This is a genomic window from Candidatus Kuenenia sp., assembly GCF_039794105.1.
Lineage (GTDB): Bacteria > Planctomycetota > Brocadiia > Brocadiales > Brocadiaceae > Kuenenia.
On the sequence record NZ_JBDIWA010000009.1, the window covers coordinates 1 to 104,786 of the forward strand.

Genomic DNA, 104,786 nt, shown 5'->3' on the forward strand with positions numbered 1-104,786 from the left:
TGCAGGAAGAAGCAGGCCAGCTCTTCAGAGATATTGCAATTGCGGTAACCTGCGCCGTAGGATTAAGTTTCTTCGTTTCTGTTTTTGTGATCCCCATGTTTTCGGAACAACTGTTTCGAAGGTTAAAAGTAAAAACAAAATCATTCGCCGGGCCGGGTGTGCTTCTGAAAGCAGGTGCGTTTTTTCAGAAAATAATCATGGCGTTAGTGTCATTCGCAATTAAGGAGGGGAAAACCAGAATAGCAACTATTTTAACCCTTACCGCGTTTTCAGTTATTGCATCAATACTCTTATTGCCAAAGATGGAGTATCTTCCACAGGGAAACAGGAATCTTGTTATGAGCATACTCGTACCTCCTCCCGGCCTCTCTTACAAAGAAAGAATGGACATTGGCAGGCACATAGCCAATCAGCTTGGTCCTTACATGCAGAAAGATCATAACGGATTCCCCGGAATAAGTGATGTGTTTTATATCGGGGCGGACAGAAGTATGATTTTTGGCGCAAAATGCATGCATGAAGAACGCGCCGGAGAACTAGTGCCTTTGTTTATGCAAACAATCCAATCCATTCCCGGGATGTACGGTGTAAGCATGCAGGCTGGCATTTTTGAAACAGGTATTGGGGAAGGGCGTACCATCGAAGTGGATATCAGCGGCAGCGATATTCATCAAATTGTACAAGTGTCAGGAACCATGTTCGGAATGATAAAGAAAGAACTTCCTGACGCCCAGATCAGGCCGATACCCTCACTCGAAATCCTTTTTCCCGAGTTAAAAATAGTGCCATCAAGAGACCGCCTCATGGCTGCGGGGATGAATACTAATGAACTTGGCATTGCCCTGGACATACTGATGGATGGAAGGAAGATCGGATATTATAAACAAGAAGGGCAAAAAAAGATTGACCTTATCGTTAAGGCGTCTGATGAAACTATTCATACACCAGAAATATTATATAACGCGCTCATTTCTCTTCCCAATAGATCTGTAGTGCCGGTATATTCCCTCTCTCAGCTTCAGCGAACAACCGGCATTACTCAAATCCGGCACCTGGAAAGGGACCGTACAATAACACTCCAGGTGACCCCTCCCGAAACGATTCCTCTGCAGGAAGCAATGGAGATCATTGACGGGACGGTGTTGCAAACACTAAAAGAACAGGACATGCTTCAGGGGGTAACCATAAGATTGTCCGGTGCGGCGGATAAACTTACCACAACAAGAAAAGCGCTGCAATGGAATTTTGCCCTTGCAATTGTTATTACGTATTTATTAATGTCCGCCTTATTCGGGAACTTTATCTACCCCTTAATTATCATGTTTACCATTCCTCTTGCCGCAGCAGGGGGTTTTATCGGGCTTAGATTGGTCAATGCATGTATTGCCTTACAGCCTTTTGACATTTTGACCATGCTAGGCTTTGTAATTCTTATCGGTGTTGTTGTTAATAACGCTATTCTCATTGTATATCAGGCGCTGAATAATGTTCGTTTTCAGGGGATGAACTATCATGACGCCGTAATTGAGTCAACGAGGACAAGGTTAAGGCCGATATTTATGAGTGCATTTACCAGTATATTCGGCATGCTTCCCCTTGTCATCGCGCCAGGCCCAGGTTCTGAATTATACAGAGGATTGGGTAGTGTAATGCTTGGCGGGCTGGCATTTTCGACAATTTTTACTATCTTCATCATCCCCGCCATTCTCATGTTTGCCATAAGAATGGAAAAGACGGAGAATACGCAAAGCTGATCGTGCCGTTTATTTATCGCTTTTATGGTATCTATTCAGCGAAAATAATTTAGAATTTACTTGACAGATAATATGAGAAAAGCAGGTAGCAAGGATGGTTAGCGATATATAGGGTTGCAGATGCGGTCACCGCAGTCCATAGGAAGTCTTTACAAAGAGAGGCGTGGGGTCTGTTCAGTGATAGAATTTCGAGCCTTTGTGGTGTGTTATAGAGCGAAAGAAAAGGGTGAAAAAACCTGTGGTATAATAGATGCAGTAGATAATTTCAGGCTAATTATACAGGTATCATCCATTGACGATAGAGAATATAGACGTAGACGCAACACTCCGGAAAGTAGAGAAGCTACTTTCTGAAGAGAAAGGGCTGTCACCGGCGGTGAGGTCAATGATAGAGTTGTTGGTATTATCGATAACACTGCTGGCAGGACGTCTGAACCGGAACAGCCGCAACAGCAGCAAGCCGCCCTCAAGTGATCCGAATCGCAAGAGAGAAAGCAAGGCGAAGGGTGAAAGGAAGGCAGGCGGGCAAAATGGCCGTGATGGAGTAACGCTCAAAAAGGTAGACAATCCTGATGAGGTGGAAGTAATAAAAGTAGACCGGAGGAAGTATCCGCGCAGCAAATACAAGGTGGTAGGTTACGAAGCACGCCAGGTGTTTGATATAAAGATTTCGCGTGTAGTAACGGAGTATCGTGCAGAGGTAGTTGAAGATGCGAAAGGGAATCGGATTGTAGCGTCATTTCCGGAAGGGGTAACAAAGGCGGTGCAGTATGGTCCGGATTTGAAACGGAATCTTCTGGAACGATTGAGGAAGTATGAGGGTGATGTGCTGAGGTTTATGGACAATAAAAATGTCCCCTTTACGAACAATTTGGCAGAAAACGATATCAGGATGACGAAGGTTCAGCAGAAGATATCTGGCTGTTTTCGTTCTTTGGAGGGAGCGAAAATTTTCTGCCGCATTCGTAGTTATCTCTCGACCTGTCGAAAACAAGGGGTAAATTTGAGCCGGGCATTACAGATGCTATTCCGTGGTGAATTGCCTGATTTTGCTAGCTCGTAGCGACAGTGGGTGAAAATACGCTGAATAGATACAACATTTTAGTTTTTCGAAAAAGCAGAATGCTCTTTCCCAAGTTCCACAAACTGGGTCAAATGTTCAATATTCAATTCTCAATTCTCAATTCTCAAATTGTTGCTCATTTGCCTCTATTCTTTTACATTGAACATTGAATATTAATTTTTAAAAAGGTACTATGGCGCAGTTTTCACAGATACAAATATCAATTCCGGGGCATTGCTTCCCGGGAAATTCATTTGATGTAAATGACAATGTTAAGGGAAAGTTTTAATAGTTAATGGGGATATTATGCGAAGAAGAAATATATTTGACAAAATAGCAGCAGTCGTGCGTGGGACAGAGAAAAGATTTACAGAAAAGCCATGCCTATTTACGGCACTTTATCGTTTGCTCATCGTGTCAGCCCTTTTTTTTTGCAACGGAAGGATGGTCTTCGGAGAGGCAAAAAACGTGGACGAGAAATTGCCTCAGGCGGTATTGTCTTCATCAGTTGAAATGCATTCAAATCTGAAGTTTATGAATATCGGCCTGAAAGACAGCATTGTATATGCATTAAAAAATAATTTTGATATTGAGATATCACGGTTAGATACGAAGGCAAGAGGCCACGACATTGCAATAGAAAAGTCAGTATTTGATCCTACCTTAGAGATAACAGGAGGCATTGATAATAGAAAAATACCCATCAACAGCGTACTGGTAAGTGGAGAAACCACTACCGAGATAACTCCTTTTGTTTCTGAAGGAAAGACGGGGAATGCTGTCTTACGATCCCTGATACCTACAGGCGCGACTCTTTCTTTAGAATACAATTTATTTCGGGAATTTGTAGATCCGCAGGCGTTTACGTTGCTTACTCCAACGTATGAAAATTACATAGAAGCAAAGATTACGCAGCCTTTGTTAAAAGGAGCCGGCTGGTTTTATAACAGGAGCCCCATTTATATTGCCAGAAATAATAAAAAGATATCAATTGCACAATTTAAAAGCACTGCTATTGAGGTTTCTAATGCTGTTCAAGAGGCCTATTGGAATTTCGTAAAGGCAATTGAGGACTTGAAAGTAGCAAAAAAATCCCTGGAACGAGCGGAAGATTTACTGCGGAAGAATAAAATAGAGGTAGAATCAGGAACCCTTGCACCCATCGAAATTATTGAAGCAGAATCGGGGGTGGCGTCACGGGTTGAAGCAATAATTTCCGCTGAAAATACAATCAGAGACAAAGAAGATGAATTGAAAAGGATTATGAATCTAGCAGACAGTGAAATTATTTCTGATGTGGAAATTGTTCCCGTTGACAAACCAACATTCGAGCCGAAAGAAGTTCCGCTGAAAGAGACTATTAAAATTGCAATGGAGAAGCGTCCTGAATTAAAGGAATTGCAAATAGAGGTCGAAAATGCAGGCATGGAAGTAAGAAGGAAAAAAAATGAACTGTTTCCCCAATTAGATCTTACCGGTGGAGTTCGTTATTCAGGGCTTGGGGGTACCCCTGATGGTGCACATGACTCTACATTTTCAGAGGATTTTCAGGGAGAATTTATCACACTGACCCTTGAAATTCCTATCGGTAACAGGGCAGCCAGAAATGACTACAAAAAAGCAAAACTTGGTAAAGAACAGTCTGCCCTGAATGTGAAAAAGAAAGAACTGGATATTGTTGTAGAGGTGAGAGGGTCTGTTCGTGAAGTAATGACGAACATTGAAAGGGTTATGGCCACCAGAAAGGCGAGGGAATTAGCACAAAAAAGACTGGAAGTCGAAGAAAAGAAATATAGCGTGGGACGATCAACCAGTCTGGAAATTCTCCGTGCCCAGGAGGATTTAGCTACCGCAGAAGGGAATGAAACAAAGGCGCTCACTGATTATGAAATATCTCGTGGTAGTCTCGAAGCAGCAAAAGGAACGATTCTCGATGCCTATAATATTCAGGTAGAAGAGGACATTACATGATGTAAGGCACATAGAAGAATTTAATGTGCCTGTAATTGTCCTTTCTGCCAAGGCGAGAAATCCTAAGATTCCTCACTTCGCTCAGTCTCCAGCAAAGATAAGGAACGGTATGTAAGGATCTGGATAGTTTCCCGAAAAATACCTTCTTTAAATGATGCGTTGAAAAAAACGGGGGTAAGGTTTTGAAGGACATTTGAGCAGGGATATGCATTTTAAATAAATGCCAGAGGTGGGACTCGAACCCACACCACCGGTGAAGATGACCAGATTTTGAGTCTGGCGTGTCTGCCAATTCCACCACTCTGGCATTATTTAATCCAGTATAATATTTTCCCGTAAATTATCAATGGATATTTTTTGTTTTGTGCACTTAGATTGCTTCGTCAGAATCCTTTCCGGTTTGACCGTAACCCCCTCTATTGCTCCATAGGTTTTTTATAATACTGCATCGCCTCGGGTATTTTTTCTCTTATCTTCCTTATTCTGGTATCGTCAGAAGGATGGGTGCTCATAAATTCAGGAACTGTTTCGCCATTCTTCGTATCTGCCATTCTCTGCCAGAAGTCTACCGCATGATGAGGGTCGTATCCCGCCATAGCCATAAAAATCAGCCCAAGATGGTCTGCCTCGCTTTCATGAAGGCGACTATAAGGAAGCATTACGCCGTATTGACTGCCATACCCATATGCGGCGGAAACAACTTGTTTTGTCATATCCGATTTGCCGCTTAAAGCAACAGAAAGCGCTGTTTCTCCCATTTGTGCCATTAATTCCTGACTCATTCGTTCATTACCATGTTTTGCAACTGCATGCGCCACCTCATGTCCCATAACCACCGCGAGGCCGTTTTCATCTTTTGTTACCGGCAATATTCCCGTATATACCACTACTTTTCCGCCTGGCATTGCCCAGGCATTCACATCGTTACTTTCCACAAGATTAAATTCCCATGCATAATCCTTTAACTCATGAGACATGTTGTTTTGTGCAAAGTATTGCTCTACAGCGCCTTGTATCCTTTTCCCAACCTTTTCCACCATGTTGGATTCTTCCTGGTTTTTGCTCAACTCGTTGGTTTTAATAAATTCCTGATATTGTTGGAAACTCATGTTAAGCATTGTTGATTCGGGAATAAAGCTCACTTGTTTTCTGCCGGTGATGGGTACAGAACTACACGATAAACAAAAAAAGGAAATGAGTATTAAGAAATAAGAAATGGTTTTTTTCTGAAAGTGCATTTTGCTGCTCCTTGTTATTAAACTTTATTATTCATCGCTATATTTCTCCCAGGATTTTCAGTTTCTTTTTCAATCCTGGGGAACAATGGCTTCCCCTTTTTTACGATAACGCCGCTTTTTATGACCTGCTGATATTCCAGGCAAGGGGATTCATTGTTTTCCAGAATACCAAGTTGTTTTTGTATTTCAATACAGGTGTTTGGCATAAAAGGGTAAATAAATATTGAAATATCTTTGATTGCCTTTGCCAGCGAACTGATTATATTTTTCAGTTGAGGTCTGTAGGCGCTCGTTTTTGCAAGCACCCATGGTTTTTTTTCTTCAATACATTTATTTGCGCTTCCCACAAACTCCCAGATTGCTTCCAACGCTTTGCTAAATTGAAGATTGTCCAATTCCTTGTTTATTTTACTGCGGGTATTCTGAGAGATTTCCTTTAATACATCGTCTTTCTCTGAATATTCAGGTATTACTGCATCGAAATATTTTTCAATCATGGTGAGTGTACGTTGTAGCAGGTTACCCAGGTCATTGCCAAGGTCAGAATTAATCCTGTTTATTAAAGCGGTGTAGGAAAAATTGCCGTCGGATCCGAAAGGAACTTCTCTGAGGATGAAATACCGGTAAGCATCCGTACCATAGATTTGGATAATGTTTAATGGGTCTATTGCGTTTCCCAATGATTTGGAAATCTTTTGCCCTTCAATGGTCCACCAGCCGTGGGTAAAGATTTTAAAGGGTAATTCTATGTTTAATGACATAAGGATTGCCGGCCAGATTGCCCCATGAAACCACAAGATTTCTTTTCCTATGATATGTACATTTGCCGGCCAGTATTTCTGGAATAGCTCCATATCATCATCATAGCCCAGAGCCGTTATGTAGTTTAAAAGCGCGTCTATCCAAACATATATTGTGTGCATAGTATCCATGGGCACTTGAATTCCCCAGGTTACTGCAGATCTGCTTATGCTGATATCTTCAATATGAGAGGTTATTCTTTGGAGTATTTCATTTCTTCTTGATTCAGGTTGAATAAATTCCGGATGCTTATCATAGTGTTCAATAAGCGGTTTTTGATATTTTGATAACCGAAAGAAATAATTTTTTTCTTTTACTTTTTCTACATTGCGTTTGCATTCCGGACACCTTCCTTCGTCGAGTTGCGTTTCTGTCCAAAAGCTTTCACAGGGAACGCAGTATCTTCCTTCGTATTCTCCAAGGTAAATATCGTCGTTTTCGAATAACTTCTGAAATATCTTTTTGACACGTTTAACATGCCGTTCGTCGGTGGTGCGTATGAAGTCGTCGTTGGAAATATTGAGATTTTTCCACAGATCTTTGAACTTGCCTACAACCATATCGACAAAATCATTAGGTGCTTTGTTGCAGGCTTCGGCGGCCTTTTGAATTTTCTGCCCATGTTCATCTGAACCGGTCAAAAAGAATACGTCATATTGCTGCAACCTTCTGTACCGGGCTAAAACATCTGCGGCTATGGTAGTGTAAGAATGTCCGATATGAGGTATATCATTTACGTAATAGATAGGTGTGGTAAGATAAAAAGACTGCCTACTCATGACCACAATCCTCTTTGCAGGATTGAAGACAATCGCTTTTCCCCTTCTGGGCGGGTGGTGCAGGTTTATTTTGTACCACCCTGGTTATCTCTTTGGTGGAAACTGTAAACCGGCTTCCGTTTTCCAATTCCACAGTAACCTGTTGCTGCAAAATATCGTGGTTGATTATTTCTCCAATGCCTTTTGCGGTTTTCACGGAAGTTCCTTTTTTAGGAAGTCCCTGTTTTAACTCTTCATAAACGCGGTCCTCGTAGCGCAGACAACACATCAGCCGGCCACATCTCCCTGATATTTTAGAGGGGTCCAGGGTGGCTTTTTGGTTTTTTGCCATTTTCATCGTAACCGGTTCTAAGTTTTTCAGGAAAGACCGGCAGCATAGTTCCTGCCCGCAGTGTTCGTAATCCGCCAAAAGCCTTGCTTCATCGCGTACGCCAATTTGTTTCAACTCTATTCGCGCCTGATATTCTTTTGCAAGATCCTTTACCAGTTCTCTGAAATCAACGCGTCCATTGGCAAGAAAATAAAAAATGATTTTTTTACTCCCAAATAAGTGCTCTACGTATGCAAGTTTCATGAGGAGTTTATGTTCTTTCATCTTCATTTGGCAAAATTTCGATTCACTTGGGATGGTTTCCTGGTCTATTTTTTTCTGCTTTTCTTTATCCTCCGGTGTTGCTTTTCGCAGTACTTCCCCAAGATATTCGACGGATGCATCATCTTCTATTTCACGTACTTTAGCAATAACAGTGCCAAATTCTATTCCTCTGTGAGAGCGGATGATCACCTCGTCACCCCTTTTTATTGAGTTCATTGGCGCAAAAAAATCTCCGGTATTTTTTAATACGCCGTATCGAATGGTTAAAATTTGTCGCATATAAATCTATCGGGGCAAAGCCTCGTACCTATAAAAAGTGTGTGAAACCACAGATTTTACGGATTACACAAATTATTGAGATTTTTCTTTGTGAAATCAGCGCAATATGCGGTACTCGTAATTTTTTCTAAAACGTAACTCTTTTGTGAATATAAAACGCAGATACCGTTTTTAAATAGAAGTCTGCATTCCGCAATAATGAAACATCCATAGCCTTAAGGCGCAAATGGAATAAAATTTTCCGTATCACTTTAATTTTCTGGCAACAATTTCCCCTATTACGGAAACATTCAGGTAAAACGCATAAATATGAGTGAATAGTAGCAATTGCATTGCCTAATGTCAAGTTATAACGCTTTATTTGATTTTATGTAATTACTTAATAGAAACACACTTGCATTAATTATTTTAATTATGATATGATAATTTTTCGTAAAAAAAACCTGCAATTTCACAACAACGGGATTTTCGGGGTTTTACCTTCTCGCACATGGGGAGTGGTATGCAATAGAGGGCAGTGCTATTGAATCACATATAGAAGAACGATTCGTGAATAGAAAGATGTGAGGAAAATGATTAGTGATTTTTTTGAGAGGAAACACAAATGAAGAGATTTTCTATTTTTATATCATTTATAATGTTCATCATTATCAGTAGCAATACTTTATTTGCTCAGGATGTATCAAATAAGGTGCAGTTGCTAGAAATTGTCATTTCAAATCTGGTATCCCGGATAGAATCACTTGAGAAGCGCGTTAATGTGCTGGAAAAACAGCTTACGGGTGCTGCTGGTGTAGCAGCGCCATCCGGTGAAGCGCCGAAAAAAAAGATGGATGCTGAAGTGCATCGTGAGGATTTTGTTGCCGCACCTGTTATGGTGGGATATGAGGATCTTGGGAACGGATTTTTTGCCAGAAATGTACGTTTTAGTCCTTTTGGTGAAAACGTGTTATTAACAGGGGAAATCACAAACAAATCCGGCAAAAATTACCGCTTTGCAAAATTTAAATTAAGCATTTACGATGACCGGGGCGTTTTTTTAAAAGAAGAGGAGTTTTCTATCCCTGATATTCCGAACGAAAGCACAGAATCTTTTGAATCGATGATTGTCGGATTACCATCTGCTTTTATAAGTAAATATGAAATACGGTTCGCTAAATAAAATACCTCATTGAATAGCTCCGTCAGAGTAAACATTCATTAGCCGAGGGCACACAAAAGGGCATGAAAACATTTATTTATTTGGATATTTGACCCTACTTCCGTACCGATACTATACTCTAAAAACTGCGAGGTCGTCTATTTTTGATATACCAGTCAATTGTCTTTTGCAAACCTTCTTCAAACAGCATCCTCGCTTTAAATCCGAATTCTTTTTCAGCTTTGGCCGTATCTAACCTTCGCCTTGGTTGACCATCGGGTTTTGAAGTATCCCAGACAACCCCTCCTTTGAAGTCTGTTAGTTTAGTAATCAATCCTACCAGATCTTTTATTGAAATCTCAAACCCTGCCCCAAGATTAACCGGGTCTGGTTTGTTATATTTTTCAGTGGCAAGGACAATCCCTTCCGCGGCATCTTCCACGTAAAGAAATTCCCGGGTGGGAGTACCTGTGCCCCAAACGGTAATAGACGATTGAGATTGAGAACGTGAGGGTTCAAAGTGCCCGGCCTCCACCCCCACCGTAAAATATTTTGCTTCCACACATTTTCTTATAAGAGCCGGGATTACATGAGAAGATTCAAGATCGAAATTATCTCCAGGTCCGTAAAGGTTTACCGGTAGAAGATAAATCGCATTAAATTCATATTGTTGTCTGTATGCCTGCGCCTGAACCAAAAGCATTTTCTTCGCCAATCCATAAGGTGCATTTGTTTCCTCCGGATAACCATCCCATAAATTCTCTTCTTTAAATGGTACAGGGGCAAATTTTGGATAAGCGCAAATCGTACCAATGGATACAAATTTTTCTATCCCTGCCTGTCTTCCAGCCTCCATCATTTGTACGCCCATCATCAGGTTGTCGTAAAAGAATTTCCCCGGACTCGCCTGGTTAGCGCCTATGCCGCCGACCCTTGCTGCAAGATGAATGACAATATCTGGCCTGGCATCCTTGTAAAGCCTTTTACAGGATTCATTTTCAACAAGATCGTAGTCTTTACTCCTTGGTACGAATATCTCTTTGCAGCCGCGCTCTTTTAGTTTTTCAATAACAAAGGAGCCGAGAAATCCGGCGCCGCCAGTGACAATTGTTCTTTTATTTACCCAGAAATCCATAATACTAAGAATGGATTATGAAGAGGTGGTTGCATTTCCATTCAGCCTCCCTTGAAATTAATGTGCTCTTAAGTGAAGGAGCAGAATCCGCATAAAGTTATGATTTTACGTAGAAAGAAAACTACATCCTTTTTTTCAGAAACGTACATACCCGTTTTCTTCGAGGTATTTTAAAATAGCCATGGTTGATTCTTCTACCGGCATTAGCGATGTATCAATGGTCAGCTCGGGGTTGGAGGGTTCCTCATAAGGCGCAGATATACCCGTAAATTCTTTTATTTCTCCAGCCCTGGCTTTTTTATAGAGACCTTTTACATCGCGTTGTTCGCACACGTTAATCGGACATTTTACATAAATTTCTATAAATTCCCCTTCGTTCTGCAATTTCCTCGCATTATCTCTGTCTTCTTTATAAGGAGAGATAAAGGCGGTTATTGTTATTATATTTGCGTCAGTAAAAAGTTTGGCGACCTCTCCAATACGCCGAATATTTTCTGCGCGGTCTTCGGGAGAAAACCCAAGGTTCTTATTAAGGCCGTGGCGTATATTGTCGCCATCGAGGATATATGCCTGATGTTTATTTTCAACAAGAGCGTGTTCAAGCTCTACGGCAATGGTAGATTTCCCAGACCCAGAAAGACCCGTGAGCCAGATAGTGACTCCCTTTTGTTTCATCATCTCTATTCTGTGCGCCTTTGTAATCTTGCCATGATGCCATTTTATGTTCGTAGCCTTCTGGTCTGACATTTCATCTCCTTATTGATAAGCGAAAGTATTAAATAATTAAAGTATGAGCCCCCTGCTGGCGACCAAATAAATTCATGGATTCAGACGGCAAGAACCCGCCGTGATTGACTCATTTGAATTTGAAAATGTTGCGTGACTGTTGCACTTGTTGGCAGTAATTTCATGCTGCACGGTTGAAAACAAATTTCCAAACAAGATAAATGTTTTATGGAGTACATAATTGATAAAATGAAGTTTTGTAAATACTATAGAACCTATTGTAAAAATGCAAACTTTTTTCACCTGTATTTGTCGCAGAATAAGAATAGTTGGAGGTTTTTTCCCTGAAGAATGTTCTCTTTCATTCTGACAAATATTTGATACTATGAGATTACGCTTCGTTTTCGGTAAAAGCAGTAAACGTGTATTAACAAATATCTTCAAAATTACAACATGTAAGGAGGGGCGCGAGTATGAATAATTATTTGATTCCGTTATTTATATTAATTGTTTTAGGAATAAATGGCGCATTGTGTGGTGAAAGTAAAAATAGCGATAGTGATACAACTCATGAAAAATATGAAAGGGCTACCTTTGCCGGGGGTTGTTTTTGGTGTATGCAGCATCCCTTCGACCAATTAGAGGGCGTGATTTCCACTGCTGTAGGATATACCGGCGGCAATGTTGAGAATCCTGCCTATGAGGAGGTATCTTCCGGCAGGACGGGCCATGCAGAAGCGATAGAGATCCGGTATGACCCCTCGCTCATTTCTTACGCGTCTCTTTTGCAAGTATTTTGGAGAAATATTGATCCTACTGCAATGAACAGGCAATTTGCTGACGTAGGGTCTCAATACCGAACGGCAATCTTTTATCATACGGAGGAACAGAAAAATCTTGCCGAGTCGTCAAAAAAAGAGTTGGAGAAATCGGGAAAATTTAATAAGCCAATTGTCACGGAAATTGTGCCTGCTTCGGCATTTTACAAGGCGGAAGATTATCATCAGAAATATTATGAGAAAAACCCGACACAGTACAACAAGTATAAATATGGATCTGGAAGGGAGCGGTATTTAAAAGAGACGTGGGAAAAGGACGCAAAGTAAAATAGCGTTTCTCTGTGTTCTTCAATGAAATAGTGTTTTTTGTTTTATTCTACCGTCACGCTCTTTGCCAGATTTCTTGGTTTGTCCACATCGCAACCACGTAAGACTGCCATATGGTATGCAAGTAATTGGAGGGGAATTACCGAAAGAATTGGTATCAGAACGCCTGTAGTTTCCGGGATATGGAATACATGATCAACCTTTTTGGCAATTTCTCTGTCACCTTCCGTTGCAATTGCAATGACTTTTCCACCCCTTGATTTCACTTCTTCAATGTTGTTGAGTATTTTTCCATACGTACTGTCTTTTGTTGCGATAAATATTACCGGCATATTTTTGTCAATAAGGGCAATGGGGCCGTGTTTCATTTCAGCCGCGGGATAGCCCTCTGCGTGGATATATGAGATTTCCTTTAATTTAAGGGCGCCCTCAAGCGCTACGGGATAGTTGAATCCTCTACCAAGATAGAGGGCGTGGTTAGTGTGTTTGTAGATTTTCGCGATTTCACCTATTTCCTTTTCTCTGTCGAGAATGGTTTGTATCTTATCAGGGATAGTCCTGATGGCGGAAATCATTTCAGGCGGAATGGCATAGTCTTTGTTTTTCAGGAGCAGCAGGTAAAGGGAAAACAAATAGAACGCGGCTATCTGTGCAGTAAATGCCTTTGTGGATGCAACCCCTATTTCCGGGCCGATATGCAGGTAAATTCCCGATCCTGCCTCACGGGCAATGCTGCTTCCGACAACATTGCAGATAGACAGCATTGCTGCCCCCTTTCCCTTTGCCTGGCGCATAGCCGCCAATGTATCCGCTGTTTCCCCCGATTGACTGATGGCGATTACTATGGTGTTCTTTTCTATAATGGGATTACGATAACGAAATTCAGATGCATATTCCACTTCGACGGGAAGCCTGACCAACTCTTCCAGCATATACTCTCCGACCAATCCGGCATGCCAGGACGTTCCGCACGCAATAATGATAATCCGTTTTGCTTCTAAAAGTTCTTTTTCCCGGTTAATGAGCCCGCCTAATTTTATCGGACCGCGGTTTCCGTCCACCCTACCTCTCATAAGGTTGAGGAGCGCCTGGGGCTGTTCGTGGATTTCTTTCAGCATGAAGTGTTTGTAACCGCCTTTTTCGATCATATCAATATTCCACAACACCTCTTCCGTTTTTTTATAGGTAGGGATATTTTGTATGGTCTTTGTTTTGTAACCTTCGGGAGTGAGGATTGCTATCTCATTATCATCCAGGTACATTACTTCCCGTGTATGTTCCAGTGAGGCGGACACGTCAGAAGTAATGAAATATTCATGGTCGCCAATCCCCAGTATTAACGGCGATCCATTTCTTGCCGCTACGATTTTTTCGGGATCTTTTGAAGAAATAGCTGCAAGTCCATACGTTCCTTCCACTTTCTTCAGGGCTTCCATGACAGCGGTTTCAAGATTATCCCGGTAATGTTCCTCGATAAGATGTGCCAGCACCTCGGTATCTGTTTGGCTTTTGAATGTATGGCCGTTTTGCTGCAATTTTAGTTTCAAATAGTCATAATTCTCAATGATCCCATTATGCACCACTGCGATTTCGTTATGGCAATCAAAGTGGGGATGCGCATTTTCAAAAGTCGGTGCACCATGGGTCGCCCATCGTGTATGAACAATCCCTGCATGTGAAATACAGGCATGACCACTTAATTTTTCTTCCAGCATTGCAATTTTTCCAACAGCCTTCTCGCAGCGCAGGGAACCGTTTTCAAAAAAGGCAATCCCGGAAGAATCATAGCCGCGATATTCCAGCCTTTTGATGCCATGCATCAAAACATTGAGGGCATTTTTAGGTCCAATATACCCGACAATTCCACACATATACGATTTCCTCTCCTGGGTTACGATGTATGCATTACTTTTTTAATCGCCTGATACATTTCGGGCAGTTTTCTCAATAACACCTGTATTCGCTTTTCTTCATGTATCGCCTTTGCCGGAGCACCCCAGACAACAGCGCCCGGTTTGAGGCTTTTATAGACCTTCGATCCTCCCCCGATAACGCAATTATCCCCGATTATTGCATGGTCAGTAATGCCTACGTCTTCGGCAACCATAACATTTTTACCGATTTTTACGCTGCCGGCAATTTTTGCATAGCCTACAAGCATTGTATTATCCCCGATTTCCACATTATGCGCGATATGCGAATGATTGTCTATTTTTACGCCGTTTCCGATGATTGTTTTATCAATGGCGGCGCGGCAAACAGTTACCATTGATCCGATTTCTACATCATCACCAATTTCCACCGTTCCGATTTGGGGGATCTTGATGTGCTTTTTTTCCATTTGCAGATAACCGAAACCATCATCGCCAATAACACTGTTACAATGAATAATTACCCTTCTGCCAATACTACATTTTTCCCTGATAGAGACATTCGCATAAATAAGGGCATTGTCTCCGATCTTGCAATCCTTTCCAATAAACGTACCGGGATAAATGACAACATTGTTTCCAATTACAGCGTTATCTTCTATCACAACATACGCGCCAATAGACGCATCCTTGCCAATTGCAGCGCTGCTGCTGATAATTGCAGAAGGATGGATGATTGCCTGGCGGGCAAATCTCTTTTTTGCAGCATCGCCCAGGAGGAGGGTAAATGCAAAAAACGGATTTTGCAGTATGATGCAGGGTTTTTTTAAGGCGGGAATTTCCCGATGTACTACAAATGCAGAAGCCTGAGAAGACTGAGACTGCCTGATGAGCGTATCATTTTTAACAAAAGAAATATCACCTTCCCTCGCATTTTCAATGCCGGCAATACCGGTAATAACGGTTCCCCCCTCGCCAAGGATTTTGCCACCTATGATTGATTGAATTTGGTGTAGGGTGTATTTCATGATGTATGGACAAAGAAGCCTATTTTTCTAAAAATATTTAAAGACTTCCGTTATTAAATTATTTCACTAATTCAAAGAAAACACATGACGTGATGAAAAATCGGTTTAAAATTGATGTAAACAAAAAACGAAATATATTGACAGGGGAATGATTGCGGAGTGTTGATACGTTCATATGACAATTGACAATTGACAATTGATAATTGATAATTGTCCAAACAAATTCTAATGACAAAATGCAAATCATTTTGTCATTAGAATTTGTTTCGTATTTCATGATTCGAATTTCACGAATAAGTATTTTGACAAAAAGTGCAAAGAAATAACTTTTAAGGAACTATTGTTCCGCTTTTAATACATTATATTTTATACTTTGCCAAGTATGATGGTCGCATTATGTCCACCAAAGCCAAATGAATTAGATAGTGTCTTCTGAATCTTTTTTTCGCGTGCTTCGTTAGGAACAAAATCAAGTCCAGAGCACTGCGGATCAGGGGTTTCATAATTTATTGTTGGGGGAATAATTCCCTCATTCAGTGCAAACGCACAAATGATAATTTCTACGCTTCCCGAAGCACCAAGCTGGTGTCCTAGCATAGACTTGGTAGAACTCACGGGAATTTTTGAGGCATGGTCGCCAAAAACCTTCTTAATGGCCACCACCTCTATCTGATCTCCAAGCGGAGTAGACGTCGCATGGGCGTTTATGTAATCTATAGATTCAGCGCCGCATCCGGCGTCGTTTAGAGCATGTGCCATGCACCGTATCGCTCCCTCGCCGTTGCTATTGGGAGCTGCAATATGGTATGCATCAGCAGTCATTCCGTATCCCAATATCTCCGCATAGATTGTTGCCCCTCTTTTTTTGGCAGCCTCCAGTTCTTCGATAACGACTATTCCCGCCCCTTCAGAGATGACAAAGCCGTCACGGTTTTTATCAAATGGACGGCTTGCTTTCTGCGGTTCACTATTGTGGGTAGACAATGCCTTCATTGCGCCAAACCCGGCTACAGCTAAAGGGGTAATAACCGCCTCAGAACTTCCTGTAATCATGATGTCTGCGTCGCCTCTCTGAATTACCCGCACTGCTTCCCCTATGGAGATTACCCCTGTTGTGCAAGCGGCAACTACTGCAAAATTAGGGCCTCTTAAACCATACCGGATTGCCGCATGTGCGGAAGCTGCGTTCGCCATTAGTTTAGGAACCATGAAAGGGGAAACCCTTGACGGCCCTTTATTTAACAGATTTTTGTGTTGCGCCTCAAATTCCAAAAGACCACCCATACCGGACCCTATAAAGACACCAACACGCGCGGTATCGATTGCGTCAAAGTTTAAACCCGCATCTGTTACTGCAATATCGGTCGCCGCTATCGCGAATTGTGAAAATCTGTCCAGTCTCCTGGCCTCTTTGGTATCAAGCCACTCTGCCGGGTTAAAATCGCTTACTTCGCCGCCAAATTTCACCTCAAATACAGTAGTATCAAAAGAAGTAATGGGTTTAATGCCGCTTTCACCGTTGCACAATGCAGACCAGAGTTCCTTTTTTTCTCTCCCCAGAGAAGTTATTGCTCCGGTCCCCGTAATGACGACCCTTTTTCTTCCATGCATTTATTTGTGTTCCTCTATATATTTAACTGCATCTCCCACCGTACGTATTTTTTCAGCATCTTCATCAGGAATATTCATATCAAAGGCGTCTTCAAATTCCATAATTAGTTCCACTGTATCGAGCGAATCTGCGCCTAAATCATTGATAAAGGATGTTTCAGGTGTTATCTGTTCCGCTTTTACCCCCATTTGTTTTGTGATAATTTCTCTTACTTTTTCTCCGACGGACGTCACGATTTTTACCTCCTTGTTAAAGACAATTCAAATTTATTGCGCAATTAAAGATCTGCTATTGTGCTAACACTTTTGACTTGCTGAGCAGGATCAATTTTTTTCATAAGTCCCGACAAGGTTTTTCCAGGCCCTATTTCATAAAATTGAGAAAATCCATCCTGTATCAGTTTCTGCATAGATTGATACCATTTGACAGGACTGTTTAGCTGTTTTATCAGAGCTGTTCTTATTTCCTCCGGATTGGAAACATACTCTGCGTTAATGTTTGCAACTACGGGAATTCCGGGTTTTGAGATAACCGTTGATTCCAGTTCGGAATAAAGCTTGTCACTGGCAGGAGTCATTAGGCCGGAATGAAATGCACCCTGCACTTTTAGCGGGATTACCATCCTGGCGCCTCTTCCTTTTGCCAATAGAGCCGCCCGTTCCAGTACATTTGATTCTCCTGATATTACTACCTGTCCAGGGCTATTATAATTTGCGGCGCAGATTACACCAAACGGTTTCAATTCCCTGCAAATATGTTCTATTTTATCATCTTCCAGTCCAATGACAGAAGCCATTCCTCCGGAACTTTTCTCACAGGCCTCCTGCATATATGTACCACGCTTATACACCAGTTTTACCGCATCTGCAAAAGCAACAGAACCTGCCGATACATGTGCGGTGTATTCCCCCAAGCTCAGCCCGGCAACCGCATCACAGGTGGTTTTCTCAAAAAAAGAAATTTCCTTCAACACTTCAAGTATTGCAATGGAAGTCACCAATATAGCCGGCTGACTAAGAGACGTCTTGTTTAATTCCTCCTGATTTCCCTCAAAACATAAAGATGCAAGGTCAAATCCTAACGCATCATTTGCCTGGTTGTAAATTTCGCGAGCTTCTTTGTATTCATTGTAAAAATCTTTCCCCATGCCCACCAATTGGGTACCCTGGCCGGGGAAAAGAAAGGCTGTTTTCCGCATAATACTTTACCACCTAATAACACATGATCCCCACGTCAATCCTCCCCCGAAAGCTACCAACATCACTAAATCGCCTTTCCTGAGTCTTCCTTCCTGCTGCGCCTCATCAATTGCTATGGGAACTGAAGCAGAAGATGTATTCCCATATTTATCAATATTTACAAATGCCTTTTCCATGGGCAGCTTCAGTCTTTCCATGGTTGCTTCAATGATTCTCAGATTGCTTTGATGGGGGATAATTAAATCGATATCCTGAACAGCAAAACCATTTTTTTGTGCAGTTTCTATCACCAGGTTGGTAATGGTATTAATTGCGAGTTTAAAGACTTCTTTTCCTTTAAACCGGATATAATGCAACCTTTCTTGCACCGACTCTGTAGTTGCAGGGTGTTTTGAGCCGCCGCCCGGTATTATAAGTACGTCAGCATACGTTCCGTCAGAGACCACTCGTGTGTCTAATATTTGATGTTTTTCCTTATTGTTTTGAAGTACGACTGCGCCAGCCCCGTCCCCAAACAAAATACAGGTAGCCCGGTCTGTATAGTCGGTAATCTTTGATAAACATTCTGCGCCCACCACTAAAACAGTTTTCGCAGCTCCCGAATTTATAACACTTTGCCCTATGGAAAGTGCGTACACAAATCCGGCACAAGCCGCTGAAATATCAAATGCGCTTGCATGGACAGCGCCAATTTGCTTTTGCAAACAACAGGAAGTGGAAGGAAAAAGGTAGTCGGGGGTAATGGTGGAAGTAATAATCATATCGATTTCTTCCGCTGATATCCCGGCATTTTCTATTGCTTTTAACGAAGCTATGGCGCCAAGATCTGATGTTGTCACCCCATTCTCAACAATACGACGCTCCCTTATTCCTGTCCGTTGCAGAATCCAATCGTCCGTAGTGTCTACCAATTTTTCCAGAGCATGATTGGTTAATATCTTTTCAGGAAGGTATGACCCCACCCCTGTTATCGATGCTATTTGATTTTGGTGTACGTTCAATTTCTCATTGCCCAGAGAAGGTGCAAAGCCTTTAAAAACTTAAGCAACTTCTGCCGTAAGTGTATTGGATTTTTCCAGTTCCGAAATAATATGCCCGTTAACTGCTGTTTTTGTTAATTTCAATGCCGCCTTTATGGCATTTTGTATAGCCCGCGCGTCAGATCTCCCGTGGCAAATAATACAAACGCCATTTACCCCCAGCAATGGAACGCCTCCGTATTCGGCAAAATCCATTTTTGCCTTTAACGATTGGAAAACCGGTTTGCACAAAAGCAGTCCAAGTTTTGCCCAAAACCTGTTCATCGATTCTGCTTTTATCGTGGTAAGAAGGTTCTTCGCCATCCCCTCCGCAAATTTCAATATTACATTTCCCACAAACCCTTCACAAACGACGACGTCTGCCTTGCCATCAAATATCTCACGGCTTTCAATATTCCCGATAAAATTTAAATGTGAGTTGGAAAGAAGCGAAAAGGTTTCCCTGACCAGATCGTTTCCCTTTGCGTCCTCTTCTCCTATATTGAGAAGCCCAACCCTGGGATTTTCTTTATTCATGAGGTGCTTGCAGACCGTTGACGCCATAATTCCATACTGATACAAGTGTAAAGGCTTGCAACTGATATTGGCGCCTGCATCGATAATCAGACATGATCCATAAAGGGTGGGAAGGGATATCGCAATGCCTGGACGGCGAATGCCTTTCAATGTTTTCATATGTAGCATTGCCGCCGCTACCGTTGCCCCCGTATGCCCCGCACTGACGAGTGCATCAGCTTTCCCCTTAGCAACCAATTCAACACTTTGCGTAATGGAAGAGTTTATCTTTTGCCGTATGGAATGCGTTGCAGGATCCTCCATGCCGACTATTTGAGCCGCATGATGAATGGTTATATTTTTGGGAATGGTTCCGCCAAGATGTAATTCGTGTTTAATTCTGTTTTCGTCACCGACCAATATAATCTCAGCATCAGACACCTGTTGCGCAGCCAGGACAGAGCCTTTGACAATTTCTTGCGGCGCCTTATCCCCGCCCATGGCGTCTACCGCAATCCTCATAAACTTACCTTTCAACAGAAATTACCTGCCTGCCCCGGTAATATCCGCAGTTATGGCATACTGTATGCGGTTGATTTACTTGTTTACAGTGCGAACAAACATAACGTTTGGAGCGGATACGCCCCCCCTTTTCTAAATTTTTATCTAACGGAAAAACTGGAGCCGTAAGTTTATCGTGCGTACGTCTTTTACGTGTTCTTGAGTTAGAATGTCTCCTCTTTGGATTAGCCATTTAAAACCTCATTGTTAAAAATTTATTTAATAGTTTACACAGAACTGATTCAGCAATGCTGGAATATACATATAGTTATTTCACCGGATTTTGCCAATAATACCGGAAATACTTTCTCCCTGATGCGTTCATTTTATAGAAGCAGGATTATACACATTATTTTTTAAATTAACAATACTATTTATAGGCGTCCGGCCTCAACACCGGCAAAATTTTACCAGTGCGGTGGTTTGCTTCCTTTTTGGAAAAAACACAGATAATTACTATCACTGCAATGACAAAAAAAACTCAAGTCTTTGAAGTACAAAATTATATGTGCCAAAAGGACAAATTGCAAAAAAATTAAGGCAACAATCTGGTTTTTTGAAAAATCTCAATAAAATTAAAGGTCGCCATCTTTTTACTTAAGAAACCTTCTGCAGGATTTCTTTGCTGAACAACGTTTCGGCAAAATCAAGCGCTTCGTCTAATTTACCAACCGCCTGTCCACCCGCTTGCGCCATCTCCGGTCTTCCGCCGCCTCCTCCGCCGACTATTTTTGCAACCTCTTTTGAGATATTCCCCGCATGCAAACCACGGGAAGCCAGGCCTGGGCTTAAAGAAATAATTACTATTACACGCCCATTCTGAACGCTTCCCAATGCTACTGCGGTTTCCTTTTCTGATTTCATCAGCATGTCCGCCGTTCTTCTCATATCATTCGCCGATGCATTATCTATTCTCTTTGTTATAATGTTAACGCCTGAAACTTCTTTTGCAGTCACGGAAAACGAATCAATTTTCTCCAGTAATTCTTTTTGCTTTTGTTTATGAAGTTCTTTGTGGAGTTTTTTTACTTCATTCAGGAGTTCCTGTGTTTTTGAAGAAAGATCTTCCTCGCACGCATTCAATATGCCGCACAATTCCTGAACAATCTCCTCCTTCTCCCTGTCCCTGGTTAATGCCGAAATGCCTGTGATCGCCTCTATACGACGTATTCCCGCAGCGACAGAGGATTCCCCGACGATTCTGAAGAGTCCTATTTCTCCGGTATTGTTTATGTGCGTACCGCCACAAAGTTCCTTGCTAAAATCTCCGATGGAAACCATTCTGACCCGTTCCTCGTATTTTTCTCCAAAAAGGGCTACGGCTCCGGCATTTCTTGCTTCCTGAAGCGTTTGTTCTTTCACCGACACGGGCGCATTTTCCATTATTTTTTCGTTTACCAGATCCTCGATACGGTCAATTTCCTCCTTCGTCAAAGAGGAAAAGTGATGAAAGTCAAAGCGTAGACGGTCCGGGGACACCATTGAGCCCGCCTGTTCTGCATGTCTGCCAATGACATTCCGCAATACCCAATGAAGCACGTGCGTCGCCGTATGATTTCTTTTTATTAAACCTCTCCTGTGCGTATCTATTCGCGCATCAATCATATCGCCCGTCCTCACTATGCCTTTTGTTATCTTTCCGATATGAATGATAAAGGAATCGTTCTTTTTTGTATCAGTTATACAAACATGAATCCCCTCCGATTCAAGGATTCCCGTGTCTCCAATTTGTCCGCCGGACTCACCATAAAAGGGCGTCTGATCGAAAACTATCGATACCTCGCTTCCGGCTTCAGCCTTTTCAATAAGGTGGTCTCCCTGAACAATAGCAATGATCCTCGCACTGCATGAATCCTTTTCGTACCCTAAGAATGTTGTGCCTTTTGATATCTCTTTAATCTTGCCCAAAAAACCGGCGTCAAATACCTGACCGGTCATAGAGGATGACGACCTTGCCTGCATCCGCTGGCGTTTCAATTCCACTTCAACACCGGCGCTATCCATGGCAAAACCGTGTTCCCTGAGAATTAATTCGGTCATGTCCAAAGGGAAGCCATATGTATCATATAATTTAAAAGCCTCTTTTCCCGGAAGCTCTTTTATTTTATTCTTTTGCATTGTATCCATTAACTCTTTTAACCGTACCGTCCCCAGTTCCAGAGTTTCGAGGAATTTTTCTTCCTCGCTTTTTATGATCCTTGCGATATTCTCCCTGCGTTGTTTAATATCCGGATAATAATCCTGCATAAGATCGCTGATAATTGGCACGAGCTTGTATAAAAAACATTCTTTTAAGCCAAGTTGCGCGCCATCACGGATAGCCCTTCTCAGTAAACGCCTTTCCACATATCCCCGCCCTTCATTCCCTGGCAAAACGCCATCGGCAATGCAAAAAATACAGGCCTTTACATGGTCGGCTATCCGGCGCATACATACGGCGTTTTCTTTTTTATCATGATACCGCAGGTGTGTAATATCTTCTATCGATTTAATTACAGGGGCAAAAATATCTATATCGAAGTTTGTCGGCACTCCCTGCATAACACGCGCCATTCTCTCCAGTCCCATGCCTGTATCTACATTTTTGTTGGGCAATGGTTCCAGCCTGCCATCTTCTTTTCGGTCAAATTGCGTAAACACCAGATTCCAGATTTCGACAAAGCGGTCGCAATCGCAGGCAGGCTCACATTCTTCCCGGCCACAACCAACACCTGCTCCCTGGTCGTAAAATATTTCTGAGCAGGGGCCGCAAGGGCCGTTAGGGCCTTGTGCAGGGGCATTTGCAGGCCAAAAATTGTCATTTTCGCCGTAGGAATAGATTTTTGATTTGGAAATGCGGATATGTTTTTCCCATATTTCGTATGATTCGGGGTCATCTTTATACACACTGACAAAAAGTTTCTCTTCCGGTAATCTTAATTCCTGCACGAGGAACTCCCACGCCCATGCAATGGTTTCTCTTTTAAAATAATCGCCAAAGGAAAAATTGCCCAGCATTTCAAAAAAAGTATGGTGCGAAGCCGTTCTGCCAACATTTTCCAAATCCCCCGTTCGAAGGCATTTTTGGCAAGTTGTCGCCCTTTTTATATTTAATCGTCCCTTACCAAGGAACATATCTTTGAACTGATTCATCCCTGCACCCGTAAAAAGAAGCGTAGCGTCTCCCTGCGGGACAAGCGAATCTCCTGGCCAGATTACATGGGATTTCTTTTCGAAGAATGTTAAAAATTTATTGCGAATTTCACCGGTATTCATACGTTAATTACTTTTCGCTCTCTTCGAAGGTGTGCTTTTTTCCGTACTTTCAGGGGGTTTTTCGGGAGGCTTTTGAGACGCCGCAGAAGGCAGTACTATTTTCAGGATTGATTGTTCAATTTCTTTCATCATTTCAGGATGTTCCGTGAGAAATTGCCTGGAATTCTCCCTGCCCTGCCCCAGCCGGGTTTCTCTATATGAATACCACGTCCCCGATTTTTCAATAATATTATGTTCAGCGCCAAGGTCAAGGACGTCTCCTGCCCGCGATATGCCTGTATTGTAAAGGATGTCAAATTCCGCTCTTTTAAAAGGCGCTGCAACCTTATTTTTTGCAATAGTGGCGCGAACTCTGCTTCCGATTATTGCATCGCCGTCTTTTATACTTCCAATCCGCCGAATATCAACACGCACCGACGCATAAAATTTTAATGCCCTGCCTCCAGGCGTGGTTTCCGGATTTCCTCCATACATAACGCCAATCTTTTCACGAATCTGATTGATAAAAATTACGCTTGTTCTTGATTTTGAAATGCACGCGGTAAGCTTGCGTAATGCCTGCGACATCAGCCTTGCCTGTAATCCTATATGTGTATCTCCCATTTCTCCTTCAATTTCAGCACGTGGCACAAGGGCCGCTACCGAGTCAACCACTATTACGTCAACAGCATTGCTCCTTACGAGCAGTTCTGCTATCTCCAGCGCTTGTTCTCCGGTGTCTGGCTGATTGACCATTAAATCATTCAAATTTACACCCAATCTTTTTGCATATTCGGAGTCCAGCGCATGTTCAGCATCGATAAATGCAGCTACCCCGCCCCCCCTCTGCGCATTTGCGATAATTTGAAGCGTTAGGGTGGTTTTGCCCGAAGATTCCTGCCCGAATATTTCAATGACTCTTCCGCGCGGAATTCCCCCCACGCCAAGCGCAACATCTAATGATAACGCACCGGTAGAAATTACGGGAACATCCAGTTTCGTATCGCCCCCTAATTTCATTATCGTCCCTTTTCCAAACTGTTTATCGATGTGCGAAATTGCTCTCTCCAATGCTTGTTGCCGTTTTTCCTTATCAGGTATTTCTGTATTAGTAGTCATATTTGTAAGAGAAAGATAAAGTTATCGTTTATAAAAATAATATGATTTGCATGAGATAAATAAGAAATCTTTTTTTGATAGTAATATTATAAAAGTTACACAAAACGAATATTACTTACCCTTGTGTATATCGGCCCCTCCCGAGTGAGATCACTCTTCATTAACACCAGGTGATCAATGTTTTCTTGCCCAAAGGTAAATTCTCTGTATGAATGTACACACTCCACAAGTTTCTTTATATTTTTATGTGTTTTAACCCGCCCGACAGTAATATGCGCCTCAAATGTATGTTCATCGTATGGTACTCCAAGCGCGGTTAAGTGCCTGTTTAATCTTTCATAAATAGAAGCCAGGGCGCCACTTGAATCCACAGCTCCGGCGAAGATTACACGCGGATATTTACCAGCGGGAAAAGTACCGGCGCCGCTATAGCAAATATCAAACGGTTTTATCTCAATGACAGATTGATGAATAACGTCAACAATCCCGTCAATCTTCTCTTCATCAGTATTGCCAATAAATTTTATTGTAATATGAAGATTTTGAGGCGCCACCCATTTTACATCAGCAGAAGCCTTTTTAAGGTCGTTTTGAAAATGTAATACTTTTTCCCGGACCGCATCTGTAATCTCAATCGCAATGAAAAGCCTTACGCCCATTCAAAATTGCCCTGAAAAAGAATAACGCCCCCCCCCAACATGTACAAAATAAAATTGAACCAAACAAACATGAAATAAAAAATGCGAAATTCGAAGCACGAAATACGAAACAAATCCTAATGACAAAATGATTTGAAATGCTAAACAAGCGCAGCTTTCGTACTTTGATTACCGTAGTAGAGACAGGTTTTAAACCTGTCTCTACAGTATGTTTGTTACAACCCAACGACATTCGTGATACCGTCCAGGTTTTTAATGGTGTTTTCAAGCCTTTTAAGTGTGGTTTCTTTTCCAAGGAGTTCCATTGTTTCAAAGATACCAGCGCTGGCGCTTCTGCCTGTTATTGCAACTCTTATAGGTTGGGCGATTTTGGAAAAACCAATACCCGCTTTTGCGGTTAAATCTCTTAAACACCCTTCCAACCCTTGTCTGTCAAAACTGTTCAGGGGAGAAATCGCTGAATAAACCTCCTTTAATATTTCAGGAATTCCTTCTCTTTTAAGGAATTTATCTGTTGCTGCCGGATCATATTCAACGGAATCCGTAAAGAAAAACCTCGTTTGATCAACCAATTCCTGGAGATTTTTAAACCGTTCATGGTACAATTCTATCAATCTGGACAGCCAATCTATTGAGATTCTCGTGGTATCGATATCCGATTTTTCAAAAAACAACCTGGCAGCAGCGGTAAGTTCTTCAATGGAGGTGTTTTTGATATACTGGCCACTCATCCAATCTAATTTAGTATTGTCGAATTGCGCACTGGTTTTGTTCACGCGCTTTAAGGAAAATTTTTCAATCATTTCCTTCATCGATAGTATTTCCTGGTCGTTTCCCGGAGACCACCCCAGCAAAGCAAGGAAGTTCACAAGCGCCTGAGGCAAATACCCTTTGTCCCTGTATTCAGTGACAGACGTTGCCCCGTGGCGTTTGCTCAACCGGGAACCGTCTTCCCCTAAAATCATTGGAATGTGTGCATATTCCGGCAACCGTAATCCCATGGCGTTATACAGTGCTATTTGTTTTGGTGTATTTGAGATATGATCATCACCGCGAATCACATGGGTAATTTTCATATCAGCATCATCCACTACGCAAGCGAAGTTATAGCTGGGAAAACCGTCTGCCTTAAGAATGACAAAGTCTTCAATAACAGCCGCATCAAATGTTATTGCGCCGTGAACAAGGTCGTTGAGTACGATAACATTATCTTGCATCTTAAACCGTATTGCAGTGCGCCCTTCCGCATCGGTGTCATAATATGCATTTCCCTGCGCTACCAGTTGTTCGGCATATCGTTTATATATCGGCAATCGTTGGCTTTGAAAGTATGGCCCTTCATCCCAATCCAAACCAAGCCATTTCATACTCTCTAAAATAGCTTGCGTTGCTTCTTTCGTAGAACGTTGCTGGTCGGTATCTTCAATCCGCAGGAGAAAAATACCGTTATTATGTCTTGCAAATAACCAGTTAAAAAGCGCCGTCCTTGCGCCGCCGATATGTAAATAACCGGTCGGACTGGGTGCAAACCGGACTCTTACTCCTCCTGATATTACATCATCATTTTTATACATGGAATCTAGAACCAAGCACTCACAAATTACAAAAGGGAAACCACATATTACACAGATTAAAAAATTCGCCACAAGCTTACAAATGACTAATTTGTTTCGGATTTCACCATTAAATATTTTGCCAAAAAATGCAAAGAAATCAGCCATAAGGTACTATGATATAATTACGCCTGGGTAAGAAAAAGCTGGCTTTAGGGCAGGGTTGTTGTAATGTTACTACGTTAAACTGCTGCCGGTTTCCATTCTTTACGCTCCGTCAGTATCTGGCAGTGAATATCTCAGGTGAAATACATAATTGAAAATATGATAACGAATTATGAATAATAGTGTCAAGCGTTTTATTAACCGGCAAAATGAGGCGGTAAAGATTACCGCAATTATTTCTGGTTGAATATGATATGTTATTTTATATTTACTTTTTTAGAAATTGTGATACCCTTAAAAATGTAAATTTTGGGAGGTTTTAGTGTGGAAAATTACATTTTAAGCCAGGCATTAGATTACACAAGCCGGGGGATAATGATCCAGGATGCACATCGCCGGGTTGTTTTTTTTAATCATGCCTGCGAAAAAATTACGAAAAGAACCAAAGATGAAGTTGTCGGAAAGGATTGTGGTGATATTTTTAAGTGCCATACTTCAACGGGGTTATGTATAACGGACAAGTGTTGTCCCGGTACAGAAATCCTGAATGGCCGTCTTTCTCAGGGTTCGCGGGAACTTTTGATTAACAGGGGCGATGACAGCGAATCATGGATAAGGGTAAATGTTTCCCCTATTAAGGATAAAGAAGGAAGGGTTACCCACATCATTTCTGTCATAGAAGATGTTAGCGAAGCAAAAAGATTTTCTGACGAAGTACTCAAATCAAAAACACTATCTTCCCTTGGAACGCTCGCCTCTGAATTGGCGCATGAAATAAAAAATCCCCTCAATGCCATGAATCTTCAATTGTTATTGCTAAAACACGAAATCAATGATAGTTACGACAACGGCAATTCCCCAAAAAATGAATTGTTGAAAATTGTGACAATTGTTCAAAATGAAATTAACCGTCTCGGCAGTTTTGTGGAGGAATGTCTGCAGTTTGCAAAAACAGGCAAGCTAAGCAGAAGCTATGCAAACATTCGTGAAATGCTAACGGATATCATTGCCTTACTTACTCCCCAGGCGCAACTCAATGGCATTCAATTGAAATTAGACGTAATGGAAAATATTCCCGCCCCGTATATTGACAAAGACAAGATAAAACAGGCAATATTGAACATTCTTATCAACAGTATTGAAGCAATGCCTGACGGCGGGGAATTACATGTAAGCGCCAGCGGTGTAAAAGACGAAATTGTTATTGCCTGTCAGGATACGGGACCAGGCATACCGGAAGAATTCAGGGAAAAGATATTTGATTTATTCTATACTACCAAGGATGGCGGCACCGGGATAGGCCTTTCTTCCGCGCAAAATATCATACAGAATCATGGCGGAATGATACGGCTGGCGACATCTGACGTTGGCAGTACATTTCTTATTACTATTCCTGTTAATCAGGATTAAAAAAGGGTTCATTACCTCATGACAAAACCAAAGCTGTTAGTGGTTGAAGACGATAAAAATACCCTCGACGGATTGATACAGATTTTGAGAAGGGGCGGATATACCGCTTCCGGGGTCTCTTCCGGCTATGACGCCTTAAATCAACTCTCAAGGGAAAGCTTTGATATTGTTATAACAGACATGAAGCTTCCCGGTATGGGAGGGCTGTCATTGCTCCAGGAAATAAAGAAAAAAAACTCATCTATTGCCATTGTCGTTGTAACGGCGTACAGTTCTATCAAATCGGCGGTAAATGCGGTGAAACACGGAGCTGATGAATATTTAGCAAAGCCGGTAGACGTGGAAGAACTTGAATTGGTTTTGGAAAAACTTTGGGAGAAACAACAACTCGTAATCCAAAACCGGCTGTTAAAGGAAGAGCTGAAAGATAAGTATACATTTTCCGAGCTGGTGGGCGGCTCTCCGCAAATGCATCGGATTTTTAAACTGATTGAAGACGTTGCCCCCAGTACGGCCTCTGTTCTTATTATGGGAGAGACGGGAACGGGAAAGGAACTTGTAGCGCACGCCATACATTACAGGAGCGAAAGGGCCGGAAAACCATTCGTGGCATTGCATTGCGCCGCGCTATCTGAAGGAATTCTCGAGAGTGAATTATTCGGACACGAAAAGGGCGCCTTTACGGGGGCGATACAATCACGAAAGGGGCGGTTTGAACTGGCAGACGGCGGAACCCTTTTTCTGGATGAATTGGCAGAGATGAGCCTGAAAGTTCAGGTCAAATTGTTGCGCGTCCTGGAAAAAGGAGAGTTTGAACGTGTCGGCGGGGAAAAGACCATAAAAGTGGATGTGAGGTGTATTGCTGCAACAAACCGGAATCTTGAAGAGGAAGTCTCAGAGGGGAGATTCCGGGAGGATTTATTTTACCGCCTCAACGTTATCTGCATCCAAATGCCCCCTTTGAGAGAAAGAAAAGACGATATTCCCATTCTCTCAAATTATTTTGCCGTTAAATATGCGAAGAAATACAAGAAAGAGATAAAAGGTTTCGACCCGGAGGCCATAAAAACGCTCTGTTCCCACCATTGGCAGGGCAATATCAGGGAACTGCAAAATACCATAGAACGGGCTGTTGTATTGTGTAAAAGCGATACCATTTCCGTTGATCATTTGCCGGAGAGCATTATGCCGGACAATGAATATATCCCGGTAATTAAAATACCCATAGGCACTACCCTGAAAGAAGCCGAAAAAGAGATCATCCAAAGAACCCTCCAAATAACCAATGGCAGCAAACAATCCGCTGCAAAAATATTGGGCATATCTACACGAAAAATCGAATACAAAACCAAAGAATGGTGCTGAATGCGAAAAAAATTCGCACGTTTTGCCGGCATATAGTCAATATGCGAAAATTTTTCGGAAAAATCTGCTAACAACCCCTCTCAAATACTTATCCATCCTGTAACAAAAATATCACCATTGTTATAACTCTCATCATATCAGATATTTATTTCAAAATAACAGACAGGCATTTTTTCAGGCACAACGATTGCTAGCGAAGTTCTAAGGTAGTTTGATATGTGTTGCGTCTTTGTTCCCCGCTGGTGGGGCATTAAAGCGAAGGAATAGGACTAGGATGAATGAAGCTTACCCTGTTTAGATAAATTAGTAAGCCTGAATATTTACTATGTTAATTATTTAACTGGGCAGGCGCACCCCATCAAACAAAAGTAAATACTATTGAATTGATGGGTTCACTCCGCTTCACCCATCCTACGGAATATCCAAAAAGTCGTTGGGTTTTTTAAGAGGAAATATTATTTAGGGAGATGGAGTTATGCCTTTAATGACATGGAAAGATGAGTATAGTGTAAAAATTGCTGAGTTTGATGGACATCATAAGCAACTAATAGAAATGATTAATGATCTGGATGACGCTATGAGGCAGGGGAAAGGGAAGCTCGTTGTTGGTGAAATTTTAAAAAAATTAATAAATTACACAGGTTTCCATTTTGCCGCAGAAGAGAAGATATTTAAGCAACATGATTATCCGGAATATGTTGAGCACAAGGACAAACACGACAAGATGACGGCAAAGGTATTAGCGCTTCAAAATGATTACAATGCGGGAAAAGTAAGCTTAACCGTAGAGGTCTCAAAATTCCTTACCGATTGGCTAAATAAACATATTAGTGAAACGGATCAGAGGTATAGCAAACATCTGAACAGTAAAGGTATAAAATAAGGGCGGATTATTTTAAGGAATTTAATGCTTTTTTGATCCATGTCTGAAGCAGGAAGGAGGTGTATTGATTAATTCAGTGCAGTATATTGTTAGTAATTCTTTGTTTGAATTTTAAGATATTTTGATAAATCTACATACTTTTTAGGAGGAGTTAATAATTATGGCTATGTCAACTGACGCATTTTTTGACAAACTGGAAGCAGAAGTTTTAAAACATCCGGCGGCTAACGACCACCCATATTTGCAAAAATTCAGAACAAAAGCGGATATGAAGGCGGTAAAATTATATGCGGAACAATACTATTGTTTTTCAAGGCATTTTTCACGGTATTTGGCTGGTGCAATTGCTATTTGTCCCGACGAAGCAGGCAGGGCGCCTTTAATTAAGAATTTATTTGAAGAGTACGGCGGTAGAAGTGAAGAGAAAAAAGGCATGGATGCAGAACTTACCCACCCTGCAATCTTCCGCAGATTCTTAAAGGCGGCTGGCGTTAATACCGATCAGCAGGCATTGAACAATATAGTAATGCTGCCTGAGACAAAATTGTTTGTGGAAAAATACCTGAACATTCATTATATGGATTATGTTGAAGCCTTGGGGGCATTGGGACCAGGGACTGAGTATATTGTGCCTACCATGTATCAGCCGATTCGTGAAGGCTGTAAACGCGCCGGATTAAATGATGATGCAGTGCTCTTCTTTTCTGCTCATATAGAATTAGACGTTGAGCATGCCGCAAACATCAGAAACTCTCTGGTATTTTGCTCTAAAACAGAAGAAGAGCAGAGAAAAATAAGGAAGGGCGCTCTTGATTTCCTTGACGCAAGAACGGTATTGTGGGACGGGTTAGAGAAGGCAACCAAATTTTAATCAAAAAATCTGCTGGTGCGCTATAACTATTCCAACCGTTAAATTTGTTAACCACAAGGAAAGGAGTATTTTATGGGATCCTTGTTTATCCCGAACAAATCAAGGGCCACAGGCACATGGACCCGTTTAGGCGATGAGGTATTGCCCCAAAGCGGTATGTGCGTTACGTGCCTGGATGGCTGCCCCGGATATTGCGAAATTGGCAAATCCGCCTATAGGGGGCCTGAAGCGATTTATCCTGTGCCGTTTGGAGAAATTACCGCAGGGGCGCAAAAGGATTTCCCCGTTGATTTTTCTCATTTTAACATAACAGGCTCAATCACAGGACATCACCAAAAGGAATATGACCTGTTTACCAACGCCTGTATTGAAACGAAAATGGGGAGGGACGGTGGACTAAAATTGCGTATCCCCATAATTTGTACAGGCCTTGGTTCAACAAAAATAGCCCAAACCCACTTTGAGTCTTTAGGCTCCGGCGCAGCTATCTGCGGCACTGGCATTGTCCTCGGTGAAAATGTGGCTGCGATGGATGATGATTCAACCATAACGGACGGCAATGTTACAAACAGCCCGGAATTAGTGAGGCGTTTCAAATCGTTTAAGGATCATCAAAAGGATGGGTATGGATTTATTGCAATTCAGGCAAACCAGGAAGACTGGCGTCTTGGGGTATTACCCTACTCCCTTGAGAAATTAGGGGCGGACGCCGTCGAATTGAAATGGGGACAGGGCGCCAAAAATATCGGAGGCGAGGTAAAGTTAACTTCCATTGAAAAGGCCATCCGGTTAAAAAAACTTGGATATGTGGTCATTCCAGACCCTGAAGATGCACTTACGCAGCAGGCATTTAAAAACGGGACGATTAAGGGCTTTGAAAGGCACACACGGATTTGCGCAATACCAGACGCCATGTCGCGGGCATTTGACGGATTCATGAATAACGTCCAGCATTTAAGAGATGCCGGCGCCAAATATGTCTTTTTAAAGACAGGGTCTTACCGGCCTTCTGACCTTGCCCGCGCCATTAAATTTGCTTCCTGGGCAAGGATAGACGTCCTGACAATCGATGGTTCCGGCGGCGGAACGGGCATGAGTCCCTGGCGTATGATGAATGAATGGGGACTGCCAACGGTGTATATCGCCGCATTAACGTATGAATATTGCAAAAGGCTTGCTGACCGTGGCGAATACGTCCCTGATATAGTCCTTGCAGGGGGTCTCGTTTCGGAAGACCATATTTATAAGTCCTTTGCCCTTTTATCGCCGTTTATTAAGGCGGTTGGGATGTCACGTTCTACCATATGCGCCGCCATGGTCGGCAACACAATTGGCAAAGCTGTTGCTGATGGAAAAGTGCCAAAACCTGTTTCGGAATATGGTTCTTCCACCGATCAAATCTTCTATTACTCACAAAAGGTAAAGGATCAGTTTGGCAATATTCCCACAGGCGCTATTGGGATGTATTCTTATTATCAGCGCCTGGCAACTGGATTGAGGCAACTAATGGCCGGTTCCCGGAGATGGTCGGTTAACGATATAACGAGGGATGATATTTTTACATTAACGAGAGAAGCTACTGATATCACCGGCATTACCTATATCATGGATTATGACAAAGAACAAGCAGAGAGGGTTCTGGATGCATGACGTTCCCACTTGTTGCATCATTACGCAGCAAAGCCGCAATCAAAATGCAGAGACTCACAGCCGTGCGTCTCTACTTTAACGGTGTAATTTATATACCGGTAGTTATACGGGCAATCCTCCATACCTGTATATCTACCGGTACAGTACTTACAGGAGCCAGGGAAAAGGGGAAAATGTTCAATATTCAATTCTCAAATTGTTGCTCATTTGCTTCTATTCTTTTACATTGAACATTGAACATTGAATATTGTAACATTGTAACATTTTAGCTTTTTGAAAAATTCACGGGATAGAAAAAATACCATGTAGCCCGTTAGTGGCGGTCTGTCCGTATTAGTGTTACCATTCTTCTGGCAATGAATTGTATTTTGTTTTGTCTTTTAACGAAAAGAGGGGAAAAATGGCAAATTTAACTTTAGCAGATTTAGATGCATTACCCATTGATAAAGCATTGCAGTTGTCTTTTAAAGAAAGAGACACATTATTAGACCTTATACTAAGGGATTCTCTGAAAAACGTCGGGAAGCAACCTGAACGGCAAATAGGGTTGATGAGCGATTACTTTGAAGAGGACATGGTCAGACTGACAAAAGTCCGGGCAATTAAAATACGCTGCGGTGGTTTTATCCCTGTGGATGCGTCGGGTGAAGTACCTGGTCTGGTTCCAAAAGAACAATTTAAACTGGTTTTTTCAAACCTGAAAACTGCATTGGAAGCTATGGGTTCAAAGCCCGATAGAATAGTAAATTTAATTATTTTCCTTAAAAATATGGATTACTGGGGAGAGATGAACGCCGTGTACAAGGAATTTGTCAAATCATGTCCAACCCGTGCAGCAATTGGCATACAAGACCTGAACAAGACGTATCAAATTGAACTGGTAAATGTTATTGCCTACAAGGTTGCAAAATAGTCTTCATTCACCCGTCCACTTTAATTTTGGATTTCTGGCGGCGATTACTTCGTCAGGGCGTCCGATTTTCGTTTTTTGAGGTGCATTACGCACGGTTTCCGGCGCTTGCACAATTGCGCCGGCAATTTCAATCATTGCGCATGCAAACGCATCCAGTGTTTCCCGTGACTCAGTTTCTGTCGGTTCCACCATTAAAGCCTCTTCCACTATTAGTGGGAAATAAATCGTAGGGGCATGAAAACCGTAATCCAATAATTTTTTGGCAATATCCAAAGCGGAAACGCCCTTTGCCTTTTGTTTTTTTGCGGATATGACAAATTCATGCATGCAGGTCTTTCCATACGGTATTTCGTAATATTTTGAAAGGATATTTCTCAGGTAATTGGCGTTTAAGACGGCGTTTTCCCCCGTTTTTATTATCCCCTCCTTCCCTAACGATAACAGGTACGTATATGCCCGAATCATTATACCCACATGACCATAAAAAGCCCTGACCCTTCCTATTGAGTCCGGGAAATCATACGTTAATGCGTATGAATCATCCGCATTTTTTACTGTTCGTGGTGTAGGGAGGAATGCCTCTAATGCCCTTGAAACCCCTATCGGACCCGCCCCAGGCCCGCCTCCTCCATGAGGGGTAGAAAATGTTTTGTGCAGATTCAGATGTAAAATATCTACCCCCATGTCTCCCGGACGCGCTATGCCCAGAAGCGCATTCATGTTGGCGCCGTCACAATAAACCAGCGCTCCGGCATCGTGGGCGATTTTACTTATTTCAAGTATATCTTTTTCAAAAAGGCCGAGGGTGTTGGGGTTGGTAACCATGAGAGCCGCCGTATCATTTGACAGCATTTGTTTCAGTTTTTTAACATCGATAAGTCCGTTGGCATCTGATTGAACGGATTCAATACGGTAGCCGCAAAGGGCGGCGGAGGCAGGATTTGTTCCATGGGCAGAATCAGGCACAATAATGGTATTTCTGGTTTCCCGCTGTTTCTTCATATATGCCTGAATTATCAGCATGCCTGTTAATTCACCATGGGCGCCCGCCGCAGGTTGTAATGTGAAACAAGGCATACCTGATATATCTGCAAGCATCTGTTCCAGATCATAGAGTATCTTTAAGGTACCCTGGCATTGTTCTTGCGGTTGGTAAGGATGTAGCCTTGTAAAACCTTCCAGATTTGCGGCATCTTCATTTATCTTCGGATTATATTTCATGGTACATGAACCCAGCGGATAAAAATGCGTGTCAACGCAATAGTTCATTTGGGAAAGTTTTGTAAAATGTCGCACTATGTCAATTTCCGATACTTCGGGAAAGTTGGGGTTCAGGCTCCTTTGCATTTTTTGAGGAATAAACTGTGTTATGGGTCTTTCCGGCACATCGCAGGCGGGCAGTATAAAACATCTTCTGCCGGAAACGGATTTTTCAAAGATAAGAGGTTCTGGAGTATTCATAATGTGTGTATAGTGGTTAAGGTTGATTCGTATTGTTAAAGGGAAAAATTCTTTGATATATGAAAAGACTCAATAAATGATAACTATCAAGAAATAAAAGAGGGGGAACGTTCGTCTTTTCCTTGCAGAACAAAAATATTCAATATTCAAATTCTCACTTCAAGGCGGGTTCAGGTTTGCAACCCAATGTCATTAAGTTAAGCAGCCTGCCATAAAAGTTCCCCTTAAAAAAGGGGGATAAAGGGGGTTGTTTTTTGATCAAATATCCTTAACTTAATGACATTGGTTTGCAACCTGAACCCATTAGTTTATGCGAATAATGTGGCCATGCACTGTGGTAAAATTCCAATACCCAAATCACAAATTCGTAACACTTTATTCCTGATGACTGTTTGGAATTTGAAATTTGTTTGTTATTTGTTTTGCCAATAGAAGGCTGGATTGAAGGTATAAAACGTTTGGTTCAGGTTACAAACCTGAACCAGCGAAGATATCAACGCCATCAAACGGCTACCTCATATTCAGAAAGCTCGCGGGCATAATCCAGACAAGCTGCTATTTGTTCCTTAGTAATACCAGTAAATTCCGCCATAATTTTTTCAATAGGTTCGCCAGCGGCCAAATACCCAAGGATAAGGCTAACCGGGATTCTGGTTCCTTTAATTCTGGGTTTCCCCCTAAGCACATCTGATGTACTTACAATGTGGTTCCTCCAATCCACCATTATTTCTCCTCCTGTATTAATTTATATAGGGTAAAATTATGCGTGCATTATAGACAACGCAATTCCATTGTCAATATTTAAAAAGTGTTACGATAACTCTTTCATGACCCGGAGTTTTGTCTTGCGCTATTGCTTTTACTATGTGAACATTATTATTATATTTTGATCTCAAAACTATACGTAAACTACTATCATGGCCAAAAAGAAATCCCCTTCTGAAACAGTCATGGATACATTGCCCCCAGCGCCAGCCTCTCCGGGGGAAACGCCTACAGAACACAATAACGGCGCTTTTTACATTGCCGGCATCGGCGCCTCGGCAGGGGGTATCGTTGCATTGAAACAGTTTTTTTCCCATATGCCTCCGGGAAAAGGCATTGCGTTTATCGTACTGCAGCACTTTGACCCCGGCAGCAAAAGTATTCTCACAAGTATCCTGCAAAAAACCACACCTATGAAGGTGGTAGATATGGAAAGGGAAAACCGCATACAGCCCAATCATGTCTATGTAATGCCGGCATACAAACACCTTACGCTATCAGGTAAAATAGCATTTCTGAAGGATTGCAAAGAGACGCCTTTGCACAGGAAACCGATTGATGATTTTTTCACTGCGTTAGCGCAAAACCAGGAAAGCTGCGCTGCCGGCATAATATTTTCCGGGGCAGGCAATGACGGCGCCGCCGGCATAAAGGCGATCAAGGAATCGGGGGGCATTACTATGGCACAGGACGTAAACAGCGCAGAATTTGACGGCATGCCGGAAAGCACTATTGCCACAGGATGTGTTGATTTTATACTGCCTCCGCATGAGATGCCCGCCAAACTTCTGCAATGTATAAAAAGCCGCCGCATTGAAAACTCAGAAAAGACAGAGGCCATACCCCCGAAATATTACCGCAGTATAAAGGACATCATAAAAATAATCCTGATGAAAACCGGGCACAATTTTTCTCACTACAAAAAAAGCACCTTCGCCAGAAGGATTGAAAAACGGATGTCTCAAAACTGTATAAACAGCATCACACAATACGTATCCTTTCTTCAGCAAAGCCCTTCTGAAGCAAATGCGCTTTTCCGTGAATTATTGATAACCGTCACCCATTTTTTCCGGGAGATGGAAAATGATGCTGTCATTAAAGAAAAGGTTTTTCCGGAGATATTTAAAAACAAATCTGCGGGAGATGTGGTGCGGATATGGGTACCCGGCTGCGCAACCGGAGAGGAGCCGTATTCCATAGCAATGCTTTTGACAGAATGTATGGAAGAGGCGCATCTGCATTTCAAGATACAGATTTTTGCCAACGACCTAAACGAAGACGCCATCCATTTTGCACGTGCGGCGTTGTACCCGCAAGACAGAGTCGACCATGTATCTCCCGAACGGATTAAGCGCTTTTTCCACAAAAAGAACCATTCATTTATCATCAACAGCCAGATAAGAGAGATGGTAATCTTTTCATGCCATAACATTATTAAGGACCCGCCCTTTTCCCGAATGGATATGATTAGCTGTAAAAATCTCCTCATTTATTTCGACACAACACTGCAAGACAGATTGCTGCCGCTTTTTTATCACGTTTTACGTCCGAATGGGTATCTCTTTCTTGGCAAATCAGAGTCAATAAGAGGGTTTAGCCGTCTCTTTGCCGCAATTGACGAAAAGAACAGGATTTTTAAAAAAATACATTCCTCTGTCAGCTTGTCAACAGCAACAGCCTTATCACAGGAAAAAGGCGAACTGTTCTGTCATAAAGAACAACAGCATGCCAACGCTGTTGAACCGGTCAGTATAAAAGAGCATCTGGCAAAGGTGTTGTTCGATGAGTTTTCACCACCGTGCGTAATTATAAATGAAGACTACACCATTCTCCATATTCACGGCAGAATAGATGGCTTTCTGAAACTCCCGGCTGGAGAGCCGAGTTTTAACATTATAAAAATGGCGCGCGAGGCATTTCGGCCTGAATTGAGATTTGCCATAAAACAGGCTGTAAAACAAAAAAAGACTATTTACAGCAAGCCAATCAGGATGAATACCGATGACGCCCCCCGCACAATAAACATCAGCGTCCGGCCATTTCCGGAGGCGCATGCGCATAGCCAGTTGTATATAGTCGTTTTTCATGGCCAAAGGTCTCCCGGACACGGCGGAGATTTCCCACCCCTCTTTTCTCACACAAAAGAGACCCCGCCACATACCGCAGCGCTTGAAAAAGAACTGGAGGAGACGAAAAAGTCGCTCTGCGATATTCTTGAAAATCTGGAAGATGCAAACGGGAAAATGAAACAGGCGCATGAAACCGTGAGGGAAAAGGACGAAGAGTTACGGAGCACTAAAGAAGAATTGGAAACAACAAAGGAAGAACTCCAGTCGATGAACGAGGAACTGAACATCATAAACGCCGAGCTTCAGTACAAAATCGATGACCTGTCAAAGGCAAACAGCGATATCAACACCCTCCTGAGCAGCACGGAGATAGGCACCGTTTTCCTTGATAAAAATCTATGTATAAAGCGATTTACCCCGGCGGCGGGAAAGATGATGAATCTCCTGGAGTCTGACGTAAAACGTCCTATCAGCCATTTAAATACGTTCCTTATCCGGGAAAGACTTACCGAAAATCTGGAAAAGGTCTTTAAAACATTAATCCCTTACGAAAAGGAGATAAAGGAGCCGGACAGCACGTGGTATCTCGTCCGTTTTTTGCCGTATCAAACGGAAAACAATATGATCGATGGCATCGTCATTACCATTGTAAACATCACAAAACTGAAACGCGCGCAGGAAGAAATCTTTCTTTTGGAAAAACTGATACTTTCCATAAATGAATCTGATAGCTTTCACGCAGCAATGAAATCGGCGCTGCACACTGTTTGCGAGTTTACAAACTGGACGCTTGGAGAGGTGTGGATTCCGGATGAAAGCGGCTCCTATCTCATGCGAAGCGCATCCTGGTTTCCCCGGGAACCGGGATTGCAAAATTTTGACGCATTGAGCAAAAAACAAACCTTTGAAAGAGGCGTAGGGCTGCCAGGCCGCACATGGTCTACAAAACAGGTAGAATGGGTGCGGGACGTAACCCTTGACAAAAACTTCGCACGCACGGAACTGGCAAGATCCCATGGGTTAAAAGCGGGCCTGGCGATTCCCGTTCTTGCCAAAGACGTGGTGGTTGCCGTGATTGTATTTTTTATGTTCGAGGCGTGCGGACAGGACGAACAGTTCGTCAAGCTCGTATCGTCCGTAGCTTCACAGCTTGGGGTGACATTCCGGCGCAAACAGGCGGAGGAGGAGTTGAAGATGAGCAATAATCTTCTGCGGGCAGTTATCGAAGTCATCAATGACGCCGTTTTTGTAAAAGACCTTGAAGGCCGTATTATTCTGGCAAATTCCGCCGTATATACACTTATGGAAAAACCGCTAAACGAAATACTCGGCAGGAAAAATGACGAAATTTTTTCCGCGGACATAGCGAAAAAAATCAATACTGAAGACGACATGGTTTTGCATTCCGGCAAGATGCAAAGATTCGAACGGGAAATTCCCGTTAACGGCGGGAAAACAAAATTAGTGCTATCAACAAAAAGCCCCTACCGCGACAGCAGCGGAAATAGTATTGGACTTGTAGATATATCAAAAGATATTACCGACCTCAAAAAAAGCTGCTAAATGAAATGGATAAAAAAAAGCGTTCTTTTGCTATTGGCAGGAAAACAGTCTCCAGTCTCCAGTCTCCAATCCCCAATCTCCAATCGGCAATCTGCAATCTGCAATCTGCAATTTGCCGACTGCCGACTGTAGATTGCCGGCTGCACCCTGTTGCTTTTTCATCTCCAATAGGCTGAAAAACATCACCCTCCAAGGGAATCACCTTGCCGGGATACATGTGTCTTTTTTAAGTGTGAGATGTAAAAATTACATCTTAGAAAATTATTTGTGCAGTACTCAAGAAACGGTGGGATTTTCATACTGTTGACCTCTATACAATAACAATCACTGCTCGGCGGTGTTTTTATAAACGGACACATCTCTCTCGCTGCCATTTCTTTTTTCCTCCTTCTACTATAGTATTATCCTGTAATAACTTCTTTTTTGTAACCTTTTCTTCGTGTTCTTTGTGTTCTATGTTCTTTGTGCCCTTTGTGGTTAAACTCTTTTTGGTTGCGGCATTGCTGCGCTATGCATTACAAATTCAGCCTCTTTACAATCCGGTAAACGGTTGAATCGGAAAGAAAAACCCCTTCAGCCTCAAGGGATGCCACCAGTTTCCTGATACTCCACTCCGGATATTCATTCTTCAGCTTTTCTACCTTCCGCACAGTAGCTGCGGGAAGTGTTGACCTTCGCAGTGTTTTTGGCCTGCGATTTTTCTTGTCATCCGCGAGCGAAGCAGGATTTTCCGGATCGTAACGTTTCTTCCATCGGTAAAAAGTATCAGGGGAAATCCCAAAATGGCGGCAGGTAAACCGTGCATTCCGCCCATTATTTTCATAAAACTCAAACCATCTCAGTTTCCTACGGATATCTTCATCCATGCCTTTTCCTTTTGCAAAATGCAGTAGGGGCAAAACATTTCCTGCACCTTAATATAACACAGACATGTCCGACCTCTAAATGATATTATTATGCATTATTAACAGCAAGCACATACCGTGCCATTAAATTGCAATGACAAAAAGATTTTAACCGCAAAGGGAACAAAGAACATTAAAAAAACTTACAAAAAAGAGGTTTTTACAGGGTAATACTTATAGAGCGCTATTCGCCAAATTGTAAAGACGCATTGCATGCGTCTCTACTCTGGTTCAGGCTTCGTCGTGAGCTCAGCCGAACGGTTGCAGACCCGCCCTGGAACATGAGTTTCTCTCCCGGGATGCCTGTAATATCCGCTTATCACAAAAATACCGGCAGGTTCGCTTTTCCCTCTATCATCAGCGGCATTAAGTGATAGGGTAAAATGCATTGATTATTAATAAAAATAGTGTTTATTTTATGATTAAAATACTATGATGAAAAAGATATGAAGGCCGCTGTTACCCAAAAACAGTCATATAAAACGACCCTGCTTGTCAGTAGAAGGATTTTTAATGGAAATAAGAAGATTTAAAAAACTACTCGTTGCCAACCGTAGTGAAATAGCAATACGTGTTTTTCGTGCCGCGCACGAATTGGGCATAAGGACTGTAGCAATATATTCCCACGAAGACCGTTTCGCACTTCATCGGTTTAAAGCAGACGAAGCATATCAGACAGGCAAAGGCAAAGATCCCGTTAAAGCGTATTTAGATATTGAAGGAATCATTCAACTTGCCAAAGATAAGGGAATAGACGCCATACACCCGGGTTACGGGTTTCTTTCCGAGAATGCAGACTTTGCCCGTGCATGCGAAAAAGCTGGCATTGCCTTTATAGGCCCACGTTCAGAAATACTTGATCTGCTTGGCAACAAGATATCCGCCAGGCAGATCGCCGACAAGGCTCAGGTCCCCATACTTTCCGGAAATAAATACCCTATCAGAAACCCGGATGAAGCCAAGGCCTTTTGCAATGAAGTGGGATACCCGGTTATCATTAAGGCTGCCCATGGCGGCGGCGGACGGGGAATGCGTATCGTTCGCGGCGAATCTGAATTGGTGAGCCGCCTTAGCGAAGCGCAGCGCGAATCAATGACGGCCTTTGGCTCCGATGAATGCTTCATTGAAAAATACATCGAAAAGGCGCGTCATATTGAGGTGCAAATACTGGGAGACAAATATAAACATATTGTACACCTCTATGAACGCGACTGTACCCTTCAAAGACGCCATCAGAAAGTTGTAGAGATAGCCCCGGCACAGCATCTTGATGCGTCCGTCAGGCAAGACATCTGTGACGCGGCAGTAAAAATATGCAAATCGGTAGATTATGATAATGCCGGCACGGTGGAATTCCTTCTCGATACGGAAAAAAACACATTTTATTTTATTGAAATCAACCCAAGAATACAGGTTGAACATACCGTTACGGAAACAATAACCGATATCGACATTGTCAAAAGACAGATATTGATCAGCAAAGGGTTTCCCCTTGATTCACCTGAAATCCGGATACCAAACCAGGAATCAATCCAAACCAGGGGGGTCGCCATTCAATGCCGGATCACCACAGAAGATCCTTCCAATACGTTTATTCCCGACTACGGACGTATTCAGCATTACCGTTCTGCCGGCGGTATGGGCATTCGCCTTGACGCAGGCACCGCCTTTTCCGGAGCCATTGTCACCCCCTATTACGATTCTCTGCTTGTTAAGGTTACAGCGTCCGGAATTTGTTTTGAGGATGCAGTGAACCGCATGGACAGGGCTTTGGATGAATTCCGGATTCGCGGCGTAAAAACCAATATTCCGTTTCTCATTAATCTTATAAATCACAAGGATTTCCTGAAAGGAAAGAGCACTACACGTTTTATTGACGAGAATAAAGACCTTGTCCGTTTTTCCCGGCGCAGGGACCGTGCTACGCTTATCATGCGTTTTTTAGGAGACGTCCTTGTCAACGGCCATCCACTTATCAAAGAACTTCCGAAATCCGTATGCCGCCGTAAAGCGCCGGTACCCACAGTTGACCATAAAGAATCAAGGCCGAAAGGCGCCCGTGATATGCTGCTTGAAATGGGACCGGCAAAATTTGTTCAACATATTCGCGATGAAAAACGACTGTTATTGGCGGATACCACATTTCGTGATGCGCATCAGTCACTGCTTGCAACCCGCATGAGAACCATCGATATGCTGAAAATTGCTGAGGTGTATTCCAGGAACCATGCCGATTTCTTTTCAATTGAAGTGTGGGGCGGAGCAACCTTTGATACTGCCATGAGGTTTCTTACAGAGTGCCCCTGGGATCGTTTGCGCTCCATGCGCAAACTTGCGCCCAACATACTCTTTCAAATGCTGCTCAGGGCATCCAATGGCGTGGGATATACAAATTATCCCGATAATGTTGTCAAGGCATTTATCAGACAGTCGGCTGAAAGCGGAATAGACGTGTTTCGTGTTTTCGACTCGCTCAACTGGGTTGCAAATATGAGGGTAGCGATGGATGCTGTTCTGGAAACCGGCGCCTTATGCGAGGCGGCGATATGTTATACCGGTGATATACTTGACCCGAAACGCACGAAATATACCCTTGACTATTATGTGAAAATGGCAAAAGAACTGGAAGCACTGGGAGCGCATATGCTGTCAATAAAAGATATGGCAGGACTACTGAAGCCCTACGCTGCTTATGAGCTTGTTTACGCTTTGAAGTCGGCAGTAAACATTCCGGTACATTTGCATACGCACGACACTTCCGGCGGACAGATTGCCACCCTTATAAAAGCAGCAGAGGCTGGAGTAGATATTGTGGATGCGGCTATGGGACCCCTTTCCGGATTAACGTCTCAACCCAATCTGAATACACTGGTAGAGATGCTGCGGTTTCACGAACGCAGCACCGGTATGGACTTTAAAGCACTCGGACTGCTCTCGGATTACTGGGAAGTGGTCAGGGAATACTATGCGCCATTTGAATCCATCCAAAAGGCATGTACCGCAGAGGTGTTCCACCATGAAATTCCGGGGGGGCAGTTTACCAATCTTTTCCAACAGGCGCACTCAATGGGATTGGCGCACCGGTGGCGCGAAATTACGGATGTTTACGCAGAGGTGAATCAGATTTTTGGCGATATTGTAAAAGTAACCCCATCTTCAAAAGTGGTCGGGGATATGACACTTTTTCTGGTCACAAATAATATGAAGGCAAAGGATATTCTCGGCAGTGACAAGGATATTTCATTTCCTACCTCTGTTGTAGAATTTTTTGAGGGACGTCTTGGCCAGCCTACGGGAGGTTTTCCGAAAGAAGTACAGTACAAAATTTTGCGCGGAGCGCCTGCTTATACGGAAAGGCCAGGCGCTAATCTTCCACCTGTGTACCTTGAAGAGATGAAGGAAAAAGTAGAGTCCCGTATCTTCAGGACTATCTCCAATGAAGAGCTTATGTCTTATTTAATGTATCCGGAAGTCTTCTTTCAATATGCAGAACACAGAAAGAAATATGATGATGTATCTGTCATTCCTACGGATGTGTTCTTTTATGGCATGCCCATGCATGAAGAAATCTCAATTGACATTGAAGAAGGGAAAACCCTGATTTTCAAACTGGTAGCAATAAGTACGGTAAATGAAGAGGGAAATTGCACGGTATTCTTCGAACTGAACGGTCAGCCGCGTGAAGTTGTTATTGCAAATCGTAAAATTGCCGCTTCAATCATCAGACATCCTCAAATAGAGGAGGGGAATAGTAAACATGTCGGCGCGCCTATGCCAGGCATGGTTGTTAAAGTAAAAGTAGCAGCAGGTGATAAAGTTACCAAAAATGATCCGCTCCTGATTATGGAGGCGATGAAGATGGAAGCAACCATTTATGCAGAGCACGATGGGGAGATTAGCAAGGTACTGGTGAAACCGCGGGATAATGTAGAAGCCAGGGATCTGCTTATTGTTTACAAGTGATGAGACAGGAGGCAATACATAAGGAAGCAGCCCATTTAGTACCTTATTAGTCATTGGTCAATTATAAGCTTGTATGGAAATATTACAGGAAATCAAACTGTTATCTAATATTGAAAAACTGAAAAGTCGTGCTGCAAGCACTTAGCAGTAATGTATACAAATAAAAATATATCTCATAATTGCCGTAAATTAATATGATATTTGAGAAGTCTAATATAAAGTTAGCGGTTAGAAAACAACAATGACGCGTAAATCAAATGCCGAGTTTGTAAAGTGGTTTGGACCACTTCTTGACGCGCTCCGTGACCTTGGAGATTCCGGTAGGCCGCGAGAAGTTTCGGACCGTATAGCCAAGAATCTTAACCTCACAGACGAGGTGCTGGACGAAACATTGAAGTCCGGTGGCAGCAGGTTTCACAATCAGGTTGCCTGGGCGAGGCAGTATCTGGTCTGGGAGGGAATGCTCGAATCGTCCAAGCACGGCACATGGACGCTCACGGAAAAGGGTCGTACAGCACACATTTCTGATGCTCAGGCAGCCGAAATATTCAAGAAATGGGTCGCGATCCACGCCGAGAACAGGAAACAAAAAGCGGCGGAGCAGGGTGAAACAACGGAAGAGGAAGCACCCGCCCCGGACACACCGTAAGCAGATCAGAAAATGAGCCTGATTGCTATTCTGCGCTCATTGAGCCCGCTCGGCTTCGAGAAGGTGTCTCGGGAACTCCTGCGTGAATCAGGATTTGAAAATGTCGAGATCACGGGAGGTTCAGCCGATGGCGGCATAGATGGCTTCGGCACACTGGAGATCAATCCGTTCGTAAGTTTCAAAGTATTGTTTCAATGCAAGCGATACGCGGATGGCAACTTGGTTGGTCGTTCACAAGTGGGCGACTTTAGAAATGCCATGATCGGAAGAGCCGAGAAAGGAATCATCATCACAACATCTTCATTTACCAACGCGGCAGTAGTTGAAGCCAATCGAGAGGGTGCGCCAAAAGTTGAACTTGTTGATGGTGCAAAATTGGTCGAAATGTTTCAGCGCGTTGAGCTTGGAGTTAAAAAGCGGACAGTTTATGACATCGATCTAAGCTATTTTGAGAGGTTTAGAGATTGACTGCTAACAATGCGTTGCAGGTGATGTCTGTCCCGCTGCTCGTGCCAGCCGCAACCGAACGCAGACGTTAGCTGTTTAAGAATATAGTTGATAATAATAGTATAATTTAACCATGAATCAGAAACTGTACATAGAGACAAGTATTATAAGCTATCTGACCTCTAAACCGAGTCGTGATATTATTATAGCCGCTCATCAACAAATTACATACGATTGGTGGTCTACTCATCGAGATGAATTTGATTTATTCACTTCACAATTTGTAATCGATGAAGCCGAAGCAGGCGACCCCGATGCAGCACAAAAAAGATTATTGGAATTAAATAAAATAGCTTTACTGGATATCACAATGATATTATCGGTTTATCAGAAGCTTTAATGGATAAGAAATGCTTACCTCTCAAAGCCGTGGTAGATTATTTACATATTTCTATAGCATCAATCCATAATATGAATTATTTATTAACATGGAATTGTAAACATATAGCAAATGCGAAAATGCGACCATTAATTGAGAAAGTAATATTTGATAATGGTTATATCGCTCCGATAATCTGTATTCCAGAAAAATTATTAGGAGAATAAAAAATGTATAATGATCCAATAATAGAAGAGATTCATAAGTATCGTGAAAAACACGCAGCCAAATTTAATTATGATATTAAGAAAATTGTAAATTATTATAGAAAACAACAAAACGAAAGCTCAAAAAAAATTGTAAGTTTCATTAAAAAAGCTGATGAAATCCACACAGAAAACTAATAATATCTTTTTGCTACAAAGACTTTTAAATTCAGCTAACAATGGGATCATACGGACGGGCAAGCCATGGCACTATTTTCAGTCAGTGGGGAATTTTTATGTATGTTCATCGGTTGAAATTCATCCTTTGCTTGCCCGCCGTACAGCCCATGCGTTAGCAGTGGAAAGTTTTTCTAAGATCCCACACATAAATTTTTCCTGAATCTTCAAGAGAACTGGCGAATGATTTTTTTATTTAATCAGGGGAGATTTTGACTTATCTTAGGGCAAATAGAGTGATTACTAAATTTATATGGAAGGATTATAATATGAACCAGTTTATTACAGATACCAGAATTATCAAAGGGCATTTGGAGTTAAGTAATATCCCTTTTAGTAGTGATTTGGATGTAAAAGTGATAGTTATTCCAAAGGTCAAGTTAGAAAGGATGTCTTTTGAGAAAGTTCAACAGCTTACAAAATCTATAAAAGGAAATCTTTCTGATGACGTAATTGGAGAGAGAAAAGTCGGATGAATCTGTTTATTGATACCAGCGCTCTTGTGAAGCTATATCATAGAGAAGATGGGAGTGAACAATTAACCGATTCCTTAAACAAAATGAAGATGACCTGGTGATTACAATTTCTGGCCTGTCGAGAATAGAATTCCATTCTGCATTTCTGAAGCGAGTAAGAATGAAGGAAATTGATTTATCAACAGTTCAGCAAGCTTTTAAAGAGTTTGAAAATGATCTTACAATGATAAACGTTCTGGAAACAACATCAGAGGTAAAGGAGTTTGCGGTTTCTTTACTGGATAATATTGCTCCGGCCAAAAATCTCCGAACCTTAGATGCGCTCCAATTAGCAACGGCCCTTACTGGTGACCAATTTTATCGTGTCTCTTATTTTATAGCCGCTGATCAAAGACTATTAAAAGTAGCGGCGGAATATTTTAACACCTTCAATCCGGTTGAGTTTAAGGAAGCAGATAATACGGAAAGTCAGTTTACAGAACCGGCAAAGAAGTTTTGGGATTCTATTCCGGAAAATATAAGGGAGGAATTGCTTGAGAATGTATGGTGCATGGTGCAGTAATTGTTCAGAGATTACTACAATCATAAATTTTAAAGGAACCATTGAAAGTGGTGATTTAATCCTTCGAGGGGAGTGTCGAAAGTGTGGTTATAAAGTTGCCAGATTAATAGAAAGCGAATGAAAGTAAATGAGTTTGTTATAATAAAGTTCGTAGGTCAGGCATCACTGCTAACAGGCTGTTGGAGCCGATGAAACCCGTTTTGGCAACAGATGAGCGTTCGGATCTTCCGCGGAAATTTTGTAGTTTTGTTTACAATGTGCCCGCTTTGGGTTTCACGGCTCAACAGCAGCGTTACAGACGGGGTCAAATGGGCAATTTTGCTTTATTTTGTGGGTGTAATTCCCCACTTTGTTAGGAGGGCAGAGGGGTCGCATCTTGACTATTGACAAATATCTAATTGATAAAGAGTTGTACCCATCCCTCTTAATCAAACAACCACTTCGCTATTTTAAGTGAGGAGCTTTGTAACTATTCAGCGTAAACGATACACGGTTCGTTCCCAAAACCTTGTACTGAACGTAGTGAAGTATCTGTTTGAGAACGAGTTGTGCTCTGCACTCCGGTTGTTTGATAAATTACGCTGAATAGCTACGCCTAAGTTCTTGTCGTCTGTTTCTACTCTACTGGTTCCTCTTTTGTATTTTATGTTTATTTGATTCTGGCTTGTCCCGCTTAGGATAGTATATGGAAAATGGGCTTATACTGATACATACCGGAAATGGAAAAGGGAAAACTACCGCGGCATTGGGGCTTTGCTTTCGTGCTATTGGACAGGGTATGAAGGCGCTTATGCTTTCATTTATCAAAAGTTCCCAAAAAACCGGCGAGATGAGGGCTGCTAAATTATTGGCGCCTGATTTTAAAATGGTGCTTATGGGGCAGGGATTTATTAAAACGCAAAAAGGACATTTTTCCGAAGAAACTATCAAAAATGTCAAAGAATCCTGGGAATATGCGAAGAAGGAGATTTTCTCCGATGAATACGATCTCATTGTTCTTGACGAAATTAACCATTTGATTGATTATGGATTGCTGGATGTCGAAGACGTTATTGGGGTGATACAAAATAAACCCCGGCGATTAAATCTTGTTCTTACAGGACGGAATGCCAAAAGTCAATTGATCGATATTGCGGATTTAGTGACTGAGATGAAAGAAATAAAGCACCACTATAAAAATGGAATTAAGGCGCGTAAAGGGATAGAATTTTAGCGGGGTGAAGTCTCAAACCAAAAAGGGATACAGATTTTTAATGTTTATTTTCTCATCTTGTTATATTATGAAAACATGTCTGAATCAAAACTAAATGTACTATTATTACGATACACACAAGACCCTGAACATATCGTGGCGCAAGCCGCCAAACTGTGTTATAGCCCCTCCTCTGTTGCTGAATTAAAGGAACAGATTGACCGCAAGGATCAGTCCGCTTTTATTGAAAAATTAACGGAAATGGGGCATCTCTCACCTATAGAACACGTCAGTTTTACCTTTGGCATAGAGGGCATTTCCCGCGCCTGTTCACATCAGCTTGTTCGGCATCGTTTGGCTTCTTATTCCCAGCAAAGCCAGCGTTATGTCGGAAAGTACAGTAAGAAAACCGGTGGTTTTGATTTTGTTATCCCCCCCAGGATTGAAAAAGCCGGGAAAAAACAGTGGTTCATTGAAAAAATGAATTGTATTCAGGAATGGTATGACGAACTGATAGAGGCGCTGGGCGATAGTGGAGAAAGCACATTTGAAGACGCCAGATTTTTACTGCCCAATGCCGCGGAGACAAAGATTATCATTACCATGAACGCCCGCGAATTATTGCATTTCTTTCGTGTACGTTGCTGCAATCGCGCACAATGGGAGATCAGGGCTATGGCAATTGAAATGCTGCGGCTCGCGAAAAAGGTCGCCCCAAATATTTTGAAAGATGCAGGCCCTGGTTGCGTAAACGATGCATGCCCGGAAGGAAAAATGACGTGCGGGAAGATGGTTGAAGTGAGAAATATGTTTAGAAATATATGATACTGCGGAGTGCCTCTTTTTTTAAATCTGCATTGTTACAACCTGCCAATAGCAATAACTTATGACTGCACCCATTTTTTCAGAAAAAGGGTAAAAACGAGTGTAACGCATTAATTAGATAAGGCTCACGTAAGGTTTGGAATATTGAGTTTTTTGTCATTCGAATTTGTTTCGTATTTCGACATTCGTATTTCGAATTTGGTTGCAGCAAAGGCTGCGCTAAGGATTATTCCAGTTACATTTGCATACGCATAACTTCTTTGTATGTTTCTACCAGTTTGTTGCGGGTTTCCATCATAAACTTAAAGCTAACCTCCGCCTTTGACATGGCAACCATAACTTCATGAATATTTTCAATCTTTCCACCGGAAAATTTCTCGATACTGTCACTGGCTTTCACCTGAAGGTCATTAATCTCATTGATAAAACCTCCCAATGTATCTTTAAAGGAAGCGCCTTTCTGTTCTTCAACAAAATCAAACCCTTTGTTTTGTTGAATTGAACCGTCATTATTATTAATCAGTAAAACAGCCATAACTACACTCCTATCTTCCAATAATTGACAATGCCTGATTTGTAATATCTTTAGAAGAATTTATCACCGCAAGATTCGCTTCGTAAGACCTGGATGCCGTGACCAGATCAACCATCTCCGTTGCAATATTTACGTTAGGCATCTCTACAAAACCATTTTCATCCGCCTGAGGATGCCCGGGGATAAATACCTTATTAAAAGGCTCATTGCTTTTCATAATATTACTCACCTTTACGCCGCCCAAACGCTCCATTCCATCAATATCGGACAGATTAGCCGCCTTATTAAGAATAGACTGGAATTCCACCTGTTCCCTGCGATACGGACCGCCGTCGGGAGAGTTAGTAGCATTTGCATTAGCAATATTATTTGCTATCACATTCATGCGGATACGTTCCGCAGTAAGCCCGGTGGCGCTTATATCCAGCGCTGAAAATACCTTACTTATTCCCATATTTTTTCTCCTTAACCTCTAGAGCCGTCAATTGCGGCTTTTACTAAATCAAATTTCTTTGCCAGTAACTGCGAATATATTTTATAAAAACCCGTATTTTTCAATAAAGTAGCAACCTCTTTTTCCATATCCACCGTGTTCCCATCATTGCGCAAGGTTCCATCTACAACATCTTCAGAAATTACGACCTTTGGCTCAAACTTATTAAAATTTTTCTGCGAACTGCTTTGTATAGCCTTTTCAAGCTCGCCCTCAAAATTAACCACCATTTTCTTGTAGCCAGGAGTGTTTACATTGGCAATGTTGTTTGCTACAACCTTGTGTTTCAGGGATGAAACATCCAACATATTCTCTAATAAACCAAACGTTTTATCTAAACCAATATTCATAATCTTTCTCCTTATCCACAGAACTTCGCAAAACAAATACCGGAAAACAGCAACAGCAAATACAATATGCAATAAAAATACACATGTATCTATTTATCAATAAGATACAGCGTAAGTAAAAATATATTACTGTATCCGTGAAGGCAAATCTTTGTCCCCCTATTAAGAAAAAATTTCACGGTATGTAGGAAAATACATCGCCTTCTGCTCAATCCTCAGTCCTCAGTCCTCAGTCCTCAGTCCTCAATCTGCAATTTGCCGATTGCCGATTGCCGACTGTAGATTGTCGATTTCTACGGTATAATGGGAAATCCCAAGTCCCCAATATCTCCATTTTCACAATTTATTGAGCAATTACGTATTTATTGAGTTTATTCCGCAATGTTCTGGTTGTAATTTTAAGCAACTCGGCTGCCTTTGTTTTATTCCCGCCCGTTTTTTCGAGTGTAGTATAAATCAATTCCTTTTCTGCGTCTTCAATGGATTGACCATTCTTTTTTATGTTTACGGAATCATTACACATGGTATGTTCGGATTTTTTTGTGTCAATGAGGGATGTAAAGTTTTCTAATCGAAGCTCTTCCGACGAACCCATAACAACCGCTCTTTGCATAATATTTTTCAATTCCCTCACATTTCCAGGCCAATTGTATTGAGAAAGATAGTCCATTGCCTTTTTTTCAATCGATTTGGCGGATGAATTATTTTCCGAACTATATTTTTCAAGATAGGTATTCGCCAGCAACGGGATATCTTCGCGCCTTTCCCGTAAGGGCGGTAAGTGTATTGGAACGACGTTTAACCGGTAAAACAAATCTTCGCGAAACGTCCCCTTTTGTATTTCCTTTGCCAAATCCCTGTTTGTAGTTGCGACAATGCGGACGTCGATTTTTATGGTTTTTTCTCCCCCAACCCGCTCAAATTCCTCTTCTTCCAGCACCCGCAATAACTTTGCCTGGATATTGGGAGAAATCTCGCTGACTTCATCAAGAAGCAGCGTGCCTTCGTTTGCCAGTTCAAAGCGTCCTATGCGCTTTGCCACCGCTCCGGTATATGCGCCGCGTTCGTGCCCAAAGAGTTCACTTTCCAGGAGGGACTCTGCCAGGGCTGCGCAATTTACCCGAATAAAAGGTTTTTCACAACGCGGGCTGAAATAATGTATCGCACGCGCAACTAATTCCTTGCCCGTACCGCTCTCCCCCTGTATAAGAACACTTGCCTTGCTCTGTGCGATCTTTTTCAGTTGTTCATATATTTGCGACATTTTAGAGTTTTTGCTGTAAACAGGCTCAGATTTTTCATCCGCATTGGAAGCAGACCGCCAGTATTTATTTTCAGCGATTAATTTCTGCCGTTCATTCACCCTTGAGATTAAAAGCTCAATCTGATCGGGAGAAAAAGGTTTTATAATATAATCATAAGCGCCTTTTCTCATAGCTTCCACAGCAGACTCTATAGTGCCATACGCTGTCATGAGAATGACTACGGTTTCCTGCGAAATCCCCTTTACCTTTTCAAGCGCCTCCATGCCGTCCATTCCCGGCATTTTCATATCCATGAAAACCATGTCAAAATCTTCTTTGCCGATTCGCGAGACGGCTTGCTGTCCGTTACCAACCCCTGTAACGTCATATCCGCCTCTTTTCAGCGTTTCACAGAGGTATTCACGCCCCAATGCATCATCATCGACAACCATTATTTTTTCGACACTCATTTTATTCCCCTATAGATCAGATAAAAAATTCGAAGCACGAAGTACGAAATACGAAACAAATCTCAAAATACAAAATCCCAATGAAAAAACCGGGTTTTGAACATTTGAAAATTGAAATTTAGAATTAAAAAACGTTCGTTTTCGTAAGAATTATTCGGTTAAAACGAGGCCTTCAAATATCCACGGGGGTATAACATGGTTTCATTCTTTTTTCCATTCGAAGCCGGAGCTTGGGAACGAGAGTAAAATCTGTGTAATCTGTGGTTCCTCTTTCGTAATTTTGTGTCAGCATTGAGGACTTCGGATTTCACAATTATCGGTTTAAGCAAACTGCATCGCCAATGCCTCTTCTTCCGGAACGAAGTTGCTGTACGAATCCATATAGTCATGCGAATTTATGGGCAAATTAATATAAAATGTCGTACCCTTTCCCTCTTCGCTTTCAACAAAGATTTTGCCGTTGTGCGCTTCAATAATTTTGTTCACAATTGCCAATCCAATCCCCGTTCCATCCTGTTTTGTCGTAAAAAAGAGGTCAAATATCTTCCGGACAACCTCTTTTTTAATTCCTACGCCGGTATCCTTTATGCCAATCTGAACAACGCCGTTATCGTTTTCTCCCTCTATTGTCCGCGTAAATACCGTTAAATGGCCCCCGCATGTCATAGATTGGATTGCATTTAAGCAAAGATTCAAAAAAACCTGCTGCAATTTTTCAGCATCGCATTTCAAACAATAATCATCTGCGCCGTATTCTTTATGGATAGAAATAGTATCTATTCCATTCCGGTTCATGTCTTCCTTAATAAAAAAGAGTGTTCTGTCCAAAATTTCAGATATACGGCTATTCATTAAACTCAATCGTACCGGACGTGCAAATACCAGCAACTCGGTAACCGTTTTGTTCAGATTTTTCGTGCCTTGTATTATATTTTTTACCAGTTTCTTACGGGGGTCGGAATCATCAAAGTCCCTTGCAAGTAATGCAGAAAACCCTTCAATACCATTTAGTGGATTACGAATTTCATGGGCAATACTGGCCGCCATTGCGCCAATGGCTGCAAGTTTATCCGCTTTTCTCAATCGCATCTCCAAATCTCTTATCTTTGACAAGTCTTTAAACACCTCTACAGCGCCTATAATATTGTCCTGCGAGTCCTTAATCAGTGACACGCTGCTTTCTACCATCCTGGCCAATCCCTGGCTGGTCTTTATTTTACGCTCAACATTAATAAAATTTTGCCCCTTTTTAATAGCCTCCATAAGCAGGGATTCGCCGCCGTCCGCATTTTCGTATAAACACTCTATATTTCCCCCTACCACGCAAGACCCGCTGAAACTTAATATTTCTTCCGCCGCCGTATTGAAAGTAGTTATTTCCCCTTTCGTATTTATGGCAATAACACCGCTATGAATACTTCCCAAAAGACTATTTAGATATTTCGTAAGGCTGTCGAGTTCCTGCACTTTATCCTTTAAACGGGCATTTGTATCTTCCATCTCCTTATCTATTTCTTTTACCCTGCTTTGCAGCTTATTGTACGCCTCTTCCAAACGCAATGTATAAAGATTAAACTGTTCAAAGGCGGTTGCGAGTTCATTCCTGAATTTTTTCGGATATTTGTTCACGGCAATATTTTTCATAACGTAACCCCGTTTTCTTTTCCCATTATTTCACTCATTATTATCAGAAAGCATTAACAATTTATTATTCTTCAATGTATTTTTTTCCTGCCATTCCTTCCACCATGCAATATCATCAACATACCATTTCGCTTGCACAATTAAATCGCTCTGCGGATTTTCGTCGATAAAATGCTGGAATTCACTCAGTGCGTCATCGTATTTTTTTAACTGCCGGAAACAATTTGCAATCTGGTACCGGGTCCACATGTATTGATACGGCGTTACCTCTCCTTGCGGAATATTTTTATAACCCTGCAAGGCTTTTTCATATTCGCCCAATTTATAAAAACATTCTGCTATTGTTATGGGAGGCGTCTCTTTTTCTATGCCTGACAAATAGCTATGCAGCCGGTTGTTCATCCTGGCTTTCACCTCGCCATCCTCCCCTGGCACATCAACTTCTTCTTTTTGCGGCGTTGCGTCCTCAAAATTTTTTGAATACTGTAATGGTGTGTATTCAGGAATCCCGTTTGATGTATCCCCGGCGCCGCTTTGGCCGTCTGTTTTTGACATATTGCCCACTTCATGAACCGCTTCAGAATCAATATCTTTAGTTGCGCCCGGCTTGAAATATTTCCCGATCCCTGTCTCTGAAGTAACGCCCTGCAATGTTAAATATTTCTTTTCCAATTCCCGAAGCCGTTCGTTTTCAACGTTGAGATTTGATAATATCCTTTCCACGCCTTGATGTCCGCCCACACCAGACGAAGTACCGGCCAAAGCAGAACTTTCAGGAGATACGTCCTGAATCTCTCCGGTTCCTGCATTTTTTCCGCTGTTTACAGGCTCGCCAAACAAACATCTTTCAGAACTTATAAAAACAGGCACACCCATCCACAAGACCATAAAAACCACCAGGAACTTTTTCTCTGTTTTTTTCAAAAAACCCAAACAACACATCCTTTATATTTACCTCATTAGTTCATGCTATTAAAAAAAATGCAATCAGTATAAAGGGCAGCGCAAAAGCAGTGCCGTAACACGGTCAACAACGATAACCCAGCAGGCAGATACTACTGCAACTACGGTACATGGATTCACAACTACTTTACAAAATAAAGCTTATGTCACAATAAGTATCAAAAAAGTATCCGGTAACCATACCTTATGCGCCTGCCGTTGTTATTGATAAGTAAAAAATATGTACGTGTTGTCTAATTATAAGACAATACAGAGGCGGGAGATTTTATACAAGGTCATCACTTGAGGTTTTGCAGTTTGTCAGGATGCATGCCCGATTTTGAAAAATTTGACTCCCTGTTTTGTTTGAACCCGAACCTTGACATCAATATTCTTATAAGTAAAATGAAGAAAGTGAATATTGGAGGAACAGACAATGAGAGATCATTATGATTTTTCCAAAATGAAGGGGCATAAAAATCCTTATTTAAAGTATTTAAAACAACCGGTTACTATGCGTTTGGACCGTGATACTGTTCGCTATTTCAGGTCTATGTCGGAGGAAACCGGTATTCCATACCAGACCCTAATAAATCTTTATCTTCGTGACTGTGCAATCAGTCAAAGAAAAATCCAAATAAAGTGCCCCCCGGAAAAGCCGAATAGCCGGCTTGAGGCAAGGGTAAAGACACAGTTAAAGATTTGGAAAAAGTGGATGGTGCTTAGGGACATAGAAGAATTTAATATGCCTGTGATTGTCATTTCTGCCAAGGTGAGAAATCCTAAGATTCCTCACCTTGCTCAGTCCTCAATCTGCAATTGCCGACTGTAGACTGCCGATTGCCGACTGCGGTGGGATTCTTTTGCGGCTGAGACAGGCATCATCCCAACTCTAAACGAAACGCTTTTATTGCTTGTTCCAGTTTTCCCATAGCTTTATAACAAGCGCCGATTCTTTCAAATGCAAACGCCCTGATTTCCTTTTCGCTGCTATTTCCCAGAACATCTATATATGCCTTCACTGCTTGTTCGTATTTTTTTTCACAGAAGAGTGCATCCGCCAGGCCGACCATTCCTTCTATTAATACCTTGCTGTAAGGGTACTTCTTTATAAAATCCTTAAAACCTTCCTGCGCCCGCGCATAATTATCATCATCAAAATAACACCATCCTATCTCCATGGCCATTTTGTCCGCATATTCATCAGTTGGCCAAAATTGTATCCCTTCCCGGAATGTTTTTATCGCAGAATCATAAAAGTGCATTGCCCGCAGAGACTTTCCCAAAAAATACATACCGCGTGGGACATTGCTGCTGTTTGGATAGGTTTCCAGCGCTCTCTTAAAAACCTGGAATGCCTCAACATAATTCTCATTATTATAAAAGCACTCTCCCAATAAGAAACTTGCATCTTCGGCATACCTTTCATTGCCGCCATTGGTCAGGAAATTCCCCAAAACTGTTTTGGCGTCCTCATACTCCTCCAACGAGAATAAACTTTTCCCTATTAAATATTCAATCTCTGCCCCTACCTGGAGGGAATTATAGAGTTCTCTGGCCTCCATCAATGCCCGAATCGCCTCCCGGTGTTTTTCCATTTTTGCAAGCGCTTTGGCAATGTTAAGCTGCGCCTTAGCGGCAATCTCTGTTTCCGGATACTCATTCAGCACCCTTTCGTAGGTGTCCTTTGCCCGCTCATAAAACCCCTGCATCATCAAAGAGTCGCCTACCCCCATAAAAGCATCGGCAATTAAAGGATCTTTCGGATAGCCGTAAATGAACTGAAAATACGCCCGAATAGCGCTTTCCGGGTCATTGAGGCGGTAATAACAGTCTCCGATTTTAAACAAAGCTTCTTTTGCAAAGAGAGACGTTATATATTTTTTTGTAACAACCTGATATTCCTGCAACGCAAGAAAATTGAAACCCAAATCATAATAATAATTCCCCAGTTCATAATACGCCTTGACGACCATTTTATCGTTGGGATATTTTATTTGTGCCCTTTGATAGATTTGGGCAGCCTTATCCTTATAATAGTCAGACGCCGTATCGACGTTAAGCTGTGACAAAGAGGTAACAAATATAGCGTTCTCTTTCGGAATAAATTCCAGGTTGCGCATTCCGATAATCACTTCTAATATATCCTGTAACGGGCTTTTCCTGATCGATACATTTATAAAAGACGACAAGTATTCGGGGGCAATATCTTCATCCACAATAATGCTTTTGCCATAGATTGCTGACAGCGCTTTCAATATTTCAGACACCTGCACCTGTTTTGCGCTAATTGAATAAACCGGCATATCATACTCGTCCAGTTCTTTTTTCAGCATGATATTTTCGTTTGGCTGTATAAAAACATCTTTTCTTTCTTCCGGATCAACACTCTTCTTTTCAGCCGTCTTCGTCCCGTCTCCCTTATCTTCCTTTTCTTCAAACTCCTGATCTCTTAATATTTGCAATTGCATTTGGAGCATCTCAAGATTTCTCAACTCTTTATTTAATGATTCACTGAGTTCGCTTGATTCATCAATAGCCTGCAACTGCATCTGAAGCATTTCCAGGTTTTTCCTCTCCTCGTTCAGTATGCCCTGCACGGTATTTGATATATCCCCATTCACCTCGCCAGTAGTCTCCTCACCGGCTTTGGAAAAAGAGCATACAGGAAATACGCCTAAAAGAAATATGAGTATAAAGATTATTCTTCTATTCATTATTCATTATCCTATAAATGGTATATGCAAAATTCTTCATTTGCCTTCCTCTTCTTCGTTCTACAAATGGTCATTGCTTTTCCCGTATCCTGCGGTGACAGTACCTACCGTTTGAGATGCATTTTTCAGACGTTTTGCCTCCTCCCGGTAATAATCTCCGATTTTAAAATAAGACTCTGCCACGCACGACTTATCTTCTTCCGTTTTGCAGTCGCCCTCCCGGGCGATAACGGAGTAAAGGGTTTTTATTGCTTGCTTATAGTCCCCCAGTTTTGCGCAACATTCACCCATTTTTAATCTGCTTTTCAATTGATACTCGCTGTTAAGATAATCATTGTTTAAATGCCTGAACACTTCAATGGCTTCCTTATAATTCCCCGATTGAAAATAACAATCGCCCAAACGATATACAATAAAATCCTCATTCAGAAAAGGCATCGATTTGTCCAACCCCTTTCCATAGAGAGAAGCCGCCGCCTTGTAATCTCCCTGTTCGTACAATCGATTTGCTTCGATGATATATTTTGTCCTGTCTTCCTGCGTTTCTTCACGGCCTTGCTGTGCACCAGAAGAATTTCCCCACTTTATATCATCTGACAGCTTTACCTTAGTCCTTTTGCCATCCCTTAAATTGTCGTTTGAATCCATGTATTTATCCAAAGACTCTTCCAGTTTTTTTTCCACAAGGCGGGAAACCATTTTATCGCCTTTTACTTTAATCCAATCTTTCTGGAGAAATAAGAAGAAGCCTATCGCGCCTGCTATAAAAAGAAGCACCATAGCGGAAAGCACATATTGATTAAGCAATATGCCCGCTTTTAACAATTTTTTTGATTTTACCGGTTTTGATTCCGGTTTCTTTTTATCCACTGAAATTTCAGCCCCGTCAGAGGCTTCATGAACAGGCATATCGGGTGCGTCTTCACCTGGCAAAATCGCTTCCGGAAAAGAATCTTCATCCTCCCGGTTTTGCAACCCTTCGATTATTTCGTTTAATGATGCTTCCTTTTCTTTGTCATCAGATGGGATATTAGTCATATTTTATTACCTCTTAATAAAGTTAGTACCTTTCTGCAGTCGGCAGTCGGCAGTCGGCGGTCAGCAAATTGCAGATTGAGGATTGAGGATTGAGGATTAATTTCCTCCTGACCATAAAAATGTTTTTTCCAGTTTCCCCACACGGGGTCCAATGCTTGACATTGCTTCATCCTCGTTCTCAAATACCTCCACAATGCGAAGCAGGCCGGTAATATCCATAAGTTTTTTAATGTTTTTATTTGTTTGAACCAATTTAAATCCCTTTTGTTTTTCCCTGAAACAGCTCAGATAATAAGCGATACTCCCCAACGCGTTTGCGGAAATATACTTTACATCTCTGAAATTCAGTATGATGGCGCATGCATCTTCACACAAAACCTTAAGCATGCACTCCAGTTTGATTGCCCCATCATACACGAGGTTCCCCTTTGGCGATAACACGACCACATCGCATTTTTCATGCCTTTCAATTTCCATAGAAGTTTACCCGTTTCGCCAAAAAGACCGAAGTCCCCGTTCCCCTGCCGGATTGTATCATTACTCTATCCATTAACTGTTTCATAATAAAAATCCCTCTCCCGTCTTTTTTTGTTATGCCTTTATAAAATGTCGTATCAGGCTCTTCATAGTTCTGTGTATCAAATCCACAGCCCCTATCGCTTACCACTATGATAATCTCTTCCCCCAATCTCGAAAATTTCAGAACGATTTCCCCTTTTTCCCCCTCCTTGTATGCAAAGAATAATGCGTTCAAAACGGCCTCATTAACAGACGTAATAATGTCATGCCTCTTACACTCGTCACCCACTATTTTTGACAACTTCTCTTCAAATAATTGCAGCACTTCATCATAATCATCAATGGGCAGGGAAATAGAAATCTCTTCTTTCCATGGCCTGCCTCTGCCATTCTCCAGGGTAAAGGCAGCGATGGAACAATTTCGTGCATCGGCAGCCAGTTCATGCCATCCATCTATTCCCTCTTTCATTTTTTTCGCCACATGCCCGCAATCCCCGGCAGCCTCCCGCACAAGTATGTCCCTGAGCCTCTCTTTCTGAATAATTCCCTTCCGGATGCCTGTAGCAACAGCATTGCTGTCAATCACAATAAATCTATTACCCGCAGGCATTGGCAGGGTTTGCTCCGGTACGCTTATGTCAGGAAACATATTTAAGAATAAGGGATACGATTGCAAGTGTATCATTTCTTTTTCCTGTGAAAACATAAAACAGGTGAGCCCTTCGCCGCAAATTGAATAAAAAAGTTTTTGCCCTTGTTTCTCCAAAATCACACAGAAAAGCATAAGAGGAAAACGGTTTTTTATATGTTCGCAGAGAAAGGTATTCATGTTTTCTATCAAAGATGCAGGCGATCTGCATGTTTTTGCCTCATAGCGAAAAACCGTTTTTATCACCGTATCCAGATTTTCCAGCCCGGCCTCGCGTGAAAAACTTCCAAACAGCGCCAACAGGCAGTCATCAGTCTCAACGGCATCATAAAAGGCACGATTTGCATTCTCTGTTTCATCCTGCACAATATAACAGGATGAATCCTTGTGTTTGTCAGTATATACCTCACACGGCAGTGGTTCTTCATTCCTGTGGTTTTTTTCGCTATACGCATTTGTACCGGTATTTTCGCTTTCACTCAGGACTTTGCGAATCACCTTCTTCATATGTTCAAGCTTAAAAGGCTTTGTTATAAAATCAGAGACGCCGGTATGCATCGCCTCAATAACCGCCTCCGTTGAACCATATCCCGTCATGATAATCGCCCTTGTTGAGGGATTTGCCTTCTTTATCTCAGCAATTAACTGCACTCCATTCATGGCAGGCATAGTTAAATCGCTAATCACCAAATCGTATCTTCTTTTTTTAGCCATTTCCAGGGCTTCAACGCTATCGTTGGTATCTTCCACATCATAACCGTCATCCAAAAGGGTATTTTGCAAAGCCCATCGCAGCGTTTCTTCATCATCTACCAATAAAATTTTTTTCTTCATCTTTTCTTTACCGGCAATCTTTTGCCTATTAATTAAATATTACTGCGCAATGCCATACTCTTTTATTTTATTATATAAGGTCGTTCTGTTGATGCCCAGCACCCTTGCCGCCTCCGCCCTTCGCCATGAGGTTTCTTTCAGGACATTTTCTATGTGTCGTTTTTCCATAAATGCCAGTGAGCGGGCGTCAAGTCCGTCGCTGCCTACACCGTCAGTATTTCCATCAACAGCAACACCGGCAAGGCTTTCAGATTCTTTCTTCCCAAAGCTGATATTTGCAACATATTTAGGCGATAATGCACAGCCGTTTGCAATCAACACCCCCCTCTCTACCACATTCTTTAATTCTCTGATGTTCCCCGGCCAGCCATATTCCAATAATATCCGTTCAGTATCGGACGGGATATCGCAAACATTCTTGCCAAACTCATTATTATATTTATGCATAAAGTATTTCACCAAAAGCATAATATCTTCTCTTCTTTCCCTCAATGGCGGCACATAAATCGGCAAAACCTTCAACCGGTAATACAAATCCTTTCTAAAATTTCCTGACGCTATTTCTTCTTCAAGGTTCCTGTTTGTCGAGGCAATAATCCGAACGTCTATTTTGATATCGTGTATGCCGCCAACCCTTTTGAACTGCCTTTCCTGCAGAATTCTTAAAAGTTTTGCCTGCAGCAAAACCCCCATCTCGCCTATTTCATCCAGGAAAACGGTTCCCTTATCGGCAACCTCAAACAACCCCGGTTTGCCGGCTGTCGCCGCGCCGGTAAATGCCCCTTTTTCATAACCGAATAATTCTGCTTCCAGAAGGCTTTCCGTAAGGGCGGCGCAATTTATATCCACAAAACGCCCTGACTTTCTTGCGCTTAGCCGGTGCACCGCCCTGGCAACAAGCTCTTTCCCGGTACCGCTCTCTCCTTGTATTAACACCGTTGTAGAAGAACTTTTTGCCACCTGTTTAATAAGAGAATATATCTCTTTCATCTGCGGGCTGTTGCCAATAATAATTCCGTCCGATTCTTCATCAAACGTCCATTGCTTTTCCTTTATTTCAAGCACCTCCTGGCGCAGCCCCTGCCTCCTTAATGCCTTTTCAACCACCGACCTTAACCGGTCCAGTTTAAACGGTTTCTCCAAATAATCGTATGCCCCCAGCCTCATCACTTCAACCGCAGAATCCACGCTTCCGTATCCCGTCATTACCACCATTAATGCGTTAGGGTCTTTCTCTTTTATTTTTCCAATAAGTTCCACTCCATTTATATTGGGCAATCTCAAATCCAGCAGTATCAAATCCGGCATAAATGTATCCATTTTCTCCAGCGCTTCTTCGAAACTACCGGCGGCAATTGCTTCATAACCCTGCGCATCTAAAAACTCCCTGACAGAAAGCCTGATTGTTTCTTCGTCATCGACAATAAGGATTATACCTTTCGCCTTCATTTATTTACCCTTCCATTAAAAACAAACCGTTCAATGTCTCACGCATTATAAAACTTAAATTTTTCCCCGCAAAAAAAATACTTTGAGTTCAGTATATCAAAACGTCCAATTTTTCAACATGACTATTTTCTGCTTATTACCCTCTGTTTAAAAATACGATTTCACCTGGTGTATTAGTTCTTAAAAAAGGCATCAGTTTAGTTTTTTGAAAATTCTTAATAAAACCAAGGATTCCGTAACACTTTAGTTTTTTGAAAAATTCCAATAATCGAGTGTAGGAGCGAAGCATTTGCCGTAAATTGTCATAAATGCGTTCAAACCCAAGCGGGGCAAATGCTTCGCCCCTAATTTTTTAAAAAACTAAAGTGTTACAGGATTCCTGGTTTTATATCATAAGAAGTTTTTTTATATTACCCCCTTTTGATAATGTGAAATGGAGCGCCGGGGGGGAAATGCGTAACAAAATAGCAAACATTATACCACTGTTCATAACTATTATTGGAAACTAAGCTGGCATAGCAGGGGCAAACAAGCACGCAAGAAATAAAAAATACGAAATTCGAAGTGCTAAATACGAAACAAATTCTAATAACAAAACATAAAATTCAAAACAAATCTAAAACATCCAACAACTACGAAAGATGCAGTAACAAGTTAGTATTTTGAAAAATTCCAACAATGTAGTGCAACGAACCTCATCGCACTACATGAATTTAGTGGGCTTTGATATCTCAAGTGAGGAACGAGCCGCAACCGTTTATACCAAATGCTCCACCACTACACTACTATACGGCAAGCAGCACTATTATTGGAATTTTTCAAAAGACTAATGTGTTGCCCCCGAACTTCCAGATATTCCTATAGCTGGTTGAAGCGGATATATGGGTACTTATCTCCCAGACAACCCAGCCAGCAGCAGGAAAGACACAAATTTCATGCCCCTTGTCAGTCTTGTTGAAAATACTCGTTGAACGGTAATATATATCAGGTAAAATTTAAAAAGTCTTTCTTGTACTAATCTATATTTGTTATTTTATCTAAAATACCCGCAATAAAAGGAACATACATAATGTTACAGGGAATCATATTCGATATGGACGGCACGCTCACCAAGCCAAAGGTGGATTTTGCAGCCGTTGAAAGAGACATTGGCGCAAAGGTCGGGTTTATTTTAGACTATGCGGAGCAATCCAGTCCTGAAGAACGCTCAAGGGCAATGGGCATACTTGAAAGTTTCGAGGAACAGGCGGCATCGGAATCCGAACTCAATGAAGGTGTAGCAGAGATGCTGGAATTTTTGAGGGAAAAACAATTAAAGACTGCCCTTTTAACCCGCAATTCACGCAAATCAGTCGATACCGTTCTAAAAAAACACAACCTGCATTTTGAATTTATCGTAAGCCGCGACGACGCCAAGCCAAAACCGGATCCGGACCCTATTTTTCTGCTCAGCAAAATGATGAATATCCATACAGACCATTTATTGATGGTTGGAGACTATAAATACGATATTATGTGCGGCAAGGCGGCGGGGACGCGAACGGTTCTTTTGCGTTACAAAGAGTATATCGAAAAAGAGGTAATACCTGATTTTGAAATAGATTGTATTAAGGACATCATACACATCATTGAACATTTTGAAAAGGCAGCGTTAAACACACATGGGAAAACGAATTTTTAACAACACTATTTTCAATATCTTTGCTGCTGCACTAATTATTTTTCTCGTTAACAGGGCTTCTCTTTGCAGCGAACAGGCAGATCGCAAGACGCTGGACGAAGTTCTCCTTGCGGTGGAAAAAGCGGACGGCGAATTCAAAACCATGAAGGCCAATATAGCGATCACCAGAACCATTCCATTGCTGGATTCCACCGAGGTATCAAGGGGAAAGGTGCATTATAAAAAACCCGACCGTTTACATTTAAAATTTAACCATCCCCGCGATGAGGTAAACATTATTGACGGAAAACACCTCTGGATATATCATCCAAAAGCAAAGCAGGTCGAAAAATATGCTGTAAATAAAGGAGAACGTACCGCTCAGAACATACATTTCTTTGGGTTTGGTTACGGAGAGTCGGTTGCTTCAGCCAAAAAAGACTACACAATTTCCCTGACAGATACAATGGAGACCGATAAGAAATTTTTTTATGCGCTTGATTTAACCCCCAAAAGCGCTACATCCCAATATGCAAAAATTCGCCTGTGGATAGAGGAAGGCGTATGGCTGCCGGTAAAAATAGAATTACATGAAAGCGGAGGCGAAGTGGTAAATCTGATTGAATTTGAGAGCATTACACTCAACAGCCGGATGTCTGATAAGCTCTTTATGTTTGACCTTCCTAAAGGAGTGGAGATTATTGAACCCTTTTAGCAAGACCCGCTACTCCCTTCTCTTCCGTATACCAAAGCATAGTAACACTTTAGTCTTTTGAAAAAGCAAAATGCTATTTCCCAAATTTCGCAGACCGGGAAAAATATTCAATATTCAAAAAAGCGCTAACGGAGCTTTTCGCGGTATTTTTTCAAAAATCTAAAGTTTTAGAATAATAAACACACTTCAGGCGGATTCAGGTTACAAACCTGAACGCGAATGGTTCGTGCCACAATTGCAATGTATCAACTCGTTTTTTTAATTCTTTCCTCCTCCATGAGTGTTTGAAGTAGAGACTTGTTTTGTGCGGCAACGTCTTTGCTATAATTCAGTGTCTTTAGCTTTTCAGGTTTTAATGTCTCACCCTCCGCCAGACTCTCAATTGCCTTTCGGTTCACGTGAGCTACTTCATACAATGGGTCAATTTCCAATGCCTTGTCAATGGCAGATAAAGCAAGTTCTTTCTTTCCTAAATGCGCATAGCACAAACCTATATTCCCCCACGACTGTGCATGCCCTGCGACCATTTCCGTGCATTCTTTAAAACAGTACAGGGCGTCTTCCCATTGAGCATTTTCCAAAAGGGAAAATGCCTCTTGAAATTTCCTTTCTCCCTCGAGGTATTTATTAAGGCCAACTCCATGATGTTTCATTATATATTCCTCGCTTTCAAGAAGCATATGCCTTGCTGCCTTCACAAACTCACTATCCTCTTCGCCGATAAGCACTATTCTTTTTAATGTTCTCAAATAGTTTACCACGTCAGATATTTTCAGCAATGCTATCGCCTTGTTATAATGCGCCTGGACAAAATACGGAAAGATTTCAATTGCCTTATCAAAGTGTCGCATTGCCTCTTCGTGCTTACCCTCAAATGCATAGACAATACCCATGCCATATTGCACAACATGATTTCCAGGGTGCACGCGCAACAATTCATCCATCTTTGTTTTTGCCGCATCAATATCGCCCTTCTCCTGCAATAGTAAGGCGTTGTCAACCTCCAACCCGATCCTCTTGTCACTTTTCATTAAAATGCTGCCTTCCTCTGTAGTATGGCATCTGGCGGCGTGATATCTTTCAGCATATTCATAATAATTGCAGCCTTCGCACATTTGAGTACGAATAGAAGCGCAGCATTTCGGACAAATCAACGCATCGTGGCGCTCCTTACAACTTCTTTTTGCCTTTGTTGCGTTACACAGAACACACCTAGTTTTTTTCATATTTTCATAACCTCGCTTTAAAACCGCTATGAGAGAAACAACAAAGAAACAACTCCATCATTATTTAATTACAGGTAAAAATCCCTGTATTCCAGTTTAGAGCCGATGACCGTGGCAAATTGCGATGGCAAGGGCGTCAGATGCGTCCTCCGGCTGCGGAATTTCCGGCAGACCAAGTATGGCTTTTACCATTTCCTGCACCTTGCCTTTATGGGCATTTCCGTTTCCTGCAACCGCTTTCTTCACCACTCTGGCGGCATATTCAGCAATAGGAATATTTGCCATCGCAGCACACAGAAAGATAATGCCCCTGCCTTCCCCTATTTTAATGGCTGCTTTAAAATTCTTACCATAAAAAACCTCTTCTACCGCCATGTGGTCTGGCTTATAAATTGATATTAACTCTGTTACCCCTGTGTATATTGTTTTGAGGCGTTCCGGGAAATTCTGGTCCTTGCCGGTTTTTATAGAACCATACGCAACTGCTTTTATTTCCGCACCGGATTTTTCTATTATGCCATATCCGGCAATCAGCGTTCCTGGGTCAATTCCGAGAATTTTCATATGGTCATTGGTCGTTGGTCGTTGGTAAGTTTGTGATTAATTTTTTAATCTGTGTAATCTGTGTAATCTGTGGTTCCCCTTTCGTATTTCGTATTTTTTATTTCTTGATTGTTTGGTTATGGCTATGCCAGCTTAGGAATTTCAATAATTTTTAGTTAAGCATATCCCCGTTTTTCAACCGTAAGTTTTTGTTTGACAATTTAGCCCTTCAAGCATACCCTTAATATTGTACACAGACCTAAAACAAATCGCTTTTTTATACATAGTACCATGAAAAAATTATTATTAAATACGAATAAAATAGTAAATAATCTGATCGATATTGTCAAACTGCTGAACTTCAGGGACGCAAAGTCTCAAAGCAGTGAGAGTACAATAAATATGTCTTTGCGACTGGTATGCAAGCATATCATGGTAAACAGATTCTTCGGCGGCATTGCCCTGATCTTTTCACTGGGAATATTTTTGATGATGATTGGGGCATTTACTGCTGCCGCACTTTTGCATTTCCCCGGAGGCCTTGTAGCATTTTATATGCTTTGCCTTGGTTTACTATCGGTCGTGTTTTTTAAAATACTACTGATACCGTTGCTGTCAATAAATAAAGAAAAGATTGCGCTGCTGATAGAACAAAAATACCCTTCTTTGGATAATATGCTTATCAGCTCTTTGCAACTGACAAAGACGCGACGAAACACACATAAGATAAAATATTCCGGGCAGATGGTCTCTATGCTTGTTGATGAAGCCGCAAGGAAACTGAAACAATTAGACCTTCAATCCGTAGTTAATAAAAAACCTCTCATCCTCGGCAATACACTCCTTATTTTCTCCGTGCTTCTTTTCGGAACGGTGTATGCATTTCATCGTTCTTCTCTGGACAAAAACATACCGATTTTATTTGGCTATCTTAGCAACAGCAGCGGCATCGGCGGAGAGCCACTTTCAGTTTCCGGCGTCCCTGTTATTGGCGATATTACCTTGTGTTACCGGTATCCTCTTTATTCCGGGCTGGAGACAAAGACGATATATAACACGAGCGGCAATATCAAAGCCTTGAATGGAAGTGAGGCGCAAATCAGCGCCGTAAGCGGTCGTCCCATAATATCCGCAAAAATCATTTATAACGAGTCTACAATAATTCCGCTTGCAGTTGAAAACAACAAGGCCATGAGCGGCGTATTGCAGGTGCTGGAGAATGGCTCTTATTGTTTTGAGATAAAGGATTTGAGCGGGCGTATTACCAGAGACCCCGCATTATATACAGTTGAAGTTATTCCAGACCTGCTGCCTGAAACGACGGTTATTGCTCCGGCAAAGGATTTGGTGGTAAATGAGAAAGATGTTGTAAACCTTCAGTACAATGCAAAAGATGATTATGGGCTGGCGGAGATTTCTCTTGTATATGAAGTTGGAGATGAAAAAAATACAAGGCATTTGTCCCGTTTTGATAAAAGGCAATTATTGTACAACGGAACGTACAAATGGTCTTTGAGCGAATTGCGCCTGCAGCCCGACGACAAGGTAGCGTACTATATTGAAGTAAAAGATAACGATACGATATCAGGGCCAAAAACCGGCAAATCTAAAACGTATTATCTGGAGATTTATAGTTCCAGAAAAAAACACCAGGAATTGATTCAATTACAGGAATTGCTCGTGAAAGAAGCGCTGTGGTTGTTGTCGGACGACCTTGTGAACAGAATTGACGATGAAAAATGTGCATCAAAAGAGTACCTGCTTATGAGGCAGGATATTATCAATGAACGAGTGAGCGTTATCAACCGCCTTTTTACGGATATACTGGTTGGTATGCAGGAAGACGCCAAGGCAAATTACAGTGTTTACTACGCATTGGAAAATTTGAGAAAAAAGTTTCGCGATGTGACGGAACAAAAACAAACGGCCATACAAAAAGCGATGCTCACCATAGCGGGCAATGATGTGTCCTTAGCAATGTTAATGGAGCTGCAGGTAATACAGGATAAGGAAGTGACGGAAGTGGAAGATATGATACTATTCCTTAATGAAATGATACAAAAACAAAAATTGGATGATGTAATAGATACGGGGAATAATCTGATTCAATCGCAGAACACTCTTGAAAAATTACTGAATCAGATGCGTGAAACGGGGGACATGGAACTGAACGAAAAGGCGCTTGCTGAATTAAACAACATTGAAAACGCTATCCGGCAAATGATGATGAAGCTTATGCAAATGGCGCAGAGTGAGCATATGGATGAATTCTTAAACGCAGATGCAATGAAAGGGATTGAACAGGATGACATTATGGGCGATTTAAACGAGATGAAGAACGCTCTCAAAAATGGCGATAGTGAAACCGCTATAGAGGCGGCCAAAAGGATGCTTTCTTCCTTGCAGAAGATGATGGACCAGATGAATTCCGCCTCGCAGGGGTTAACGGATTCATTTTATTCCGATACCATGAAAAAGATGGATAAGATGATGGATAATTTGTCGGAACTGGAAAATAAGCAAAGAACTCTGGCGGAAAAAACGGAAGATTTAAAGCAAGATGTTCAGAAACGTGTCTCAGAATCAACCAATGAAACGCTAAAATCCTTCTTTGAAAAACAGGAAAAAAGGATTGAAGAGTTAAAACAGGATATTGCGGGGACAAAAGAATATTTGGCAAAGAATGAATTGCTGCAGGAATATCTTCAAACGAAACAGCAGTTGCAACAGTTGCAGCAGTTTTCCGGACAAAGAGAATTCCCCACAGGCCGTTTTAGCGATTTGTTTGAAAACGATAATAAATCCGGCATGCCTAAAGAGGAATCGGCGAAGTTATCCGGGCTGACAAGGAAAAATGCGGAGTTGAACCGGGAGATTAACAGGGACCCTCTGCAAAGAGATTTCCTTTCTATTGATAAGGAATTACCTCAGACGGAAGAAACGCTTCAGCATCTGGAAGAAATGCTGAAAGCCAGAGAGATAGAGGAATCTTTAGCATTGGCACGGGAAATTGCAGGGGATACAAATCGCTGGAATAACCGTATGCAAGACTCTATTGAAATGAGAAAAGAGGCGGGCAAGGAACGGCTGTCGGAGAAAGAACTTAAAACAACAAAACAGATCGACGATGCGGCAAAACAAAGTCAAAAAATAGTCCAGGATATTGAATCTATGATGAAATTCCTCGATGAACACCAGATCGCCGGCATGACTCAGGAAGATCAGGAGACATCGAAAAAGTACGCAGGGAAACAGGAAGAGTATAAAAATGAAACAGAAGAACTTATGGAAATGCTAGAACAGCTTGCAAGCCAGGCGCCGTTTATGGACGAAGAGGCAAGCAGGCAACTGGAGATGGCTTCAAATTCCATGTCCGGCGCAAAGCAAAGGCTGGAAGGGCAGGATATTTCAGGCGCGGTCATTGAGGAAAGGGAGTCGTTGTATCGCCTGTCTGAAGCAAAAGAAGGGGTGCAGAGGGCAAAAGAACACATAAAACAGGGGATGATTGGCGAAGGGATGCCTATGCCGTTTCGCGGCAGTATGATGGAAGGCCAGGTTGCTTCTACTTCAGAAAAAGTGGAAATACCTTCCGAGGATGCATACAAAGCGCCTAAAAAGTTCAGACAAGAAATTCTTGATGCATTGAAAGACGGATTACCAGAGAAATACAGGGATTTAAATAAGGATTATTATCAGAGATTGATTGATTGATTGATTGATTGATTGCTAAAAGCAAATATTTTCCTATAGAGGGTAGCCAGACCGTCCCGGTCTGTGATGATGGAGTTTGCAAGCATGGTATAATTAACCCCGCCAGGGTTGTTTCTTTCGTTTTCAGGTGAAATATACAAAAAATTGCAGAAACATCTGAAATGAAAATGCCACAGTAGTGTTAAGAATTATAAACCTTATTATTCATCTTTCGAAGACTTTATTTGTTTGACTATTATGATAAAAAAAAAGGCGGTTATTCTATTATTGCTGTTGTTCGTGTTCCTTATCTCACTGGAAAAAGAGGCAAAGGCCCGGACGAATGAATTTTTTGATATTCCGGGAGAAATTGCCTATGGTGAGGAATGCCTGAATGCCTGGCAGGTTGAAGAGGCAAAAAAGGCCGCTGAAAAGGTGCTATTGTTGGCGCCGGAAGACCCGCATGTATGTTTTTTCGTGGGAAAAGTGCGATTTTATGAGGGAAAGTATTGGGAATCGCTTGATTTACTGAAAAAAGCGCAAAAAACCCCAGGGGCCATGCAGCAGGCAGAGGAATTTTTCCATTTCGTTCAAACAATATACAAGACCGCAAGCAAGTTTAAAGAAGTTGAGTCCGAACATTTTCTCTTCCGTTTTGTGGAAGAAAAAGACGCCATACTGGCAGAATACTCCCTCGATACACTTGAGCACGCTTATAAGGTAATTGGAAGCGATCTGGGCTATTTCCCGCGTGAGAAAATACTCGTGGAGGTCTATCCGGACGCTGAGAGTTTTTGCACCATTTCCACTTTAACACAGAAGGAAATTGAAACCTCCGGCGCTGTCGCAATTTGTTTGTTCAACCGGCTAATCATTACAAGCCCGAGGTTGCAGCCCAGGGGATATGAATGGCTCGATACGCTTGCACATGAGTATGTGCATTACGTGATAATGAAAAAGACATACAATCGTGTGCCGGTTTGGCTTCATGAGGGGCTTGCCAAATATGAGGAAAAGAGATGGATAGATGATAATTCACCGGCATTGCCTGTTTCACTGGAAAGTCTTCTGGCGGAGGCTGTGGAAAAGGACTACTTTATCACCTTTGAGCAAATGCATCCCTCCCTGGCAAAATTAGAAAAAAGAGAAGACACCGCCCTTGCATTTGCGCAGGTATTTACGTCAATAGAATATTTATATCATCTTGGCGGCTATCCCTTGATCACGGCAATCCTTGATGAAATAAAGAATGGAATGGATGCAAAAGAAGCGCTATCCTCCGCCACCGGGGTACCATTTAATACGTTCGAAGAGAATTGTCTGCAATATCTGAAACAGAAAAAACTGCGAAGGGTTCATGGCATCAAAATACTTCCGACAATATTAAAGGAATCGTCCACGATTGTGGATGATCTTGAAAGCGTCGCGGAAATAGAGGTAAAAGAAGCAAAAAAATTCGCTATACTGGGAGACCTTTTACGACGCGAAGGGTTGTACAGCGCGGCGATTATAGAATATGAAAAGGCATTCATACTGGCAAAAAATATTTCACCTCAAATCCAGAACAAACTGGCAATGGCGTATATCCGGGATACTCAGTATTCAAAGGCAGAAGAAGTATTAAAAACCGCTCTCGAATATTATCCCGAATACACAGCCACATATATTTCACTGGGCGAGTTGTATCAAAAAACAGGAGCATATCAAACGGCAATAGATTTTCTTTCACAGGCAAACCGGGTAAATCCATTTAACCCTGTTGTTTACCGCAATCTCATTCAACTATATACGAAACTGGAAGATAAGGAAAGCGCGGCGAATGAGATGAGAAGGTTAAAAATGGTTACAAGGTTCCATGATTCTGCTACCCAGGAGATATCAGAAAATTGATTTAACGGCTTTCTTAAAATAAATCAGGCCGGGCTTTAAAAGACAAAAACCCAACGCATTTTATACACGCCTCAATCCCATAAACGCTAAGTTGTTTTTGATATTTTTTACATGGAGTCCGATATCGAAAGTCAGCAGTCATTGGTCATTGGTCATTGGTCATTAGTCAACTGCTAACTGGCAACTGTAGACTGTAGACTGTAGACTGTAGACTGTGGACTGTGGACTGTGGACTGTGGACTGTGGACTGTGGACTGTGGACTGCTTTCGCGCTTGTTTAGTTCCGGCTTGTCAGCATTTTGGTAATTATCGAAGAGGAATTGCATGAATAATTTTTGGAAATGCAGAAATTATCCGGGAATAATAATAGTAGTAATCATTTTTTTATTGGTGAATACCGGATGCAACAAGATACCCAGGGGCAACCTGATAGAGCAAAATTTTCAGCTTCTTCGGGAAATAAGCGCATTTAAGAAAAAGCAGATAATTAAATATTTTGCGGATGTTAAAAAGAGGGCGGCTGGTATTACTGCAGACGAAAGCATGCTTGATTGTTTTCATCAGATAAAGAAATGTTATCAGGTTGAGGCGTCAGGGGTCGATGCAATGAGTATTCACAAGAAGGAGTATGAAGCGGATGTCAATTTTGTTACTACGTATAAAGATTTCTACGATATTCTTTTTGTCGATAGCAGAGGTTTTGTTTTTCACAGCATAAAACAGGAAGATGATTATCATACAAATCTCTTTACCGGAAGGTATTCGGATACTTCCCTGTCCAGACATCTTCGGGAAGCGCCTGAAAGGGAATTTGTCAACTATGAATTTTATCCCCCGTCAGACAAACCTGCTGCTTTTTTTGTTGTGCCCGTATATGAAAAGAAAGACCTTGCCGGCTGGTTTGTTTTACAATTTCCTATAAACAAAATTAATGCAATATTATCTGACCATGAACACCTTGGAAGAACCGGAGAGGTGTATCTTGTAAATGAAAACAAGTTAATGCTGACGGATTCCCGGTTTATCGAAGATAGCACCATTTTGAAACGTAAAGTGGATACTGAGGCAGTGAAACTTGCGCTGCAGCAGAAAGCGGGAAGCAAGATTATTGAGGACTACAGGGGCATACATGTGTTAAGCGCTTTTGAACAATTTGAAGTGTTTGGCCATTCATGGATAATTATTGTTGAAATGGATGAGGACGAGGTTATTTCAAAGATTTATAAGGAGTATGAAAAATATTTTCTTTCAAAAATTATGGCTTACCTGCCAAAAGTAAATGCCGGATATGCTGTTCAGGACAGGGAATCGTTATCTCCCCAAAATAGCAAAAAAGTGAATATCAACGAGTATGCAATGACAAAATCGGGAGAATTATTAGAAACAAAAGGGGTTGGACCGTGCACTGCAATCATTTTTTCCTTTCCCCAAAGCTTTGGATATCTTGCGCATATCAGTCCCGTAGATGAAATTTATCATAAAAATCCTCTTACCAAATATTTCCTGGGAGGTCGAAAGACAAGTTACCTCCAGAAAATACTGCAAAATATACGGCGCTACGATTTATATCCTTACCAATTGAATAAGCTTCACTGTGTAATCATTGCCACTCACATGAAAAGTCTGAAAACAATAGTTGATCAACTATTAAGAGAGGGCATAGAGTTGTCACAAATTGGGTTTTTATTTAATCCCTCTGCGGATTATGCCAATATAATGTTTGATCAGTTAAACGACTGCATAAGAATAGAGTGGAAATCTCATAATTATAATACCGTTTTTTATGCTGCACATATTCCTGACGTTAAAACACTGGGGTATGTTGTAAAAGAAATGATCGCGCAATAAAATTGCAAGGCAGGTAGGGTTGAGATTTGCAAACCACTAATCGTTTTGTTTTTTTTACTGCAATGGTTGAAAATGTCTTTGTGTAAGTATGTAGCGGCAATTCGAGAATTGCCGCTACACTGAATATCACTCTATTATTATTACGGGAATGCGAAGAAAACAAAACTGTTACAAAATATCGTGCTTTCCTGACAAGTTGATGCGTTTTTTAGACGAATTTGAAGCGACCCAAGCCATTATACGTCAACAGTGATGTAGTCATCATCGGTTTTGTATAATATGAGAAGTTGCTATTATGATAGAAGGGACAATTTTGAGCAATTATCTCTTTCTGTAAATTTAATGCTGCAATTGTATCTATGAATACAAAGAGGAATTATGCCACGGCCTTTATTATTTTGCAAATGTGTGGATTATACTTATAAAACCGAAAGTGCATTCTTCCCCTATTGCACCCAATAGGTAAACCAATATTACCAGGGCCTTCCGCCACCACTTCTACCACCACCGCCGCTTCTACCGCCGCCACTTCTGCCACCACCGCCACCGCCGCTTCTACCGCCGCCACTTCTGCCTCTACCACCGCCGCCGCCACCTTGTTTACGGTCATCAGTACGGGGAAGCGCCTCATTAACATTCAGAACCCTTCCATTTAAATCTTTGCCGTTGAGACTATTTAGCGCAGCCTGCGCTTCTGCCCTTGAGGGCATTTCTACAAATCCAAATCCTCTGGATTCTCCGCTGAATTTATCCTTGATAATTGTTACGGACGTGACCTGCCCAAACTCCTCAAAAACCTGTTTCAATTCTTCCTCTGTTGTTTGTCGTGCCAGGTTGCCAGCGTAAATATTCATGTTTCTATCCTTTCTTTTAGGTATTAATGACAATATTTCATTTGGTGTATATTTGCGTTTGAATAAATCAGACCTATGGATGTTTCAAGTTATTCTATTTCTCCCCCTTTCCTGTTTTTCAGAAGTTAGGCAAACTTCCGCAATTTCATACGTAGTATAATGCAAGTTTGTGGCATATGCAACAAAGTTATCGTGATTTTAAGCATGGCGGTTGCTTCTTTCTGCATTTGTTAACGAACCAATTACGCATGCGTTATACATGACTCCCTGATCTGAACACTCAATTCTTTTACATTGCGTTCTTTATTGTATCCGTTGTAAAGTATTCACAATAAAGACCGAATTTTTAGAGGGGATTTAGAGGTGTGTTTTGATACTATGTGGGCAAACACCGCCATTATTGGAATTTTTCAAAAACTAAAGTTTTGCCCTTATAATGCCTTTTCTATTTTTATAATATCGCAAACTATCTCGTTTTCCGGAAGTTGGATAGTGACCGTCTCACCTGTTTTTTTATTCAATAAACCTTTTCCGATTGGCGACAGATAAGAGATAATATTTTTGTCAATATCAGCATCCCAAGGGCCTAGCAGTGTATACGTTTCCGTGGTTTCTTTGTCCTTGTTTTTAATAGTTACTTTTGTGCCTGGCGAGACGATATTCGTTTTTACAGTGTACGGCTCGATAAAAACTATCTTTTGTAAGTCCGCCTTCAATCGTTCCGCCTTTTCAATCAACTGTGCCTGTTTTTCACGCGCCGCCTGATATTCTGCGTTTTCTCTGAGATCACCGCGACTGATAGCCTCTCCGAGGTCACGCGCATTTTCAGCAAATTGAATATTCATAATGTGGTCGAGTTCCTTCTTCTGCTTTTCGTATCCCTGTTTTGTAACATAGATTTTATTTTCATCCAAGGTGAGTATTTCGGGTTTTTTAATCATCTCTGGAAAACGGTCGCGAATAACGCTTTCAATGGAAATTTTAAACCAATCTTCAATGCATTTACTGCCCGAAACTACATTATACATGCCGGCTGCATTGGATTCTGTCAAATGGTTTATGGCATAATCGGTTCCTTTTTCCTCTAACAGACCTTTGATTTTATTAAATATCGATCTGATATTTCCGTCACGTCCCTTTTGCATTTTAAAGTAAATATTATTTATCAGTTCTATTAGTTGAATGAAAAGTGTTCCTGAATTAATATTCGCATAAAGATCCGGAAAACGTCCGTAAAAATTGTTTTTGCAAAACCAGAAATAGTGTTCCGGGTATGCATTAAACTGTGAAAATATTTTTTGAGAAACATTATTTAATGCACCCTGCCTGTTCTCATTAATAAGCTCCTTAATGATAAACTCCCAAAGATGGCTACTTTGGTCAAAAAATATGCTGACAAATTCATCTTGCCAATGTTCCGGGTATATTTTTTTGATTCTGTTAAGAACGTGTTTTTTATACTCTAATATGCATATGTTACCGATTAGTTTTGATAGATTGTCGGAGTTTTTAATAACGGTTTCAATCATATCCTTGTAATTTGCAGGGCATTCGTTCAGCATAATTTGCACTTGTTCGGCAAGGAGAAGGCATTCAATAACGGCGGAAGGATGTGTGTCCTTTAATTTTTCAGCTTCTTGTGTAAAGAGTGACTTGATTTTCTGTAAGGTTTCTTTGCATTTTTCAGCATTCTTTCCCTCGGCTAGGTATTTTCGGGCAGATTCTATTTCTTTGTAAATTTCCCCGGATTGAGTGAGCGTATTAATAATTTCCTGATGCGTCGTCAATGGTTTTGTCCTGATTTCCAGAAGGGCAGTGGTTGGCGCGCCTTCGGTAAACTGGAGGTACGGGTCTTTTAGTATCAGTTTTTTCGCCTTTGTCCACCATTTGCTCCATGCTGATGGCGGTAAGAGTCCTGCCATGAGTTGTTCTTTTATATTGTTTAACGTAGCCTTGCCATGAAAATGTTTTAAGGCAAGCCTGATCAAACCCACAGGATCTTCATCAATCATTCTGTTCAAAATGTCTTTTTGGCAATACATCATTGCCCGCAAACTATCCTTTTCCAGTTTCTGTAAAATATCAGAAGCAATCTTTAGGGCAATTCCATGGTTGTTTTTCTTCTCAAAATCAATGTGAATCTTCTCTCCATCCGGATCAAAAGAAACCACTTTGCCAACTCCCCAACTCTTATGATATACGTAATCCCCTTGTTCAAACATAAAATACTTTTCCAGCATTTTGAGAGATGCGGCAATCTCCGGGGATGTTTCGATATTGGATTTACTAATGAATAGGCTTGCATAGGGTTTTTCTTTGTAGATATTGGCGTAACAAGCGGCAAATTTTGAGGCAAGTCCCTTTTCCTTTGGAAAATATTTCAATATATACTTCAAAACTTCCAATAGATCATGATACGCATTTTTCTCGCTGTAGTAAGATTCCAACATAATTAGAAAATCATGCGCAAACTTCTTTTCCCGTCTTGTAAGTAAATTGATAATATGCAGGAGCGGTTTTTTGTCGTCAATTTCCGATTCTACAATGCCTAGCCATTGCTCTTCAAGTTTATCGTATTGCTCTGTATTAACTAAATGTTCCAGCTCGGTATGCTCCATAACAGCATGATTTATCGTGGAAGGTTCATTGGACATTCTCGGTTCTCCTGGTTTACGGATTTTATTGTGAATACTCTACTTTAGGGCTTCGGCAACTTTGTTTGCGACCACACCACATGGCGGTGCGAGGCGTTTACTAATGTTGCGTCCCGGTAGAGCCTTATGTTTTCGGCGGCAAATGCTTCGCCCCTGCAGAAAAACAGCTATTCATTTACGGAAAAACGTATCCCCCATTTTTCGCAGGAATGATGCTTTAGTGCTTTTCGGGTGAAAGTACTATATATAATAATATTGACAATAGGCATTTAAATCAATATGTTATTTTTCCTGAAAGCAAAAATATCCGTTGATTGCCGGTAAAATGGTTTCATTAACAGGCATTAACACAGGGATATGTTTTGCAAAATGTATTTATTTGTGAAGACGATTATGAATACCTCCGAATCATTAAGAAAAGATGCGTTGCAAATTTATTTTGCGGGTTTACATGCTGTCGAAGCCGATGCCTGCATACGAAAATACATGGCGGTAAAGGAGAATAGTCTAACTATTGGAGGAAAAACGTACGATCTTGGCAAATATAATAATATTTATCTTACAGGGTTTGGAAAGGTGAGCGGGTTTATGGCTGCGGAGGTTGAAAAACTGCTGGGGGATAAAATAAAAAAGGGGTTGGTAAATGTTCGTTATGGTTATACTACACCATGCAAATACGTTAAACTTAACCCTGCAGGACATCCTATTCCAGACTCATCAGGCATTAATGGCACAAAAGAAATCGTCGATATTGCAAAAGAGGCAAATGAAGAAGACCTGGTGTTTTGTTTGATTTCAGGCGGCGGGTCGGCGCTGTTTGAATTGCCTTATGCAGGAATTTCCCTTGAAGAAATCAAGGAAATTACTGCTTCGTTATTGAAATGCGGCGCTACTATTGATGAAATGAATGCCATACGTAAACATCTTTCCATGGTAAAGGGGGGGCGTTTTGCAGGCTTGTGCAAGGCGGAGATGGTATCTGTTATATTGTCAGATGTAATAAATGATCCTTTAGAAACGATCGCTTCCGGAGCGACATCGCCGGACCCCAGTACTTTTCAGGACTGTGAGTGGATATTGAACAAGTACAATTTACATCATAAGATTCCAGTTTCCATACAGCAACACATTCAAAACGGGATCCACGGCTACATAGAAGAAACGCCGAAGCCCGGCGATAAAATATTTGACAGGGTAAGCAATATTATCATCGGCAATAATCGCACGGCGCTGGCTGCATCGAAGGAAAAAGGTGAACTACTGGGGTATAATACGGTTATTTTATCTTCCTGCATAAAAGGCGAGGCCAGGGAAATAGCAAAGGTTTTTGGAGCAATTGCACGGGAAATCCATGCTTCCGGCTGCCCTGTTGAGCGTCCTGCGTGTATTATCGCAGGCGGGGAGTCTACGGTAACAGTAAAAGGCGATGGTTTGGGCGGTAGGAGTCAGGAATTTTCCTTGTCTGCAGCAATAGAAATTGATGGATTGGCAGATACCGTAATATTAAGCGCGGGAACGGATGGCACGGATGGCAACACTGAAGCCGCTGGGGCAATGGTGGATGGCACTACCGGCATGAATGCAAAGAACAAAAAATTACATCCGGAAAAATATCTTCTTAATAACGATTCATTTTCTTTTTTCAAAGAGACAAATGAGATCATTGTTACGGGACCTACGAAAACAAATGTGATGGATATTATGCTGCTGCTGGTTAAATAGTGGTTGGCGCATCGGCGGAGCATTTGGTCGTTTGGGTATGAATGCATTTATGCCAATTTATAGCAAATGCTTTGCCCCCCTACTTTAAAAAAAACTACATTCTTACCCAATTATAACAATCATGGTTTAAATCAACCGTTTTCTGAAGCAACCAATGATATCAAAAACACCATCCACACAATCGATAAAAGCTGTACATTTCCTATTATTAAATAGTTATGAAATACTTTTCCCGACAAATATTTTTAGGCATGCTACGTGCGATTAGTTCTACTTATCTAAATTATTTATTATGAATACTTTACTCATAATTAATGTTTTTGGGATCTAATAATATACCGGGACCGGCTTAAAAATGTTTTAGTAAACCGTAATATCATTATTTTAATCGTAAAGCAGCATGTGTAGTCAAATAAATAAGATTTTAGAAAAGCAAGCGCTCATGCAGTGCTTAAAATTAAGAAATTTCGCAAGGACAAGGCTTTTCGAAAAAGGAAATTTTTTGGCTATAGCAAAAAGAGAATACATGGCATTTTTACCGGTCCCGGCCCAATGTAACCAAATTAGCCTTCAATGGTACGTTTTTTTATTTCAATGCCGTGAAAGATTTGGGGAGCTAACATAATGTGTTTTTATTCAGTTAAATTATATTGCATCTTTACGGCACTATTGTGTATGCCTTTTTTATTTCATTCCGAAGGCATCTGTCAAAACTTTGCGGTAAATGGAGAGTTGCAAAAAGAGGGGAAGGAAGGAAGCAGAAAAGACAGTATCATCCGAAAAGAGTCATTAATCATTAAGGACAAAAGGGTTTATATAAAGACGGTAATAGACCAGGGTTCTAAACATCTTACGGATCATAACCGATATAAAGAAATGCTGTATTTGCTGCCGAAAGAAATCGTCTTTGATGATATGAGCAATCGCATTTATTATTATACGGAAGGTACAGAAATCGAAGTTGGACAATCGAAGAATTTTTTAGGATTTATACCTTACATAGGATTGTCCGATGGGGTAAGAATTATAAGCTCCCCTACTGATGCGAAATTATTGATTTCGCTAAACAACAAAGCCTTTTCCAAATCGGTGATACATTCTGATGAAAGTATGGATAAAACATTGAGCAAAAAATGCGGGCAATGCCATCTTTTGGAATATATTTTTTCACACAAAGATTGGACGGAGGAAGACGTCCTGCACGCATTTAATCGGCTGCAAATGGAATCTGAAGAAAAATTCACAAAAGATGAGCTTGAAATAATAAATGTATTCAAAAAATACCAGCTTGGTGAAATTGACAGGGAGAAACTGAATGAGTTTCATTCCTTAAAAGACCTGGCGGAAAGTGATATTAAAACAGTCACAGAAAGCATTTATACGAACAATTGCATCCCATGTCATAGTCCGTCAAAATTGGATGACATTACATTGTTATATTCAAAGCAAAGGTGCAAAAGCATTGTCGAGAGAATGAGGGAAAAAGAACCTTCTCTTTTTTTGGATACCGACATGAACAGGCTGGCTGTTTATTTGTGGGAAATAAAGCTTAAACCTTGTGAAAATTATAGTCAAACAAACAAGGGTTTAGTCATTAGTCATTAGTCATTAGTCATTAGTCATTAGTCATTAGTCATTAGTCATTAGTCATTGGTCATTGGTCGGCTTGTAACAAATTTTTTAATCTGTGCAATCTGCGTAATCTGTGGCTCCCTTTTCGTATTTCATTTTTCGTATTTCGTAATAAGGAGGTGAAAAATGACGTAATCCAGTTAATCAGGTCTGTATTCCATGTTAGCATAACCAATCAGTTTTAGTTTGGGCGATGGGTAGTATTGCAGATAAGAATAAAACACATTTTAAAAGGAGATGGAAATGAGAAAAGGAGTGTACATCGGCCTCTCATCGGTTTTCTTATTATCGATGCTGGCGGTCTTCGCATCAAATGTGATGGCAGATGATGCGTCGAATATTGATAAAGGAGACCATGCGTGGATGTTAGTATCTACCGCTTTTGTATTAATCATGACGCCTGGCCTCGCCTTGTTCTACGGCGGCATGGTACGCGCAAAAAACATGGTAAATACCTTGTGGTTGAGCTTTATTTGCATGGGCATCGTTAGCGTGACGTGGGTGCTTTGGGGCTACAGTCTGAGTTTTGCTCCCGGATGTTGGTTTATTGGTGGTCTTCAGTGGTGTGGCCTAGGGGCAGGCCTGGTTGGACAGGCGCCGAGCGATCTTTACGCATCAACAATTCCTCATTTAACATTTATGATGTTTCAGGGCATGTTTGCGATTATCACCCCGGCATTGATGACAGGCGCATTTGCCGAGAGAATGAAATTTAATGCATGGCTTCTCCTGATGCTATTGTGGTGCGCCATCGTTTATCCCCCCTTAGCGCACTGGGTATGGTCATCAGAAGGCTGGCTTCTTGCCATAGATTCTCTGGATTTTGCCGGAGGGACGGTAGTTCATATTTGTTCCGGAGCCTCCGCACTTGCCGTAATTCTGTTTTTAGGGAAACGCAAAGGATATCCAAAACAAGTAAAACCACCGCATAATCTGCCTTTTGTTATGCTGGGTACCGGTTTACTGTGGTTTGGCTGGTTTGGTTTCAACGCCGGCAGCGCAGTAGCCGCCGACGGATTGGCCGCAAACGCATTTGTTGTCACCAACACTGCAGCAGCCGCAGCAGCAACAACATGGTCCCTCATAGAATGGGCATTCCACAAGAAACCTTCCATACTTGGCGCATGTTCCGGAGCGGTAGCCGGACTGGTTGCAATAACTCCGGCAGCAGGCTTTGTAGGGCCTATGGCCGCCATAGGTATAGGTGTTCCGGCTGCAATTTTATGCTACCTCGCCGTAGCAAAAATGAAGAAGGCTTTGGGTTATGATGACGCATTGGATGTTATTGGGGTACATGCCGTTGGCGGAACATGGGGAGCATTCGCAACCGGGCTTTTTGCCGATTCACTGGTAAATCCTGCGGCGCCAAACGGTTTATTTCATGGAAATCCTTCCCTGTTAGGAAAGCAAATTATAGGAATATTTGCCGCATGGGCATGGGCATTTTGCATTACCGGCCTTTTAACATGGTTTGTAAAATCAGTCGTGGGCTTGAGGCCGACAGAAGCCGAAGAAGACACCGGCATGGACCTTACACAACACAAAGAGGTTTCATATCACTATTATGAAGCACAGAGCTAATTTACTATTTGTACGGCACAAAGCGTACAAAATGATCAGATAAACAGGTATCTGGACATTTTTAATTGTTAAAGGAGAATCATGAATGAAGAAGATTGAGGCCATAATAAGACCGGAGAGACTCAGCATTGTTAAAGATTCACTGGAAGATTCTGGCTATCCTGGCATGACTGTCACCGACGTAAAAGGACATGGATCACAGAAAGGCATTACGGAACAATGGCGAGGCAGAACATACAGGGTGGATTTGCTGGCAAAGGTTAAAGTTGAAATTGTTGTTGCAGACCAGGATGTGGATAAGGTCGTAGATTGCATCAAAAAAGAGGCGCAAACGGGCAGTATCGGCGACGGGAAGATATTTATTTCCCCAATTGACGATATCCACCGTATACGTACCGGAGAGAGCGGCGAAGCGGCTATTTAGCAACGGCTAACATTTGATTTATTGCTTGTCGTAAAAAAACAGGTGTTGAATATCTAAAGATTCAACACCTGTTTTAATAGAGTCAAACAAATCGTAATAATTTGTAACAATTTAGTCTTTTGAAAAAGCAAAAACGCTCGTTCCCAAACTCCGGCTTCCGATGCAATTACGTTCCCAAGTAGCGGCAAGGCATGCCTTGCCGCTACTTGGGAACGAGAACGAACCAGACTGCCCTTCATCATAGAGCGAAGAACCTCTTCGCTCTACATTTATTCCCCATTATGTTAATGCCTGGACATATTTTCAAAAAATTAAAGTGTTATCTTATTTTTTATACCAGAAAATGCTTTGCTTCCCCTATAATCTAATGAATGTATTGGATGTTTCTTTCCAGGAAACTCAATAGAAATTACTGATTGTTTAAATCCCCTTATGTTTACTTACAACAAAGACACCTTTCTTAATATTAACAAAATCATCTTCTCCAGCCTTGATATTCGTGAAGTTTATCAGACGATGAGCAATGAACTGTCAAAAATAATTGATTTTGACAGATTAACCATCACCCTTATAACCGAAGATAATAATTTATACGAAGCATTTGTGGTGCAGTCAAAAACGCGTGAAGATACCTACATCAAAGAAGGCGATTTGTACCCCATGAAAGATAGCCTCATGGAAAAAGTAGTGCAATCCCGCAAACCCGTAATAGTGGACGATACCGCCAAAAGCCAATTTGCAACGGACGTCTTTTTGTTTAAGGAGGGCATTCGATCAAGACTTGGTTTTCCGCTTGTTTACAAAGGATGCATAATGAAACATCAAAAATTGTTTCACATCGATGAGAAAAAATATCCGATCGAATTCAAAGAACGCATAATAGGCAGCATAAATTTTGGCAGCAGGCAGAAGCAGCATTATTCGAAAAAGCATGTGGATTTTGTGTCAAAAATTGCACCGCAATTAGCCATGGCAATTGAAAATACACGGCTTTTCAACAGAATCAAGGATGCGGAAGAAAAATACAGAAATGTAGTCGAAAGTTCCCCTGACATTATTTTTGAATGCACAAGCGACGGCAAATTCTTTCTGATAAATCCTTCCGTAGAAAAAATACTGGGTTACTCCGTGCATTACTTCTACGATGCGGGCGGTTCCATACTTTCTCTATGCCACACTGATGACCAGGGGCAGGTGCTGCGTGAAATTCTTCAGTTATTGCATGGCGAAAAGGACTCTTTGATGGATTTTGAATTTCGCGTTGTCCACAAAAAAGGCAACATTGTGTGGCTGTCTTTGGAAGCAATCCCCATCAAACAAGATAATAAAATAATTGGCATTGAGGGGTTTTGCCGGGATATTACCGATAGGAAAAAACTGGATGAGTTAAAAAACAGTTTAATCCGTGACGTCACGCATGAACTAAAAACACCTGTTGCCAAAATGGAAATGGCAATTGACATGTATAGACGTTCTTTTGCAATAGAAAGTGAATCTGCAGGGGAAAAAGAACTACATCTTTACAATCTCCTTCAAAACAATGTGAGCCGTTTGAAAAACATTATCAGAAATGTGCTCGACATATCGAGGCTGGAATCGGGAGTAGAACGTTTAAATATATCCGATTTCACCTTCGTCGAATTGGTTGACCAGGTTATCCACGAATTAAACCCTATCGCTATACAAAAAGGCAATACAATAACACATCAAATACCTGCCACTATTATTTTGAAAGCCGACCGGGAAAAAATGTATTATTTACTTGTTAATCTGGTTGGAAACGCAATAAAATTTACCAGTCATGGCCGTATCGAGATATCGTTCATGATAACGCCCTACGGCTTTGAAGTGTCCGTAAAAGATACAGGAAAGGGGCTGAACGAAGAAGCAATTAAGCATGCGTTTGACAAATTTTATAAGGAAACCCCTTCCATACCAGGGTCCGGAATAGGCCTTGCAATAAGCAAAAACATTGTCGAATTACATAATGGCTGTATTTGGGCTGAGTCAGGAGGCAAAGGAAAAGGGGCAAAATTTACCTTCAGATTGCCCACATGCCATCTGATGAAACAATCAACTTAGTGGTTTATCGTTTTTAAAGGAAGGTACATTATGAAAGATTTATTAATTGTAGAAGACGATCCTGAAATGCAGGAATTTTACAGGGATATGTTGAAAGGCGAACAATTCTCGGTCACGTATGCTTCTGACGGGGAAGAAGGACTCAAAGAAATGAAGGGGAAAAAATATGATTTGGTAATACTGGATATTCTGATGGAAAATATTACCGGCGATAGGTTGTTTGCCTTGTTAAGGAAAGACAAACATTATAAAGAGGTGCCAGTGATCATGGCGTCTTCATTAGACAAACAAACATATCAATGCTTCCAGGCGTTGGGAAAGGTATCATTCCTGGAAAAACCATTCACAAAAGAAATGTTGATAACCGAGATAAACAAGTATTTATAGCAAAAAGCAACTATTCCCCGAAAAATCTAAAACAGTCCTCAGCCCTCAGTCGGCAATCCTCAATCTGCAATTTGCAATTTGCAATTTGCCGACTGTAGACTGTAGATTGTAGATTGCCGACTGCATAATGTACTAACGTGAAGGAGAAATTGCACTGAAAGCAGTATTCGTTCATTTATCAGGCAGCCGTCGTGGAAAAACAGAAGTATTTTCTTCCGATAAAATAACTATTGGCGCCGATGCATCAAATGAAATTGCCTTTGATGCAAAAAAAGATACGAACATCTCCGCTTTTCATGCTGAAATACTACGGAAGGAATGTGGGTATCTATTAATCGACAAAGGAAGCTTAAAAGGCACGCTGGTTAATCATAGAGTAATTAGCGAAATGGCGCTTAAAGACGGTGATTTAATAGAATTTGGAGCAGGCGGGCCAACGGTAAGATTCCGTATAAAAATAGATGAAGACGATATTTGCAAACCTTGGTCTGAAATATTGGAAGACTCTTTAGGGGTTGCTCTTACCTCGAAGAAGGGGCGTTTCGACACCGCAACGGGATTTTTTAAACAACTTTTATGGGAGGTCTACACCCAAACCTCGCACCATATCAAATTGCGTATTCTTTTAACACTGGTTGTCTTTTCCGGCATTGTGATCGCATATTTTTTTGTTCAAAATATCAAACTAACACAAACCGTAGAAAAGGTGAAAATGCTCGAACTCGAAAGGTCTATTGCAGAAAACATAATAAAAAAGTATACTAACGGCGTTTGCCTTATCCAGGGAGCCTTCTCCTATTATGACGAAGAAACGGGAGATCCGCTTTTTATGATGGGAAGAAGGTCCGGAATAAATGAATACACCGGCACCGGTTTTTTAGTGAGCGCCGAAGGCTTGATCATAACCAATCGTCATATTGCCGAACCCTGGTGGGAACTTGATGCTTTCCCTGAATCACAGTTAGACCCGAGGGTGAAACCTAAGTTTGTAGTATTCAGGGCATTTTTCCCTGGCATCAAAGAACCGTTCCCCCTGACGGTGGAAAAGGTTTCAGATGAAGTGGATGTAGCATTGCTTCGCATAGATACCGGTGGCATAAATATTCCGGTACATGAATTAGATACAACAGATAAGGGGGCCGTTGTGGGAGAACCAATATTATTGCTGGGATATCCTGCAGGAATAAAGGCCATTTTTGCAAAGATGGATCCGGAACTGGTAAGACAATTTATTCACATCCCTTTTATTCAGTTAGTTCAGGAACTTTCCAATTTCGGCTTTATAAAACCACTTGCCACTCAAGGCCATTTAAGTGATATTATGGAGAACAAGCTGGTATATGATGCGCAAACAACGGTTGGCGGAAGCGGCGGTCCTATATTTAATAAAAAAGGGCAGGTTATAGGCATTAATTATGGTATCTTTCCGGGATTCAGAGGGTCCAATTTTGGCGTTCCAATACGTTATGGATTATCTCTTCTCAAAGAAGTTTCCAAAAGTGTTAAGGATAAAAAAAAATGAAGCAGTTTTCTTTTTCTTTGTATAAAAAAACAGGTATTTCAGGATTTCTTATCTTTTTACGCATGGCGAATTATGCCTTCATTATTTTTTTAATTTCCATATTCGTATTATTATCTCGGCATTCATTCGCCAATTCCGACGGGGCGCCTCTGGCAAACGTAGGCGCTGCAAAAACCAAAGACGGCTGGATTCTCTATCCTCCCGCCTTTTCTACATGCAACATTCTGGGATGCCATTACCAATATACTGTGGGTTCGGGGAAGGGCAAATTTATGTTATTTGTTTTAGATGAATGCGAACCGGGTGAAATTGTTGATATTCTGGTTTCGTTTAAAAAAACGGATACGTATTATCATGGTTTTCAAATTGCCGCGCAAGACAGGTATTTTAACCGATTAGTGGGCGCTTTTATTAACGTCGGAGACGACGACGATACCCAAGTGGAAGCGGGCGGCCTTTACGCAACCCATACGAAAAAAGGCTCAAACCAAAAATATTGGCATGTAAAATGGCAGGCGCCGCCCGAAGATTTCTGGGTCGCCAATCCCGTCAGATTCTTTGCTGTTGGATTGGAAGCCGACAATGACGGCACTGCCATGGGAGATTATGTGTACAGCGCAACAAGGAATATTATTGTTAGACCCAAAAAATTTCGCAATATGCAAATGCAACAATTAAGAAAGGAGTAATTTGTTGAAACGGAGATATTTTTCTGTGGTATTACCGTTATTGACTATGTTTTGCTTCATGCATACATTATATGCATCGCCGCTTGATTTTTCATGGATTGCGCCAAAGACATATGTGCATAATGAAGGGACAAAAGGGGAGTTGCTCTATATTGTCTGGTTTTATAACTTAAAGAATACTATGGAGAAAACAATCACGGCGCCCATAGACGTATTTCTGAAAACGGATACAGGAGAAGAATATGCCGACGCATATTATCCGGAACTTGTAGATTACATGAAAGAATTAGACGAGGATTTTTACGAAGGAAAGAAATATCAGTCTGCCGCAATTGCAAAAGGGGAATTAGCGCCGGATACAACAAAACATTGTATAGCTATGTTCGAGGATATAGCGCCGCAGACGAAACAAGTTGAAATATTTGTAACGGGCATATCGCATTTTTTCTCATGGCGCCGGAAGATGGTCGATTATTCTTATAAAATTACGTATAAAAAAGAAAGGAATCAATGGAAATTAATAGAACATGGCATGAGCAAGGAGTGGGTTGGGGTCACACCCTGAACACCATGCTGAAACTTACGGCAAATACTACCACATTGTTATAGTTACAAACTTTACCACGCATTTAAAAAATGCATTTAATGTGAAAATATCAGGCTCATTTATTGTTGGTCTTAGCACCTAAACCACTCCACCCTCTTGTTTCTTTTCCTTTTGCATATCTCACCACTCAAAACTCTGCACTACTATTACTCCATTCTCTTTTGCCTTCTTCATAAAACCCTTAGTTGCATAGTGCGTAATTAACAACCTCACTATTTCTATCTTTCCGTATTCATTTTCCACCGCACTTGCTTTTTCATCTAACTCCTCAAATACATCCCTTTCGGCCTTACAAAATATATTTATCTCGCCACCACCAATCTCTGCCCTGATAATCCTCTCCTTTACCGCTATTCCGTATTTTTCCTTCAATACAGCGGGCAGAGATCTATATGCCTCATTCTCAAAGGCATAACCCATGCTCTTTGATAACCCTCCAACCTCTCCCCTGGTCTCGTCTAATCCTTTTGAAAGTTTTTGTATTTCAATTTCCGTCCGCCTCTGTGCCTCCGCAAGCTCCTGCATAGCCCTGTCAAGCCTGCCAACTTCCTTCTGTGTTTCTCTCTGCGCCTCCGCAAGCTCCCCTACCTTGATTTCCGTCCTCTTCTGCGCCTCCGCAAGCTCCAGCATTGCTTTGTCAAGCCTGCCAACTTCCTTCTGTGTTTCTCTCTGCGCCTCCGTAAGCTCCTCTACCTTGACTTCCGTCCTCTTCTGCACATCAACGAGATCTTTAACAATATCTTTTAATCCATCGAAGTCCTTCTTGGTTACTGTATTCAGAAGCTCTTCATACATTGCCCCTATTACCTCGGCAAGTTTCTTTGCAGATTGCTCACCCATGGTCTCACTGAGTTCATGGTATATTTTCAATGTATTAATCATAAAATTCCTTTCCTTAAAAGTTGCTACGTAGTATCTGCACGAAAACTTTACAATCCGTCATTTCGATCAGAGCGAGAAATCTTTCGGATATTGATATTACTGGACTTATAGATTTCTCCATTAATTCGTAAAATTTTAATTTTTAAAAAAAATCTGCCTATAGGGGATATGATTTGTAGTGGCAATGCGCGCCTTGCCACTACAAGAAAAATGTTTTATCCCTGTTATATAAAAGGTACACGTGAATATCTTTTTCGAAAAACTAAACTAATCTGTGCAATCTGGAGATATTATTTATCTGCCTTCAAAATATTTCTTTCATTTCAATTTTTAAATCTTTTAGCAAAGGAGATTCAAGGACACTTTCGTTCCTGTTTTTTGTCAAAATATTTAATAGCAAAATCCGAAACAAATAAGGCTGCGCTAGGTAATCAGTGGTTCCCCTTTATTATTTCATATCTCGTGTTTGTTTGGTCCGGGCTATGCCAGCTTAAGGTTAACAAAATCTCCTTATTTATCGCCATGTAATTTGAAACTAACAAAAACACTTATATGAAAGCAATAATAAAAAAATGAATTTTGTCCGCAGATCAAGACTCAAATTTGTACATTGACTTGCGATGAACCGAAATGATTCCAGGTCGTCTTCCTCATGAATAAACACAGGAAGCCTTCCATGAAAATAATATATCCTGCTACCTATTTTCTCAAAACCTACCTGATTATTTATCAGTTTGCAGTCAGGGGAAAATAGGGGTAATACTAACTGTGGCATAATTACCATCCCTTTCTCCGAAAAAAGGGATCATATCATTTTCCACCCACATATGACAATGCCTTCTATATATATATCTACACAATTCAATAACTTACACACTTTTTTACCAAAAAAGGCGCTTCCTGCACCACCCCGCAAACGAAACTCCACGTCATCGGCACGGTGACGGCCACCGGGTTTGTGGGTGACGGTTCGCAGTTGACGGGGATAACGGTTGCCGTGGGAACAAATTCCGTTTCGAGCTCATAGATTACCGATGGTTAGGTGTACAGCGCAGATATTGCCGATAACACAATCACGGCAAGCGACCTTGCGACAAATATTGATTTTATCACTACCGGTACGATGTCAGTGGCAGGCGGGAATTTTGTGGTGGATAACGCCGGTTCGATGACAGCATCGGTAATTACTACAGCCGGTACATTGACGGCTTCGGATAATCTGAATATTGATTCAGGGGCGTTATTTGTGGATTCGATAAATAACAGCGTGGGGATTGGGACGACTACGCCACAGTCAGCATTGTCTGTAATTAATGATGCAGTATTTTTGAGTAAAGTTAGTGTTGAAACAACTACATCCTTGTACGAATTACACGTGTTAGAATTTACGATTTTGGGATTTTTTTTTAATCTGTGCAATCTGTGAAATCTGTGGTTACTCTTTGTTCTCCGTGTGATCGTCCAACTGAGCTCACGACGAAGTCGGTGGTTATTCTTTTTAAGCAGGTAAATATATTATGAATTACATTTTTTATTTTTTCAGGAAGGCAATGAGGATACCGGTAATGGTAATTACTTGTCCCATCCAAAAGATAAACATCCATTTTATGAGGTCTGCCCTGGCATTAGCAATATCCGTCTTTAATTCTGACCGGACTTGTTCGAGGCGCTTGTCGACCTTGCCAACATCGTCTTTCAGTTCGGATCTAAGACTGTTTATATCGTCTTTCAGTTCGGACTTGGCCTGCTCCACTTTTTTCTCGAAACGTTCTTCGGCTACCTGGAGTACGTGCATCTCGCTCCGGTCTTCGACCTTGTCCAGAACTTCAACCAAGGCTTCGGCGCCTTCTTCGGTAAGTTTTTCCCTGAGTATTTTAGGAATGGTGATAATCGCCATGAAAAAAAGGTATCATATTTATAAAAAACCGTCAATGAAATTGTTTATGCAGAAAGATGTAGGGGGTTCAAAATCTTGAACCCCGACAACCCCTACATAAAAAAGGGTACATATACTATGCATAACAAACTAAGAAAAAATATATTTCTGATGCTTCTGCTGATTATCGGCACAGTCTGCTCTCCTGTTGCCTATTCCGCAGATATCTTCATACCCGCGGAATACATACTTGAGATTCAGCTTATTGATGGGTTCTCCCCATCCATTCACCCGACGCACTTTCTTGTCGTAATGACTCCAATGAATCTTCCCACAACACCCGCATACCGTTTTTTTTGTGTCCGCTTAAGTCTAATAACACGTGCCTTCGAGTCTCCAAATATCCCCTTAATTTCTGCTCTCGGACTAAACCCAGGGAACCGATATTCGTCCAGCAGTCGTCTCTTTTTTTCCATTCAATTATCATACGGTTTTTTTTGATCATATAAAACTTCTTTTTCCCCTTATTTTATGCTATGTTGCAGTCAATTCATGGCTCATTTTTACCCACTCATTTGCCTGAAGAGCCGCAAAACTTAAACTGAAGGCAAATAAGGAAAAAGACGGTAAATATAAAGATGAAAAGTAAAAAATAGGTGGTCATTGGGGATTTGGGGATTTTTTTTTAATCTGTAATACTATCCATCAACTTCTTGTTTTTTTATGCTCGTTTTTCAAAATACATAACCGTAAGGCATTGATTAGTAGAGACGCACGGCCGTGCGTCTCTACAAATTTGGAGCATTGCGTTTTTTGTCATTTGAATTTGTTTCATATTTCGATGTTCGTATTTCGAATTTGGTTGCAGCCAAAGGCTGCGCTATGTGATACACGTTACATACACATAATAATTGTGATATTATTATACGTGTCTTGTTTTGTAACAGTTTAATCTTTTTAAAAAAATCCGCTTGTAAGGGGTATGATTTGCAGTGGCAAGGCGTGCCTCGCGATTACAAGGAAAAATGTCTTATTCATGGCGACAGTTCAGCCCACCGCAGAGAACGCCACAACTTCGCCGTGAGCTAAGTCGAACGATCGCAGGGGATGCGATAGAGGATGAACAAAAAAATTATGCAAAATTTCCTTTCCGGCGGGTTCAGGTTTGCAACCCAATGGTTTAATCGGCGTTGTGAGTAACCGAAGGCACAATCGACAACATAAAACATGAGGTTCAGGTTACAAACCTGAACCCACAAACCAGAATATTAAATCGAATACAAAAAAATAAACGTAGATGTGGTCATTGGGAAATGGCGTGCCTTGAGGTATGGAATACCCGAGTGGTTGCAAATACCACCTCTGCTAGCCTAATTCCTCGTAGAGAAGTTTGTGTCTATGCGTATACAATGGAGTAATCCGTATGCGTAGAAAGATAGACTATTTCCAGTGAGGGGTATGACGGAGTTACGAGATACAGACGACCTTTCGGGGTGTATGAGTATGGCGTAGTACTCGTGCCAACCGCCCATTCCGGGCGAAGCATTGGCAAAAGTCCTTGTCGGAGATGTTTAAAGAGATTAGTTTAACACATCTCCGGGTAATGCGTTCAAACATACATCACGAAAGGAAAAGGGGTAATCCATATGACCGAGGGAAGACTTACATCTTGGGTGAAATATCCCTAACAACAAGGTATAAGGGAATCCGAAATCCGAGTTGTATGAGATGGTGATAGACTATATTTCTCTCTATGGTCTATCTTTGAAGTAGTCTGCATTGCTCATAATAGTTCCTGGTTGTATCAGGGATTAAGGGGGCATAACCGTAGTGGAGTTGATAAAATACATAAATTAAATACGCCCATACGCTTTAGCATAAATCCGACTAACATTGGATAGGATATGTGGTTTGTATCCAGGCCACGTATGGAAAACGATTGTGAAGTTTATATAAGTAATCAATCGATGGAAAATACGGAGAGATGCTTTGCATAGTATTAACGTCCATTCTCTGCTATAGAGCAACTCTTCGGGGTCGCTAACTACGGGAAAGCCGTATGGTTTAAAAAGGTATGTTGGTTTGGTAACAAATATACCTGGCGACGATTGGAGGCTGGAGGTTTTACCTCTAGCCTACCAACTGGGATTGGAGACTGGGGATTTTTTTTAATCTGCGTAATCTGTGAAATCTGTGGTTTATCTTTTTACGCTTTGGAATTAAAAATTGGAGACTGGAGAAAGGTGTATTAAATTCAGTGAAACATTATACCGGTATCATCATTATTGGCATGTTGTGCGGCGCTATTATGGCAGCCGTACAGTATAGTAATGTTCTTAAAAGTACTGAACGAAGGTGCTACGATTTCAGATTCCTTGTAAGAGGACATATTCCGGTGAACGACAAGATAATCATCATCGGTACGGATGAGAAGGCGCTTGATGAAATCAAAGATCCCTTTGTATTCTGGAATCCCTATTTTGCAAAAATCATAACAGCAGTTGCAGGCGGCGGCGCAAAGGCGATTGGGATAGATTTTTTGCAAACGATTTCCCTGAAAGACAAGGTTGCCGGAGAAGACCATGACGGCATAATGGCTGACGCATTAATGGAAGCGGAAAATGTTATTATGATTAATTTATTGCGCTGGGATAAGGATGTAAATGGATTGAAGGCACTAAACCCGCTGCCCCGGTATTTATATGCAGCGGACCCGGACAATATTGGTTTTTCGAATTTAACCATTGACCGCGACGGATGCGTGCGCAGGCAGATTCTGCTGATGAGTGATATAGAAAATAATTTGTATGCTTATATTGGGCTGAAAGTTATAGCAAAGGCGCTTAACAGTCACATAGAAAAGAAAGGGAATCACATCCTTGTAGGCGACTACTCAATTCCGGTAAATGAGTACAATGAAATGAGAATTAATTTTGCCGGGCCGAGCGGAACCATTCCGATGTTGTCCTTCTACGAGGTATGGGAAATGGCTTCTCAGGAAAACGAGGATTTCTTTAAGGAACACTTTCAGGATAAGATTGTATTGATAGGCCCCGGGAATATCTATAGTCAGGATTTCAAGCCAACTCCTTATTATCGTTCAAAACAGTATTCAGGCACCCCGCAAACATTGGGGGTGGAAATTATTGCAAATACCATCAATACGATTTTGCAGCGAAATTTCATTGTCCCGCAGGAAGAATGGCAAACGATGGCAATTATTGTATTTTTGGGGATACTGACAAGTTTCATAGCTTTTCAATTGCCGCCCGCTATCGGCGGATTTGCAGCCTTTGCTGTACTAAGTATTTTCGTTTTTATCAGCATCATGCTTTTTATTCATCATACCATTGTTTTACCGCTTATTTGCCCGGCAGGCAGCATCCCGCTTGCCTATACCGCAGTGTTTGCCTACCGTTACACCGTTGAAGACAAAGAAAAACGGATGGTGAAAAAAATATTCAAGCGATATGTAAGCAAAGAGGTGGTGGATGAAATCTTAAAATTCCCGGATGCGTTGAACCTTGGCGGAAACCGCGTGCACGCTACAATATTATTTGCGGATATTCGCGGGTTTACTTCCTTATCAGAAAACACCGACCCACAGCGTATTGTTTCTCTGTTGAATTCATATTTTTCCGTAATGGCCGATATTATCTTAAAGAATAAAGGGACTTTGGATAAATACATGGGAGACGGCATTCTTGCTTTTTTCGGGGCGCCGGTAAAAAGGGAAGATCATGCGGAACTGGCGGTGCGTTCGGCGATAGAAATGATTGCGGGACTTGATACATTAAACAAAGACCTTAACATATCGCCTCCGTTAAAAATCGGCATCGGCATTCATTCCGGCTATGCCATTGCCGGAAATATTGGTTCGGAACTTAAAATGGAATATACGATTGTCGGCGATGCCGTAAACACCGCATCCCGTATTGAAGGGGTCACGAAGGAATTAAACGCAAATATTCTTATAACAGAATCAACATTTTCTCAATTAAAAAATGACTTTAACTTCGACTTTATTCCGGAGAAGGAGGTTTTCCTTAGAGGAAAAATGAAACCTATTAAATTATATCGAATTGAATAAAATTCGCATTCTCTGTTGCGAATAACATCCTTAAACTTTTGTTTTGGAGGTTTGGAAACAATGAAGAAGCCTATGTCAAAGACCAAAGTTATTATTCATTTGCTGTTATTTATTTTTTCGCTTGTTTTCCTGCCGTTGTCTTATGCCGGGGAGTGTGTGGTTGGCATGATAAGGAAATCATCCGGGAAAGTATGGCTTTTGAGAGACGGAAGCAAGCTTGAAACCCAAAAGGCGATGGAATTGCAAAAAGGTGATATGCTGGAAGTGGAAGACGGCGCAAGCGCAGTGATTGTTTATTATGATGGCGGCAGAAAAGAGGTATATGCCTCAAGGGCGCTTATCGAAATCGGAGAAAACAGCAGCGCATTAATGGAGGGGGCCGCTGCGGCGGCACAGAAGCCTGATGAAAAGAAGATCATTCTGGATACAAAAGATAAGGCATTAAATCTGCCCGACAGGGATATTGCCCATGCAGGAGGCCAGTTTATCCGCGGTATATTGCCGCCAAAAAACTATTTTGAGGCCAAAAATATACAACGGTATGCCGTGGTAGTCGGCATATCGGACTATAAAGACCCCAAAATACCGGATCTTAAATATGCCGATAAGGACGCCCAGGCATTTTATGATTTTATAACCAGTTCCGAAGGCGGAGATTTTAACAAGGAAAATGTGTTGCTTCTCACAAATGAACAGGCAACCCTTAGAAACATAAAACTCGCCCTGACTAATTTTCTTAAAAATGCGATTGATACCGATTATGTTGTCATCTTCATGGCATGCCATGGTGAGCCGGAACCGGATCGTCCCAATAATCTCTATTTGTTAACACACGATTCTGAGCTTGCAAGCTTATCGGCAACCGCATACCACATGGAAAACGTAAACGCAGATATGAAACGGTACATATTGGCAAAGCGACTGATTTTTCTTGCCGACGCATGCCACAGCGCCGGATTGTCAGCGGGTTCCGCCGGAACAAGGGGGTTTTCTAACACCATTAATATCGCCCTCACCGAACTTAAATCGACGCGGGAAGGATGGGGGGTAGTAAGTTCCTGCAGGGCTGGCGAGGTGTCAATGGAATCAGACAAATGGGGAGGCGGACACGGGGCGTTTACCTATCATTTACTGGAAGGCTTGAGGGGCGGAGCGGACAAGACTGGGAATAGCAACGGCATCGTAACACTTGCAGAGGCATATGACTACCTGGAAGAAAAGGTCAAACGTGCTACACAAAGCGCCCAGCACCCTGATATAACAGGCAATTTTGACAATAACCTTCCTTTGGGTTTCCCGGGCACGGATGTTCCTGCGACAGAAAAGGGCGGGACAGTTTCCACGCCCCGGCCTGGAACAATACAAATAGGATCAACCCCTGAAGGGGCTTCCGTCCTGATTGCCGGAAGCAATATCAACGCTGTCACGCCGGTAACCGTGAAACTTGCTGCGGGTACCTATCCTGTTACTATAAAAAAGCAGGGCTTTGCCGATGTGACAAGCACGGTATTCATTAATCCTTCAGAGGATACGGACGTCTATTTTGACCTTATAACCAGAGGGACAAAGGAATCGTCTTCCGCTGCAGTGGCAGACGCCGTAAGCGCTCAGCAGGAATATGCAGAGGCGCCCTCCGTAAATAAAGAATCCTTAGAACATAAAGAGAATCTGAAAGACAACATTGACGCCTTGATTAAGGAACTCGAGTCTATTGCAAAAGAACAGGCAAAGGACATTGTCGCCGTTGATAAAAAACCCCGGAAAAGGGTACAGGAATTAGTTGAAACGGAACCCACCATTCCGCTCTCGATAAAAGAATTTACGGTAAAAATGGGCGTTTTATCGAACAGGAGGAATGTGGAAAGGCTACGGCAGAGAATAATAGACGCACTGATCGGAGAAAAAGGATTAAGTGTTGTCGAGAGGGATCTGGAGTTTCAGGAAGAGATATTGAGGGAGCAAAGACTAAGCGGCTCGGCACTGGCAGATGAAATGTACAGGATAAGCCTTGGGAAAATACAGGGAGCACAATTCTTGTGTTTTAGCGGGGTTGTTCCCGGCGATACGCCAGATCAGCTTATACTGAGGATGGAAATTGTAGATACCGCCACCACGCAAGTGGACACACTGGAGCATGTCTTTCATGCCGAAGATAATCTCAGGGCTGTCGCCAGTGCTGTGTCTTCGATAATCAGAGAAAAAATTTCTGCAAAACGGAAGTTATAATATGAAAAACAGAACGATAAAATTTACCATCATCTCCGTTATGTTAATGCTGTTAAGCATTGGCTGCGCTTCAACAACGCCCGTTGCCACCGATAGCTGGCGTGAATATTTTAAATCGGGACGTTCGAAAGAGGAAATTACAAATGAATTTAATCTCTACAGGGGCAAATGGTGGAACTATTACACAAGAGGCCGGTGGTATGCAGAGGGTGGATTCCATGAAGAGGCTATTGCGGACTATAAAAAGGCAATTGAAATCAGAAGCAAAGACAGCCGTGCAGCGAGAAGCTATGGATTGCATTTCTGGGATTATTTTGCCCGCCGGGAACTCGGTATTACATACTATGAATTAAAACAATTTGAACTGGCAAAGCTGGAGCTGGAAGCATCCCTCGCCACCGCCGATTCCGCAAGGGCAAAGTTTTATTTAAACAAATGCAATGAGGAGATTTTAAAGACAACAAAGGCAGATATACAGCCCCCGCAGATTAAAGTGACCTCTCACACTGACGGGGAAATTGTGAATACGCCGATAGTTAACCTTGCCGGCATAGCAATGGATGATCAGTTTGTCAGGGAAGTTACCATACAGGGGAAAAGGCAATTTATTGAACTCGCCGAAAAGGACCTGGGCTTCAGTGAAAAAGTAGCGCTTAGCATGGGAGAAAACACGCTGCATATGGCGTCCACCGACCTGATGGGAAAGGCTTCTCAACTAAAGTTCCGGCTCACCCTGGATTTGCGTCCGCCGATTCTTTATCTTGATGATATAGAGGTGCAAAGGAAAAACGGAAGGAATGTCGCCATCGTAAAAGGAACGGTTGTGGATGATCATGGCATAAAAAGTCTCTCTATAAATGATACGGTTGTTCCGCATGGCGATGAAAAGGAGGTACATTTCCAGCAGGAAATAGTTTTGGAGGAAGGAAACAAGGTATCATTCAGGGTGACAGACGTTGCCGGAAATGAAACAAGCGGAGAGCAAAAATTAACGGTAAAGGCTTCGCTCTGGCCTGAAGACAAATGGAGTGAAATTAAATTTACGCAAAACACCACACCCAACAAACCCGTTTTGCTTGCCGCAACCAGACTAAGCGGATCCCTTATCAATACATTTCTCGCATCTCAAACCGCCGTTGCGCCTGATACAAAAAACAATACTTCGTCTCAAATTAAAGGCGAAGATATATCTTCACCGATTATTCGCAGCAATATAAAGTCGTGCATCGTGTATGATAAAAACTTTTTCTTTAGCGGAGAGGCGCATGATGACAGCGGCGTTGAAAAATTGTTTATTAACGGGGAAGCCATAGAAATCAGGCCTGGCAAGCATGTGTTCTTTAATCATTTTCTCAAACTCAATGAAGGGGAAAATACCGTTACGGTGATGGCAATTGACGCAAAAGGCAATGAAGCAGCGCTTTCTCCGGTGGTCATTGAGAAAAAAACCTTTGAATTATTTGATACGGAAGCCAGATTTACCATTTCTTTACTCCCGTTGAGAACATATTCCGAATCATCCAGATATTCTGTGGCATTGTTGCCGTTACAGTCATCCACACACAAGGGAGTACCGGTGGACAGGCTTAACGCCAAACTCCTCAATGCCTTCGATGACGACCCGAAAAGATTTAATTTTGTCGAAAGAGATCAGGCAAAATTGCTGGAAATACTAAAGGAACAAAAAATCAGCAACTCTGAACTGGCGTCGCCGGATACCGCCATTAAGATCGGGAAAATACAGGCGGCGGAAGGCATGCTTTTTGGTTTGGTTGAGGAAGATGACAAAGGAATAAATGTCACATTGCGGCTTGTAGATACGGAAACAACACAAATACTGGCGAATACGGATGTTTACGACGAAGACAAAAATGATAAAAACATTGATTGGCTCATGTACGGTCTCGCGTTAAAGATGAAACAGCAGTTTCCGATAACGCAGGGAGAGGTCATACACGTTTCAGGAAAGGGATTTCATGTGAACGCAGGCGCAAACCACGGGCTTTCAATAGGAATGAAATTGCTGGTTTTCAGGGAAATAAATGTGGGGAATTTCAGGATAAAAGAACCCCTGGAGGTAATAGCACGCGTTGTCCAGGTGCAGCCGGATACTTCTTTCGTCAAAATTACCACGGCAAAAGACTCTGTAGATATAATGAAGGACGATATGGTGATTACGAAATAGGATGGATAACCCTTAAGGGTGAAATCCGAAATACGAAGCACGAAATACGAAACAAATTCTAATGACAAAATGATTTGAAATTCCAAACAAATGCCTCTTTCGTATCTCACATTTCGTGCTTCATATTGTTGCCTGCCTGTGCGTGACCGCACGCAAACAGGGATGTTTTGGACTTGTTTTGAATTTTATGCTTTGTTATTCGAATTTGTTTCGTATTTCATGCTTCGTATTTCGGATTTTTTATCTCATGCTTGTTTGGTTCTGGCTATGCCAGGTTAGGCATTTGCGGATTATTATACTATGGACGCATGAGCGCCCTTTATGTGCGTTTTCGCATGGAACGCGGGATGAAATAAGGATCTTTTATGAGACAAAAACAAATACTTTTTGCGTTAACGGGCATTTTCCTGTCCCTGTCATTATCACAGGCATCCTTTGCACAATTTTCCCTATCGCCGCCAAATGTTAACGCAGTTCCGCTACCCACAGGTTCCGGTGCAAGGGCTATTGCACAGGGAAGCGCATTTATTGCAGTCGCAGACGACGCCACTGCCGCCTCATGGAATCCCGGCGCCCTGATACAATTGGAAAAGCCGGAAGTATCCATAGTGGGTTCTTTTCTGGCAACGGAGCAGGATTTTGATACGGGTTTTACCGGCCTCACCCTTGGCAATGAATCCGTATCGCGCGGCGATTTGAATTACGCCAGCGCTGCGTATCCTTTCAGGGTTTTTGGGAAAAACATGGTTGCTGCGTTAAACTATCAGCAAATTTATGATTTCCATATGGATCTGGACTTTAGCATGTCCATCGATGACCCCTCCCCGCCGTCACTGGATTACATGCAAACGATACAATTTGAATCAAAAGGCGGCGTCGGTGCGTTGACGCCAGCACTGTCAGTGCTAGTGACGCCCAAAATATCCCTCGGCATAGCAGTCAATATTTTTACGGATGAATTTTTTGGAGATTACGCATGGAAACAAACTACGAAGGCGACAGGAAGCGGCAATCTTGACGGCACGGATATTACCACGACATACGATTCGGAAACAAAATTTGAGGATTTTCAGGCAATTAATTTCACCTTCGGGGTGTTATGGGATATATGGGAACGGGAGGATAAACTTCTCACCTTTGGCGCTGTTTACGACACCCCCTACACAGCAAGTGTGAATCGCGTCACTAACATGACGTCTATTACCGACCCATTAGGGCAGTCCCGCCTCCACAGCCGGGAAGAAATGGAAATTGATTATCCCATGTCCTTCGGCGCGGGATTTGGTTTTCGCTATAATGACGCCTTATCCCTTTCATTTGACGTAACGTGGACAGACTGGTCAACATTTGAACAGAAAGACGAAGAGGGCAATAAATCACGTCCGCTGGGAGGCGCATCCACAGACAGGGATATTGATGATACCTTTGCCGTCAGGACCGGTATGGAATATTTGATTTTCCGCAAAAAAACCATCATTCCTGTTCGCGGGGGATTTTTTTATGATCCCCGCCCCTCACTTGGAAATCCTACCGATGTGTACGGTTTCAGCGTTGGAAGCGGCATTTCCACGAAACGATTCAGCCTTGACGCCGCCTACCAATTCAGATGGGCAAATGACGTTGACGGCGAAGATTTTGGACTATCGGGCGCCAGCTTTGACCTCAATGAACACATGTTTCTTACCTCCCTTATTGTTTATTTCTGATCTGCATTGTCAACGCCAACCCGATAATTGTGAAATCCGAAATACGAAACAAATTCTAATGACAAAATGATTTGAAATTCTAAACAAATGCCTCTTTCGTATCTCGCATTTCGTGCTTCATATTGTTGCCTGCCTGTACGTAATCGCACGCAAACAGAGATGTTTTGAATTTGTTTTGAATTTTATGCTTTGTTATTATTCGGATTTGTTTCGTATTTCGTACTTCGAATTTCGTATTTTTTATTTCATGCTTGTTTGGTTCTGGCTATGCCAGCCACTACAAGTAAAATTCCGTTCCCTTCCATTTGTTGTCAAAAAGATAAAACATTGACACATAAACGAGTAAGAATGTAGAATATCGCAGAAACGCCTGCCTTTTGGCGGACAGTGAGAATTATGGGGTTGTAAAGATTAAGGAATGGCATTGAATTGAAACGTAATATTGTGGGGGGGACAGGCAGGATGTCGGGAAGTAAAATTATTACCGTACAAAGACATATAATTGAACAAGAGAGGGATCACCCGGAGGCCACAGGCGAGCTGACAGGGCTACTGTGGGACTTAACTATTGCCGCAAAAATCATTTCACGGGAAGTAAATCGTGCAGGACTTGCCGATATATTGGGTCTCACAGGACAGGAAAACATCCATGGAGAAGAAGTAAAAAAACTGGACGAGTATGCCAATGACGCCATTATAAAATCAATGGACCATGGCGGCCATCTTTGTGTTATGGCATCGGAAGAAAATGAAGACATTATCCCGATATCAGACCAGTATCCCAAAGGCAAATACGTGCTCATGTTTGACCCCCTTGACGGGTCTTCAAACATTGACGCAAATGTAAGCGTGGGCACCATATTCTCCGTCTACCGAAGAAAAACAACTGCTGGCAATGGAACACTTGAGGATTGCTTGAGAAAGGGCGTAGAGCAAGTTGCTGCGGGTTATATTGTATATGGTTCAAGCACCATGCTGGTATATACTGCTGGACACGGTTCACATGGATTCACGCTTGACCCGGGCATCGGAGAGTTTTTACTCTCGCACAAAAACATTCAAATCCCTTCCAGAGGCAAGGTTTACAGTATCAATGAGGGAAACGCAAATACATGGGACGAAGGAACGCGGAAATACATTAACGATCTGAAAAAGGTAACCCCTGAGACGGGGCAAAAGCCCTATTCTCTCCGCTACATTGGCTCTCTGGTAGCGGATTTCCACAGAAACCTTTTATATGGCGGCATCTTTCTGTATCCTGCCGATTACATAGACCCGAAAAAACCTAAATCAAAACTCAGATTGCTCTATGAAGCAGCTCCCCTTGCCTTTATTGTTGAACAGGCAGGCGGTAAGGCTTCCACCGGCGATACTGCTATCATGGAAATAAAAGCGGAACAACTCCACCAAAAGACGCCACTTATTATCGGGAGCAAAGAAGACGTGGAGAAATATGAAGGATATTTCAAAAACAAATAAAAACATACGGAAGGGAGTATACTGCTTATGCTATACACAACAAAAGAAGACCTATTCAATAATATTAAAGGCATTATCGATATTCAAAAAGATGGAACAATTTCTATAATCAATAAAGATGCGTTAAGAACAAAGGCGATAGATAATATCGTTTACAATGCTGTTTTCAACAATGACGGTAATCTGAAAGATATCTCACGGTGGCTTATCAGGTCTGCCAGCAACGCGCTTGGCAATGCATCATCTTCCATACAATCGCTTTATGATGCGATGGGACGGAGAGAATACAAGGGTTTCACCGTGCCGGCCAGCAACATTCGGGGACTTACCTATGACGTTGCCCGCGCCGTGTTTCGTGCGGCAAAGAAAAACAAGGCAGCGGCAATGATATTTGAAATCGCACGGTCGGAAATCGGATATACCGGGCAGCGGCCTGCAGAATACACAGCGGTTGTCCTTGCGGCAGCCATCAGGGAAGGGCATGAATACCCTGTATTTATCCAGGGCGATCACTTCCAGATTATTCTCCGGAAGTATCAAGCGGACAAAGAAGCAGAGCTTACTACAGTAAAAAACCTCATAAAAGAGGCCATCGATGGCGGTTTTTATAATATTGACATTGATACCTCCACACTGGTCGATTTAAGCAAACCCGATCTTGCCGGGCAACAACGCCTCAATTTTGAACTTGCCGCCGAACTTACCGCATATATCAGGTCATTGGAACCAAAGGGCATTACGATATCCGTTGGCGGAGAAATCGGCGAAGTGGGGAAAAAGAACAGCACCATTGAAGAACTGCGGGCGTTCATGGATGGGTACAACGCCACTTTAAAAACAAAGGGCAGCGGATTAAAAGGCATCAGTAAAATCAGCGTGCAGACGGGCACATCCCATGGAGGGGTCGTGCTTCCTGACGGAACCATCGCCGACGTTAAACTTGACTTTGATACTTTAAAAACCTTGTCAAATGCCGCAAAGGATGAATACGGCATGAGCGGGGCAGTGCAGCATGGCGCTTCAACGCTTCCTGCTGATGCATTCGGCAAATTTCCGGAGACAGATACGGCGGAAGTGCATCTCGCCACAGAATTTCAGAATATGATTTATGATAACAGCGCCTTCCCTCCGGATTTTAAGAAAGAGATATACGAACTCCTCAAAGATAAATGCCGCAGCGAATGGAAGGAAGGCCAGACCGAAGAACAGTTTATATACACGACCAGAAAAATGGGGTTCGGCCCTTTCAAGCAGAAATTCTGGGATTTACCGGAAAATATCAGGGCAAAAATCGGACAGGATCTTGAAGACAAATTTGACTTCCTCTTTAAAAAATTAAACATAGTCAATTCAAAAGAGATCATTAAAAAAACAATTCAGCCGGCAAAGGTAGCATTGCCAACACCCCGATTGGTTGATTAGTTGATTGGTCAAATAGTTAAATCGTTTTAACTATGTAACTATTCAGCGTAATCCATTAAACGACCGAAGCACAACTCGTTCCCAAACTCCTCAGACTGGGACAAATGGAAACCATTCGCGGGTTCAGGTTTGTAACCTGAACCAAACGTTTTATATTTTCAATTCCGCTTTCTATTGACAGAACAAATGACAAATAAATTCAAGATTCCAAACAGGGATTTTGGAATTTTACCGCAGTACATAGTCCCATTATACGCATAAACTCATAGGTTCAGGTTGCAACCCAATGTCATTAAGTTAAGAAATTGGTTTATAAGGGAAAGCAAATATTTTTTTGCGTGGTTGAATATTTCTTGGAAATTTTCTTCCATTTCTTATAGCAGAATTGTTTTCAA

At 41.7% G+C, this 104,786-nt stretch carries 83 protein-coding genes and 1 tRNA gene; 43 read left to right on the forward strand and 41 right to left on the reverse strand.

Going from position 1 to position 104,786, the window contains the following annotated elements; translation table 11 throughout:
• From ABJL82_RS06630 to ABJL82_RS06640, 3 genes are all read left to right on the forward strand, one after another.
• A partial coding sequence (locus tag ABJL82_RS06630; protein WP_347273946.1) for an efflux RND transporter permease subunit occupies window positions 1-1,754 on the forward strand: 1,754 nt, incomplete at its 5' end.
• A gap of 292 nt (window positions 1,755-2,046) precedes the next feature.
• A complete protein-coding gene (locus tag ABJL82_RS06635; protein WP_347273947.1) occupies window positions 2,047-2,817 on the forward strand; it encodes a transposase in 771 nt (256 codons plus the stop codon).
• A gap of 306 nt (window positions 2,818-3,123) precedes the next feature.
• Window positions 3,124-4,788, forward strand: coding sequence for a TolC family protein (locus ABJL82_RS06640; protein ID WP_347273948.1), 1,665 nt, complete (start codon window positions 3,124-3,126; stop codon window positions 4,786-4,788).
• Between the two features lie 221 nt (window positions 4,789-5,009).
• Here the strand turns inward: ABJL82_RS06640 and ABJL82_RS06645 are convergent.
• The 4 genes from ABJL82_RS06645 to ricT all read right to left on the reverse strand — a co-directional run bounded on the left by ABJL82_RS06645 (window position 5,010) and on the right by ricT (window position 8,417).
• Window positions 5,010-5,095: transfer RNA gene (locus tag ABJL82_RS06645), tRNA-Leu, on the reverse strand.
• Window positions 5,096-5,204: 109 nt separating this feature from the next.
• The gene (locus ABJL82_RS06650; protein ID WP_347273949.1) at window positions 5,205-6,026 is read right to left on the reverse strand and encodes a M48 family metallopeptidase; all 822 of its coding nucleotides are present in this window, start codon (window positions 6,024-6,026) and stop codon (window positions 5,205-5,207) included.
• Window positions 6,027-6,043: 17 nt separating this feature from the next.
• Entirely contained in the window at window positions 6,044-7,606 is a 1,563-nt protein-coding gene (gene metG, locus ABJL82_RS06655) for a methionine--tRNA ligase (protein ID WP_347273950.1), read from the reverse strand.
• Window positions 7,599-8,417 (reverse strand): regulatory iron-sulfur-containing complex subunit RicT, encoded by an 819-nt coding sequence (gene ricT, locus ABJL82_RS06660; protein WP_347273951.1) that lies wholly within the window; start codon window positions 8,415-8,417, stop codon window positions 7,599-7,601. The genes metG and ricT overlap by 8 nt, the downstream gene beginning before the upstream one ends.
• 667 nt (window positions 8,418-9,084) lie before the next feature.
• Here ricT and ABJL82_RS06665 point away from each other — a divergent pair.
• Window positions 9,085-9,642 carry an FxLYD domain-containing protein gene (locus ABJL82_RS06665; protein ID WP_347273952.1) on the forward strand — a complete coding sequence of 186 codons (558 nt, stop codon included), beginning with the start codon at window positions 9,085-9,087 and terminating at the stop codon, window positions 9,640-9,642.
• Window positions 9,643-9,760: 118 nt separating this feature from the next.
• Here the strand turns inward: ABJL82_RS06665 and ABJL82_RS06670 are convergent, their stop codons facing one another.
• Window positions 9,761-10,756, reverse strand: coding sequence for a GDP-L-fucose synthase (locus tag ABJL82_RS06670; protein ID WP_347273953.1), 996 nt, complete (start codon window positions 10,754-10,756; stop codon window positions 9,761-9,763).
• Between the two features lie 135 nt (window positions 10,757-10,891).
• On the reverse strand, window positions 10,892-11,503 hold the full coding sequence (gene cysC, locus ABJL82_RS06675; RefSeq protein ID WP_347273954.1) for an adenylyl-sulfate kinase: 612 nt from the start codon (window positions 11,501-11,503) through the stop codon (window positions 10,892-10,894).
• 452 nt (window positions 11,504-11,955) lie between these two features.
• Here cysC and msrA point away from each other — a divergent pair, with 452 nt between their 5' ends.
• Entirely contained in the window at window positions 11,956-12,588 is a 633-nt protein-coding gene (gene msrA / locus ABJL82_RS06680; RefSeq protein WP_347273955.1) for a peptide-methionine (S)-S-oxide reductase MsrA, read from the forward strand.
• Window positions 12,589-12,632: 44 nt separating this feature from the next.
• On the opposite strand, the gene glmS is transcribed toward msrA, so the two are convergent.
• The 12 genes from glmS to gltX form a co-directional block, all read right to left on the reverse strand.
• Complete coding sequence (gene glmS / locus ABJL82_RS06685; protein ID WP_347273956.1) at window positions 12,633-14,459, reverse strand: glutamine--fructose-6-phosphate transaminase (isomerizing); 1,827 nt, start codon at window positions 14,457-14,459, stop codon at window positions 12,633-12,635.
• A gap of 20 nt (window positions 14,460-14,479) precedes the next feature.
• Complete coding sequence (lpxD, locus tag ABJL82_RS06690; protein WP_347273957.1) at window positions 14,480-15,487, reverse strand: UDP-3-O-(3-hydroxymyristoyl)glucosamine N-acyltransferase; 1,008 nt, start codon at window positions 15,485-15,487, stop codon at window positions 14,480-14,482.
• A 366-nt stretch (window positions 15,488-15,853) separates the two neighbouring features.
• Window positions 15,854-17,098, reverse strand: coding sequence for a beta-ketoacyl-ACP synthase II (gene fabF / locus ABJL82_RS06695; RefSeq protein WP_347273958.1), 1,245 nt, complete (start codon window positions 17,096-17,098; stop codon window positions 15,854-15,856).
• On the reverse strand, window positions 17,099-17,332 hold the full coding sequence (gene acpP, locus ABJL82_RS06700; RefSeq protein WP_347273959.1) for an acyl carrier protein: 234 nt from the start codon (window positions 17,330-17,332) through the stop codon (window positions 17,099-17,101).
• Between the two features lie 44 nt (window positions 17,333-17,376).
• Window positions 17,377-18,297, reverse strand: coding sequence for an ACP S-malonyltransferase (gene fabD, locus ABJL82_RS06705; RefSeq protein WP_347273960.1), 921 nt, complete (start codon window positions 18,295-18,297; stop codon window positions 17,377-17,379).
• A 6-nt stretch (window positions 18,298-18,303) separates the two neighbouring features.
• On the reverse strand, window positions 18,304-19,299 hold the full coding sequence (locus ABJL82_RS06710; protein ID WP_347273961.1) for a beta-ketoacyl-ACP synthase III: 996 nt from the start codon (window positions 19,297-19,299) through the stop codon (window positions 18,304-18,306).
• Window positions 19,300-19,338: 39 nt separating this feature from the next.
• On the reverse strand, window positions 19,339-20,355 hold the full coding sequence (plsX, locus tag ABJL82_RS06715) for a phosphate acyltransferase PlsX (RefSeq protein ID WP_347273962.1): 1,017 nt from the start codon (window positions 20,353-20,355) through the stop codon (window positions 19,339-19,341).
• A 4-nt stretch (window positions 20,356-20,359) separates the two neighbouring features.
• Window positions 20,360-20,587, reverse strand: a complete 228-nt coding sequence (gene rpmF / locus ABJL82_RS06720) for a 50S ribosomal protein L32 (RefSeq protein WP_347273963.1) — start codon at window positions 20,585-20,587, stop codon at window positions 20,360-20,362.
• 404 nt (window positions 20,588-20,991) lie between these two features.
• Window positions 20,992-23,649: an alanine--tRNA ligase gene (gene alaS, locus ABJL82_RS06725; RefSeq protein WP_347273964.1), complete on the reverse strand. Its 2,658-nt coding sequence runs from the start codon at window positions 23,647-23,649 to the stop codon at window positions 20,992-20,994.
• A 3-nt stretch (window positions 23,650-23,652) separates the two neighbouring features.
• On the reverse strand, window positions 23,653-24,747 hold the full coding sequence (gene recA / locus ABJL82_RS06730) for a recombinase RecA (protein ID WP_347273965.1): 1,095 nt from the start codon (window positions 24,745-24,747) through the stop codon (window positions 23,653-23,655).
• Window positions 24,748-24,842: 95 nt separating this feature from the next.
• Entirely contained in the window at window positions 24,843-25,406 is a 564-nt protein-coding gene (gene thpR / locus ABJL82_RS06735) for an RNA 2',3'-cyclic phosphodiesterase (RefSeq protein ID WP_347273966.1), read from the reverse strand.
• Window positions 25,407-25,621: 215 nt separating this feature from the next.
• Window positions 25,622-26,980, reverse strand: a complete 1,359-nt coding sequence (gene gltX, locus ABJL82_RS06740; RefSeq protein ID WP_347273967.1) for a glutamate--tRNA ligase — start codon at window positions 26,978-26,980, stop codon at window positions 25,622-25,624.
• A 468-nt stretch (window positions 26,981-27,448) separates the two neighbouring features.
• Between gltX and ABJL82_RS06745 the strand changes: the two genes are divergently transcribed.
• From ABJL82_RS06745 to ABJL82_RS06770, 6 genes are all read left to right on the forward strand, one after another.
• Window positions 27,449-28,534: an ATP-binding protein gene (locus tag ABJL82_RS06745; RefSeq protein ID WP_347273968.1), complete on the forward strand. Its 1,086-nt coding sequence runs from the start codon at window positions 27,449-27,451 to the stop codon at window positions 28,532-28,534.
• An 18-nt stretch (window positions 28,535-28,552) separates the two neighbouring features.
• Window positions 28,553-29,899 carry a sigma-54 dependent transcriptional regulator gene (locus ABJL82_RS06750; protein WP_347273969.1) on the forward strand — a complete coding sequence of 449 codons (1,347 nt, stop codon included), beginning with the start codon at window positions 28,553-28,555 and terminating at the stop codon, window positions 29,897-29,899.
• Window positions 29,900-30,383: 484 nt separating this feature from the next.
• Window positions 30,384-30,782: a bacteriohemerythrin gene (locus tag ABJL82_RS06755; RefSeq protein ID WP_347273970.1), complete on the forward strand. Its 399-nt coding sequence runs from the start codon at window positions 30,384-30,386 to the stop codon at window positions 30,780-30,782.
• 160 nt (window positions 30,783-30,942) lie between these two features.
• Window positions 30,943-31,653: an iron-containing redox enzyme family protein gene (locus ABJL82_RS06760; protein ID WP_347273971.1), complete on the forward strand. Its 711-nt coding sequence runs from the start codon at window positions 30,943-30,945 to the stop codon at window positions 31,651-31,653.
• Window positions 31,654-31,725: 72 nt separating this feature from the next.
• Window positions 31,726-33,303, forward strand: a complete 1,578-nt coding sequence (locus ABJL82_RS06765; protein WP_347273972.1) for an FMN-binding glutamate synthase family protein — start codon at window positions 31,726-31,728, stop codon at window positions 33,301-33,303.
• 400 nt (window positions 33,304-33,703) lie between these two features.
• A complete protein-coding gene (locus ABJL82_RS06770; RefSeq protein WP_347273973.1) occupies window positions 33,704-34,216 on the forward strand; it encodes a RidA family protein in 513 nt (170 codons plus the stop codon).
• 3 nt (window positions 34,217-34,219) lie between these two features.
• On the opposite strand, the gene gcvPB is transcribed toward ABJL82_RS06770, so the two are convergent.
• On the reverse strand, window positions 34,220-35,677 hold the full coding sequence (gene gcvPB / locus ABJL82_RS06775; protein ID WP_347273974.1) for an aminomethyl-transferring glycine dehydrogenase subunit GcvPB: 1,458 nt from the start codon (window positions 35,675-35,677) through the stop codon (window positions 34,220-34,222).
• Window positions 35,678-36,179: 502 nt separating this feature from the next.
• Window positions 36,180-36,404 (reverse strand): DUF433 domain-containing protein, encoded by a 225-nt coding sequence (locus ABJL82_RS06780; protein ID WP_347274026.1) that lies wholly within the window; start codon window positions 36,402-36,404, stop codon window positions 36,180-36,182.
• A 190-nt stretch (window positions 36,405-36,594) separates the two neighbouring features.
• On the opposite strand from ABJL82_RS06780, the gene ABJL82_RS06785 reads away from it, so the two are divergent.
• On the forward strand, window positions 36,595-40,074 hold the full coding sequence (locus ABJL82_RS06785) for a chemotaxis protein CheB (protein WP_347273975.1): 3,480 nt from the start codon (window positions 36,595-36,597) through the stop codon (window positions 40,072-40,074).
• A 30-nt stretch (window positions 40,075-40,104) separates the two neighbouring features.
• Here ABJL82_RS06785 and ABJL82_RS06790 read toward each other — a convergent pair whose 3' ends face one another.
• Both ABJL82_RS06790 and ABJL82_RS06795 read right to left on the reverse strand, forming a co-directional pair.
• On the reverse strand, window positions 40,105-40,236 hold the full coding sequence (locus ABJL82_RS06790; RefSeq protein WP_347273976.1) for a hypothetical protein: 132 nt from the start codon (window positions 40,234-40,236) through the stop codon (window positions 40,105-40,107).
• Between the two features lie 353 nt (window positions 40,237-40,589).
• On the reverse strand, window positions 40,590-40,940 hold the full coding sequence (locus ABJL82_RS06795) for a helix-turn-helix domain-containing protein (RefSeq protein WP_347273977.1): 351 nt from the start codon (window positions 40,938-40,940) through the stop codon (window positions 40,590-40,592).
• A 552-nt stretch (window positions 40,941-41,492) separates the two neighbouring features.
• Between ABJL82_RS06795 and ABJL82_RS06800 the strand changes: the two genes are divergently transcribed.
• From ABJL82_RS06800 to thyX, 9 genes are all read left to right on the forward strand, one after another.
• Window positions 41,493-44,942, forward strand: a complete 3,450-nt coding sequence (locus ABJL82_RS06800) for a pyruvate carboxylase (RefSeq protein WP_347273978.1) — start codon at window positions 41,493-41,495, stop codon at window positions 44,940-44,942.
• A gap of 241 nt (window positions 44,943-45,183) precedes the next feature.
• Window positions 45,184-45,591, forward strand: a complete 408-nt coding sequence (locus tag ABJL82_RS06805; protein ID WP_347273979.1) for a winged helix-turn-helix domain-containing protein — start codon at window positions 45,184-45,186, stop codon at window positions 45,589-45,591.
• A gap of 12 nt (window positions 45,592-45,603) precedes the next feature.
• A complete protein-coding gene (locus ABJL82_RS06810) occupies window positions 45,604-46,059 on the forward strand; it encodes a restriction endonuclease (RefSeq protein ID WP_347273980.1) in 456 nt (151 codons plus the stop codon).
• A 112-nt stretch (window positions 46,060-46,171) separates the two neighbouring features.
• The gene (locus ABJL82_RS06815; protein ID WP_347273981.1) at window positions 46,172-46,438 is read left to right on the forward strand and encodes a hypothetical protein; all 267 of its coding nucleotides are present in this window, start codon (window positions 46,172-46,174) and stop codon (window positions 46,436-46,438) included.
• 209 nt (window positions 46,439-46,647) lie between these two features.
• The gene (locus ABJL82_RS06820; RefSeq protein ID WP_347273982.1) at window positions 46,648-46,821 is read left to right on the forward strand and encodes a hypothetical protein; all 174 of its coding nucleotides are present in this window, start codon (window positions 46,648-46,650) and stop codon (window positions 46,819-46,821) included.
• Window positions 46,822-47,072: 251 nt separating this feature from the next.
• A complete protein-coding gene (locus ABJL82_RS06825; protein ID WP_347273983.1) occupies window positions 47,073-47,336 on the forward strand; it encodes a hypothetical protein in 264 nt (87 codons plus the stop codon).
• 160 nt (window positions 47,337-47,496) lie between these two features.
• Entirely contained in the window at window positions 47,497-47,898 is a 402-nt protein-coding gene (locus ABJL82_RS06830; RefSeq protein ID WP_347273984.1) for a type II toxin-antitoxin system VapC family toxin, read from the forward strand.
• Between the two features lie 685 nt (window positions 47,899-48,583).
• Window positions 48,584-49,111 (forward strand): cob(I)yrinic acid a,c-diamide adenosyltransferase, encoded by a 528-nt coding sequence (gene cobO, locus ABJL82_RS06835; protein WP_347273985.1) that lies wholly within the window; start codon window positions 48,584-48,586, stop codon window positions 49,109-49,111.
• Between the two features lie 75 nt (window positions 49,112-49,186).
• Window positions 49,187-49,915 (forward strand): FAD-dependent thymidylate synthase, encoded by a 729-nt coding sequence (gene thyX / locus ABJL82_RS06840; RefSeq protein ID WP_347273986.1) that lies wholly within the window; start codon window positions 49,187-49,189, stop codon window positions 49,913-49,915.
• 235 nt (window positions 49,916-50,150) lie between these two features.
• Here thyX and fliE read toward each other — a convergent pair whose 3' ends face one another.
• The 6 genes from fliE to ABJL82_RS06870 all read right to left on the reverse strand — a co-directional run bounded on the left by fliE (window position 50,151) and on the right by ABJL82_RS06870 (window position 55,584).
• Window positions 50,151-50,450, reverse strand: a complete 300-nt coding sequence (fliE, locus tag ABJL82_RS06845) for a flagellar hook-basal body complex protein FliE (RefSeq protein ID WP_347273987.1) — start codon at window positions 50,448-50,450, stop codon at window positions 50,151-50,153.
• Window positions 50,451-50,460: 10 nt separating this feature from the next.
• Window positions 50,461-50,904, reverse strand: a complete 444-nt coding sequence (gene flgC, locus ABJL82_RS06850; protein ID WP_347273988.1) for a flagellar basal body rod protein FlgC — start codon at window positions 50,902-50,904, stop codon at window positions 50,461-50,463.
• Between the two features lie 11 nt (window positions 50,905-50,915).
• Window positions 50,916-51,293: a flagellar basal body rod protein FlgB gene (gene flgB / locus ABJL82_RS06855; RefSeq protein WP_347273989.1), complete on the reverse strand. Its 378-nt coding sequence runs from the start codon at window positions 51,291-51,293 to the stop codon at window positions 50,916-50,918.
• A gap of 343 nt (window positions 51,294-51,636) precedes the next feature.
• Window positions 51,637-53,007, reverse strand: a complete 1,371-nt coding sequence (locus tag ABJL82_RS06860) for a sigma-54 dependent transcriptional regulator (protein ID WP_347273990.1) — start codon at window positions 53,005-53,007, stop codon at window positions 51,637-51,639.
• Between the two features lie 321 nt (window positions 53,008-53,328).
• Window positions 53,329-54,651, reverse strand: coding sequence for an ATP-binding protein (locus ABJL82_RS06865; protein WP_347273991.1), 1,323 nt, complete (start codon window positions 54,649-54,651; stop codon window positions 53,329-53,331).
• Between the two features lie 30 nt (window positions 54,652-54,681).
• Window positions 54,682-55,584 carry a tetratricopeptide repeat protein gene (locus ABJL82_RS06870; RefSeq protein ID WP_347273992.1) on the reverse strand — a complete coding sequence of 301 codons (903 nt, stop codon included), beginning with the start codon at window positions 55,582-55,584 and terminating at the stop codon, window positions 54,682-54,684.
• Window positions 55,585-56,029: 445 nt separating this feature from the next.
• Here ABJL82_RS06870 and ABJL82_RS06875 point away from each other — a divergent pair, with 445 nt between their 5' ends.
• Window positions 56,030-56,425, forward strand: a complete 396-nt coding sequence (locus ABJL82_RS06875; protein ID WP_347273993.1) for a BrnA antitoxin family protein — start codon at window positions 56,030-56,032, stop codon at window positions 56,423-56,425.
• A 49-nt stretch (window positions 56,426-56,474) separates the two neighbouring features.
• Here ABJL82_RS06875 and ABJL82_RS06880 read toward each other — a convergent pair whose 3' ends face one another.
• From ABJL82_RS06880 to ABJL82_RS06900, 5 genes are all read right to left on the reverse strand, one after another.
• Complete coding sequence (locus ABJL82_RS06880; protein WP_347273994.1) at window positions 56,475-58,310, reverse strand: tetratricopeptide repeat protein; 1,836 nt, start codon at window positions 58,308-58,310, stop codon at window positions 56,475-56,477.
• A 60-nt stretch (window positions 58,311-58,370) separates the two neighbouring features.
• Window positions 58,371-59,348, reverse strand: coding sequence for a tetratricopeptide repeat protein (locus ABJL82_RS06885; RefSeq protein WP_347273995.1), 978 nt, complete (start codon window positions 59,346-59,348; stop codon window positions 58,371-58,373).
• A 96-nt stretch (window positions 59,349-59,444) separates the two neighbouring features.
• Entirely contained in the window at window positions 59,445-59,825 is a 381-nt protein-coding gene (locus ABJL82_RS06890; RefSeq protein ID WP_347273996.1) for an STAS domain-containing protein, read from the reverse strand.
• Window positions 59,815-61,350: a response regulator gene (locus tag ABJL82_RS06895; protein WP_347273997.1), complete on the reverse strand. Its 1,536-nt coding sequence runs from the start codon at window positions 61,348-61,350 to the stop codon at window positions 59,815-59,817. Before ABJL82_RS06895 ends, ABJL82_RS06890 begins: the two co-directional genes overlap by 11 nt.
• 39 nt (window positions 61,351-61,389) lie before the next feature.
• The gene (locus ABJL82_RS06900; protein WP_347273998.1) at window positions 61,390-62,799 is read right to left on the reverse strand and encodes a sigma-54 dependent transcriptional regulator; all 1,410 of its coding nucleotides are present in this window, start codon (window positions 62,797-62,799) and stop codon (window positions 61,390-61,392) included.
• A 1,069-nt stretch (window positions 62,800-63,868) separates the two neighbouring features.
• Here ABJL82_RS06900 and ABJL82_RS06905 point away from each other — a divergent pair.
• Both ABJL82_RS06905 and ABJL82_RS06910 read left to right on the forward strand, forming a co-directional pair.
• Window positions 63,869-64,480, forward strand: a complete 612-nt coding sequence (locus ABJL82_RS06905; RefSeq protein ID WP_347273999.1) for an HAD family hydrolase — start codon at window positions 63,869-63,871, stop codon at window positions 64,478-64,480.
• Window positions 64,461-65,174: an outer membrane lipoprotein carrier protein LolA gene (locus tag ABJL82_RS06910; protein WP_347274000.1), complete on the forward strand. Its 714-nt coding sequence runs from the start codon at window positions 64,461-64,463 to the stop codon at window positions 65,172-65,174. Before ABJL82_RS06905 ends, ABJL82_RS06910 begins: the two co-directional genes overlap by 20 nt.
• 245 nt (window positions 65,175-65,419) lie before the next feature.
• Here ABJL82_RS06910 and ABJL82_RS06915 read toward each other — a convergent pair whose 3' ends face one another.
• A complete protein-coding gene (locus tag ABJL82_RS06915) occupies window positions 65,420-66,400 on the reverse strand; it encodes a tetratricopeptide repeat protein (RefSeq protein WP_347274001.1) in 981 nt (326 codons plus the stop codon).
• A gap of 96 nt (window positions 66,401-66,496) precedes the next feature.
• On the reverse strand, window positions 66,497-66,964 hold the full coding sequence (gene ruvC / locus ABJL82_RS06920; RefSeq protein ID WP_347274002.1) for a crossover junction endodeoxyribonuclease RuvC: 468 nt from the start codon (window positions 66,962-66,964) through the stop codon (window positions 66,497-66,499).
• A 270-nt stretch (window positions 66,965-67,234) separates the two neighbouring features.
• Between ruvC and ABJL82_RS06925 the strand changes: the two genes are divergently transcribed.
• From ABJL82_RS06925 to ABJL82_RS06935, 3 genes are all read left to right on the forward strand, one after another.
• Entirely contained in the window at window positions 67,235-70,654 is a 3,420-nt protein-coding gene (locus ABJL82_RS06925; protein WP_347274003.1) for a hypothetical protein, read from the forward strand.
• A 237-nt stretch (window positions 70,655-70,891) separates the two neighbouring features.
• Window positions 70,892-72,523, forward strand: coding sequence for a tetratricopeptide repeat protein (locus ABJL82_RS06930; protein WP_347274004.1), 1,632 nt, complete (start codon window positions 70,892-70,894; stop codon window positions 72,521-72,523).
• Between the two features lie 324 nt (window positions 72,524-72,847).
• Entirely contained in the window at window positions 72,848-74,371 is a 1,524-nt protein-coding gene (locus ABJL82_RS06935) for a cache domain-containing protein (protein ID WP_347274005.1), read from the forward strand.
• 473 nt (window positions 74,372-74,844) lie between these two features.
• Here the strand turns inward: ABJL82_RS06935 and ABJL82_RS06940 are convergent, their stop codons facing one another.
• Window positions 74,845-75,225, reverse strand: coding sequence for an RNA-binding protein (locus tag ABJL82_RS06940; protein WP_347274006.1), 381 nt, complete (start codon window positions 75,223-75,225; stop codon window positions 74,845-74,847).
• 431 nt (window positions 75,226-75,656) lie between these two features.
• Entirely contained in the window at window positions 75,657-77,879 is a 2,223-nt protein-coding gene (gene greA, locus ABJL82_RS06945; RefSeq protein ID WP_347274007.1) for a transcription elongation factor GreA, read from the reverse strand.
• 393 nt (window positions 77,880-78,272) lie between these two features.
• Between greA and ABJL82_RS06950 the strand changes: the two genes are divergently transcribed.
• The 9 genes from ABJL82_RS06950 to ABJL82_RS06990 all read left to right on the forward strand — a co-directional run bounded on the left by ABJL82_RS06950 (window position 78,273) and on the right by ABJL82_RS06990 (window position 88,483).
• Window positions 78,273-79,601: a glycerate kinase gene (locus tag ABJL82_RS06950; protein ID WP_347274008.1), complete on the forward strand. Its 1,329-nt coding sequence runs from the start codon at window positions 78,273-78,275 to the stop codon at window positions 79,599-79,601.
• Between the two features lie 675 nt (window positions 79,602-80,276).
• Entirely contained in the window at window positions 80,277-81,206 is a 930-nt protein-coding gene (locus ABJL82_RS06955; RefSeq protein WP_347274009.1) for a hypothetical protein, read from the forward strand.
• A 270-nt stretch (window positions 81,207-81,476) separates the two neighbouring features.
• Window positions 81,477-82,814, forward strand: a complete 1,338-nt coding sequence (locus ABJL82_RS06960) for an ammonium transporter (RefSeq protein WP_347274010.1) — start codon at window positions 81,477-81,479, stop codon at window positions 82,812-82,814.
• Window positions 82,815-82,899: 85 nt separating this feature from the next.
• Complete coding sequence (locus ABJL82_RS06965) at window positions 82,900-83,238, forward strand: P-II family nitrogen regulator (protein ID WP_347274011.1); 339 nt, start codon at window positions 82,900-82,902, stop codon at window positions 83,236-83,238.
• Window positions 83,239-83,670: 432 nt separating this feature from the next.
• The gene (locus tag ABJL82_RS06970; RefSeq protein ID WP_347274012.1) at window positions 83,671-85,320 is read left to right on the forward strand and encodes an ATP-binding protein; all 1,650 of its coding nucleotides are present in this window, start codon (window positions 83,671-83,673) and stop codon (window positions 85,318-85,320) included.
• Window positions 85,321-85,350: 30 nt separating this feature from the next.
• Window positions 85,351-85,707, forward strand: a complete 357-nt coding sequence (locus ABJL82_RS06975) for a response regulator (protein WP_347274013.1) — start codon at window positions 85,351-85,353, stop codon at window positions 85,705-85,707.
• Between the two features lie 154 nt (window positions 85,708-85,861).
• Complete coding sequence (locus ABJL82_RS06980) at window positions 85,862-87,229, forward strand: trypsin-like peptidase domain-containing protein (RefSeq protein ID WP_347274027.1); 1,368 nt, start codon at window positions 85,862-85,864, stop codon at window positions 87,227-87,229.
• Window positions 87,226-87,918 carry a Reeler domain-containing protein gene (locus tag ABJL82_RS06985; RefSeq protein WP_347274014.1) on the forward strand — a complete coding sequence of 231 codons (693 nt, stop codon included), beginning with the start codon at window positions 87,226-87,228 and terminating at the stop codon, window positions 87,916-87,918. Before ABJL82_RS06980 ends, ABJL82_RS06985 begins: the two co-directional genes overlap by 4 nt.
• Window positions 87,919-87,976: 58 nt before the next feature.
• Complete coding sequence (locus tag ABJL82_RS06990; RefSeq protein WP_347274015.1) at window positions 87,977-88,483, forward strand: hypothetical protein; 507 nt, start codon at window positions 87,977-87,979, stop codon at window positions 88,481-88,483.
• A 162-nt stretch (window positions 88,484-88,645) separates the two neighbouring features.
• Here ABJL82_RS06990 and ABJL82_RS06995 read toward each other — a convergent pair whose 3' ends face one another.
• A complete protein-coding gene (locus tag ABJL82_RS06995; RefSeq protein ID WP_347274016.1) occupies window positions 88,646-89,407 on the reverse strand; it encodes a hypothetical protein in 762 nt (253 codons plus the stop codon).
• 1,042 nt (window positions 89,408-90,449) lie between these two features.
• Here ABJL82_RS06995 and ABJL82_RS07000 point away from each other — a divergent pair.
• The gene (locus ABJL82_RS07000) at window positions 90,450-90,833 is read left to right on the forward strand and encodes a hypothetical protein (RefSeq protein ID WP_347274017.1); all 384 of its coding nucleotides are present in this window, start codon (window positions 90,450-90,452) and stop codon (window positions 90,831-90,833) included.
• A 105-nt stretch (window positions 90,834-90,938) separates the two neighbouring features.
• Here ABJL82_RS07000 and ABJL82_RS07005 read toward each other — a convergent pair whose 3' ends face one another.
• The 3 genes from ABJL82_RS07005 to ABJL82_RS07015 form a co-directional block, all read right to left on the reverse strand.
• On the reverse strand, window positions 90,939-91,304 hold the full coding sequence (locus ABJL82_RS07005) for a hypothetical protein (RefSeq protein WP_347274018.1): 366 nt from the start codon (window positions 91,302-91,304) through the stop codon (window positions 90,939-90,941).
• Between the two features lie 241 nt (window positions 91,305-91,545).
• On the reverse strand, window positions 91,546-91,788 hold the full coding sequence (locus ABJL82_RS07010; RefSeq protein ID WP_347274019.1) for a hypothetical protein: 243 nt from the start codon (window positions 91,786-91,788) through the stop codon (window positions 91,546-91,548).
• 891 nt (window positions 91,789-92,679) lie between these two features.
• A complete protein-coding gene (locus ABJL82_RS07015; RefSeq protein ID WP_347274020.1) occupies window positions 92,680-92,829 on the reverse strand; it encodes a hypothetical protein in 150 nt (49 codons plus the stop codon).
• A 711-nt stretch (window positions 92,830-93,540) separates the two neighbouring features.
• Here ABJL82_RS07015 and ABJL82_RS07020 point away from each other — a divergent pair.
• The 6 genes from ABJL82_RS07020 (at window position 93,541) to ABJL82_RS07045 (ending at window position 104,391) form a co-directional block, all read left to right on the forward strand.
• Window positions 93,541-95,373: an adenylate/guanylate cyclase domain-containing protein gene (locus tag ABJL82_RS07020; RefSeq protein WP_347274021.1), complete on the forward strand. Its 1,833-nt coding sequence runs from the start codon at window positions 93,541-93,543 to the stop codon at window positions 95,371-95,373.
• 60 nt (window positions 95,374-95,433) lie between these two features.
• Complete coding sequence (locus ABJL82_RS07025; protein WP_347274022.1) at window positions 95,434-97,599, forward strand: caspase family protein; 2,166 nt, start codon at window positions 95,434-95,436, stop codon at window positions 97,597-97,599.
• A gap of 1 nt (window position 97,600) precedes the next feature.
• Window positions 97,601-99,784 (forward strand): hypothetical protein, encoded by a 2,184-nt coding sequence (locus ABJL82_RS07030; RefSeq protein WP_347274023.1) that lies wholly within the window; start codon window positions 97,601-97,603, stop codon window positions 99,782-99,784.
• Between the two features lie 365 nt (window positions 99,785-100,149).
• Window positions 100,150-101,490 (forward strand): outer membrane protein transport protein, encoded by a 1,341-nt coding sequence (locus tag ABJL82_RS07035; protein WP_347274024.1) that lies wholly within the window; start codon window positions 100,150-100,152, stop codon window positions 101,488-101,490.
• A gap of 462 nt (window positions 101,491-101,952) precedes the next feature.
• On the forward strand, window positions 101,953-102,969 hold the full coding sequence (gene fbp / locus ABJL82_RS07040; protein ID WP_347274028.1) for a class 1 fructose-bisphosphatase: 1,017 nt from the start codon (window positions 101,953-101,955) through the stop codon (window positions 102,967-102,969).
• Window positions 102,970-102,996: 27 nt separating this feature from the next.
• Window positions 102,997-104,391, forward strand: a complete 1,395-nt coding sequence (locus tag ABJL82_RS07045) for a class II fructose-bisphosphate aldolase (protein WP_347274025.1) — start codon at window positions 102,997-102,999, stop codon at window positions 104,389-104,391.
• The last annotated feature ends 395 nt before the right edge of the window (window positions 104,392-104,786 follow it).

Bases quoted from the DNA above. Each gene is read 5' to 3' on its own strand.
- ABJL82_RS06790 (WP_347273976.1), bottom strand. From the start codon at position 40,236: ATGAAAAAGCAACAGGGTGCAGCCGGCAATCTACAGTCGGCAGTCGGC.
- ABJL82_RS06815 (WP_347273981.1), top strand. From the start codon at position 46,172: ATGAATCAGAAACTGTACATAGAGACAAGTATTATAAGCTATCTGACC.
- ABJL82_RS06975 (WP_347274013.1), top strand. From the start codon at position 85,351: ATGAAAGATTTATTAATTGTAGAAGACGATCCTGAAATGCAGGAATTT.
- ABJL82_RS06930 (WP_347274004.1), top strand. From the start codon at position 70,892: ATGATAAAAAAAAAGGCGGTTATTCTATTATTGCTGTTGTTCGTGTTC.
- ABJL82_RS06985 (WP_347274014.1), top strand. From the start codon at position 87,226: ATGAAGCAGTTTTCTTTTTCTTTGTATAAAAAAACAGGTATTTCAGGA.
- msrA (WP_347273955.1), top strand. From the start codon at position 11,956: ATGAATAATTATTTGATTCCGTTATTTATATTAATTGTTTTAGGAATA.
- fbp (WP_347274028.1), top strand. From the start codon at position 101,953: ATGTCGGGAAGTAAAATTATTACCGTACAAAGACATATAATTGAACAA.
- ABJL82_RS06915 (WP_347274001.1), bottom strand. From the start codon at position 66,400: ATGAAAAAAACTAGGTGTGTTCTGTGTAACGCAACAAAGGCAAAAAGA.
- flgB (WP_347273989.1), bottom strand. From the start codon at position 51,293: ATGAATATTGGTTTAGATAAAACGTTTGGTTTATTAGAGAATATGTTG.
- ABJL82_RS06800 (WP_347273978.1), top strand. From the start codon at position 41,493: ATGGAAATAAGAAGATTTAAAAAACTACTCGTTGCCAACCGTAGTGAA.
- ABJL82_RS06905 (WP_347273999.1), top strand. From the start codon at position 63,869: ATGTTACAGGGAATCATATTCGATATGGACGGCACGCTCACCAAGCCA.
- ABJL82_RS06750 (WP_347273969.1), top strand. From the start codon at position 28,553: ATGACAAAACCAAAGCTGTTAGTGGTTGAAGACGATAAAAATACCCTC.
- gcvPB (WP_347273974.1), bottom strand. From the start codon at position 35,677: ATGAATACTCCAGAACCTCTTATCTTTGAAAAATCCGTTTCCGGCAGA.
- ABJL82_RS06950 (WP_347274008.1), top strand. From the start codon at position 78,273: ATGAATACCTCCGAATCATTAAGAAAAGATGCGTTGCAAATTTATTTT.
- ABJL82_RS06770 (WP_347273973.1), top strand. From the start codon at position 33,704: ATGGCAAATTTAACTTTAGCAGATTTAGATGCATTACCCATTGATAAA.
- ABJL82_RS06895 (WP_347273997.1), bottom strand. From the start codon at position 61,350: ATGAAGAAAAAAATTTTATTGGTAGATGATGAAGAAACGCTGCGATGG.
- cobO (WP_347273985.1), top strand. From the start codon at position 48,584: ATGGAAAATGGGCTTATACTGATACATACCGGAAATGGAAAAGGGAAA.
- ABJL82_RS06995 (WP_347274016.1), bottom strand. From the start codon at position 89,407: ATGATTAATACATTGAAAATATACCATGAACTCAGTGAGACCATGGGT.
- ABJL82_RS06820 (WP_347273982.1), top strand. From the start codon at position 46,648: ATGTATAATGATCCAATAATAGAAGAGATTCATAAGTATCGTGAAAAA.
- ABJL82_RS06910 (WP_347274000.1), top strand. From the start codon at position 64,461: ATGGGAAAACGAATTTTTAACAACACTATTTTCAATATCTTTGCTGCT.
- plsX (WP_347273962.1), bottom strand. From the start codon at position 20,355: ATGAGGATTGCGGTAGACGCCATGGGCGGGGATAAGGCGCCGCAAGAA.
- rpmF (WP_347273963.1), bottom strand. From the start codon at position 20,587: ATGGCTAATCCAAAGAGGAGACATTCTAACTCAAGAACACGTAAAAGA.
- ricT (WP_347273951.1), bottom strand. From the start codon at position 8,417: ATGAACTCAATAAAAAGGGGTGACGAGGTGATCATCCGCTCTCACAGA.
- fliE (WP_347273987.1), bottom strand. From the start codon at position 50,450: ATGGCTGTTTTACTGATTAATAATAATGACGGTTCAATTCAACAAAAC.
- ABJL82_RS06810 (WP_347273980.1), top strand. From the start codon at position 45,604: ATGAGCCTGATTGCTATTCTGCGCTCATTGAGCCCGCTCGGCTTCGAG.
- flgC (WP_347273988.1), bottom strand. From the start codon at position 50,904: ATGGGAATAAGTAAGGTATTTTCAGCGCTGGATATAAGCGCCACCGGG.
- ABJL82_RS06805 (WP_347273979.1), top strand. From the start codon at position 45,184: ATGACGCGTAAATCAAATGCCGAGTTTGTAAAGTGGTTTGGACCACTT.
- ABJL82_RS06760 (WP_347273971.1), top strand. From the start codon at position 30,943: ATGGCTATGTCAACTGACGCATTTTTTGACAAACTGGAAGCAGAAGTT.
- ABJL82_RS07015 (WP_347274020.1), bottom strand. From the start codon at position 92,829: ATGCTTCGCCCGGAATGGGCGGTTGGCACGAGTACTACGCCATACTCA.
- ABJL82_RS06670 (WP_347273953.1), bottom strand. From the start codon at position 10,756: ATGGATTTCTGGGTAAATAAAAGAACAATTGTCACTGGCGGCGCCGGA.
- ABJL82_RS06785 (WP_347273975.1), top strand. From the start codon at position 36,595: ATGGCCAAAAAGAAATCCCCTTCTGAAACAGTCATGGATACATTGCCC.
- glmS (WP_347273956.1), bottom strand. From the start codon at position 14,459: ATGTGTGGAATTGTCGGGTATATTGGACCTAAAAATGCCCTCAATGTT.
- recA (WP_347273965.1), bottom strand. From the start codon at position 24,747: ATGACTACTAATACAGAAATACCTGATAAGGAAAAACGGCAACAAGCA.
- ABJL82_RS06795 (WP_347273977.1), bottom strand. From the start codon at position 40,940: ATGGATGAAGATATCCGTAGGAAACTGAGATGGTTTGAGTTTTATGAA.
- ABJL82_RS06965 (WP_347274011.1), top strand. From the start codon at position 82,900: ATGAAGAAGATTGAGGCCATAATAAGACCGGAGAGACTCAGCATTGTT.
- lpxD (WP_347273957.1), bottom strand. From the start codon at position 15,487: ATGAAATACACCCTACACCAAATTCAATCAATCATAGGTGGCAAAATC.
- ABJL82_RS06935 (WP_347274005.1), top strand. From the start codon at position 72,848: ATGAATAATTTTTGGAAATGCAGAAATTATCCGGGAATAATAATAGTA.
- ABJL82_RS06755 (WP_347273970.1), top strand. From the start codon at position 30,384: ATGACATGGAAAGATGAGTATAGTGTAAAAATTGCTGAGTTTGATGGA.
- ABJL82_RS06885 (WP_347273995.1), bottom strand. From the start codon at position 59,348: ATGACTAATATCCCATCTGATGACAAAGAAAAGGAAGCATCATTAAAC.
- ABJL82_RS06860 (WP_347273990.1), bottom strand. From the start codon at position 53,007: ATGAGTGTCGAAAAAATAATGGTTGTCGATGATGATGCATTGGGGCGT.
- ruvC (WP_347274002.1), bottom strand. From the start codon at position 66,964: ATGAAAATTCTCGGAATTGACCCAGGAACGCTGATTGCCGGATATGGC.
- ABJL82_RS06925 (WP_347274003.1), top strand. From the start codon at position 67,235: ATGAAAAAATTATTATTAAATACGAATAAAATAGTAAATAATCTGATC.
- ABJL82_RS06865 (WP_347273991.1), bottom strand. From the start codon at position 54,651: ATGAAAAATATTGCCGTGAACAAATATCCGAAAAAATTCAGGAATGAA.
- ABJL82_RS07005 (WP_347274018.1), bottom strand. From the start codon at position 91,304: ATGGCGATTATCACCATTCCTAAAATACTCAGGGAAAAACTTACCGAA.
- ABJL82_RS06990 (WP_347274015.1), top strand. From the start codon at position 87,977: ATGCATACATTATATGCATCGCCGCTTGATTTTTCATGGATTGCGCCA.
- fabD (WP_347273960.1), bottom strand. From the start codon at position 18,297: ATGCGGAAAACAGCCTTTCTTTTCCCCGGCCAGGGTACCCAATTGGTG.
- thyX (WP_347273986.1), top strand. From the start codon at position 49,187: ATGTCTGAATCAAAACTAAATGTACTATTATTACGATACACACAAGAC.
- ABJL82_RS06900 (WP_347273998.1), bottom strand. From the start codon at position 62,799: ATGAAGGCGAAAGGTATAATCCTTATTGTCGATGACGAAGAAACAATC.
- ABJL82_RS07030 (WP_347274023.1), top strand. From the start codon at position 97,601: ATGAAAAACAGAACGATAAAATTTACCATCATCTCCGTTATGTTAATG.
- cysC (WP_347273954.1), bottom strand. From the start codon at position 11,503: ATGTCAGACCAGAAGGCTACGAACATAAAATGGCATCATGGCAAGATT.
- ABJL82_RS06830 (WP_347273984.1), top strand. From the start codon at position 47,497: ATGAAGGAAATTGATTTATCAACAGTTCAGCAAGCTTTTAAAGAGTTT.
- ABJL82_RS06650 (WP_347273949.1), bottom strand. From the start codon at position 6,026: ATGCACTTTCAGAAAAAAACCATTTCTTATTTCTTAATACTCATTTCC.
- thpR (WP_347273966.1), bottom strand. From the start codon at position 25,406: ATGGGCGTAAGGCTTTTCATTGCGATTGAGATTACAGATGCGGTCCGG.
- ABJL82_RS07045 (WP_347274025.1), top strand. From the start codon at position 102,997: ATGCTATACACAACAAAAGAAGACCTATTCAATAATATTAAAGGCATT.
- alaS (WP_347273964.1), bottom strand. From the start codon at position 23,649: ATGAATACCGGTGAAATTCGCAATAAATTTTTAACATTCTTCGAAAAG.
- ABJL82_RS06955 (WP_347274009.1), top strand. From the start codon at position 80,277: ATGCCTTTTTTATTTCATTCCGAAGGCATCTGTCAAAACTTTGCGGTA.
- ABJL82_RS06875 (WP_347273993.1), top strand. From the start codon at position 56,030: ATGAGAGATCATTATGATTTTTCCAAAATGAAGGGGCATAAAAATCCT.
- ABJL82_RS06940 (WP_347274006.1), bottom strand. From the start codon at position 75,225: ATGAATATTTACGCTGGCAACCTGGCACGACAAACAACAGAGGAAGAA.
- gltX (WP_347273967.1), bottom strand. From the start codon at position 26,980: ATGTATAAAAATGATGATGTAATATCAGGAGGAGTAAGAGTCCGGTTT.
- ABJL82_RS06765 (WP_347273972.1), top strand. From the start codon at position 31,726: ATGGGATCCTTGTTTATCCCGAACAAATCAAGGGCCACAGGCACATGG.
- ABJL82_RS06960 (WP_347274010.1), top strand. From the start codon at position 81,477: ATGAGAAAAGGAGTGTACATCGGCCTCTCATCGGTTTTCTTATTATCG.
- ABJL82_RS07010 (WP_347274019.1), bottom strand. From the start codon at position 91,788: ATGATCAAAAAAAACCGTATGATAATTGAATGGAAAAAAAGAGACGAC.
- ABJL82_RS06665 (WP_347273952.1), top strand. From the start codon at position 9,085: ATGAAGAGATTTTCTATTTTTATATCATTTATAATGTTCATCATTATC.
- ABJL82_RS06880 (WP_347273994.1), bottom strand. From the start codon at position 58,310: ATGAATAGAAGAATAATCTTTATACTCATATTTCTTTTAGGCGTATTT.
- ABJL82_RS06970 (WP_347274012.1), top strand. From the start codon at position 83,671: ATGTTTACTTACAACAAAGACACCTTTCTTAATATTAACAAAATCATC.
- metG (WP_347273950.1), bottom strand. From the start codon at position 7,606: ATGAGTAGGCAGTCTTTTTATCTTACCACACCTATCTATTACGTAAAT.
- ABJL82_RS06640 (WP_347273948.1), top strand. From the start codon at position 3,124: ATGCGAAGAAGAAATATATTTGACAAAATAGCAGCAGTCGTGCGTGGG.
- ABJL82_RS07035 (WP_347274024.1), top strand. From the start codon at position 100,150: ATGAGACAAAAACAAATACTTTTTGCGTTAACGGGCATTTTCCTGTCC.
- ABJL82_RS06890 (WP_347273996.1), bottom strand. From the start codon at position 59,825: ATGGAAATTGAAAGGCATGAAAAATGCGATGTGGTCGTGTTATCGCCA.
- greA (WP_347274007.1), bottom strand. From the start codon at position 77,879: ATGTCCAATGAACCTTCCACGATAAATCATGCTGTTATGGAGCATACC.
- fabF (WP_347273958.1), bottom strand. From the start codon at position 17,098: ATGCATGGAAGAAAAAGGGTCGTCATTACGGGGACCGGAGCAATAACT.
- ABJL82_RS07025 (WP_347274022.1), top strand. From the start codon at position 95,434: ATGAAGAAGCCTATGTCAAAGACCAAAGTTATTATTCATTTGCTGTTA.